Origin of the sequence: Vibrio sp. D431a, assembly GCF_030248655.1 — a bacterium.
Taxonomy (GTDB): Bacteria; Pseudomonadota; Gammaproteobacteria; order Enterobacterales; family Vibrionaceae; genus Vibrio; species Vibrio alginolyticus.
In genome coordinates this window covers 171,367-286,709 of sequence record NZ_JAHGAP010000015.1, presented here as the reverse complement: position 1 = coordinate 286,709, position 115,343 = coordinate 171,367, and the positions used below count along the sequence as shown (strand labels likewise).

Genomic DNA, 115,343 nt, shown 5'->3' with positions numbered 1-115,343 from the left:
GGTAACGCCCGTCAAAAGTAAGCCTATAATCGCTATCGCATATTCAATAATGGCTGATTGTATATTCATACCGTCACCTTTACGTTGAAGTTTATCCTAGCTCAGCACTGCTTTACTTTTATAATTAATCAATACACCCAAGTGAGTTCAAGATGCTAGACTCATAGCGTCGTCACTGATTCAAACTCCAAGAACGACGTAACGAAAAAGCGAGCTATCCTATGCTCGAAATATGGGTTCTTTCCCCCTCGAAGTAGAGTTCAACAACAAAAAAGACGAACTATAAGCATAGCCAAAATTAATGCTTTTCGACCTAAAATATCTCACATCAATCAAAGAAAGCTTCTAAGATTTTCTCTTTTTGAGTAAATATAGACAGTTACAGTAGCGAAATTCTTCTCGGTAAAAATCCCCACTCAATCTCATGATCAGTTTTTTAAAAAAACAACAAAAATTCGTTGTTATCTAGAGTAATTATTTTATTTGTCGCAGAGCAATTCCATCAATATCATTTGCGACATCGGAGTGCTAGAGCATTGAAATTTTTAGCATTTATCACAGGTATAGAACGTAAAAAACCTTTTATTACTTATTTTTCTTTTTTACATATGTTCTAACTCAACGTCTATTCAGACAGGAATATACCGTGGATAAATATCAAGCAGCTTATGCTAAACGTCTAGAGAAACTAAATGGGGATCCATCTCCTAAAACGATAGCCCGCCTTTCGGCTTGGGATGCGTTTTTTAACAAGGAGTACGAGCTCCAAGACTTGGAATACCAGCTATCGGACGCTGCGCACCAGCACTATGAACAGTCGCATGCGAAGAGCGACATTAGCTTCAAAGAATTCAAACGAGCGTTCTATAATGAATCCATCAAAATTTACAATTTAACTGATGGCGCTTCTATCCAGAAAGTATTCACCCCATTACTTTTGCTTACAACGCTCTGGATAGTGTTTGTATGCCTATTTAACAAGTGATCATCAAACTATTCCAACAACGATCAGTATGGGACTACAGGTATGGCTCTATGTAAGGGGGCTAATTCGCTCGGTCTCCTTCACTAAATTAGCGACTCAATTACCCGCAATTCCATAAGCTAAAAGTGACAAGGGCATCCGTTGATGCCCTTTTTATTCAAAGGAACGCAACCAATAGACCTTTGGCCCACTTGGGTATAAAACCATTATGCGTTAAGCTGCACGCTATTATCCGATTGATAAAGAGTGGAGCGAAGTGATGGAAAAAGTAGGCTCTCGAGCATTGATTGTCGAAGGTGGAGCCATGCGAGGCGTATTTTCATGCGGCATACTCGATCATTTTCTTGCTAGCGAGTTCTCTCCATTTGATAGCTTTTGGGGAGTGTCTGCGGGTGCTAGCAACTTGGCTGCCTACTTAGCTAAAATGCCCGGACGTAACTTAAAAATCTACCTCGATTACAGCTTAAGAAAAGAATTTATCTCTCCATCTCAACTTCTACGTGGTGGTGATATGATGAACTTAGACTGGATGTGGAATGTCACCCTCGAAGAACTTGGAATCGATAAATCTGCGCTCAAAGCTGATTCACGACCTTTCTTTTTAGGCGTGACGCGTCAAGACAATGGGCAAGCGGAGTACCACCTTCCTGATGTCGACGACTTGGCAGAAACAATGAAAGCCAGCAGCGCACTGCCTGTACTTTACCGAAATGGCGTATCACTGAACGGAATTCAATACGTTGATGGTGGCGTCTCAGACGCACTTCCTGTTGCAGAAGCAATAAAGCGAGGAGCCAAAAAGATTATGGTTTTACGCAGTCAGCCCGCAAGCTATCAAAAGCCAAGAGGAAAATTCAGCGCCCTAACTAGGAGGATGTTGAAAGAAACGCCCGGATTAATTGAACCTATGTTGACACGTGAAGTTCGCTACAATCAGACCTTAGCGCTGATCAACAACCCACCACCTGGTATCGAAATCATTCAAGTGTGTCCTCCTGAAACATTCAAGTTGAAACGGCTGAGTCGATCGCCAGCACCACTGCGTCATGCTTATGAGTTAGGAATTGAAGCAGGAAAGGAAGCCATCATACGCTGGAGTCAGAAGTAGAAAAAAGCCACGTGGATTAAACGTGGCTAACGCAAATTCGATGGCAGTGGATTATCGTATTTGCTTCTGGTCGAGCCCAATATTCAGGCTCAAAACTGTTTTAATTTGCTCGCTAACTGAGAAAGCGAGTAGGCTGTCAAAACTAGTAAGTTTCAAACAACCCAGAGTTGTAGTCTTGGATGGCTTGTTCTATCTCTTCCATGCTATTCATGACAAAAGGGCCATAATGCACCACGGGTTCATTAATTGGCTCACCTATAAAGATCAGTGCACCACTCTCTTTTTCGGCCTGTAATTCAACCCATTCACCTTTCGATAAAATGGCCATTTCGCCTTGATTGATCTCACGACCTTTTAATTGAATACGACCTTTATAGACATAGAGCATCATGTTGTTGTCTTGATCCGTGTTCAAATTCAAAGCTTGACCACCCATCGCTCTCCAATCGGCTACCGTGGCAGCAACACCTGTCTCTGTTAGCGGCCCCTGAATTCGTTCGTTGTTTATAGTCATATGACCCGCAATCAAACGTACAACCCCCGTATTCGGAGTATCAAACTCAGTGATCGTTTCAGGTTGAAAGTCATGATATTGAGCTGGCTGCATCTTATTTTTCGCAGGCTGGTTAATCCAAATTTGGAAACCATGCAGTTCGCCTTCCTTCATAATAGGCATTTCGCTATGGATGACGCCTCTTCCTGCCGCCATCCACTGTGCACCACCGGAACGAAGCTCGCCAACATTATCCATATGATCACGATGCTGGAAATGACCTTTCAACATATAAGTAAGCGTCTCGATACCGCGGTGCGGATGCGGAGGGAAACCGCCGATATAGTCAGCACGGTCTTCTGATTTGAGTTCATCCATCATCAAAAATGGAGAAAAGCTAGCATGATTGAAACCCGCTACTCGGCGAATTTTCACTCCATCACCATCAGCAGTAGGTTGCGCAGGAATAAGCTGACGAATGTCTCTGAATGTACTCATACTAGTTCTCCTAGTTTATCTTTGTGACCGCTTGCAAATCGCATGTTCAATCTATGGCTATCGATAAGGTTCTATTTTAGGTTGATGAGCTAAAATTATGAGCCATACTATTCGTTCTACTTATTCAACTTTTTCGAACAATACAATTTATCGAGTTAATAATGAGCACATTTAATTTATCTAAAATAAATGTAGCTATTTTCTAAACAAGGTGTATAGTGTGCCTTGGCTCTTAGAAGAGAGCTGTTAATGCAACATTTAGTTTAAGTTTCCTCTCAGTAAAATCTTGAATCCCCAATTCAGACACCTGCGTACAACTTCCTCTTGATTGAACATTCAATAGCTTAGAAAAGATCCACAAAACAAATCATAATTTTAATGTTTAATTCAAAGGTATTTTTATGTCTAAAGTAACTGGTTCAGTAAAATGGTTTAACGAAACTAAAGGCTTCGGTTTTCTATCTCAAGACAACGGCGGCCAAGATGTATTCGTACACTTTAACGCTATCGTTTCTGACGGTTTCAAAACACTGACTGAAGGTCAGAAAGTAAGCTTCAATGTAGAGCAAGGTAAAAAAGGTCCTCAAGCGACTGAAGTAACTCCTCTATAAGACTGCTTTTCTTGGTGTAGCATGCCCATGCTGCACCAAACCTCTCTCCTTCAAAAATATTCTTTCATCAATCACTCAACCTAATTTTAGGCATTGCTTTGTGCTATCTAAAATAAACTGAATAGTACTGCTTAATTTATTATTTATAGGAAAAATCATGTCCTCAAAAAGAACTGGCCGTCAAAGGCATTGGTATCAATTACTTAACAAAGAGAAAATCACTAAAAAACAGGAGAATAAATGTTAGAAATTGAATTTAATTTAGAACAACCTCAAACCTCTTGGAACGCTAAAATACATCAATTAAATGGTGATATTTTACGAAGGCACGTATTACCGAAACTTCTTTCTCATAGCTTCATGATCGATTTTGAATATTGTGAGAAAACGCAATCTGGAACTATTCTCTGTGATTCAGGTTCAAAGTTAGGAAGTTTTACTGTTAACTGATTCAGTTTTCATGCATTAATGGATAATGCAACTAATTTGGAAGGTATCCAATGGCTAGAAAAAGTAAGAAGCAGTCAGAAAAAGACAAAAAAGAGTCTGAACAAAACGCGGCGGCGGTAAAGCAGAAAACTCGACGCCGCATAGAAGACATTATGGAACAAAGAGAATTTGATAAGTTATTCGATCTATAAATGCTCTCTAGTGCTTTCTCTGCCTTTATCGTTGTGCAAGGTACCGCCACCTACCTTTGCTCAAACGAATCTCCACTCTTTTAGACTACTCTTCTAATTACACGTGCCTCTCACACACGCAAAAACAACTGGCTCCTCTATACTCAAGTGGACTTGCAAATAGTCGTTTCGCTCACAGGAAAACCCGTGACTAATGACAGTTAGGTTATTTGCGTATAGCCAAAGCGATATTTTTGCGTATAATCCCTCTCGTTTGCTTCGTATAACCCCAATGATATGGTTTGGGGGTCTCTACCAGTTCCCGCAAAGTGCTGATTACGAAGAGTTGAGATCATCGTGGGTCTTACTCTTTGTGATAGCGTTCGATTTATTTCTATCTATACCTATTCTTAGAGTAACTGCATCCACAATACACATAAGGTGGAATATGAACGCATTTATTCAAGGTCTTCCAAAAGTAGAGCTGCACTTACATATCGAAGGTTCACTTGAGCCGGAACTCTTATTCAAATTAGCAAAACGAAACGGCATCGAGATCCCTTACTCTTCTCCGAGTGAACTACGCAGCGCATATCAGTTCACAGACTTACAATCATTTCTCGACCTCTATTACCAAGGAGCGGGAGTTCTGCGTACGGAGCAAGATTTTTACGATCTCACTTGGGAATACTTACTGCACTGTAAAGAAGACAACGTTATTCATACCGAAATCTTTTTTGACCCTCAAACACACACAGAACGCGGCATAGACTTTGACACTGTTATCAATGGAATCGCTCGCGCGCTAAAAGATGGTCACGAAAAACTTGGCATTACCTCGCAAATTATTGCGTGTTTTCTCCGTCACCTTTCAGAAGAGAGCGCCATAGAGACCCTACAGGCTATTCTGAAACACCGTGATAAGATCATTGGTGTTGGACTAGATTCTTCAGAACAAGGTCATCCGCCAGCTAAATTCAAGCGCGTATTTAAACAAGCAGTAGAAGAAGGCTTACTTACCGTTGCTCACGCAGGTGAAGAAGGCCCCGCACAAAATATTAGCGATGCAATTGAAATGCTTTACGTGAGCCGCGTGGATCACGGTGTTCGCTGTGTTGATGATGAAGCATTAGTTGAATCCTTAATCGAAAGCCAAATGCCACTGACAGTGTGTCCGTTATCGAATCTTAAGCTATGTGTATTCGACGATATGAAAGATCACAATATTGTGGATTTGCTACGAAAAGGTGTCGCCGTAACGATTAACTCAGACGATCCTGTGTACTTTGGTGGCTACATGACGGATAACTTTCTGGCCGTCAACAACGCACATCCAATGAGTAAGAGTGAACTTGCCCAATTTACAATGAACGCGATTGATGCCAGCTTTATCGATAACGAGTTAAAGGCGAAATATCGTCACCTTGTTAGCCAATACGTAAACCAGCACGAAGCGTTGCAATAAAGGCATCAGTGCCACGCCTTAGGTCAAACGCGTAGGTATTAAAACCCTACAAAAACTCTGTGGTTAACCGCATTTATAAACGCTAGACTGAGAAAGCTAAACTAGCACACAAAAAGGAATATAATCATGATTCAACAAGGCCAAGCTCTACCAGTTGCAACTCTAAGTGAGTTGACTGCCGATGGTATGGTTAACCACGACGTTACAGTACTGTTTGCGAACAAGAAAGTCGTACTCTTTGCTGTACCTGGCGCATTCACCCCTACCTGTTCAGAAGCTCATCTACCAGGCTATGTGGTATTAGCTGATGAGCTAAAGGCAAAAGGTGTTGATTTAATTGCGTGCGTTTCTGTAAACGATGCATTTGTGATGCAAGCGTGGGGCGAAGCTCAAAACGCTTCTGAGATTCTGATGTTGGGCGATGGCGACGCTAGCTTTACTAAAGCATTAGGTCTTGAAATGGATACAGGCGGCTTTGGTGGTATTCGCTCACAACGTTACGCGATGATCATTGAAAACGGCACAGTGACTAAGCTTAACGTTGAAGAGCCAAAAGAGTTTGAAGCAAGCAAAGCAGAAACGATTTTAGCGGCGCTTTAAGCTTACTCCTAAATACAAAAACGGAAGCCATCGCTTCCGTTTTTTGTTGGCTAACGCATTCTCACAACACTCGTTTGTTGCTTACGCTGCATTTCCGCAAAAGTCAGCACAAACGGGGATGACTGCTTTACACGGCTTGGTAATGAAGAAAGCGCATTGTAGGCATCCTGTTTCGTTTTAAAATCACCAACAGTTACCGTATACCAACGCGTGCCTCGGCTGTTTTTCCAGTTAACCCAAACCGGATGCTTAGGATCGATATAGCGAATATAATCTTTCACATCTTTTTCTTGCTTTAGCGCGAGTACCTGCATCGTGTAATGGTTTGGGTTTAAATAACCATATGCATCCTGAGAGGTCATGACTCCAACACATTGGCCGCTATCGACCTCCTGCTGGTAAGGCATAGCGCAGCCCATGAGCGATAAAATCAATGTCAAAGATAAAATCTTGTGCACGTGTCACTCCATTCTTGTTCTAGTTTCTTTTCTCTCGCACCCAAAAACACAAAACGCTCTTGGTCAGGTAAAACACACCCTTACAAGAAGGCCTGCGTTTTAACGCAACGAGTATTCCAAAAACGTAAGGCGACCACGTTGGCCGCCTTAGTAAATTGATTTAATAGAACATTAACAAGATAGAGTGATATAGACAGAAGTTCGCTACTGTTTAGAACCAGCTAGCGACCAATTGCTTAAACCAGTCTAAAATTCGCTTGAATAAACTGCCTTCCTCCACGGACTCCAATGCAACGAGCTCGGCTTCATTTACGACCTTACCTTCGACTTTGTAAAGCACTTTACCAACCACTTGTTGCTCAGAAATTGGCGCAACTAAATCACCGTTGTATTCAACTTCCGCTTGCAGATTTTTTACATCTCCTTTTGGCAAAGTGAGATAAACATCGTTAGCTACGCCAACAGTAAGCTCGTCTTTTTCGCCCATCCAAACTCGAGCTTTCGCAAGTTCCGCACCCGCCTCAGTCGGCATTACCGTATCGTAAAAGCGGAAGCCATAACTTAACAGCTGCTTGCTTTCTGATTCACGAACATTCTCGCTCTTCGCTCCCATCACTACAGCAATCAGACGCATATCACCTTGTATTGCAGAAGTCGCTAGACTATAACCCGCACCGCTTGTATATCCAGTTTTCATGCCATCGACATTCATACTACGATCACGAAGCAAGCCATTACGGTTGTATTGAGTGATGCCATTGTAAGTAAACGAGGTTTCGCTATACAGCGGATAGATATCAGGTAAGTCACGAATAATCGCTTGGCCCAACTTGGCAATATCATAAGGTGTCGAATATAAACCGTCACTGTCTAGGCCGTGAGGGTTGGTGAATGCCGTGTTAGACAATTCAAGCTTGGCGGCCCAACTATTCATCAAACTCACAAACCCTGATTCACTTCCCGCAACATACTCAGCAATAGCAACACTGGCATCGTTACCAGATTGAACAATCAGACCACGGTATAAGTCAGACAAAGAAACGGAAGTATTGACTTCAATAAACATTTTTGAAGAATCTGGGAAATTTTTTGCCCAAGCATTTCGGCTGATGACAACCTCATCATTCAACGTAATATTGCCTGTATTAATTTCTTGACCAGCTACATAAGCAGTCATCAACTTCGTTAAACTCGCGGGGTTTAAACGTTTGTGGGCATCACGTTCAACCAGTACTTTCCCCGTATGGAAGTCCATCAAAACATAACCACGAGAACTGAGTTCCGGCGCATTTGGCACAACTGAAGGCGCAGCATAAGCCAACGAGGATACAGCAGCGAACCCTGTAATTAACACTGTGTGTAATATAGTACTTTTTCTCATCATGACATCTTATCTTAGTAGCATTTAAGGCTTACAAACGGTACCCGAATGAATTCAAAGCGCGGGATTACCTAGTTAAAAAACGAGTATATTGAAACGGCGCTCAGTTACAGCCACCTTGTTACGATTGGTTACTTTTACTCAATGTTTGTCGAAAATAATGAGAGGTAGGTAGAGCTTTCGTCTTGAAGAATGAAACAGGAGCGAAAATAATTCCGTAACGCTATGTTTTTTGAGAGGGGAGAAAAAGCGCGCAAGTCAATTCAGGGAGTAAGTTGGTATAGGAAAAGTAGTTGAGCTTTTATCCATATCTAAATAGGAAACAACAAAAACAATCAACAATAAGCCCAGCTAATTATTTACCAAGAAAACATATTGAAAACGCATCATAAAATCGTAATCAATTATCGATAAATTTAAAAACCTAATATTATAATTTATGTAAATTTCATTTATTATTAAACTGGAGAAAAATACAGCTTTCCTTTTTTAAAACTAAGAGACGATTTTTTCGATGTTTTTAGGTTTATCTCATCAGAGAACTTGGTATAACAGTGAGGGATAAGGCATCCGGACTTAGCGCGAAAGGATAACCCACTGTTATTTAAGTTCACACGCTGCTTTTTAATGACTAGAGACTTTAAACTGCGGTTACCTTCGGTTTGTGCGGCTATTCTTTGACGTATCCCAACCCAGTACGACTCAAACGACGACATCATACATATCCTCTTTCATGATATAAGCATTAATAATTAAACATCGCTAAAAGCTAAGCTTGCCAGAAATAAAAGTATTAGAAATTAATTTTATTTCATCAAAACAAATCAACCCGCATATTCCACACAAAATTAGTGGTTATGTCAAATATTAGTTATCATTAATTTTATTTATAATGGATATAAAATCAGTTTATAATTTTTAAATAATTTAATTATTAGAAAGCAGTATAACCAGTCCATATTTAACATGGAAATATGAGCTTTGTTTTGCATCATAATATATAAATACATTAAAGATTCATCTACGAACTAAATGCTCTTCAAGAGGTGATATAAATTAGCATTTCGAGACTAAATGAGAATAAAAATAGCGCACCGTATATGGTGCGCTATAGATTTGATTAAGGTCACTGTATAAGCATAGATAAAACTAAACTCATTTGACGTAGCTAGGCCAAGATTGCTTATGGTTTAAGTTTCAATACTTTATCAATATCTTCTGCGCTGTGGCGCTCAGGTAACTGCTCCCATTCTTCACCCCATGAACGGTTCACAATTCGACCACGTTTTACCGCTTCACGCTCATCAATTACTTTTGCCCAACGCACAACGTTTTTGTAGCTTTCTACGTCTAAGAATTCAGCCGCATCGTAAGCACGACCCAACACAAGGTTGCCGTACCATGGCCATGTTGCGATATCAGCGATGCTGTACTCATCGCCACCTAAGAATTCATTGTTCGCAAGACGCTTGTCTAATACATCTAACTGACGTTTTGCTTCCATTGTAAAGCGGTTGATTGGGTACTCGAACTTCTCTGGTGCGTACGCGTAGAAGTGACCAAAACCACCGCCTAGATATGGCGCAGAACCTTGCAGCCAGAATAACCAGTTCATTACCTCAGCACGCTTAGCGCCTTCTTTTGGTAAGAAATGATCAAACTTCTCTGCTAGATAAAACAAGATGTTGCCAGATTCAAACACGTTCACTGGCTCAGAACCCGAACGGTCAACCAATGCCGGAATTTTAGAGTTTGGGTTAACAGCCACAAAGCCAGAGCCAAACTGGTCGCCATCGCCAATCTTAATCAGGTATGCATCGTATTCTGCTGCCGTTACGCCAGCCGCCAAAAGCTCTTCAAACATGATCGTCACTTTCTGACCGTTTGGGGTACCCATTGAGTAAAGTTGGAATGGGTGCTCACCAACTGGAAGCTCTTGCTCATGACGTGCGCCAGAATCCGGACGGTTGATGCTCGCCCACTGACCGCCGTTTTCATTATCGTTTGTCCAAACTTTTGGTGGAATGTATTCGTTAGCCATTGTTTTCCCTTATTGTGTTTGAATGCATCTTCAAACTGACGGGTCTTACGCGCCAGCAAGCATTATTAACATCACCTCTTCGCCAACTGCGATTAGGCATACTCAAGATATTAGGTCGAATTCGCTAAATAAAAGTCCTGCAATCTCTTTTAGTTAGAACCTTTGGTTATGGGATTTTCTTTCACGCTATAAGTAAAAACGTCGCGATAATGTGAACTAGGTTCGAGATGCCAACGATGAGTAAGCGACACTCGGCGGCGCACCTCTATTTGGGGATTTAGAACAACCGCTAAACTTCAAAGTCACCAAGAATGAAGTTGTTCTGGATACCTTAGTTCAAACAACTTACGTGCGTGATAGGCAGTTAAGTTAGATAGTTAGAAAGAAAAACGCCCTTCACTAAATCAATGAAGGGCGTTTTAATGTATTCGAAACCGTTACTTAGCTGATTCAAACAAACCAGTTATACCTTTCAAAGGGAAAAGCCTTGCTTGCTCCAACCCTCTCAACGTTACCGTATTGAGGTCATCAATAAAGAAACGACTGGTCATCGTGTGTTTGCCGCCATTAATGAAAATCTCGATGACAGAATTGTCGATATACATCTCAATCGTCTGCTTAGCGTCCAATCTTGGTGCTTTTCGAATACCACCAAATTCTTCTGCGTACAAATGAGACATGTGACGACGGTCCAGCATAAACTCGTGCTCTGTCGCACTAAAGACGATGTTGTCACCTTTGAGGTTACTCAGCTCAAGTTCAAAGCCATCGCCCTCAAGGTCTAATTGGATCAAACAACTTGTGCTTTCCAGTGTATGGGATTGTGCAAAGACCACCTCTTCTTTTCTTAAACTCTTCAGCTCAGGGAGCGGAGCTTGAACAAGAAAACCATCTTTCAACGTTAGTTCTCTAGGAAGAGACAACATTCCTGCCCACTGGTGTGTGACCGATGGTGTGTCGATTTCTGGCAACCCTATCCATGCAATAAGAATGCGACGCCCATTCTCATCTAAATAGGTTTGTGGGGCGTAGAAATCAAACCCATAATCTGGCTGCAAAATATCTTGGTGGTTTTCTAAAATCATCGACTCTAGGTTCAACTGATCACCCACGATATACGCAACAGAATAGATGTTTTTGAAATCATAAGGATTATTACTGCTCACGCCCTGTGGAGAAAACAGCATCACCGATTGACCATTAATCTCAAAGAAATCAGGACACTCCCACATGTACCCAAGGTCAGAAAACTTGGTCTTGATAGGACCTTTATGCTGCCACGTTTTCAAATCTTTGCTTTGATAGAGCGCCATTGAACCATGCTCGGTTTTGGTTTGAGCACCCACCACCATCAAATAGTCGTCGCCTTTCTTCCAAACTTTTGGATCACGAAAGTGCTCCGTGTAATGTTCGTTCTCAATGACCACACCATGCTTTTCAATGTTGCCATCTGAATCCATGGTGGCAAAGCACTGTGTTGGAATTCGATTCCAGTTTTGGTCACGCTTATTACCAGTAAAAAACAGCAAAGCCTTGTTGTTTTCCACCAAAGCACCGCCCGAATAGACACCATGTGAATCGTAGTCTTGGTCGGGATGAAAACCCACACCATGATCAGTAAAATGGATGAAGTCTTTAGTAGAAAGGTGGTACCAATACTTCATTCCATGGACTGGTCCCACAGGCGTCCACTGGTAAAAGATGTGGTGCTCACCATTGAAATAACACAACCCATTTGGGTCATTTAACAGCCCAAATCTAGGGGCGATATGAAAACTAGGAAAGCCTTTATCTTGCTGACGTGAAAGTGTCATTTCTTCGATATCACACTGAGGGATTTGCTCAAGTCGGCGATATCTTTGCTCTACAGTCCAACGGTTGTTTAAGCTCATAATTTTTCTCAACTGAAATTGGATCTGAAGATCATTGCCCAATAAATTGCAGCAATTCTGTCTGGGTCGGAAGCGCGGTCATTGCGCCTTTTTGCGTCGTCGCTAATGCACCACAGGCATTTGCCCATTGAATCGCAGAGCTAACAACAGGATGATTTTTCCAATCGTCATGCTGAGACAGACATGCCAGTAGCCCTCCGACAAAAGCATCACCCGCACCTGTGGTATCAATCGGACTAACGACTTGACCAGTGATCAGCTCACTCTGATTTTCAAAGACGCGCCAAACGCCTTTAGCACCTTGTGTCACCAAGACCAAAGCAATATTCAAAGCGGCTATTTGTTGTAAACCTTGCGCCATCGATGTTGAGTCAGTTAAGAACAAAAGCTCCTCTTCAGAGAACTTAACCACATCAGCCATCGCTACAGCCTTCATCACTACAGCTTGGATCTCTGATTGATCTTGCCACACTTCATCGCGCAAGTTAGGGTCAAAGCTAATGAAACCACCAGCGGCTTTTGCTCTTTTGATCGCCTCAAACGTGCTGCTTCTACTTGGCTCATTTGCCAGTGAAATTGAGCAAACGTGTAGCCAGTCACCTTGCTTAAAGTTTGGGATGTCTTCAACAGACATAAACTGATCAGCGCTCGGTTTTACCATAAACGTAAAGCTGCGCTCACCTTGCTCGTCTAAATCCACCACCACTGTTGATGTTCTTTGCTCAGGATCTTTAACGAGAAACTCCGTGCTCACGCCCTCTTGATCGAGCGTTGATTGCATGAAGCGACCAAATGGGTCATCACCCACACGTCCAAAAAACGCACTCTTACCAGATAGACGAGCAATAGCTACGGCGACATTCGCTGGTGCACCACCGGGACATTTGAGTAAAGAAGTCTCAGATTCCGGTATTAGATCGACAACAGCATCACCAGTTACCCACACTTGATTCATCTTGCTTACCTTGAAATTAAAGCCCTGATAGTCCAACGTGTTGAACACCTTCACTACCAAGTAAAAATTGAAAAAGGCTAGCCAAGCCATTAGTGCTTGGCTAGCATCCCAAACATTTAGGAAAAGAAGTGGATTTTGGGGGACTCCACCCCTAAGGAGTTCAGATTAAGCCGCTGCTTTTCTACCGACTTTAGCGCGGTCACGCATACCAAGAACAATGGTGAGAACAAATGCGGTCAAGAACGCGATCACCATACCCGCGATGTAGTACCCAATCTTCTCTGGCGTAATGGAAATGATGCCTGGAAGACCAGCTGCGCCCAATGCCTGAGCTTTCACATTAAACATTGTGATGAACGCACTTGATAACGCCGCAGCGCAAACTGCCGCAATAAATGGGTAACGTAGTTTTAAGTTAACACCAAACATAGCCGGTTCTGTAATACCCAGCAAACCCGTAACACCAGATGGAATCGCAATACCTTTCATCTTCTTATCTTTGCTCATCACGCCCACCGCCAACGCAGCCGCTCCTTGAGAAACGTTAGACATCGCCGCAATAGGAAAGATAAAGGTGCCGCCCGTCGTCGCAATATCCGCAAGAAGTTGAGTTTCAATAGCAATGAAGCTGTGATGCATACCAGTAATAACAAACGGAGCATAAATAAGACCAAATACCGCACCACCAACAAAGCCAGCAGTGTTGTATAGCCAGTTCAGACCATCACCCAATAGGAAACCGATATCACGCGTGAACGGACCGACGACAGTAAACGTCAGCAAACCCGCTATGAAAATCGCCAGTAATGGCGTTAAAAGGTTGTCTAAAACAGAAGGTATGACTTTACGTAAGCCTAGCTCAACCTTCGCAAGAATGAATGCCGATACCAAAACCGGTAACACCGAACCTTGGTAACCCACTTTTTGGATTTCAAAGCCAAGAATATTCCAAACCGGAATGTTGCCAGACACAGATGCGCCGCCGAATCCCCAACCATTCAGCAAGTCAGGGTGAACCATCAACATACCTAGCGCCGCCCCTAAATATGGGTTACCGCCAAACTTCTTACTGGCTGAAAATGCCAGCAGAATAGGCAGGTAAACAAACGGCGCGTTCGCAAACGTGTTGATCATGTTCGCCAAGTCTGTCAGTCCTGGGTTGGCATCAATCAAAGATTTACCATCAATGAACAAGCCTTGAGCAGTCAATAGGTTATAGATACCCATCAACAAACCACCAGCGACGATTGCTGGAATGATTGGAACGAAAATATCAGACAGCCCTTTCACCGCGCGCTGAACAATGTTTTGTTTCTCTGCGCCAGCAGACGCAACGTCGTTGGTGGACATTTCACTCATCCCCGTCAACTTCGCCATTTCTGCATAAACTTGGTTTACGATGCCAGATCCAAAAATGATTTGGTACTGACCCGCAACTTTGAACTGCCCTTTTACTCCTTCAAGGCTATCAATCGCTTGTTCATCTATTTTTTGCTCATCTGCAACGGCAAGGCGTAAGCGTGTCGCACAATGCGCAAGTGCGGTGATGTTGCTTTTACCACCTAATAGAGTTAACAACTCTTTTGCTACTGCCGGATAATTCATTTCATACCCCATTGGATTATTATCTGAGCTTGCGAAATTTTCGGGAACGTTTGCAAAACAGATTTTTGCTCAATAAAACCAAATGATCAAAGATAAAGCAGAGAGAATGTGAGAATGATCGTCAAATTCTCTCCCTAAGAGCAGTATAGGAGGTTAGAATCGCTACTTATCAAAGAGCTTTTCATCTTCTCTTTGCAAACAATCCCAAAAACGAAAAACAGAATGGATAGGAACAATGGCGAGTCTGCATGATGTCGCCCGTCTGGCTGGCGTATCAAAATCAACAGTGTCACGGGTTATAAACGATGAATATGGCGTAAAAGAAGCGACAAAACTGAAGGTCCGCCAAGCAGTAGCGGAGTGTGGCTATGTGCCGAACCAAGTCGCTAAAGATCTAAAATCTCAAAAGACCAATCTGGTTGGTGTCATTGTTCCTCGGGTTTCCTCTCATGCCACATCCCAAGGTGTCGATGGATTAACCGATGTCCTTGAAAAAGCCGGGAAACATGTCTTACTTGCTAGCACTCACCAAGCCCACGAAAAAGAACTGGAATACATTCAGATCTTTAACCAAAAACGGGTTGAAGGGATCATTCTTTACGCCACCCACCTCGATTCCAAACTGGTAAAAGCAATTCAAAACTCAGCCGTTCCAGTTGTGCTCGTCGGTCAAGATGGTTCCATGTTTAATATTCCAAGCATCATTCATGATGACGCACGAGTAGGGTTTGAAGCGGGAAATAGACTGGTTGCAAAAGGTTGCCAAACTATGGGTTTTATTGGTGTGCAAGGTGACGATATCGCGGTAGATAAGCAACGCTCTGAAGGATTTGTTCAAGCGCTACAGCATCATGGTTTTGAGCTCGCCTTCCATGCTCGTGGTGACTTTACCATCGATTCTGGCTATTCATTGGCAAAACAACACTTAACAAAGAACCCTAAGCTAGATGGCTTGTTCTGTGCGACAGACCGTATTGCTATCGGTGCGATGAGAGCGATTCAAGAGCTCGGGTTAACACCGGGTAAAGACGTTTTAGTGCTAGGCGTTGGTGATGATGAGCTCGCATCAGTGTGCACCCCAACCTTATCAACATTTAACTATGCATTTGATAAAGCAGGGGAAAATGGTGCGAAACTGTTACTAGATAGAATTGCCAACAGAAGTTTTGAAATGAGTAAGATGGTACTAACCTTCAAAACTATTGAGCGTCAGTCCTGTTAATGAAAAAGCGCCAACTGAAATCAGTTGGCGCTTTTCTTATTACTCTTTGTAGGTTAGGTCCCTTTAGAACCAAGTTTCCATTTGCAGTGCAAACAGAACTTCACCACCATCACCCATCGTTGCAGCACCCGCATCCTGGCTAATCGAGTAGCCATTCAAGTCTTCGCTCCAATCAACGTAGCTAACTGCAAAACGTAGCTCCGGACGGTCAAAGAAACCTGCAGCGGTAGACATCTTAAGCGTTGGTGCAATTGTCGCTTTGTAAAAACTGCCACTTGCTTTATCAATCGCATTGTCTAGGTCCATGTATTGGTATGAGCCTTCATAAACCATCTCAAAGTTCTGCGTAAACTCTTGCGCTAAGCGGATGTTGAACGATGCCCACGTAAATTCATCATTTTTAGCAAAGCGATCTTGGCTGTGTTCTGCTAGCAACGCAGGTGCTACACGCCAGTTGTCGCCGATGCGTGTTACACCATAGCTAAACAAGCGTACGGCTTTTGCGTCTTCTAACAAATCTCCGTTTGAACCGATGCCTTTAAGTTCCGCACCCAATCCATCACCCATCAAAATACCAGTTTTAGAAAAGCCTTCACTCATGCCAAAGAAGGTATCGCCATGGTAGGCAAACATCGCATGTAAACCTTTGTCCGCTGCGCCTTCTACGCGATCATTGTTATCAGCTGACGTCATGCCGCTCAGCATCAATTGCCAATTACCGAAGCGGTTGTTCATTGTCGCGATATAGTTTTCAACATCCGTTGACGAGCTATCAATCTCACCAAAATCACGACCATAGATCGAGAAGTTTGCTTTCCATGATTCGCTCATTTGGACGTCATACACACCAGCACCAGTGCCAGATAAGAAAACAATATCCGAGTCAAAGAAGTGAATGTCAAAGTTATCACGGTCAAATCGTTTACCAGCCCAAAACGTCGCGTCAGCAAACGCACTTGATTCAGAGAACATGCTCAACTTGTTTAGCTCAGCATATACCTGACGAACGTTTAATTGACTCTCACTCGCTGTCCATTCGTTATTGGTTTCCGTACTATCTGCCAACATGATTCGGAACAATGAGCTGGAACCATCATCTGCAAAGCGTTTGTGAATAAGGTTTGCTTCCACATAATGATCATCCTCAACCCCTAATCGTCCAATTGGCGCGCCAATAGCACCAGCTGCCGTCATGTAAGGACCAGTACCCACTGCACCATTCAGATCATCATTAATGAGCAGCCCGGAACGAGCGTAGCCATGAAACTCAAAGCTTGAGGCTTTCTCATTTGCTTCTGTGGATGCTTTTTCTGTCTGCTCAAGTCTCTGTTCTAATTCATTAATTCGCTTTTCAAGAGCGTCAACATCTGTTGCTGCGAATACAGGTGCAGTAACCAGTCCAAGCGCTACTGCCATCGTCAAAGTGTGTAGTTTCATTTCCATAGTCTCACGTAAATTTATACTTAGGCATATTGCAAACGTTCCCAAGAAAAATCGCAAACTTATGGTGACTTTAAATGTCCATCTAAAGCCTGAATTTCAGAGCGCTCGTACTCAGAGCGTCTCTACTACTTATATCAATGAGGGCGATAATATATAAACTTTTCGGGAACGTTACCGCAAAGAGGTGATTTTGTTACTTCTATCACGTTCAATTGTGTTACTTACAGAAAAATCATTAACCAGCGCACATTTGAATTAATTGTTAGCGCTAGAGGAAGTAGTTTGAAGGTGACAGGCTACAAAGAAGGGGTTTAGTGTTCATTTGAGAGAATAGTGCTCACTCGCTTCCCTATGCTACTTGATGGTAACTCATCTCTATTTGTTGATGAAAAGTAGCAGCTAAGGTTGAACGTAACTAGGAGCGAAGCGGATCTCGATACCTCATTTCAAACAACTTGAAAGGCTGTTAACGCCCTTAACTTTCGTGAAGAGCGCTTTGTTATTCTAATTCAAGCTAACGAAACACTTTTTTGGACAGAAGTACGTTAGAATACATACCCTAAAGTAGTCATAGATTTATTCAACCACTGCCTGAAAATGAGCCAGCCGCTCCCATTAATCAGAATGATAAAATGCCCAATAGAGATACATGAAAAAGCCAACTGTAATCACAGTTGGCTCAGTATTTCCCCTTGAACTTTTAAGCCTTATATTGACTAGAGCGTTAGTTCGGAAAGTGTTTATTTAAGAAGTCCAAAACATGAGTAACGTACTTCTCGGTATCAAAGACAGGTGCACTGTGTCCTACACCTTCTTCAATGAAAAGTTGGTTGGTAACTCCATGCTCATCAAGCTTAGCCTTAAGTATCTCACTTTGAGATAGAGGCACTCGCTTATCCAAGGTGCCGTGTAACTGTATATATGGTGGAGTATTTTCATTCACATAACTCGTCGTTGATGCTTTCTTGGCAAGCTTTGGAATATTGTTTGGAATATCTCCTAAGAAACGAGATACAGACGATTTTTTGCTGGTTTTCTTGCCACCTTTATTACTTAACTCAAGTAAATCGGTAGGGCCAAAAAAGCTTACTACGGCTGAGACCTTGTACTTTGGTGGCTCATAGAAATCTACTTGGTTGTATGCCGAGTTAGTCGCACCAATAAAGCCAGCGAGGTGCCCGCCAGCAGAGCGTCCCATTATCACAACATTGTCCGCTTTAATACCGAGCTTTTCAGCATTGTCGTACAAATAGTTCAGTGCATCATTAATGTCTTGTACTGGTTGAGGAAAGATCGCTTCTCCACTTAAACGATAATCAACTGAAGCTAGCGCATAACCTTCATTCAACACAGACTGAAGTAATAATGGGTTCTTTTCTGGGATGGCGTCTTTGCTCCCACGTTTCCATGCACCACCATGTACCCAGACTAATAACGGGTACTGAGTATTTGATTCAACCGAAGGAGTATAAAGATCGAGTTTAATCTCTCTTTCACCTACAGTTTTGAACAAGATATCCTTCTCTACATTGAACTCCCCAGCCAAACAGACAAAGGGCATAAGTAGCAGAGAGGTCATCGCAGACTTAATTTTCGTATTCATTGTTTTGTTATTCGCTTAAAAAAGTAAGTAGATTAGAAAGTCGCTTCAGCAGCTAACCAGTAGCGTCGGCCATCTTCAATGTAGCCAAACTCTTCCTCTGTGATTTGCTCATCGAACAAGTTATAAACCGCTGCCATTAACTTCACATTCTTAGTTACACGCCAGTTCACACCGAGATCCACGTAAGTAATAGAAGGTGCCAACGTTCTTGTGCTATCACTAGTGATGTTGTTTTTCTCTTTGCCTTGATAGTTCATGCGGGCCCATGAAGCAACATCATCACGCACTGCCCAATCACCATTAAGTGAGAAGATATGTTCAGGTGCTTGTACAAGAGGCAAGCCATCATCATCGTCATTAGTGTTCTTTTCACTACGAGTATACGAGTAGGTTGCACTTAGTGTAATTGACTCTGTAATACCCTTAGATACGGAACTTTCTGCACCATAGCTGTTCGCATCATCAATGTTGACGTAAGTGCGGTCGCAACTTCTGCTATCAGTACACATCGGATCGACAAACTCACTTTCGATCTTGTCTTTGAAGTCGCTGTAAAACAAAGTAATGTTTGCAGAAAGGTCTCGCTCATTAACGTAATACAGTCCCATCTCTGTATTGATGGAGGTTTCTGCTGTTAAGTCTGGATTACCGTAAATAGAACAACGCCCTCTACAGCTCTCTTGAACCCACTCTTCGTCCATTTGTGTCAAACTAGGTGCTCGATAACCCGTAGACACACCACCTTTTAGCGTCCAACTAGGGTCAATAGACCAGACCCCGTAAGCTCTTGGGCTAAATTGCCCGTCAAAGATCTCATTGTCGTCGTAACGTAAACCAAGGGTGAGAGCGAATGTATCCGTGAGATACCACTCGTCCTCAGCAAATACTGCCCATTGCTTGTTTTTAGAGGTCAATGACAGTTTATTATCAGTCAGATCCTTTTGCTCGAAAGATGCGCCCAGTGTTAAGTAGTGAGCATTAAGAGGCAGACCCCATTGCGTATTAATTTGACTATTCTCGACTTCTTTATCTGCACCGATATTTTTTACTGTTTCATTACTGATAAATGAAGAACTTGTACCCCAAGAGTAGTTTCCGTCGTGGCTAAAACCAATAGATTGGCGTTCATATTCTCGTACTGCAACTTGAGACTCTCGCTCCACTGATTTACCTAGAGTGGTCTCTCGCTCTTGGTTATGATTGGTGAACTCCAGAGTAAAAGTGTCATCCGAGGTAGGTGTGAGGTACAAAGAAGCTCGATAGTTGTCGAGTGTCTTACCTGCATAACCACCTTCAATTTCATCTTCTTTTCTTTCCTGATACAGTCCAGTCAAAGAAGTACTCAACAGACCATCAATGACAGGGCCAGCAAGGTAAAGCTGCCCTTGATAGCTATTTCCAGATTTTGAATTTTCTTGAAGCGTCGTTTCTGCACGCAAGCTTCCGTGCCACTCTTGATAATTTTTACGCGTAATAATATTAATCACACCCCCCAAAGCATCAGACCCATAAAGGGTTGACATAGGGCCACGTACAACTTCAATACGTTCAATTGCACTCAACGGGGGAAGCCAGTCTTGTTCAGTAAACGTACTACCATTAGTTTGAGTTTCTCGACCAGACAGCTTCCTGCCATCAACAAGAATGGCCGTATATTGAGCAGGCATACCTCGAATTGAGATATCTTGGCCATCACCACCTCCTGTAACGGTTACCCCAGGTATATCACTTAAAGCATCAGTCAAATCTTTATATGAGCGATTTTCAAGTTGCTCTCGGGTGAGAACACTTATTGTTGCTGGCGCTTCTGTGACATTCTGTTCGTAACCAGAGGCTGTAACCACTACGGTTTCCATTGCTGTTGTATTGATACCAGTCTCAGGTAACTGGTCATTTGCAACAACGACCATAGGTACAGTAATACAAGCAGAAACAACTGATGTAGAAAATAGAGAGTATGTGAAAAGAGGCTTCATATTGAATAGGCTTAAAATGTAATTGCATTTAATAATTATTATCAATTAAACCTGATTATCATAATCACTGACAAGTTAATCACTATCGAGAAAAGAGAATATCACTATCCAATATACGAATAGTTAACCACGAATTACCCGATATAAGCATTTAAGCTAAAGTATCGGTTCCAACATAGAGCTGTTTAAAGATCTCTCGTACCCATTCACACATAGGATCATCGTTAAAGCGTTTGTGCCAATATAGGAAGACTTCTTGAAAGTCCAACTGTAGCTCGGCAGGTACTTCTCGAACGATCAAGCGAGGGTCTTGACAAGCTGCCTCTGCAAAAGGTGTCGGTAGATGAAATATAATCTCAGTCTCCGCAGCGATACTTGGAGCAGAACTAAAGTTATTCAGTTGCACTGGCGCTGATAAACGCTTTTTTTTGTTCGCTAACCCTAGCTCTTGGTATTTATGCTCAAACGACAATCGCTTCTCACCCTGCAAAGAGACTTGTCCAAAGTCAAATTCGGCCAAACGCTCTGGAGTTAGCTCTAAATCGGCCAGTGGATGATAGCGGCTCATAAGCAAACGGAAAGTACGCTTAGCAACAACCATTCGATAGATATTTTGCTCAGAGCTTGGCGGTTGATGAGAGGAAAGTGCGAAATGAACATCTCCAGCCACCAACGCATCAAAATGACGTTTTGGTGCTGAGTCCAAACTGACCTTAAGGTTTGGAGCCTCTTGCCGAATCTTAGCGATAACCTTAGGCATTAAGGTATTAATCTGAGGAAGAAGGCCGTAAACCTTAACGGTGCTTGATACAGTGCTCGGATCAAACGAGTCTCTATGGGCAAGTTTTTCTAAACTGGTAATCACATTATTAATGTCTTGCCTTACTGACTCTGCTTTTGGAGTCAGTTCATAGCCGTATTTCTTGCGTACCAGTAATTCGTCATTAAAGAAAACTCTCATTTTTTGCAGTGCTCGACTTACCGCAGACTGGCTCATATTTAAAGCCATAGCGGTGTTAGATACATGCTTCTCTTCGAGCAAGTGCTTTAAAACAAAGAGCAAATTCAGATCAATTTGAGATAAGTTCACGTCAATACCACCCATCAAGCTTCCAGTAGGTGGTATAGTACATAAATCTCTAGAGTTTGTGGTAAGTGTTTTCGATACTACAAGGCACTATTGAAACACAAGTCTGGTAGCAGGACAGTTTCCGTGCTAACACGAAAAGGGGCAAAAGTGTGTTTCAGTTCTTAAATGGGGAAGTGTTTTCCTCATATTCCTCAACCAATACAGCTAGCCTTTCAAGTTTACAAATTAGTCTTATATTTGCTTTATCGAAAGGCATTGAGGTTACTTACCTTGGCGCGAGATTTTTTAAAGTGCTCAATACCGTGTTGTATGCGACATTCAACACTTGTACTGTTTCCCTAACGCCAGAGCTATTCATTGACATATCAACAATTTTTTCTTTTACATCTGGCTTGCGGGCTTCGTAAACTTAATCAAGTTAAAGCTCTTTCGACACTCGATACATCTGGAGCGAGGAAAGCCAGAATGCCCTTTTCCATGTTCACGAACGGGCTCTGGTTTTATTACAGAAACGACATTGAACTTGGATAGTAACCATGAGTTAAAAAACATCAGAAATCAGGTGGCTATATTAACATCTATCAACCGATTTGAGTTGTGACCAATGAAAGGATAGATAGTTAGGTTTTTATTGCGTAAATTATCGGTAAGATGAGGTCATATAACAGGCAATATGCCAGGTGTGTAGAATTATTCTATTTTAGGGATTTTGCTCTAAGTCTAAATGAATCTTTGCATTTCAATTTCAATAAAGCTTGGTTATTGATCATGTTTCTGAGTATGCGAATTATTATCAGTTATACATATAATTGCTCATTGTCTAGTTTGACTTGTGTAACGTCACTTCAGCACGTACTACGCTGATTGTCTGTGTTTTCGTGTTGACAGTTTGGTACTAGGTAAAAATCAACAAGACTATGATTTCAAGGAACATTTTATGTTAAAGAAACTACTAAGTTGTTGTATCACCTCCGCGCTCTGTTTTCATTCTTCTCTCGCTTTTTCGCAATCCAATGAGATTGTGGACAGTACAGAGTTACAACAAGCTCCGGACATATTACCAGCCACATTAATGCTCGCACCGGACGAGATCGCCATTGCAGATCGCTACATAGTGGTATTTCAACAACCGCAAATGATGGCGAGCAACTCAACGGAATTCGAGCAATTCACGCAACAATCCGTAGACCGCATGTCTGGTTTGTATTCGGTAAAAGTGGAGTCGGTTTTTGACCACTCGATAAGTGGATTTGTCGCTAACTTGAGTCCTGAGCAACTAAAAGATCTGCGTTCTGATCCTCGTGTGGACTACATTGAGCAAGACAGAATCCTATCGCTTGACCCAATAGTCTCGGCAGACGCAAATCAAACCAATGCCATTTGGGGACTAGACCGAATCGACCAACGAAACTTGCCACTCGATAACAACTACAGTGCCAACTTTGATGGGACTGGGGTAACGGCTTATGTCATCGATACTGGTGTGAATAACGCGCATGTTGAGTTCGGTGGTCGCTCAGTTTCAGGGTATGACTTTGTCGATAACGATGCAGATGCAAGTGACTGTAATGGACACGGCACACACGTAGCTGGCACCATTGGCGGCAGCTTGTATGGTGTTGCGAAAAACGTCAACCTTGTCGGCGTGAGAGTATTGAGCTGTACCGGATCGGGTTCTACTTCTGGTGTTATTGCCGGTGTGGACTGGGTGGCTGCGAACGCTTCCGGACCTTCAGTCGCCAACATGAGTTTAGGCGGCGGTCAATCCGTCGCTCTGGATAGTGCGGTGCAAAGTGCGGTTCAGTCAGGTGTCAGCTTTATGCTAGCAGCAGGTAACTCCAACGCCGATGCGTGTAACTATTCTCCAGCACGCGTTGCTTCCGGAGTAACTGTCGGATCGACCACTAGCACGGATGCACGTTCGAGTTTTTCAAACTGGGGCAGTTGTGTGGATGTATTTGCGCCAGGTTCACAAATCAAATCTGCATGGTATGACGGTGGCTACAAAACCATTAGTGGCACTTCGATGGCGACGCCACATGTGGCGGGTGTAGCAGCATTGTATCTTCAAGAAAACAGTTCACTGTCTCCAAGCCAAGTAGAGGCCTTGATCGTTAGCCGCGCAACTAGCGGAAAAGTGACGGACACAAGAGGCAGCGTGAACAAGCTACTTTATAGCTTAACGGATGCAGATTGTGGCCAAGACTGCGGTGGCCCAGACCCAACACCGGACCCAGAAGGCAAATTAACCTCGGGCGTGCCAGTAAGTGGTTTAAGTAGTTCAACTGGTCAAGTAGCGTATTACTATGTTGATGTAGAAGCTGGGCAGCGCTTAACCGTACAAATGTATGGTGGCAGTGGCGATGCGGATTTGTATCTCCGTTTTGGAGCAAAACCAGCACTGAATGCATGGGACTGCCGACCTTTCAAATACGGTAACAATGAAACATGTACGGTCAGTGCGACGCAAAGTGGACGTTATCACGTCATGATTCAAGGTTACTCAAACTATAGCGGTGTCAGCATTCAAGCGAGCTACTAGTTATTTTTCTCGTTATTAGAAGAGAACAAAGCCCGCTTTTCGGTGGGCTTTTCTTTTGGGAATACTGTGCTTTAGGGAATGCAGTGTTTAAGAGGAGACGCTATTCAAACGTATTGGCCTTTTGCTTCAAAAACTCAACTCGAAGCGGCATCGAAGCTTTCTATTAGTAGTTAGTAGTACTCACATAAGTCGGGTTCCTCAAACAAAAACGCCCTTCATATAAGTAAAGGGCGTTTGTTATTTGACGTTTTGATTAGCGAGCTATAACACCAGCCCACCGTCAATCTTGAGCACTTGGCCTGTGATGTAGGCGCTCTTATCTGAGGTTAGGAAAGAGACGCCATTGGCAATATCTTGAACTGAGCCCATGCGCCCTAATGGGGTTTTGCCTTCCATCATTTGAATGACTTTCTCTGGCAGGTTCTTGGTCATGTCGGTGGCGATAAAGCCTGGCGCGACACAGTTGACGCGTATCTGTGCACCCTTTCTTGAAAGTTCTTTCGCCCAGCCTTTGCTCATTGAGATGACGCCGCCTTTACTTGCGCCGTAGTTGCTCTGGCCGATATTACCATCCGTTCCCACTATAGAAGAAATGCTAACAATACTGCCTGTGCCCTGCTCTAGCATGACAGGAGCAACACGTTGGGTGAGTAAGAACACCGCTTTTAGGTTCACGTCGATCACGCTGTCCCAGTCTTGCTCTAACATATCTGGCAACAATGCATCTCGAGTGATGCCCGCGTTGTTAACCAGAGCATCGATTCTTCCGTGCTGCTCTACAACACTTTCTACTACTTCACTTACGGCTTCGGCATCACACAAGTTGACTTGATAACTGCTTAGCTGCGCCGACTGACTCCATTCCACGGGCGATATGTCTAGCCCGATTACGTGGAATCCATCCTCCAGTAATTGTTCACAAATCGCTTGGCCAATACCACGAGCCGCACCAGTGACTACTGCTACTTTTTCCGGTTTCATCTTGGTCTTCCTTAAATGTTGAGATTACAAATTCGCTTGTATCCCTAGCGTTTTTGTTTTTATGCCTAGTCGCGTTACAGCTGCGCTTCTCATACGCAGGGTCTTTTATATCTTATAAAAACTATAGAAACAGTCTGGGAGTCGGATGTGAACTAATCAAGGCAACTTGATGACTATGGCAAGATCAACGTAAGAAAGTGTGTTGGAAGGCGCAAAGTTACACGATTGGAGGGCTTGGATAGAAAAGTATTGGTCTGATTAATCAAATACTACTTCATCAGACCAATATTACTTGTCTCTTAATCTCTTACAAAAGCTGGTTTTGTTATTTTCACCAGAAAAGGCTGAAGCAAGAGATTAAACAACATGCCAGCAATAAACAGGGTGATCACAATACTCGCACCACTCGGTAAGTCATAGCGAGCCGATGCGGCAATACCCGATAAGATCCCAACAATACCAATGCTGATACTGGCGACAAAGAATCGAGTTCCCTTCAATGCTGCCGCACATAAAGCTGGAATCACCAACAAAGCAAATTCTAAATAAATGCCGGTTAACTTGACCGTAATGGGCATCAGAATAGCAAAGATCAGATAAAAACCACTACCGCGCATAAACGCAGGTTTTAACCAAACCAATAGCAACATCGCAGCGGTAATGAGTGCCAAAGGCCAGACGTCTGCCCAAGTCGCCCATAACAGTTGCCCATTAAGAATGCCTTGAATAAAGTCTCCGCCGTGTGGGTCTTTGCTCACCAGCAGGATTGCCAGCGATGCAGACACGACAAACAAGCTGCCAATCATGGGCTCTAAATGCTGCTGGTATCGTTTCTCCATAAGGGCGATCAAACCGCAAAGCATCAAAGACATCACCCAAGGGCCAATCATTTCGCCAAAGAATGTGCCTGAGAACAGCGCGTATTGGCTCAACCAGTAGTGGCTAAGTGCTGCCCCCAATGCCGCGACTTGCGCCACCGCCAAATCTATAAAGATGATCTGACGATTAAGAACTTGTTGCCCCAGAACGATGTTGCCAACTAACGCAATTAAACCACACAAAACCGCAGGTAAAAGCCATGCATAATCAGCCATGGCTCAGATCTTCACAGGAACGGGCGGCACTAACACATCCAGTAAATCATCAATGACCTGATCGTACATCTCATCCAAGTTTTCACCCTCAGAAACGGTCAATGGCAGTTGAATCACAGGTTTGTCAGTATGATCTTGCAACCAGTTCGCTGGACGCTGATCCTGATGAGAGGAGTAAACAATCGCATCAAAACTGTCAGCATCTAACTTGGTAAGTGATTGCAGGTGAGATGTGGTCGGTGAAATGCCCGGTTTAGGTTCGAGATCGGCAATCTGCTTCATTCCGAGCCAATCGTACAAATAACGATACGTCGCGTGATAACCGACAACTTGCTTACCCTTTAAAGCAGCCCCTTTCTCATTCCATTCTTTAAGCTTTTTACGCCAATGAGCACGAAACTTCATACCATTCACTTGGTAACTTTGTGCGTTGTCGGGATCAATCGCTTTTAGGCGATCCGTGACTTTACGAGATAATGGAATCATGTCATTTGCCGCAAATTGAACATGTGGGTTACCGTGAGCGTGTATATCTCCCATGCTACGGTCAACGTGAGCATGAGTATCTAACATGCGCACGAAGTCCGTCGCGTAGATCATGCTCGGCGCACCATTTTGCACCGCCGCATTGCTGCTACGAACTTGCAGCATAGGTAACCACCCCACTTCTAGTTCTGCACCCGAGCACATTGCCATGTCCGCTTGGCGCATCTTCGCAATCAAAGAAGGACGAGCTTGTACGTAATGTGGGTCTTGCTTAGCCGTTGTCGCTGAATAAATACTGGCATCTGGCGCGTGGCTTTCAAGAAAGGCTTTCCATTCTGGCTCACAAACGAAAATGTTTAGAGCCAAAGCAGGCGAAGAGATGATGGCAGCTCCTGCTGCCATCATCACCAAACTGCATTTATTCAATGTCAGCTTAGAACGCATGAGCACCGTGCGCTCCAAATGTCATCACGTATTGCAGAGTGAACACGTTGTCTGTCTCGCTGTCTTGGTTATCAATGCGAGTGTATTGCGCACGGATAGTACCGAAATGAGAAGAATCCCATGCGATCATCGCATCCATTTCTTTATCATTCAGCTCAGTGAAATGCATGTGGTCGCCGTGTGCATGACCATCGTAGCTTTCTGCTTCGCCGTAACGTAGACCTGCTGACCAGCTTGGGTTGAAGCGATAAACACCCGAAACATAGTAAGCGCTTAAGTTGTCTGGTGACTCTGCATCGTTTTTATATTTGCTGTCTACCACACCGTCTAACAGCATGTATTCAGCCGATAGCGTGAAGTTGCTGTATTTGTAATTACCGTCTGGTGCCCATTTCCAAACAAAATCAGCACCGTAAAGGTTCGCACCTGTCACTGCTGCGCCATGATGGTGATCGTGCTCATGCTCTTCTTCATGACCGTGGTCGTGATCTTCGAATTCTTTAACCTTGCCGTTTTCGTTACGCAGGTAACTTAAACCAAACTGCCAACTTGAAGATTCGGAGAAGTCACTACCAAGCTTCAGCGTCGTGGTGTACACGCCAACTTCAGAACCATCTTCAACAGAAGACATTTTGCTACCACTGAGCGCTTCTACACCAAGTTTTACGTAAAGGTCGGTTGGCAACACGATGTTTGCACGTACACCATCATCGTAGTAGTGCGAGCCAAGGAAAGTACGATAAGCAATTGGACGCTCAACAAAGCTATCGGTGTGCATGTGTTGGTTATTCAGGTAACCAAAGTCAGATAGGAATCGGCCAGCGCGCACATTTACACCATATGGCAATGCCAAAGTTTCGATGAATGCCTCTTCAAGCTCTAATTCTGTATCATCACCATGACTTTCAAGAACCGCGGTCAATGCGCCGTAAAACTTGTCGTCGATATTTGATGAGAAGTTTAATTCCGTATGGCCTAGACCAAAGCCTTCTTCGCGCTCAGAATTATGACGTTGGCCATCTTGGTAGTAGCCATCAACAACAACACCAATCTGTGGGTTCGATAGTGTGTCGGCAAAAACAGGGGATGCAAAAATGCTACCGATCACGAGAGACACCAATTTCTTATTCACTACTTTTTCCTTTTTGTTATGTTATAACATTTAATTTTTCGATGTTATAATATAACAATTCTCATTACACAAGCGGAAATTTAAATTAGGCTCCGATTTCATGTTCGTACTCAATCCATGAATTGGGCTATCAACAAATGAATCAATTGATGTTTTTTATACGTATACTAATGAGAATTAGTAATTAAATAAGTAACGGAATTTCAATATGTTGAATATGGATTTTTCAAAAAGAATCGTGATAGATACTGCTCAACAGGAGTGGATCGCCAGCCCTTCCAAAGGTGTGTGGCGCAAACCTTTGGAACGAGAAGCCAAAGAATCAGGGCATACCACCAGCGTCGTTAAGTACGAGCCAAATTCGCAGTTTTCGACTCATCCTCACCCTCAAGGAGAAGAAATATTGGTGCTCGAGGGGGTATTCTCTGACGAATACGGTGACTATCCTGCCGGCACTTACCTTCGTAACCCTCCAGGAAGTCAACACGCACCATTTAGCAAAGAAGGCTGTGTGATTTTAGTTAAACTAAATCAGTTCGAATCTGAGGATCTTGAAACAGTTCGCATTAATACAAACCAAGCGAGCTGGCAGAGTGGTGTCGGTGGGTTGCAAGTCATGCCGCTGCATAATTTTGAGCACGAACATGTCGCATTGGTTAAATGGCCAAAAGGTAAGAAGTTTCAACCACACCGTCACTTTGGTGGTGAAGAAATTTTCGTATTGTCAGGAGAGTTTAGAGACGAGCTAGGTACCTATCCCGCTCTCTCTTGGATTCGAAGCCCACATATGAGTGAGCATTTTCCTTTTGTAGAGCAAGAAACGATCATTTGGGTAAAAACTGGTCACCTGCCGCTCCAAGCTCCTGCTCAGCACTCCTAGTGTTTGCACACTTGGCATCGTCCATTGGAACTAAAATCGGCCCGCAATTTACGAGCCGATGATCATTTCGTCACTAAGAACCCATTATTCGCGAGTGGAGCCAGTCTTTGAGCTCAGCCCGGTTATGTTTTAACACGTTCATTTCGTGATCATCAATCGGGCTTCCTTGAAGTTCTAGTACGCGGATTTCCTTATCTAAAGCATTGTAGTTTTTAACGGTTTCAGCAAATGATGCATCGTTTTCGGTAAGCTGAGTAATGGTATCCAAATGTTCTGGGAATTCATGAGTTAATGAGTGATTTTCACCTAACATAGAGACCTCTTGGCTATTATTTGAGTACAAAATAGTGCCTAATTTTTGAGCACCACATGTATAACCGTAGCATCTAATGAGACGTTAATTCGTCGCACCGTCCACAAAAAGAACAACAAAGTTATTTTCAATTTTTCCTAGAAAGTGTTTTCTTTTTAGTCTCAATAGTCGAATGCAAAAGATGCCACTATGATCGTTCTATATTAACCTTCAACAATGAGAGCGATCATGCGAAAGACAATTCTAGTTACTGGATCTACTGACGGTATTGGTTTAGAAACCGCGAAAATGTTAATTAACCGTGAACAACACGTAATAATCCATGGCCGGAATATAGAGAAAGTTCAACAAGTTGAGCAAAGTTTGAGGGAGATGAAAAGTGGTAAAGTTGAAAGCCTTGTTGCTGATTTATCCTCTCCCAATGCGGTAAAACAGATAGTGATGGAGATAACAGAACGGTTCAATCATTTAGACGTCATCATTAACAATGCTGGTGTGTACGCAACACCAAATCCAAGAACTAAAGAGGGTCTTGATGTACGCTTCGCAGTCAACACCATTGCTCCCTACTTACTCACTAGAGAGCTATTGCCGTTGCTCGGAGATACGGGTCGTGTGGTTAATTTGTCTTCAGCTGCACAAACAACAGTAAACACTAGCGCTTTACTCGGTAACAAACCATTGTCAGATGGCGAAGCATATGCCCAAAGCAAATTGGCATTAACGATGTGGTCACGAGCAATCGGACTAAAGCTTAAGAACACTGGCCCTATGTTGGTATCAGTAAACCCAAAATCATTCCTAGGTAGTAAGATGGTTAAAGATGCTTATGGGGTTGCTGGTGGTGATATCCGCTTAGGAGCAGATATTCTAACTCGCGCTGCGCTATCAGAAGAGTTTGCTCAAGCGCATGGTATGTACTTCGATAATGACATTGAAGCATTCGCGCCCCCACACCCTGATGCATTAGATCAAAGCAAAACACAGCAGATAATTGATAGTATTGAATTAATCCTAAGCAAACTCTATTAATAACAATTAAGAATTATCTTGAGGTTCGTTTTTATTCGGACCTTAAAAACAATGTATTCGATAAGTGAAGCTTGTTATCACTTTTCCGCAAACTCCCAATAAGGTGGCGTGCCATAGTATTCAGCAAAGTAATCAATAAAGGCACGCACCTTAGGCGCAATTAAACGAGAGCTTGGGTACACAGCCCAAATCCCAGCATCCATCGCTAAAGGGTGATCTTCGAGTACTTCCACTAGCTGACCACTTTGTAATTCTTGATAAACACTCCAAACCGAGTTGATAGAAATACCTAACCCGTTTACCGTCGCGTCTCTCATCGCATCACCATTATCGGTTTTAAAACGACCAGAAGTTCTTACATTGAACATTCCATCTTTTGTATTGAATGACCAATTATTCATTCCAACTAAGTTAATACACTCATGATTCGTCAAGTCTTGGGGCTTGTTGGGTCTCCCAAATTGTTCAATATAATCTGGTGATGCAACGATAATACGACGATCTGGCGCAAGCTTTCTTGCGACCAATGAAGAATCTTTCAACTCAGCGACACGAATGGCGACATCAAAACCTCCCTCAACCAGATCCATAATGGAATCAGAAAATCGGCAGTCCACGGTTAACCCTGGGTAACGCGCCATAAAACCTTTTAATGCGGGCACAATATGCAAGCGACCAAAAGTTGCAGAGGCGGTTATACGTAATACTCCCGTTGGCGCGCTCTGCCCTGAGCCAACAGCTCCCCTTGCTGCCTCCACTGTTGCAAGGACCTCCTCCGCGTGAGGTAAAAAAGCCTGCCCTTCTTCAGTTAAGGAAACTTTGCGTGTGGTGCGATGAACTAAACGAACTCCTAAGCTGTCCTCAAGTTTGTTGATGTGCGCACTAGCGACAGCAGGAGAAAGTCCAAGCTCCTGACCAGCCATGCTGATGTTGTGTGTCGAAGCCAAACGGACAAATAGCTTTACATGATCGATGTTCATTTAATTTTCAATTATTTGTAAAAAATCACCATATAGAGCTTAGCATTTTCTTCCTTACGGATAGTAAATAAATACTCCAGTTAGAAAAAACTGATGGGCAGATAGAAGTCCAGCTCAAACGCCTCATCATGGCTAAGGAAATGGTTTTTATGATAGTGAACATAAGCGGGAGTAGAACGCTGCTTAAAGCCTGAATTCGGCAACCACTTTTCTAACACCATACTCAATTGAGGAAGAAGCTCTCCATATACCCCTGTTAAGCGAAAAACAGCATGCAAACCACCCGGAATCGTCATTTGATTCACGACACCGCGTACTTTAAGCGGCTTATCAATCGCCATACAAGCCACATAGCGACACTTATCGAGCTCAACCCAAGCGGGGTTGGAGTGATGCAAACCGTATTGAACCGAAAAGTCCCGATTCTCAGAGCTTGCCCACGCCTTCAAAATCAGCCACGCATTGCGAATGGAACGGCTATAACCCTCATGCCGCACATAAGCCGCAAAGCGTTGTGGAACCTCCATAATTTTAGGTTCTGGCAACTCGCGTTTAGCAACCCGATGATAACCCGCAGCCACTTCCGGATCTTTTAGATACGGCTTTTCTGCGACTTGTAAATCATGTTTTCGCCACGCGCCAGGAGACATAGCGAACGTTGCTCTAAACGCTCGGCTAAAAGAAGATACCGAGCTAAAGCCGCACTTGTTAGCAATGTCTAACACCGATGAGCTGGTATCAAACATCAGTTGATTGGCGGCGTATTCCATTCTTGTGCGACGGATATATTGATGGACAGACTCCCCTACCACATCTTTAAAAATACGATGGAAGTGCTGTTCAGAATAGGCTGCTACATCTGCTAGCTCTTTAGCCGATAAATCTCTGCTAATGTCCTGGTGAATGTAAAACAGCACGTCATTGATTCTGGAAACTTGTTGATGGCTCACGGAGTAAACTTTCGCTTAAATAGCATAAATGGACATATTTAACAGCATAAATGGACACACCAAGCTTGGCAATTTACCTATACTATTTGTGACATAAAAAAAGACAATTACGAGAAGCACAGCACATGGAAATCGCACATTCATTACAACAAACTAAGTCATCCTACATCCGAGAGATCCTCGCAGCAGCAAGCGATAAGAACGTCATTTCTCTTGCAGGTGGCTTACCGGACGAAAAAACCTTCCCGATCGACTTAATGAAACCGACGCTAGAAAACCTCGCGAATATGCCAGAGGTGTTTCAATATGGCGCAACAGCAGGCTACGCACCGCTACTTAATTTTTTGACCGATTATTACCAGCTGCCAGAATCTCATTTGGCGATGATCACAACGGGCTCTCAGCAAGGGCTAGATTTGATTGCGCGTGCGTACGTGAATCCGGGCGATAAAGTGGTAATGGAAGCACCGAGCTACCTTGGTGCTATGCAAGTATTCGGTCTAGTGCAAGCCAACATCGTGACTGTTTCACAAACCGAGTGTGGTCCAAACCTTGAAGAACTTGAACAATGCTTTGCTACACAGCAACCGAAAATGTTCTATGCCGTGCCCGATTTTCACAACCCAACGGGCGTGTGCTGGGCGCTAGAGACTCGCCAAAAAGTTGCCGAGCTTTGTATACAATACGACGTGGCATTCATTGAAGACGCACCATACCGCGAGCTGCGTTTTTCTGGTGAAGCGCTTCCACTGGTTTCGGACTTCTGCCCACAGCACTCCATCGTATTGCGCTCTTTCTCCAAAATAGCTTCACCAGGCTTGCGTATTGGTGTAGTTACGGGCAAAAGCAGCTACCTTGAGCCACTTATCAAAATTAAACAAGGTGCCGATCTGCACTCTAGTATTCCTATGCAAGCTTTGCTGCATGGTCTGCTGCAACATGACAACTTCGAAACGCACATTTCAACCATCTGTGCGCTTTACAAATCACGTTACGATGTCATGTTTGCTGAGCTGCAAAAACAGCTGCCAGAAAGTTGCGTACTCAAACCCGTCGATGGTGGCATGTTCGTTTGGGTCGAGATTCCAGAATGCGACACCTTCGAACTGGCGAAAAACCTTCTCGCAAACTGGGTTGCCGTAGTGCCGAGCCCGGTCTTTTATCCAGAAGGTTCAAAGGTAAAAGCCGCTCTGCGTCTTAACTTTACCAATGCTACACCAGAAGAACTGACGACAGCTGTCTCTCGACTCGCGGATGTCCTCAACACGTTGTAATTGAACGCGAGTGTAAGAACCTGCCTTTGAGATTCAAAAAAAGTCTCAAAGGCAGCATCAAAAAAGTTCCCCAAAAAAATTTATATTTTTCCTTCAAATCAACTCTCTACAGTAAGTGCCTGTTTTCTCTTGAACCTCTCACTCATATAAAAATGAGAACTCAATCACGTATTTGATGGTTAGAAAAGTTACGTCTATCTTTCAGTCAAAGACATCAACTTCGCAGCGTTAATGCTCTCAATTTCAGACACTTTATCAATCGTGGCTTAGCGGTTGATAAACGACTAAAAAAGCATCTGTGGGCAGACCCACTACGAAGGGTTGACCAGAACCATTCTGAATGTCGCGAGCCAATCTTTTGATTGGCAATTACGTCAGTGAATCGCACCAAATGACAGAGGGGTTATCAGGATGAATACTCGAACCACGACAGGACTCGTCACCATCGGCTGGTCCGTTACACTTTCACTTTTTACCGCATTCGCCGTGTATGCCAATACGTCGCCAAACTGTAGTGACGTATTAGCGGGCAACACAACCGCCGCATCGCAAAAAATGATGGTTTTATTGGGCGAAGACATCACCAAATCCAACCGTATAACTACGGTGATTCCAGCCGAAAACAATCCATTTGTGACCGAAGAACTGGTTTCGGTTTCTAACGACGTATCGCCAAACGGTCGTCTTTCACAAAAGAGTTTGGACGAGATTCGGAAAGTCCGCTCAAATCTAGAGAAAGCAGCACAGGAAGTAAGCCGATTACAGGGCACTTTTGAAGTGGCTTTCATCAGTTTGATTGATGGTTACTGCCAATTTTCTAATCATAAACGTACTCAACATGCCAAAATCGACTTTGACCATTTGGAAGGCCTCACTTTGTATTCAATCCCCGCTTTAATAGCAATGGTCGATCAGTCGTACTCCATGGCAAAGAATCGAATCGCTAATGAGCAGAAACAGTTAAGCGACATTGAAAAAGAGAAACAGCGGCAGAAACAACAAGCAACCGCGGCAGCAGCCGCTCGTTACCAAGACGGTAACGTACTCGTAAGAGTCGAGAACTTTGATGGCGCTAATGTGACATTTTCCGTTACTAACATTGGATCACAAGGATCATTACAACCAAATTTCAACACGTTTAATGCCTATCGCACAGAAAGTGGAGAATTAATCTACAAGTCAGAATCTTTACTACACCTGGCGGATACTGCAGGTAACACACTTGAAACAATGGGTATCGCTGAGCTCTCATCACAAGGTGGAAGTGACATATCGATCTCTCCTGGAGAAACCCGAAAATTCGTTACTAGCATTGCTTCAGAAGTCGCGCCACATACGCAGTTGAGCTTAGAGTTTCCAGCCAAAGTGCTTAATACCGAGCGAGACTTTACATTGTCGTTCTCTGATACATCAGCGGTGGCGACAGCAAACGTCAATTAACGCAAAGTCTCCAGTATTTGTAGAGCGCATCAAAGACAGGCGAGCAGCGCCTGTCTTTCAATTATGATCAAGCCAATAGCTACTGTTTGCACTTGTAAGCATTTGCAAACATCGTCACTGACGTAGAAAAGCTCAACGGTTGATATAAGTACAAGGTATCTGCGCCTAAATCTGCCGCCTTGAGGCGCATTTGGTTTAACGTACCCCAAACCATGTCTTTATCGGCGTGAAGCCAATAGTCGTAAAAGTGTCCTTCTGAGCCGATCACGGTACCCATTAGTTCACAGTTTTCAATCGCATTCACATTGTCCCAAAGCACCTGTACTTGCTCAGATTCTTGAGTTGGGAACGTCACACATCCCGTTAATGATGCCGCTAACGCGAGAGTCATCACTCGCTTTTTCATACTTATATCGCCAAAAATTTTCATAGATGGCAGATTTTATGAATGGCTGATGTGATGACTAGCAAAAACTTTTTATCGCGTGTTCAAGCAAACTTAATGGACAACGGAAAAGACTCAAAAGGTGATCATGCAACTAGCGAGCAAAAACCTAATCACTCAAACCTAGCAATAAAGCTGTATCTGAGATACAACAGTAATGATTAAATAGCCGCGAGGGATAGAGTTTGGTTGCTAAAAATAAGCTAATTCGCTACACAGCTACGGAAGTCGCTGATGCATTTGACAAAGAAGATGAGCTCATTAAACAAGTTCAGTCCAACCAACTCTCGCAAGTGCTATTGCTTTGGCAAGTAAAAAGTCCAACGCTCGTGCTTCCCGCGGGTAAGAAATGGCCAGTGTCTAATGAGTTAGAACATGCGTTAAATACGTCTGGCTGGAAGCTCTTTTCTCGTAAAACCGGTGGTGCCCCAGTCCCTCAGGTGCCAGGTATTATCAATCTATCCCACATTTACCACTGGCCAGAAGGCGAGCCTTACAACATCAAAAAAGCGTATCTCGATTTATGTGCGATATTAACGGTTTTCTTTGAACACCTAGGCGTGAAAGTGGATGTTCATACTACACCGTATTCCTACTGCGATGGCGAGTACAACCTCAACATTGGCGGGCAAAAAATCGTGGGAACCGCGCAGCGCGTTTTACTGAAAAAAGGCGGTGGGCAAGTGGTGTTATCACAAGCATGCATTCTGATTGATGTCGACGTCGAGAAGATTGTCGAACCAGTACGAATGTGTAATCAGTTTTGTGGTCACAGCGATGATATTCGTGGTGATGTCCACACACCGCTCTTCCATCATATATCCGACCGCCCGTCGGTAGATTCGCTCTTTCAGCAATTGACGAGTGCGTTTTTAACGCATGCAAAAGCGGAGTAATGAAAGGAGCAAGCCTCCCCCACACTCCGAACAGCATTTGATAAACTAAAACTGCATGCCGTGATAGCGATGTAAGAATGGGCATCGCCAACGTAAAACCATTCAATCGATCGATCAAACCAGTTATCAGTTTTGCCTGCCAAAAAGAAATGAGATCCAGTTCAAATATTTATCCATGACGGAATTAGTTGAAGCCTGCGCGTAAAAGCCTCAGAATGTCGCACTTTTCGCACCGATTTGTTTTCGGCGCGTTGTTATCTAACTCTACAATTGAGAATCATACATATGGGTTTTACCTCGTTAGGTCTATCTGCTCCAATCCTTAAAGCTATTCAAGAAAAAGGCTACGACACCCCTTCGCCAATTCAGGCAAAAGCAATTCCTGCTATTTTGGAAGGGAAAGACGTAATGGCAGCAGCGCAGACTGGTACAGGTAAAACCGCAGGCTTTACGCTACCGATTCTTGAGCGTTTATCGAACGGCCCTCGCGTTCGTGCTAACCAAGTTCGTGCACTTATCCTGACGCCAACGCGTGAACTTGCGGCTCAGGTGCAAGAAAACGTGTTTATGTACGGCAGTCACCTTCCACTAAGCAGTACGGTGGTTTTTGGTGGTGTGAAGATCAACCCGCAAATGCAGCGTCTTCGCAAAGGTGCGGATGTGTTGGTCGCGACACCAGGGCGCCTGATGGATTTGTACAACCAAAATGCGGTGAAGTTCGACCAACTGGAAGTGCTAGTGCTCGATGAAGCAGACCGTATGTTGGATATGGGCTTTATCCGTGACATTCGTAAGATCCTAGCTCTGCTACCAAAACAGCGTCAGAACCTACTTTTCTCGGCGACTTTCTCGGATGAAATCCGTGACCTTGCGAAAGGCTTGGTGAACAACCCGGTTGAGATTTCAGTGAACCCGGCAAACTCGACGGCGAGAACGGTTGAGCAAAGCATCTACCCAGCAGACGTGAAAAAGAAAGCACCGATGTTGGTTAAATTGATCAAAGACGGCGATTGGAAGCAAGTGCTGGTGTTTACGAAAACGAAACACGGCGCAAACCGTCTGGCGAAGTTCCTGATCGAACAAAACCTACCGGCTGCTGCCATCCACGGCAACAAGAGCCAAGGCGCGCGTACCAAAGCACTGGCGGATTTTAAATCGGGTGAAATTCGTGTGTTGGTCGCGACGGACATTGCTGCGCGCGGTATCGATATTCCTCAATTGCCGCAAGTGGTGAACTTTGAGCTACCTAAAGTGGCAGAAGACTACGTTCACCGTATTGGTCGTACTGGCCGCGCGGGCGAAGTAGGTAAAGCGATTTCACTCGTGTGTGCGCTAGAAGCATCTGAGTTGTTTGCGATTGAACGTTTGATTCAAGAAGTACTACCACGTAAAGAGCTGGAAGGTTTTGCGCCAACCAATGTGGTGCCAGAATCTAAACTGGATACTCGCCCAATCAAACCGAAAAAACCTAAGAAGCCGAAAAAACCAAAAGCGCCAAATTCTGCAAGTGAAAACGCCCCAGCAACCGATAAGAAAGCAGGCAATGGTGCAAACAAACCTAAGCGTCGCTTCAACGCTGGTAACAACGGCAACAAAAACAGCACCAACCAAGGCGGTGCAGGCAAGCCTAAAGGTAACCGTGAAGGCCAAGGTCGTGCACACAGCAAACCAGATGACCGTAAACCTAACGGCAACAAGCCAAATGGCAATAAACCGTCAGGTCAGCGCCGTAAACCTCGTCCGCAGGCTGCAAACTAACCTGTAAACGGCCACCGATAGCAAATACAACAAAGCCGCTGATAATCTCAGCGGCTTTTTTTCTTAAAACACAGTTTTTTTAGAATACAGCTTTGTTAAAACAGTCTACATTAAAGGTGTGATTCGAATATCTGCGATTTGCGCTTCGTTCTTTTCACCCTCAATACCACCAGCGTAGATGTAGGTTTCATTCGATTTGAGGTAACTCATATTGAAGTGGTCCTTCAGCGCGATCTGATAGGTTTTTCCCTGCTCCAACGCTACTTCAATTGGCGTTGAGTAACGCATACCTTGGTTTTCACCAATATGGCCCATCTGCAAGTAACCTTGGCCAACCACCTTACCTGCATCATCCAATACCTCTAACAATTTCACGGTGTTCGTGATGCCAGTATTAAGTTGCCCTAGGTTATTGTTGTACCAAGCATCGAACTGGTAAGTGCTCGTTACAGGCGCTGTAAACGACTCTGTACCTTTTACGATGCCACTGTCTTTACTCACCGTAACCACTGAGACATTGTCTTTGAGTGGCTGATATTCGCCATCGAGTTTGATGCGGATCTCTTCACCGACACAAACAGGTTGGCTTGGGTTAGAACGGAAGCCTTTATCGTTAATGCTTTCAGCCAAATAACAAGCAAAACCTGTTGGCGTATCGGAATAAGATTGAGCAATCACGTTCTTTTGAATCAGCTCGCCATTGCGATACAAGTTCACGTTGTACTTGCTCGTCACGTCAATCGAAACAGAATTATCAACGCTTTTTACCACCAATGTCGGCTCTTGCGGAGAATAAACGCGGCTATCTTCACTCACATACGGTTTCACACCAGAAACTAAAGTAATGCTGCTATCTACGTTCACTAGCGCGCCCAGTGTCACGTGGAAATGCCCCTCTTCGTCCATTGTGACATTTTCAACTGGGTAGTAGCCCGTTTCATCTTTGCTTACTTCAGGCAAATCAATGGTTACCGAGTAGTTCTTTCCTTTGAAGGCAAAGTTTTCCAACTTGATTTGTTCAGACTGAGCCAACAAGTTATTGCGCACCCAACTTGTGATAAATGGCTTCACTTCCAACTTACCCGTTTCGGTATGGATGCCGAATAAGGTCTCTACCACCATGTTCAAGTAGCCACCCACAGACCAAAGCTGACGCTGAGAGTTAATCACTGGGCCATCCAAGCTCGGATCTTCGCCATGATCACTATGGATGATGAATGACTTACCAGAAAGCCACTCTAAGTTTTCCATGTTGGATAAATTGGTCGCTGTACCACGAACCAACGATTGAATGGCATTGTTCGCCGCAGCCACGTTTTGTGTTTGATGCGCGGCGCGCAAGCTGTACGCGGTAACAAATGGCCAAATTGCGCGGTTATGGTACACAGGCACATCCGGTTGTTGAGGGAAGTAAACCGGCACGCCAAACTCACTGTGGGGGTAATTGGCCATGATTTGCTTCGCCTGCGCATCACTTGCCACACCACTGATGATCGCCAACGCTTCGCCCAACATGTCATATTTGTCGACCGCGATGTCTTTGCCATTGTCAAACAAATAGCTTACGTACATACCGCGTTCGGCATTCCAAAACTGCTCGTTGATAGCGGTTTTTAACTGCTCAGCCCAATTGGTGTATTTGACCGCGTTGGTTGAATCGTACTTCTCTGCCAACTTAGCCGCGAGCTGAATCGCGCGGTAGTGAACCACGTTTGTCGATAACGCTTTGCTGCTACCAATTGTATTGACATCGTTTGGCGTCCACGTTGAATACGTTTGCTCACGCCAATCGAGGAATGATTGTTCACCAGTGTATAAACCGGATTTCGCATCAAAAGCCGCCAGGCGATCGGCTTCAAGTGTATTGCTGATCGCTTTGTAAGCGCGCTCAGAAAATTGGTTGTACTCTTCCCCATCTAATGCCGAAAGTAAGCGTTCAGCACCAAGCGCCCAAGTCGTGCGATCGGTACTGATTGGCCAACTGCCGCCAGTGCCCGTGTCTTGCACAATCTGCTCGCCATCGTATTGCTGATCGGTCGTGTCGCGGAAAGCAGACAATTTGAAATTCAAACCATTTTGCACCCGAGTTGGATTCATCAATGCAAGCGAAAGGTCTGCTGCGTACGCCAAATCACGCGTCCATACGTAATGCCACTTCGCGCCCGTCTCAAAAACTTCCGCTTTGATTGGGTTGTTGTAGTTGTAATTGCCGTCTTTGATTTCAGAAACGGCAAGCTGGTCTAGCTCTTTCATCGTCAATGCAAACAACGCGTCAAACGCGACATCACCCGACACCACTCGCGGCCCTGTTTGCTCATTAATCACTAAGCCTTGGTCGAGCGCATCACGCAATTCTGTCGTCGTTGAAATACCAAATTCACGCAGCTCCGCTTTAGGATCTTTCACCGAGAAAATCACGGTATCACTCGAGTCATCGTAATTGGCGAACAGTTTCACTTCTTTGCTCTGATGCCCTTCATGCACCATTGCAGGGTCGAGAATCGCATCAGAGTAGTATTTTTCCGCTTCTTCTTGTGTTGCTTTCGTCACAGTCATTGTCGCGCGACTTTCATCGGCAAAGCTCACAGAAAACTTGTAATACCCTTTGTCTTCAAACGTGATCTCAGAGTTGCAATCATCGTTCATACACGCTTCATTCGTGTCTGGTTTTGGCAGGTACTCCTGAGCTTTATCGAACGCCGCGGGCTCCTCAAAGTAGGTGTATTGGATCTGCCAACCCGGATCAGCAATCTTGAACTGATTACTACCTCGAGCGACGCGCAGTACGGTTTCGTACTCGTTATTACCCAAATAGTTTAGCTTGGCATGCTCTGCCGTGCCCCAATCCCCATTTAAACCACGTAAATATAAGTCGGCTGAAATAATTGGTTTGTCGACCGGCACTGGCGCATCAGAAGAATCTGACCCACATCCAGCAAGACCAATACAAGACGCGACAGCAAGCGCAATAAAACTCGGTTTCATGTTCATCCCTTAGATTGTTGTTTTGGCGACAGTCTAAAGAACACCTTTTTGAGGGGAAAATAGGAAGTCAGGAGCGAGCTATAGATAACATCTATACGTCAAACCCCAACAGTGATGTAGATCTATGAAATGCGCATAATTTCAATCAAATGAGATTACAGATTTGTGATTTATAAATGAAATTGTGCAAAATACCCCTCGTTCTTAGAGGGGAAAGAAAATGGACAAATCTCTGCAGCAATTTTTACTGGTTGCACGCTGCCAAAGCATCAGCGCTGCGGCAAGAATGGCAGGGTTAAGCCAGCCAACGGTAACAAGCAATTTAAAGAAGCTGGAAGAGAATCTCGGCGTGACGCTGTTTGAACGTCACCCTAATGGCATGGTATTGACCGAATACGGACGCATCCTCTATCGCCATAGCAACGCGATGCAGCATGAATACAACCAAATGATGCAAAGCATTGATGAACGGAAACAATACCAAGTCGGAAAAATTAAAATGGGTACTGGCGATGCGTGGTGGCCGCTGTTCGTCAAAAAAGCACTCAATGAACATCTGAGCAAGCAGCCATCGGCATCTACGCACGTCGAATTTGGCAACCACTTAGGCTTGATGGATTCATTAATCAGCGAACAGATTGAATTCTTCATCGGCCACGAGATTGTCGGCTTGTCGTCTAAATGTGATGTTACGTTTATTCCGCTATTTCAAACGGTTGATTCCTATTTTGTTTCCCCAAACCACCCACTTCTAGGGAAAACCGTCACCGAAGATATGCTGCACGAATACCCCGCTCTTTCGGTCACTTATGACGCTAAGAAATTCGCTCACGTCATCGATAACCCAATCCCGAAGCAAAATGAACGCGAAAGGCAGCAACTGGATGACAGACCGACTTACGAAGTGGATTCTCTGCTCGCCAGTATTGATGTACTGAAAGAAAGCGTCGCGGTGATGTCTTATACCGGCCACCTCAAACCGTATTTGGAATCCTTTGGCTTACGATGCTTAACCATGGAAAACGAACCAAACCCTGGCACCGTCGGGATTTATCGCCACCGCCGAGAAACCTCTGAATCGCATCTAGATCTGATTGCTGGCATCACTCAGCGCGCTAAATTGCTCAACTAGAAAGTCCAAAAACAGGCGAACTCTTTTCGGTTGATATTGGCGGCTTTGATAAATGACATGTAGATCCGCTTCAGCGCCTTGCGAAAAGGCGCTGAAGTTTTTCATATACCCATCCAAAACCGTTACTAAACGTTGTTGTTTTAGGTCTTGCTGAATATCTAAAATCGATTTCAACGCAATCCCCGCCCCCTCCAACGCCCATTGTCGAATCACTTCACCATCATCAGAAAAGCGCTTTGGCGTGACCGTGATCGTTTGGTGAGACTCTTCATCTTTAAAGTGCCACGTCTTTAATTCTTCATTGCTGCGCACCATGGCTAAGCAGCGATGGTCCGCGAGATCTTGTGGACAGTTTGGGACACCTTGCTTCGCCAAATAATCAGGTGACGCGCACAGCACGCGTTGACTCGACGCCAGCCTGCGCGAAATGAGATTACTGTCCGCTAACTCACCGTAACGAATCACTAAATCGAGCCCCGATTCAGCCAAGTTCGATAAATTGTCATTAAGATAAAGATAAGGCGTCACATCCGGATATTGCTCAGAAAAAGCCGACACCATCGGCGAAATAATTTGTTTGCCAATATCTCGTGGAGCTGAAATTTTCAACGTTCCGCGCACTTCCGAAATACCCGTTTGCAGCAAGTTTTCCGTCTCTTTCACGCTATCAATGATGTTCAGACAAGCTTGATGGTACATTGCCCCTGCGTCCGTGAGTGATACGTGGCGTGTGCTTCGGTTGAGCAGCTTTACGCCATAGCGTTCTTCTATCGCTTGCAGCCTTGCCGTTACCGTCGCCGGAGACAAACCTAACTCCCTTCCCGCCGCTGCCAGACCTTGATGTTTAACGATGCTGACAAACAACGTCATATCCGAAAACTTATCCACCTTCGCGCCCTTATTATTTGGAAAAACTGAATAATCAATTCAGATATAACCCAATTATCAAATTAAGTCGAATCCATATACTGACCCTATCGACATTGTTTAGACCCAGAACGTTATGTGACAGGGCAAAGTTAAACGCCGTAACGCTGTTCAACGCACAACAACACGCCCTACCCAGCCAAGAGAATAGGAAACAAAAAATGAAACTGTACATTTATGAACATTGCCCCTTTAGCGCCCGCGTCCGTTTTGTCGCTGGCATGCTGAATATTCAGCTCGACGTCATCAACATTGCTTATGACGACGAGAGCACCACCACAAACATCATCGGCGCAAAACAAGTTCCTCTTTTGATCAAAGACGATGGTGAAGCGATGGCGGAAAGCTTAGACATCATCAACTACTTCCTTGAATTGGCATCTTCCAATGAAAGCAGCCAACCCTCAGCGCCGGTTTTAGACTGGCAAAAACAAGCGTTTTTACCGCTACAAAAAGTCGGGTATCCGCGTTGGTCAAACATGACGTTACCGGAATTTGCAACAGAAACCGCTAAACAAGCATGGCGTGCAAAAAAAGAAACCGAAGCGTTAAATTTTGAAGCCTTGATTAACGATACACCTGCGATTGCGAAAGAAGTCGCCGCTTTGATAGAACAAACCAAACCCTTGCTCAACCTAAGTTCAGAAAAGCAAACGTCACTGGTTGACCAAGCCATTATGTTCTCTATTCTACGCGGTTTTTTCAGTGCTCCCGAAGTGCAATGGGATCCAGCCGTACTTCATTGGATGGCAACCGCTCGTAAAGCGACCAACGTGCCAGTACTTATCTAAGGAGCGCAACATGCAACAAAGATCAAATAAGCTGTTTGAACCAGCTCAACTGAAAGCGTTGTCACTACAAAACCGTATTGTCATGGCACCAATGACTCGCGCACGCACCACTCAGCCGGGCAACATCCCGAATGAGATGATGGCAACGTATTATCAACAACGCGCTTCTGCCGGGCTGATCATTTCCGAAGCCACACAAATTTCGGACGATTCTCAAGGCTATTCGTTCACCCCTGGCGTTTACACCGATGCGCAAGTGGCGGGCTGGCAGGGTGTGACCCAAGCGGTCAAGTCACAAGGCGCAGCGATGTTTTGTCAGCTATGGCATGTGGGCAGAGTGTCTCACCCAACATTCCAAAATGGTGAACAGCCTATCGCGCCATCTGCGCTCGCTCCGGTAGAGACGCAAGTTTGGATTGCAGATGAACAAGGCAACGGCAATATGGTCGATTGTGTTGAGCCACGCGCCATGACACAAGCGGATATCAACCGAGTTGTCGGTGATTTCGCGAACGCAGCCAAACGCGCTATTGAATCGGGTTTTGATGGTGTAGAAATCCACGGCGGGAATGGGTATCTGATCGATCAGTTCTTAAGAACCAACTCAAACCATCGAATAGACAACTACGGCGGTTCACGAGAAAATCGTATCCGTTTTCTTATCGAAGTAGTGGATGCAGTTATCGCCGCTATTGGTGCGCATCGAGTTGGAGTGAGACTGGCACCATTCATTACGTTTAAAGATATGGACTGCCCAGATATCGTTCCAACAATCTTGGAAGCATCAAAACAGCTACAGGAGCGCGACATTGCCTACTTGCACTTGTCCGAGGCCGATTGGGCCGATGCACCAACGATTCCTGAGACGTTTCGAATCGAACTTAGAAAGCGCTTTCGCAACGCTATTATTGTTGCCGGTCGCTACGATCCTCAACGAGCAAACGAAGTATTAGAGAAAGGCTACGCGGATCTTGTAGCATTCGGACGGCCATTCGTAGCAAACCCAGACTTAGTCTCTCGCTTGCAACATCACCATCCGTTGGCAGAACTCGATGGCTCAACGTTGTTTGGCGGAAACGAACGAGGCTACACCGATTACCCTGCTCTGCAACAGGAATGCGCAGAACAGGCCTAACAAAAAAGCCCCAACCTAGCTGCTACGGTTGGGGCTGTCACCAAACTAAAATTGGTTTTAGCTAGCTTAATCTGGCTAAGAGTTAAATCACTTCTAACGCGCCGCTGCGCCAAGGTTCGATAACCACTTTGATGTGGTCATTGGGAGTCATTAACTGTCTAAACGCATCTTCCACACCATCGATCCCTACTTTGGCAGTGAGCATTTTCTGCCAAGGCAACTTATGTTCGGCAATCGCTTGTAGGCATTGCTCAAACTCGTGCGGTTGGTAGTAGTAAGAGAATCTCAAGTCGAGCTCTTTTACCGTCGCGTACGCGTAGTTAATGATTGCGGGTGTCGTATGGATACCCGAGATGACGATTCGCGCTCGGGCAGGAGCGCGGCGCAGAAAATCGTCAATCAAGGTATGCTTGCCAACACACTCATAAATGACCAAGCGTGAATTCATCGCGTACTGTGCCCCGACGGCGATCTCGTCTTCCTTGGTCGGGTTGATCAATCGATTTGCGCCAAACTCGCTGGCAAGTTGCAGCTTTTCTTCCTGAAGATCGACCGCAAGAATATTGCTGACGCCACGTTGTTTCAGTGCAGCAATCACCGCCAGCCCTATAGGGCCGCAACCGACAACCAGCGCTGTTTCTTCCGTTTCGATTTCACTGCGGTTGACCGCGTGCAAACCGACCGCTAGTGGTTCGGTTAATGCCGCCGCCTCAGACGGCATTCCGTCTGGCACAGGTAGCAATAACGCTTCATCAAGCAGGAAATACTCAGAGTAAGCGCCATAAGTACCCGGAGTAACACCAACGCCCGCGCCATTTTGGCTGAGCAACATCGGCACTGAGGTGACTCGGCTACCAACGGACAACGTTTGCTGCGTATCGGCACCGTATTCGATAATTTCCGCGCAGAACTCATGCCCCAACATCACTTGAGCGTGCTCACCGGCTTCATCAGGCATCAACCCGAGCTGGTGGAATACATCAAATACCTCATCCGCGTGTCGAGTAATGTGAAGGTCGGAGCCACAAATGCCACAAGCTAGACTACGAACCAACACTTGTCCCGCTGCAGGTTTGGGGATTTCGACTTGCTTCAGGCGGACACTACCATCCTGCATTATGATACTGTTCATCTGTTGCATGGGGTTACTCCGCTAGCTCATCGCTTAGGCCAGCAATCGCACCCGGTTTGATGTAGCGCGCAGTGAAGCCTTGTGCTTTCGCTGTTGCAATAACAACTTGCTCAATCCAACCCGCATCCATGATATTGATGAAGTTACCTTCTTCGTCAAAGTTAATGTTTGCACCAGTGATCACCATAAAACCGTCGGCACCGCCTGAGCTTTCAGGGCAGTGGAAGGTATGAATCGAACCGCCCGGCTCATATAAGTAGCTGCCAGCGGTTTGGACTTGAGCTGGGTATTCAATGTAGTGCCAAGCGCCACTCAGCGTATAGAAATGCACCACACCAGTGTGGAAGTGCTTAGGCAGAGTGATACCCGGTTTGAATTTGGCACGAATCACCCAAGTACCGTTTTCTGGGTCAAGAAACAACGGGTAAACATCCACACCCGGTAGCGCGTCTTTGATGAGCGACTCCTCATTGGTATTAAGAGTTAATAAGAAATCTTGGTGCTGAATAACTTCTGGTAATGACATAACTTACATCCTCGCTATTGCTGTAATGTGGCGTACTCGCCTATCCCATAAGTGGGTACTTAAAATTCTCGAAACCGTCAGATGCGCTGATGGTACAACCGTTGATACAGTTGGCTTTCTCGCTGACCAGAAACGCCACCACATCAGCAATCTCTTCTGGTTGTGTGAAGTTTTGACGCATCTGTTCTTTGCGGATGTGGTCCCACAGGCCAATCTCTTCGTATTGCCTTAACATCGGAGTATCAACGCGTCCCGGAGCGACAGCGCAAACACGAATACCCAATGGTGCGAGTTCTAATGCGGCGCATTTGGTCATCATATCGACTGCGGCTTTACTGACGTTGTAGGTAAAGGTCATCTCAGACGCCATTCGTGCGTAAACAGAAGAAGTATTGAGGATCACGCCCGGCGTGCCTTGCGCTTGGAATTGTCTTCCAGAGGCAAGAATGCCGTAGTAAACGCCATTTTGGTTGACCTTAGAGATCGGCTCAAAATCGGCAATTGGGTCGTGGTCAAGCAGAGGTTTCGGTGCACCGATGCCCGCGTTGTTGACCATGATGTCAAGCGAGCCAAACTGTTCAACCGCGCACTTCACCATAGCTTCAACTTGTTGGTAATCGGTGACGTCCGCGACAAAGGTTCCCAACTGCTTTGGGTCAAAACTTGTGTACATTTGCAATGATTGTTCTGAAATATCGACAGCAAGCACTTTGGCTCCTTGCTCTCTCAGCTTTGCAATGATGGCTTGGCCAATTCCACCAGCTGCCCCAGTCACAATGGCAGTTTTATTGATAAGTTCCATACTGCTTCTCATCCATGCGTTGTTGTTATCGAAATGTAACTTAGATCAACTCACTGGCACTCACTTGACCTTTTACGAAGTAAATTTGATATATTGCGATTTACAACCTGTTAACATTTTAAAATCGAGACATGTATATCGTACGAAGTGGCGCTGATGATAAATTTGATAGCTTGGTTTCAGAATTAGGTCAGAATCCGCAAGAGATAATGGCCGCTGTTGGCCTGTCTGCGGCGCAGTTTCGCAATCCCGATACGTATCTCGCCTACCCTAGGCTGGCTGAATTGCTGGAGGAAGCGGCTGCTCGTTGTCAGCAACCGCTGTTTGGCGTGTTGCTCTCCGAGCGTCAAAACCTACAGAGCTTGGGAGACTTGCCAATGCTGGTTTCCCGGGCGCAAACGGTCGGTGAAGCCTTGGCGCGGGTGAATGATTTTCTCTATCTGCATTCGTCAGGGGTCACTCTCAACATGACGCCACAAGATGATTGGGTACGGTTGTCGCTCAATATTGATGTGCACAGCGAACGAGGTATAGCACAGCTGATGCAGCTCAGTGTGTCGCACTTAGCCATGTTTGTTGCGAGCTTACTTGATATTGAAGCAAGTCACTTCTGTTTACACCTCACCCAACACGCGAGCTTCGAGACAGAACAGAGCGAATTTGCCCAGCAGAACAAACTGCGTTTCGGTGATAAGTTTGACGGTATCCTACTTAAAGCGACTCTGCTTAACGCTAAGAACCACCAAGATGAAGACGCACTAGAGCGCCATTTTCAACAGCACTTCAAAGAGCTGCAAACCCGTTACCCCAACAATCTCAGTGACCAAGCAGCAAACATGATTGGCCGTCTGCTCTCAACCGGAGAATGCAGCGTTGAGCGCGTTGCAAGAGCATTAGACCTGCATCCGAGAATGCTGCAAAACAAGCTGAAACAACAGGGCACAAATTATCGGCAGCTTTTACAACAAGTGCGTCAGGATTTCGCCGAACAGCGATTGCATGAGAATATCCAGAGTATTACCGATATCGCGTTGCAACTGGGCTATGCAGAAACTGCGGTCTTCAGCCGCCACTTTCGCCGTTGGACGGGGAAATCGCCGAGACAATGGCGACAAGAAAAAACTCAGTTACAAACGTTTAAGCCCATCAGATAAAAGCATAAATAACCTATCGCTCAGACCAAAAAGTGTGAGGTGGGAGGGTTGGTATCGAGAATTTCAGCAATCACAGATAACCCGTGTTTGATGTAGCCTCGGTTTGTTTCTGCTCCCAAGCTGATTCGCACGTAAGGCATTGGCTGATTTGTATCGAGAACAAACGGTTTATATCCCGTGATCTGCACCCCTGAACGCTTAGCCGAAGCAACCAGGTCATCGCTATTCCACTGCTCGGGTAGTCTCAACCAAATGTGCTGTCCATTCGGGTGCGAGCTATAAACATGCCCTTCTAAAGCGGCTTTTGCTATTCGCTGTCGCTTAGCAAACTCATTGACTTGAAAGCGAATAAGTCGATTTAACGTACCGTTTTCGATCCACAAATGAGCGACTTCAAATGGTAATGGAGTCGCAGACCAACTCGTTGCCGCTAAACGACCAATCGCGTGCTGCAAAAAATGACGTGGGACCGTCAGATAGCCAGTGCGCATGCCTGGCGCTACAACTTTGGTTAAACTGGTGACATAGAAAGCTTGTTCGGGTAACAATGTGGCAAGGGGTGGGACACGGTTAGGTTCTAGTGCTCCATACACGTCATCTTCAATGACATAGATGTCGTATTGCTGCGCAATATTCGCTATCGCCTCTCGGCGTGCAACATCCATATGCGCACTAGTCGGGTTAGCCATGCTCGGTGTGCAACACAATACCTTGATTGGTTTGTGTTTACATGCCCATTCAAATGCATCCGGCGTTATACCAAACTCATCCATTTCAAGTGGTTGCAACTTAAATCCAAGCATTCTCGAGCGAGAGATCAAGCCATGATCAACCAAGTGACCACAAGCAACTACATCACCGTGTTCAACAACTGTGCTTAAAGCCAACGTTAAACCATGGCATGCACCATTTGTGAGTAATATTTGATCGGCACCCACATCCAGCCCTTGGCTACTTAGAAATCGTGCTCCTGACTCAATATGATGAGGCTGACCTGTTACCGGCTTTGCTTTACTGATCAAACCACGATTGTTTGTTTGCCCAGCAATCTCCATTAACGCCTGATTAAAAAGCGTAATGTGGCGATCGGTCACCACTGGATGTGCAATCGACATATCAATTTCATCCGGCGTTTCTTTCATCTCTTGTGTCAGCATGAACTCCGTGTCCGTACTTTCATCCACAAAACCTGATTTGACAAAAGTACCATTCCCAACCCAAGACTCGATCGCCCCTTTTTTCTCTGCATAACCATATGCATGGCTCACCGTTTGTACGCTGACGCCAATTTGCTCTGCAAACTCACGATGTGTGGGTAATCGAGTCCCCGGTTTTAGATAACCACTGCGGACACATTCGACAAGATAGTTACCAATGGAGATGTATTTAGCGGTGCCTGGCCGAATGATCGGGTTCAAAGAAATTGTCATGACACAATATTTTAATTGATTCATTTTTAACGCTCATTGTAACTTCCATTTAACAAATGGCGAACTTTAACTCACAAAACGAGGTGAAATGCACAAAAATAAACCACAATTGTAATGATTGACATGAAATGTATGGGTTAAACAAACATGTTAAACAGCATCGTTTAATCCAAATACAACCCCAGAGGTAAATTGCAATCATTTTTAACGCAGATCTGGCTAGCTGGTAGAAGGTAGAAATACCTCAGCGTCTCCGAAGGCCCATAAGGCGTCGGATTTCTAACAAGGAGAAAATATGAGAGGCGTTGCTTTGCATTTTACACTGGATGAGTTCCAGGATCGGTTAACGAAAGTTCGGCAATCGATGGAAGAAAGAGAATTGGATGTCCTTATCATTCATGACCCTTCTAACATGGCGTGGCTGACAGGCTATGATGGGTGGTCTTTTTACGTGCCACAATGTGTCGTTGTTGGTCCATCTGATGAGCCAGTTTGGTTTGGACGCTGCCAAGATGCCAACGGAGCATACAGGACTGCGTATATGTCGGCAGAAAACATTACCTACTATCCAGACCATTATGTAATGAACCCGCCGTTACACCCGATGGATTTCCTAGTCGAAGCCGTACTGGCTCCGCGCCTTTGGGATCGTGGTCGCATCGGCGTAGAAAAAGATAACTATTACTTTAGCGCCACCGCTTACGAATCACTCACTACGCACCTACCGAATGCTCAACTTCTCGATGCAACTGGACTAGTCAACTGGTGCCGCGCCGTTAAATCCGATCAAGAACTGGCGTACATGTACCGTGCCGCTCGCATTGTTGAAAATATGCACCGCGTCGCGTTCGACATGATTGAACCTGGATTACCGAAACACCACCTTGTTGCCGAGATTAACCGCCAAGCCGTGCTCGGGCATGAAGACCACTTTGGCGATTACACCGCGATTGTGCCGCTTTTGCCATCAGGTTCTGATGCTTCCGCACCTCACCTGACTTGGGATGACAGACCCTTCAAGAAAGGCGAAGGGACGTTTTTTGAAATCGCAGGGGCGCACCGCCGTTACCATTGCCCACTCTCACGCACTATTTTTCTTGGCGAGCCTGACGACAAGTTTAAACGAGCCGACGAAGCCCTGACTCTAGGACTTGAAGCGGGCTTGAAAGTGGCAAAGCCCGGAAATACCTGCGCCGACATCGCCAATGCACTAAACCAGGTTCTCGATAAAGCGGGATTCTCACGCGAAGGTGCCCGTTGTGGCTACCCAATAGGTTTGAGCTACCCACCAGATTGGGGGGAACGAACCATGAGTTTGCGAGACACCGATAAAACCATCTTGAGAGAAGGCATGACATTCCATTTTATGCCGGGGCTGTGGTTCAAAGATTGGGGGTTAGAAACAACGGAAAGTATCGTCATTACCCATGATGGAGCAAAAACATTGTGTGATTTTCCACGCCACTTATTTGTTAAACACTAATTTTTCAAACCTTAAGCTCTGTTGAGCCAGGTCTGAGAACTAAAAGGACTTGATATGCAAAAAAGCTCGATCACAGCCACCATAGACTTTGACCGAGAAGGTGTACAGCACGGCTTTTTAACGCTGCCCTATTCACATGACGACTCCGCTTGGGGCAGTATTATGATACCTATCACCGTGATCAAAAATGGTCACGGACCAACCGCACTGCTTACTGGCGGTAATCACGGAGACGAATACGAAGGCATCACCAGCCTGCTAAAATTGACGAACTCGCTTCAGGCAGATCAAATCCAAGGTCGTGTCATTATTGTACCCATGATGAACTTACCTGCGGTACAAAATGCCTCACGTACGTCGTTTATCGATAAAGGGAATTTAAATCGCAGCTTTCCTGGCAACCCCATAGGCACAGTGACCGAGAAAATTGCGGATTATTTTACTCGTTACCTAGTTCCTAAGTGCGATTTTGCGTTAGACATTCACTCAGGTGGTAAAACGTTAGATATCGTGCCGTTCGCCGCTGCCCATCGTCTCGACAATCTCGATCAAGAAGAAGCCTGCATATTAGGTGCAAAACTGTTTGGCGCACCTTACACCATGATCTTGCTCGAAATGGACGCCACCAGCCTGTATGACACTGCCGTGGAGTCTCAGGGAAAAATCTTTGTTACCACCGAACTAAGAGGAGGCGGAACCAGCACTCCAGAAACCATCGCTTATTCCGACCGTGGCATTCGCAACTTCTTGCGCTTCTCAGGCAACTTGCCCGGTGACTACGAACAACCAACCCAACCAACTAAGTTATTAGGTATGCCTGATGCAAGTTGTTATGTGCAAAGCCAACACCACGGCATCACAGAATACTTATTTGATCTTGGCGATACCGTCAAAAAGGGCGATGTATTAGTGAGAATCTTCTCGACCGAGCGCACAGGTACCGCCCCCGTTGAGTACAAGTCACAGCGCAATGGTATTTTCGCGGCACGTCGTTTTCCTGCTATGGTGAATATCGGTGACACTATCGCAGTTATAGCCGAAGACTGCGGCGAGATAGGCTGATTGAAAAGCCAACTAAGAAATCAAAACAAATGGCATACCAGAAGCAAACTGGAAAGCACCTTATAACAGCGACCAGTCATCAGCCTTTATGAAATGATTAGTATTCAACAGGGAGACTCATAATGCGCCTCGATCGCTACGACGTAAAAATTCTACAAATACTTCATGATAATGGTCGTATCACCAAGTCTCACCTTGCCGAGGCCATCAACCTATCCGTGAGCCCTTGCTGGGAGCGCGTCAAAAAACTGGAAGAAGCAGGCATCATTGAAGGTTACGGAGCAAAAGTAAATACCGATATTTTGTTCAAACGAACGTCGGTTATGGTTGAAGTTACGCTCAAAGAACACAACGCCCAAGCGTTCAAACGCTTCGAGCAACTGGTTCAACATTCACCAGAAGTCACTGATTGCTATGCCACGGGCGGTGGTATCGATTACATCCTTAAAATTCAGTCAGAAGATATCGACCAATATCAGCGGCTTATCGACAACTGGTTAGACTCAGATGTGGGCATTGAGCGCTACTTTACTTACATTGTGACAAAAACAATCAAACGTGATGCGGGCACATTCGAAGTAAACCAAAACGCTTTGTTATAAAAGGGAAAATGCGTATCAGGCGTGAACAGAAAAAACACCATATTTAACGGCACTAAAAAGAAAGTTCTGACGTTTTAAACCTCGGTATCAGAAATTATTTCGGTCACTTCTCCATTACAGTTTCATTATGGACAACGATGCTGGGAGAAGGACTCATGACAGCACTGCACAGCTTACACGCTGAAGAATTAAAAGCCTCGCACGACATGATGGCGATAATGAAAGACGTACGTTTGGTGAGAGGTTTAGCGTACGTGAATGGCAAATGGGTAAGTGGTGATCAATTTCATCCGGTGGATAATCCAGCAGATGGCACGGTCATCGGTTACATCACTAAGCTATCTCAGCAACAACTCTATCAAGCGATTGATGAAGCCGACCAAGCCTTTCGTCAATGGCGAAAAATGCAAGCAGAAGAGCGCGCTGAAATTCTCATGCGTTGGCACGACCTGATTCTAGAATCAAAGCAAGACCTTGCTCATTTGATGGTGATGGAGCAAGGAAAAACACTAGGTGATGCTGTAGGTGAGATTGACTACGGCGCATCCTTTGTTCGTTGGTTTGCCGAAGAAGCACGCCGCTGTTATGGCGAAACCATCCCAAGTCATATTCCGAATGCGCAGCTATCAACGGTACGCGAGCCAATTGGTGTCGCAGCACTGATTACGCCATGGAACTTTCCTAATGCCATGATCACACGCAAAGCCGCAGCCGCACTAGCAATAGGCTGTCCGGTGCTCATTAAGCCAGCCAGTGAAACGCCTTTTTCTGCGTTAGCGTTGGCAGAGTTAGCAGATCGAGCTGGCTTTCCACCTGGTGTGTTTAACGTGATCACTGGCGATGCGGTGATGGTGTCACAAACCTTGTGTCACTCCGATAAAGTCAAAGCGCTCTCGTTCACAGGCTCAACTCGAGTAGGCAAACTATTGCTACGCGACGCGGCACAAACCGTGAAGAAGTGCAGTATGGAACTCGGTGGTAACGCCCCTTTCATCGTGCTGCCAGATATGGATGTCGAGCAAGCAGCCAAAGCCGCCGTGGATGCGAAGTTTCAAACCGCAGGACAAGACTGCTTGGCCGCAAACCGTATTTTCGTCCCTAACGATAAGTACGAAGCGTTTTTGGAAGCATTTGCCAAAGAAATGAGCCACATCGTTTTGGGCAATGGCTTAGACGAAAAAACCACCATGGGACCACTTATTAATCGCACTGCGGTGGATAAAGCGCATGATTTGGTGCGTGACGCGCTCGACAAAGGCGCGCGATTGGTAGCGGGATACCACCAGCCCGTACCAGGCGAAAACTTCTTCGCGCCGACATTGCTAGCCGATGTAACCCCTGAAATGGCGGTGTATCGCGAAGAGAATTTTTGTCCTGTGGCAGGCGTATTGCCTTACCAAGACTTAGATACCGTGATTGAAATGAGCAACGACACTGAATACGGCTTAGCTGCCTATGTTTATGGTCACGATATCCACCAAATTTGGCACTGCATGCGCGGTTTGGAGTTTGGCATGGTGAGCGTGAACTCCGTCAAAATGACAGGGCACCCTATCCCATTCGGCGGCGTGAAACAGTCTGGTCTTGGACGAGAAGGAAGCCGTCACGGATTTGAAGAATACAGCGAAATCAAATACTGCTGCTTAGGCGCTTTACCAACCGTCAGTGGCAGTTGAGACACGAAATATGGATATCCAATTATTCGAGGAGAAGGATCATGAGTAACAAAACCCAACAACTTTTAGAGATCGATCGTCAGAGAGTATTTCATGCCTCAACCCACCTAAAGCAGTATGCGGCCGGGGAGCTTCCGGGAAGAATTATCTCGAGCGGAAGCGGAATACGCATCACCGATTCAGAAGGCATCGAGCTGATAGACGGCTTTGCCGGGTTGTATTGTGTAAACATTGGCTATGGCAGGACCGAAATGGCCGATGCGATTTATGAGCAAGCCAAAGAACTGGCGTACTACCACACGTACGTCGGTCATACGAACGAAGCGCTCGTGACACTGTCAGATCGCATCATCAAAATGGCGCCTGAAGGCATGAGCAAAGTTTACTACGGCATGTCAGGCAGCGACGCGAACGAAACTCAACTTAAGTTGGTATGGTATTACAACAATGCTCGTGGTCTACCAGAGAAGAAAAAAATCATTTCGCGTGACCGCGGCTACCATGGTTCAAGTATCGCGTCCGGTTCAATGACAGGTTTGCCGCTGTTCCACGCCCATTTTGATTTACCACTTGAGCGTATCAAACACACCATCGCGCCATATTATTATCGCCGTGAAGACGAGAGTATGTCTGAGCTCGAATTCTCTCAATATTGCGCAGATCAACTCGAAGCGATGATCTTGGAAGAAGGCCCAGAAACGGTAGCAGCAATGATTGCAGAACCAGTGCTCGGTACTGGCGGTATTGTGCCACCACCAGCAGGGTACTGGCAGGCGATTCGCAAAGTGCTCGACAAATACGATGTGCTCTTGATTGCGGATGAAGTGGTGTGTGGCTTTGGTCGCCTCGGCTCCGATTTTGGCTCACTCCATTACGACATGAAACCGGATCTCATCACGGTAGCGAAAGGGTTAACCTCAGCGTATCAACCGCTGTCTGGCGTGATCGTCGGTGAACGAGTTTGGAGTGTGCTAGAAAACGGCACGGACCAATGGGGCGCTATCGGACACGGTTATACCTACTCTGGTCACCCAATGGGAGCGGCAGCCGCGAACTGCAACCTCGATATCATTGAACGTGAAGGCTTAGTGCAAAACGCGGCCGAAGTCGGCGCTTACTTGCAGCAACGTATGGCAGAGACGTTTAACGATCATCCATTAGTCGGTGATACTCGTGGCGTTGGCTTGTTGCATGCGTTGGAGTTTTCTTCAGACAAGCTCCGCCGTGCACACTTTGATCCAAACTTGAAAGTAGGCCCGCAAATCGCGGCTGCCTGTTTAGAGCAAGGCTTAATCGCTCGCGCCATGCCACATGGTGACATCCTCGGATTTGCTCCACCGCTTATCGCGAACCGTAACGATATAGACACCATTGTCGACAAAGCGCATCAAGCGGTAAACAAAGTGATGGATAACCTTGTCACATCTAAACAGTGGCAGCCATAACCCACCTAGATTTCAGTAACGCTCGCGGGCTTTGGAGAAGGCCCGCTTTGCACTTTCCATTAAAGAGATAACAAGCCAACCAAACATTTTAGACCCATAGAAAGCACTATTATTTACTACAAGTGGCAATAGTGGGTAAAATGCCCAAAATTGCGCACTAACTGGATAAAACATGGCAAAACTTACCCTTCAAGAACAAATGCTGAAAGCTGGCTTAGTTAATGAAAAGAAACTAAAGAAAGCGAAGAAAGGCTCTAAAAAATCACGCGTTCAAGCACGCGAAGTAAAAGCGGCGGTTGAAGAGAATAAACGCCAACAGTTAGAGCGTGATAAACAATTGAGCGAGCAGCAAAATGCTGAGCGACTAAACAAAGAGATCAAAGCGCAGATCAATCAATTGATTGAGATGAACAAGATCGACTTAAAAGATGGCGACATCAAATACAACTTCACTCACGGTACGCTAGTGAAATCACTTTATGTAGATTCACTTATCCGCGAGCAGTTGATCAAAGGTATTTTGGCAATCGCAATTGTTGGTGAAAGCTATGTTGTCATTCCACGTGGAGTAGCGAATAAAATTGCTCAACGTGATGAGTCCGTCATCATCGAACAAAAAGAACCTGAATCGGACATTCCAGCAGAAGACGATCCATACGCAGATTTCGTCGTGCCTGACGATTTGATGTGGTAACAATAAATTAATCGATGCATCAACGAAAAGAGCCGCTAATGTAACATCAGCGGCTTTTTTACAGAAAAATAATCTACAGAGATGATGTTTTGTTATTGCTTACTTAGTAGCAAATTCGCCCCTGATGCAGCTAAAAACAACGAACATCCGCGATTGAAACGTTTCGCCATTTTGGGGTTTGAAAACCAGTGTCTCAAGTACAAACCAAAGATGGCATAGATTGAAATGGCGACCATTTCTAATATCAAAAACGTGGAGCCAAGGGCAAAAAACTGCTCTTGAACGTTGGCATTGGCATCAACAAATTGCGGCAAGAATGCAGTAAAAATAAGAATCGCTTTCGGGTTGCCAGCAGCAAGAGTAAATTCTTGCTTCGCAAGTCCTGCGTAATTGCGCGAATTGTCCAAGTCAGAGATCGGGCTGGACTCTGAACGCCAAAGGTTAAACGCAATCCACAGTAGATACAGCGCTCCTACCAACTTTATTGCCAAAAATAGCATTTCTGACGTATACAAAATCACAGCCAGACCTGATGCAGACAACGCAATCATCGCTGAAAAAGCAGCAATTCTGCCTAAACTGGCCGTAAACGCGGCCCTAAAGCCGTAACAACGCGCATTATTCATTGCCAATAAATTGTTTGGGCCTGGAGCCATATTTAGAGCGAAGCAAGCAGGAATAAAAAGGAGAAGCTGCCAAATATCCATAATAAAATGGTCTTAGTGAGTGATTTTGATCGGTACCCTAACATCTGTTAATAAAGTGAGTAAACCACAAACCGATCTTAAAGCAACTCAGCATCAAATCGTGCCGTGCGAGCTTGAACTAACGTGCAGTTCGTTTCAGCCATCAGCTCAGCTAAGGTGATGTTTGGGTTTTGTCTCACCAAACGTATCAACTTCACGTCCAAAGGTTCCAATTTGTCTTGGTGAGCAAGTAGAGCTTGTTCGATCTTGTTGATCGCAAATCGCATCGTCTCTGCTTCTTCGTTTTTGAGATGCTCTAAAAACGCTTTTACATCCAAAGCCTCGCCCGAGATTTGCCAGTGACGAGATCGTCTAATTCGCTTAAGATCGCACTGTTTTTCTGCTGCGAGTGTTTTCGCTCGCTTGGCATGGTCGCCCCCAATACGGTGAATCAAGGATGGGAGCGAAATCGTAATCTTCGTTTCTTTCATGGCTTTTTCTTTCATCGCCTTAGCCCTCAACCACCGACACATTCTCGCCAACCCAAGCCAACAACTGTTTTGCCGCTTTGGACAACACCTGATTTTGACGCACGATGTAGCCGAAATCAGTGTTTGGAAAACTTGGCAAAGGCGTAACTTCACGAGAAAGCTTTAATCTCGGATCGAGCGAGAAATCCGGCACAATAGCAGTCCCAAATCCCGCTTCCGCCCAGTCGATTTGTGCTTCCACACTGCCCACTTCCATCACGCGATGCTTAGGCAGATTTAGCTCAGGTAAAGACGCATCAATCAGCTCTCGGGTTCGAGTATCGTGCCCTAGTAGAATCAGCGTCTGGCTCTCTTTTCGATTGTCTTGCCACTCAAAAATGTTATCGCCAAACGCACACCAGTGAATTTGCGTGAGAGGCGTAAAATGCAGCGGTTGACTCTCTTTTTGTGCGATAACAAAGCCGATATCGGCACGCGCACTTTTCACCAAATCCACCGCTTGAGAAGATGTGGTGTTGAACAATGCCAAGTCGATCCCCGGATATTCACTTTTGAATTGCTGAAATGGTTTGATAAGCAGTAAACGTGAAACAATATCGCTCGCCGCAATAGAAAGCGTCCCCTGCGTAAGATCGTTGATGGCATTGAGATCTGACTGACAAATTTGCAGCTCATTGAGCATCCGCTGCGCAGTAGCTAACAAACGCTTCCCCGCTTGCGTCAACTGCACGGGATTTCGCTCAATCAATTTCGTGCGCGTGGCTTGCTCCAACTGCTTGATATGCAAACTTACGTTCGGCTGCGTCATGTGCAGTTCCGTCGCTGTTTTACCAAAGTGTTTTACCTCTGCAAGAGTTACGAAGGTTCGCAGCCAGTTCAAATCTAACATTGCCAATTCCGATATGAGATTCTTATCAAGTTGATGAGTATAATTAATTTCTCTTATTATGGCGAACACCTTAAGATTTTTGCATCTGTTTTTGGAGATTAAATTATGTCGTCTATCGTTGTTGTGGGTGCAAACTGGGGTGATGAAGGCAAAGGCCGCATCGTTGACTTTTTGGCAGAGCAAGCTTCTGCGAGCATTCGTTTCCAAGGTGGTAACAACGCGGGTCACACCGTGGTTAACGATCTAGGTACGTTCAAGCTGCACCAGCTACCAAGTGGCGTATTCAACCCAGACTGTTTGGCAGTGTTAGGTCCGGGTATGGTTATCAGCCCTGCGTTGCTGTCTCAGGAGATTGCGGAAGTTGAAGAAGCAGGCGTAAAAGTGAATATGTGCATCTCTGATCGCGCAACACTGTGTCTACCTCTACACGCACTAGAAGATACGCTAGAAGAACAGCGTTTAGGCGACAAAGCATACGGTTCAACTCGTCAAGGTATTGCACCTGCGTACGGTGACCGCGTAATGAAGAAAGGCATCCTAGTTGGTTGGTTGAAGCAACCAGAAGTATTAGTTGAACGCCTTCAATTCATGATGGATTGGAAACTGCCGCAACTGCGTGCACTTTACCCGACGTTCGAGTTTGAACAAACCGCTGAAGAACTGGCGAACTGGCTGCTAGAAGTCTCTGCACCTTGGCGCGATTCAATTTGCAACGTAACGCTTCCTCTAAAAGAACTACAAGCGAAAGACAAAACTCTATTGTTCGAAGCGCAGCTTGGCGCGGGTCGTGACCTTGTTTACGGTGAGTACCCTTGGACAACATCTTCTAACGTTGTATCAATGTACGCGGGTATCGGTAGTGGCCTTCCGGCACTTCGTCCTGAACGCGTTATTGCTGTTGCAAAAGCCTTCAGCTCATCAGTGGGTACTGGTACGTTGATCACTGCAATGGAAGAGCAAGACGCTTTCCGCGAACTTGCTGGCGAGTTCGGTGCAACTACGGGTCGTCCACGCGACATGGGCTACTTCGACGCAGTCGCTACGAAGAATGGCGTTGAACTGCAAGCCGCAACTGAAATTGCACTAACGAAAGTAGACTGTTTGACTGGCCTTAACGATCTGAAAATCTGTGTTGGCTACGAAGGCGACCACAGCGAAAACCCAATCTGGCCTCAAACTGCCTCTCTTGCGCCAATCTACGAGAAGATGGAAAGCTGGAGCGAGGACATCACAGGTTGTCGTAAGTTTGAAGAGCTTCCAGTAGCAGCACAGAAATACGTTCTACGCATTGAGGAACTCATGGGCGTACCAGTAAAAATGGTGTCTGTGGGTCCTGGCCGTGAACAAATGATTATGCGATAAGATGTGAATTAACACATCATTGGCAAGCGGCTTTTATCTGTTCCGGGGTAAAGCCGCTTTTTTTTACACTGTAAACTTTGGAAAATTGCACGGCTAAATTCATGTTTAATAACCTCATCACGAGACTCCTACCTCCTTTATTTATAAATCAATAAATTATAAGACTTAACACGTTGTGCACGTTACTAGCACATCTCACTTGTTAAAGAAGCACGTCAATTAGGTTAACTGGTTGATTTGATATTCTTTAAGTGATTAGTTGATCACGATCTTCATCTGCAATTTGTTGAACTAGTACTCAAAAAATCTAACCCGCTGTTTTTAGGATAGATGAGTTCCCCAACATCCAACCTAACAGCAGGTGATTCCCATGACGAAAAATCTTTTCCGCCTCAGTACGATAACTCTCGGTTTATGCATCAGTTCGTTCTCTTTTGCGCAATCCGATCTTCCGAACATTAAAATCCTTGCCACTGGTGGCACCATAGCAGGCGCAGGTCAATCTGCAACAGAATCAAACTACACAGCAGGTAAAGTCGGCGTTGAATCATTGATTTCTGCGGTGCCGAGTATGACCAAGATTGCCGATATTTCTGGAGAGCAAGTGGTCAGTATCGGTTCACAAGATATGAATGATGAAGTGTGGCTAAAATTATCGAAAAGAGTTAATGAGCTACTCGATCAAGATGATGTTGACGGCATCGTCATTACTCATGGTACGGATACGTTAGAGGAAACCGCTTACTTCCTTGATCTGACCGTCAAGAGCAAAAAGCCTGTCGTGATCGTCGGTGCAATGCGCCCTTCCACCGCAATGAGTGCTGATGGACCAGTCAACTTATACAATGCAGTCGTAACAGCCACCGATGAAGATTCAGAAGGACGTGGCGTGCTAGTCGCAATGAATGACACGATTTTCGATGCGCGAGATGTGACAAAAACCAATACAACCTCCGTCAGCACTTTCCAGTCACCCAACTTTGGTGCTATCGGCTACATTCATAATAGCGATGCCAAATATCAACGAAGCCCAGAACGTAAACATACGACAGAAACCCCATTCGATGTATCAAAGCTTACTAAGTTGCCTAAGGTCGGTATTGTTTATAACTATGCAAATGCCTCCAGTTTGCCGGTGAAAGCCTTTGTGGATGCGAAGTTTGACGGCATCGTAAGTGCTGGTGTCGGTAATGGTAACTTGTACCACACTGTGTTTGATGAGCTAGAGAAAGCGAGTAAAGATGGCGTTGTTGTTGTAAGAAGCTCCCGAACGCCTAGCGGCTCAACCACTTTGGATGCTGAAATTGATGACGAAAAATACGGCTTTGTCGCAGCAGGTACATTGAACCCACAAAAAGCACGTATCTTACTGATGCTGTCACTGACTCAGACCCAAAACTATCAAGACATCCAAAAGATGTTCCAATACTATTAATTCTGTCTAAGGTTCATTCGATAGAGGAGGTATACATCTTACCTCCTCTTACACATAGCGACATGAGCGTCTCTTGTTAGCCAAACAAGCGACGCTTCATTCCTGCTTTTTCCAGAATACGCGTAGTAATTTCCTCAACAGACAGAGAGGACGTATTGATATATGGGATCGCCTCTCTTCTAAACAGCGCCTCAACAGTGTCTAGCTCGAGCTTGCACTGCTCTGTGCTAGCGTAATCACTTCCAGACAAACGATTTTCACGGATTTCAGTCAAGCGCTCGGGATCGATAGTCAGCCCAAACAACTTATGACGATGGATCTCAAATTCAGGCAACAAACGCATCATCTTCACATCTTCCGCAATGAACGGATAGTTCACAACACGTAAACCAAATTGCATCGCCATATACAAGCTAGTCGGCGTTTTTCCACTACGCGACACGCCAAGTAAGATGATATCAGCTTGCTCCAACCCTTTTAGTGTGATGCCATCATCATGCGCCAATGTGTATTCAATAGCCGCAATACGGTCAAAATAGGTGTCGGAATCTTTCCCCACGCTGCGAGAACGCTGCAACTTAGGCTTTGGTGCCATCTGAATGTCGTCTTGCACTTTCTGCACAATACTCTCCAACACATCGTAACTGTATGCTGGCGCTTCAAGCAGCATTTCACGTACTTCTGGAACGACAATTGAGAAAAAGACCAGAGGTTTGACGCCATTGCGCTGGTAGGAAGTTTCAATTTCTTTGACTACGTCAGTAGCTTTGTCCTGGCTTTCAACAAACGGAAAGGTTTTTTCGTTAGGAATGAACGGAAATTGACCGAGAACAACATGCCCTAATGTCTCACATGTTATCGCCGTACCGTCAGAAACATAGAACACATCACGACTTTGGTTATTTATTTGCATTTCTGTTTAATTTTTCAAAATCTTTTGAGTAGGATGGTACACATAATATTAATAAACCAGTTTGGCTTTCAGTTAGGTTCACCACAGCTTTAAAAATTCGTTTGAATTTTTTTCAGCCAGAACGTAATCGTTTGCCTTTGATATCAATCTGAATGAAGCAATGTATGGTCAACGTGTAATAACAGCCAACATGCGATTGTTTAGATCGATTTAAGTCCCCCTACTAAGCTGCAATGTTTCTGGAGAAAGACATGCAAAAGAACACCCTCTGGTTCAATGGCCTATCCATGGATGATGTCGACAAAGTCGGCGGTAAGAATGCTTCACTTGGCGAAATGGTTTCTAACCTAGCAAACGCAGGCGTTTCTGTACCAAATGGTTTTGCGACAACCTCATACGCGTTTAACCAATTCCTTGACCACGAAGGTTTGGATGAGCGTATTCACCAATTACTCGATGAACTAGACGTTGAAGATGTAGAAGCTCTGCGTAAGACAGGTGCAAACATTCGTCAATGGGTATTAGAGGCCCCTTTCCCTGCGGACCTTGAACAAGAAATTCGTGAAAATTACCAAGAACTGATCGAAGGCAATCCTGAGCTTTCAGTCGCAGTTCGTTCATCTGCTACGGCAGAAGACCTACCTGATGCTTCTTTTGCTGGTCAGCAAGAAACGTTTTTGAACGTGAAAGGCATCGACGCAGTACTAGAAGCAACTAAGCACGTTTACGCTTCTCTATTTAACGACCGTGCGATTTCTTACCGCGTTCACCAAGGGTTCGACCACCGTGGCATCTCGCTATCTGCGGGTATCCAACGTATGGTGCGTTCAGATAAAGCCTCGTCGGGTGTTATGTTTACACTAGACACTGAATCGGGTTTCGACCAAGTTGTCTTCATCACCTCTTCATGGGGTCTAGGCGAGATGGTCGTTCAAGGTGCAGTAAACCCTGACGAGTTCTACGTTCACAAGCCAATGCTTGAAGCAGGCGAACACCCAATCGTTAAGAAAACATTTGGTTCTAAGTTGATCAAAATGATCTACTCAGATAACCAAGAAATCGGCAAACAAGTTGATATCGTTGATACTTCTGATGAAGAGCGCAACACGTTCTCATTGAACGACGACGAGATCAAAGAGCTCGCAAAACAAGCAATGATCATCGAAAAGCACTATCAGCGTCCAATGGACATTGAATGGGCAAAAGATGGCATTGATGGCAAGCTGTACATTGTTCAAGCGCGTCCTGAAACCGTATGTTCACAAACGGAACAAAACGTGATTGAGCGCTACGAGCTACAAAACAAAGCGGATGTTTTGGTTGAAGGTCGTGCAATCGGTCAGCGCATCGGTAAAGGCGTGGTTCGCTTGGTTGACTCTCTGGACCAAATGTCTTTAGTCCAAGAAGGTGACGTGCTAGTTACAGACATGACTGACCCAGATTGGGAACCAGTGATGAAAAAAGCATCTGCAATCGTAACCAACCGTGGTGGCCGTACGTGTCACGCTGCCATCATCGCTCGTGAGCTTGGTATTCCTGCAATCGTTGGCTGTGGCGATGCGACAAGCAAGTTAACCGATGGTGCAACCGTGACCGTATCTTGTTCAGAAGGTGAAACGGGCTACGTTTACCAAGGTGAACTTGAGTTTGATGTAAAACGCTCTTCTGTTGATGAACTGCCACTGCTACCAACAAAAGTGATGATGAACGTGGGTAACCCTGATCGCGCATTTGACTTCGCACAAATTCCAAATGAAGGTGTTGGTCTTGCGCGTCTTGAATTCATCATCAATAAGATGATTGGTATCCACCCGAAAGCATTACTTAACTTTGATGCACAAAGCGATGAGCTAAAAGCAGAAATCACTCAGCGTATTCGTGGTTACAAAGATCCTATCGATTTCTACGTAAGCAAACTGACAGAAGGTATCGCAACCATTGCTGCGGCATTTTGGCCGAAACGCGTTATTGTTCGTATGTCTGACTTTAAGTCTAACGAATACAGCAACTTGGTTGGCGGTAAAGCATACGAACCGCATGAAGAAAACCCAATGCTTGGCTTCCGTGGCGCGTCTCGTTACATTTCTCCAGTGTTTGAAGACTGCTTCGAGCTAGAAACTCAAGCAATCAAACGCGTTCGTAACGAAATGGGTCTGAAAAACGTTGAAATCATGATCCCATTTGTGCGTACACCAAGCGAAGCAGCATCAGTGATTGATTTGCTAGCGAAGTTTGATCTGCGCCGTGGCGATCAGGGTCTTAAAGTCATCATGATGTGCGAACTGCCATCCAACGCGGTCCTTGCCGATGAGTTCTTGAAGTACTTTGATGGCTTCTCGATTGGCTCAAACGACATGACTCAGCTAACGCTTGGTCTTGACCGTGACTCTGGCGATGTCGCACATCTATTTGATGAGCGCAACCCAGCGGTTAAGGTGATGCTTCAAATGGCGATTGATGCGGCAACAAAAGCAGGCAAATACGTTGGTATTTGTGGTCAAGGCCCATCAGACCACGACGACTTAGCGGAATGGCTAATGGATCAAGGTATTAGCTCTGTATCACTAAACCCAGATACGGTTATCGATACTTGGTTAAAACTCGGTAAAGTTAGCAGCAAGTAACACACGATAAACTCTAGCCCTCACACTCCCCTTGTGAGGGCTTTGTTATTCACACGTCATTTCACAATCAGTTCGTGATTCCTCTCTCAAGTTCGTCATTTAGTCAATTTCATTATCAAAGTCTGATGACCTAAAATGAATGGTATATCGATAACTCCAGAGAGAATTTGATGAAAAAGCCTATCGCACTCCTTACTACATTGATGCTCCTGGCATCCCCTGCTTATGCCGATTGGGATGAAATTTCCAATAAAATGTCTGAGCTTGGCGACGCAGTTTCTGATACTGCACAAGATGCTTGGGACGACACCAAAGCGTTTTCAAAACAAGCGTGGCAAGATTTCACGAACTGGTCCGAGGAAGCGATCAATACCGCAGGCGAATGGACGGAAGCCAGCATCGAGAAAAGCAAAGAATGGATAGATGCTGCCGACAAAAAAATTGATGAGCTGATGGAAGGCGATACGCCAGAAGAAGCTCGCCAAGCCGTGGACTTAATGGCAGATAGCGCTTTGCTCAAGTTATTTAATGAAAAGCCGGAGGCAAAAGCTATTTACGACAACGCGTACGGCTACGCGGTCTTTGATTCTCGTAAATTATCTTTGCTGTTTCACACCAACTCAGGGTCAGGAGTCGCAGTGAATAAGGAAACAGAAGAACGCACTTATATGAATATGTTTGGTTTGGGCGTTGCACTTGGGGCTGGCGGCAAATTTTACCAACAAGTGGTTCTGTTTGAGAGCAAAGAAGACTTTGATACGTTCGTCAACGAAGGATGGGAGGCCACAAGTGAAGCCTCTGCTGTTGCGGGCGAAGATTCAGAGCAACTTTCAAAACAATTTAACAGCGGCGTCGCCGTCTATCAGTTGAACGCTAAAGGTTTGCTCATCGATGCTAACGTGTCTGGTTCTAAATATTGGGTTAACGAAGAGCTCACTAACTCGCAGTAATGCATAGCAACTAATCGCTTAAATAAAACCGTTGTTATGCACCCTTATCAATAAGTTAACGGGGATATGATTCCTCAAAACTGAGCACTTACGCAACTTTCTCTATGGAAGTCACCAGAAGATGGCGACTTCCCTTTCTCGTTGGATTGCTTTTGGTTATGCTTGCGCAAAACCACCTGCAATTCGGTATCCCATGCCTGACAATAACTTTAATAATCTGCTAGCAGAAGCAATTTCTGCTCTTAACACGCCTAACTTTACTCCTAAACTTATGCGTGTCATTCGCACTCTTTTTCATTTTGATTGCGCAGTTATTTTAGGTTACCGAGAAGGTAAACATCCTATTTATCTCTACGACTCAATTGAGAACGAGCGAGAGTTACTTTTTCAACGCTACCTTACTGACTCATTTCAAAATGACCCTTTTTTTCTCAAACTAAACGAGACAAAGCAACAAGGCGTATTTACGCTCAAAGACGTGGCGCGTAAAGGCGTTGACTTCACCTCATACTGCGAGCAGTTCTATCATCAAACAGGGTGGAAAGACGAGCTTAGCATGCTAGTCGAAGTTGAATCTGGCCGTTGGGTCATGCTGTACTTCGGATATATGACTGATGGAAAATACTTTTCTCAGCAACAAATCAATAAGCTAAAGCCCTATTTCCCGATAATTCAGTCGCTTTGTCAGCAGCATTGGAAACAAACGGAATTTACCTTTTCTGAGCCTGTTTTTGCACAGAGTGCTTATTCTGGCAGTATGCGATTAGCCATTGAGCAAGCTTTAGCAACGTTTGGCGTAGAATCACTCACCCGTCGCGAACAAGAGGTGGCTTCGCTTCTCGCTCAAGGGTTTGACACCAAAGAAATTGCCGCGCGGTTACACTTAGTTCAAGGCACGGTCAAAAATCATCGAAAGCGAATTTACTCGCAATTAAATGTGTCTTCATTGAGTGAGTTATTCCAGCTTTTCCTCAATCACCTCATTCTCCATTCAAGATAAAAAACTGTCCCTTAAGGGATATATCGAGAAAAGGTGTCGCGTTTTAGTCTGAATACAACAACCACTAAAACAGACAAAAAGAATGACGACACCATTACTGCAAGATTTACAAGATCGTGGCTTGATTGCACAAGCCAGCGATTTGGAAGAAATTCAGACACTTCTCTCACAGCCACAAACCGTTTACTGCGGCTTCGATCCTACAGCTGGCAGCTTGCATATCGGCCACCTCGTGCCTTTGATTATGCTTAAGCGCTTTCAAGATGCCGGACACCAAGCTGTTGCCTTGATTGGCGGTGCAACGGGCATGATTGGCGACCCAAGCTTTAAAGCGACTGAGCGCAGTCTGAACTCAGAGGAAATCGTCTCAGGCTGGGTTAACGATCTTTCTAATCAAATTCAGCAGTTGATGAATCACCAACTGGCCAAGCCGATGATCATGGTAAACAACGCTGACTGGATGAAGTCGATCAATGTGATCGACTTCTTCCGCGATGTGGGTAAGCACTTCTCAATCAATACTATGGTCAACCGAGAATCGGTAAAACAACGCCTGCAACGACCTGACCAAGGTATCTCCTTCACCGAATTTAGCTACGCCCTACTGCAATCGTACGATTTTGCCGAGCTAAACCGTCGATACGGTTGCCGTTTGCAAATCGGTGGCAATGACCAATGGGGAAACATCGTCAGCGGGATCGATTTAACTCGCCGTCAAAATGGTGAGCAAGTATTTGGCTTAACTCTGCCGCTGATCACCAAATCCGATGGCACCAAATTTGGCAAAACCGAAGGCGGTGCAGTATGGCTAGATCCTAGCAAAACCTCTCCTTACGCGTTCTACCAGTTCTGGCTTGGCGCAGAAGACGCCGACGTTTACCACTTCTTGCGTTACTACACATTCTTGAGCTGCGAAGAAATTGCCAGCATTGAAGCGCAAGACCAAGCAAGCCAAGGTAAGCCACAAGCACAACGTATTCTCGCTGAAGAAATGACGCGATTTGTTCATGGCGAAGAAGGCCTAGCCAGTGCCGAGCGTATCACTCAAGCTTTATTCAGCGGTAATGTGCAACAACTGAGTTTGGGTGAATTAAAACAGTTGGAGTTGGATGGTTTACCAAGCATTGAGAGCACACAACAAGATTTGGTTGAGCTGTTGATTGAGTCGGGCTTAGCAAGTTCGAAGCGTGTTGCACGCGAACACATCAGCAACAACGCCATCAGTGTAAACGGTGAAAAAGTGGCGGCTGATAACCCGAGTTTAAGCTTCCCACTGTTTGATCAATATTGGTTACTGCAACGCGGTAAAAAGCACTTCTGCCTCGTAAAGCGTGCCGCGTAGCAACACTCGCAGTACAAAACCTATAAAAAAATTCCCCTCACCACTTTCGTGATGAGGGGAATCCAAATTTGAACGATTTTAAGCCTAACAATAGGCAAAGACGTTGCTTATTGCGTTCTTAAACGTTGCCAGTACTTTTCGTAAATCGCTAACGTTTCTGCGCCAACATCATTAATAAACTCGCCTTTTTTCAAGTCTTCTGATGAAGGGAAAATAGTACGGTTGTTTTTCAACTCTTCTGGCAATTTGTCACGCCCAGCGTTCGTTGCCGACGCATAACCCAAACTGGTCACGATTTCCGCTTGGTTCTCTGATTGGTACATGAAGTTAATAAATTTATGCGCCAATGCTTTGTTTTTACTGCCAGACGGAATAGTGAAGTTGTCCATCCACAATACCGCGCCCTCTTCCGGCATCACGAACTTCAGCTCAGGCATTTCAACCTGTCCTTGGAATGCGTTGCCGTTCCATTGCATGCCGACCGATGTTTCACCGGACACGTAAGGGACTTGCGGCGCATCTGAGTTGTACAGTAATACGTTGTTTTTCAGCGCGACTAGAGAATCGAAAGCCTGCTCGATTTCTGCTTCGTCTTTTGTGTTCACGCTATGGCCATTTTTCTTCAGCGCCATACCGAACACATCGCGAACGTCATCAATCAGCATGACTTGTTGTTCGTATTGAGACTCCCATAAGTCTGCCCATTTGGTCACTGGTTGCTCAACCATGGATTCGTTGTAGCTGATCCCGGTAATGCCCCAAATATAAGGCAGCGAGTAATCATTTTTAGGATCGTGCGCTTGGCCAAGTAAACCGTCCATTGTGTCTTGCATGTTTGGCACTTGAGCGTGATCTATTTTCGAAAGCAGCCCTTCTCGCCCCATTTTTTCAATGAAGTACGCAGAAGCAAAAACCACATCGTAGCCAGAACCTTTTAGCAATTTTAGCTTGGTGTACATTGATTCATTATTCTCAAAGGTCGAATAATTAATCGTAACGCCTTCTTGTTTTTCAAACGCTTTTAACGATGATTCCGGCAAATAGCCACCCCATGCATAAACGTTCAACGTTTTGCTATCTGCATGAGCAAACATGCTGAGCACAAGAGTACTCAGCCCCAATCCTTTGATGATTAATTTCATGGTATGCAATCCAACCAGTCCAGCGACGCGCTGGGATTCGGGTGCATAATTAGGTAATTGTTACCCAATTGAAAGAAAATTTAATTAATCTTTAACAGCAAAAATATTTATCGAATTTATAAAATTAACGCATGTTTTTAATAGCGACTGTGCATACCAAAATGATGAGACATTCCATCTTCCATTCGGCCACCTTTCCAGCCACCAGAACCGAGTAAATTAAGCACATCTTGAGCGGTATAATCGACACCAGCGAAGAAGTCATGCGCCACGTCTGAGCGTATTGCTTGCAACTCTGGTTGGTTTTCCAAATCAAGATCTTGCGGATCCGCATATAATGCCAACGCAATTTTTTGTTGGCACGCGCTTAACTCGCTGGTGCTCGTCTTTACCTGACCAACCGAAAAGTAGTCACGACTGCCGTATCCCACCACCAATCTGGTACTCATTAGTTTAATCACTTTCTTAATGCGGCGACGTTGTATAAATCTCAACATGTTTTGTTATTCCTGTATTAAGTTGGCTATGTCGTATTCTTTTGTTCGAATTAAAACACTCTGTTTTATCCGCGAAATTTCTCTAGCGCTTTTCGCGATGATCGGTTGTATAATACGATTCTGAAATATTTTGTTACGTTACCTCGGTAACCCCTGAGACTGCAACATGAACAACAGCAGATGGGTCGGCTTTATAGGCGGCACGATTGTCTTACTTAGTACCTTTATCCTCTTCGGATCTTCCGTCCACGCTGCTTGGTACCGAATCCCTGCGGAAGCCATTCATGGTATCGCCTTCACTTTGGCTTTTGGTTTAGGGTTAAACAGCCTGCTGGCGTACGCGACGGCAGTGATTACTCTTGCTGCACTATTCTACATTGGCTTTGTCGTTAGCTATCGGGTCCATCAGAAACTTAAATAGTCTTCTGTCTCAACCTGAGCTTAATAACGGATACTTGGTAACTAAAAAGGGAGCAAACGCTCCCTTTTTAGTTACCAGCATATAGATGTTCTATGCCCGCTTTAATCATTAAGGTGGCATACCCTCAACGACTGCTGCATACCTGAAACATCATCACCTAAATACTCAACCGTCATTGGAACGTTGACCAACAGAGTAAAACTGGAGTCACTGAATCTTCCATCAGCATCACTCTCCAAATGAACAAAAAACGCAGGCTTATCCGCAATCAATGTAATTCGCCTCCCTTCAATAGAGACATCTATATTGGCTTTCGCTATCGGCAAGGTTTTTAGCTCGTGAGTACTAAACCATGTGTTGCTTATTCTGTCTTCACCGATTTGCGCTTCAACATAGAAGAAGCCTGACGTAAGTTCATCCTTCTCGATCAATTCATCCAACTGCCACAAAATCGTATTGCTGTCTGCTATGACTGTTTGTTCTAAGCTCCAACATTGCTTTTCTTCCCCTTGCCAATCTACCCACTTAAGCAGTGCGTTGACGCTTGCGGGCTCTTTTGCATCATTGAGCAAATGTAGGCTCAACTCGCCTGTATGCTCGGAAAATACCAAATACTGTGGCGCAAAAAAGCGTTTTGCATGGTAGTGCAACTGCTTCCATCTACCACTGTATTCCAAACTAGACCAAGAACTGACAGGCCAATTGTCGTTGAGTTGCCAGTACAGCATGCCGCGACAAACTGGAGAAATGGCACGCCAATGATCGCATGCAGTTTTGATCGCGATTGCCTGCTGAACTTGACTTAAATACAGCATACTCTCAAATCCAGAGGGAAAACGAAAATAGCGCGTGAACATCTCTGTGATAATACTATTACCTCGAGGGTTCTTCTGATGTTGTTCGAAAGTTGGGGATGTAATATTCCAGTCTTGCTCAGGGACAAACCGCTTAACTTCAGCAAAAGATGGCCAAGATTGAAAACCAAACTCAGAGCAAAAACGAGGATTCACGTCAAGGTAGGCACTGAATGATTTTCCTGAATGCCAAACGTCCCAAAAGTGCATATCGCCTTTACTATCATCATGCCACGCATCACCGAAATCCAGTTCACCATTACATGGGGAACTTGGCCAGAAACGGCGAGTGCTATCTTGCTCGGTAATCTCCTTCTCAATCATGCGGTTGAGGCGATCGTAGTTAACCGTGTATTTGACTTTGCTGCGCTTAGATTCGTCATACCAACCAATAGCTCCAATCACTTCATTGTCACCACACCAAAGTGCGATTGATGGGTGCTTCTTAAGCCTCGGGATTTGGAATCTAAGTTCTTCTTCTACGTCTTTTAAAAACTCGTCGTTTGATGGGTACAACGAGCAGGCGAACATCATGTCTTGCCACACCAACAAGCCAAGTTCATCACAAAGGTTATAAAAGGTTTCACTCTCGTACTGACCACCGCCCCATACGCGAATCATGTTCATGTTGGCGTCAACCGCACTTTGCAAAAGGTTGCGATAACGTGTTTCGCACTCTCGCCCCGGCATTGCGTCAATAGGGATCCAGTTGGCACCTTTAGCATTAATCGGTACGCCATTGACGATAAATTCCATTGCAGAGCCGTGCTCATCAGCTTGGTTATTTAGGGTTAACTGACGCAAACCAATGTTGTGCGTTAACTTTTGCTCTCTGCAAGAAATGGTAATGGGATAGAGATACGCTTCGCCATAACCCGATGGCCACCAGCGTTGAGGCTCCAAAATGTGGAACTGGCAATGATAGTGACCACTTCCTTTTGTTTGAATACATTGACGCTCACCATTAAATTCAACCATCATTTCATGGCGTTGACTGTCCGTTTCCACTTCAACTACTACATCAAGAAACACACTCCCATCGGCTTGCCATTGCTGCTCTGTCGAGAAGCCTTTGAGCCAAAGCTCATTCACAATGTCGATTTGAATGGGGTCGTAAATACCCGATACCATCAAGCAAATGCCCCAGTCCCATCCGGAATGGCATTGTGTTTTGCGGATCAAGTTCATGTGTGGAATTTGGTTGTTGCCCATTGCCGATGGAATAGGAAATGGCAGTTTTTTTGCTCTTGCGATACCTTCTAAATCCGCCCGAGCAAACTCAATCCGAATCGTGTTAGTACCTTGCTTTAAATGCGGTTTAATATCCACACGTTGCTGGGTAAACATGTTGCTGCACGTTAGTGCTAGCTCACCATTAACATAGAAGGTTGCCAATGTATCGACACGAGTTAGCGTCATCCAAATTTGCTTGGCAGACAACGTAAACGCGTCGACTTCAAACTCACGTGAGATATGCCACTCACACTCTTCAATCCATCGAACTTTGTTTTCATTATCGGCAAAATAAGGATCTGGAATCTGCTCTGTTTGTAAAAGCGCCGACACATTATCGCCCGGAATAAACATTGGAATTTCAAGATTGGGACGCTGTGGCGAGGTAAGCATCCACTGCCCGTTAAGTTCGAAGTGAGCCATCGAGTTAAACCTTAGCTTGGGAAAAACATGTTTTCTCAATGTAATCCTGACAATCCCATGCAAAAACAAGGGAAATGTTAATTACATACGAAATGCGGTGCATTTCACGTAAAAACTCTTTCTTTTGATCTCTACCCAAAAATCAGCAACTTGGCTAACCTGTTAAAAATTAATCGAAATCTAAGGTTATATTTGCAACTTCGACATGTTAACATCATCAGCTTTTTGAACATCCTCACACTTTTCGTTGAAACGATGTGAGGGGAAATGCACGGCTTCATAGCCCTAAAAAGCGAAGTAATTATGTCAAATATGACGAATGCCGCCTCCCACACAGCGCCTATTCAGGATGCTGACTATTCTGCTATTCATCCCCCATCTTTACTCAAGCGCCTCGAACTCACCAATCCTGTCTTTTGGTTAAGTGGTAGCTTCCTCACTCTATTCGTTTTACTTGCTCTAACGAATACCGACTCTCTAACCGCAATGGTTAACACCGGCTTCGGCTTTGCTACTAAATATTTCGGAGCTTACTGGCAAGTACTGCTTCTTCTGAATTTCCTAATTGGTTTGGCTCTTGCGTTTGGTCGCACTGGTTATGTGCGCCTAGGTGGTCTAGCGAAACCTGATATTGATAACTTTAAGTGGTTGTCAATCGTACTCTGTACTCTACTTGCAGGTGGTGGTGTGTTCTGGGCCGCAGCTGAGCCTATCGCGCACTTTGTGACTGCTCCGCCTCTATACGGGGAAGCCTCACCGAAAACTGCCGCAATCAATGCCCTATCTCAGTCTTTTATGCACTGGGGCTTCTTAGCTTGGGCGATCCTTGGTGGTCTATCTTCCATTGTCTTAATGCACTTGCATTACGATAAAGGCCTGCCTCTTAAGCCGCGTACTCTGCTTTACCCTGTTTTTGGTGATAAAGCCATTAAAGGCTGGATTGGTGATGTTGCTGACGCATGTAGCATCATTGCAGTAGCAGCAGGAACCATCGGTCCTATCGGCTTCTTAGGTTTACAAATTAGCTACGCGCTAAACTCATTGTTTGGCCTGCCAGATACGTTCGTAACGCAAAGCATGGTTATCATGGCGGCGATCCTGATGTATACCCTTTCCGCACTGAGCGGTTTGAGCAAGGGTATTCAAATCGTCAGTCGTTACAACATCATTTTGTCTGTACTATTAATTGGTTACATCCTGTTCTTCGGGCCGACAAGCTTTATCGTTGATGGCTACGTGCAAGGCGTTGGTCGTATGGTGGATAACTTCTTCCCTATGGCACTTTACCGTGGTGATACAGGCTGGCTAAGTTGGTGGACAGTATTCTTCTGGGGTTGGTTTATCGGTTATGGCCCAATGATGGCGATCTTTATTGCTCGTATCTCTCGTGGTCGTACAATTCGCCAATTAATCATGTCTATTAGCATCGCGGCACCGCTGATTACTTGCTTCTGGTTTAGTATCGTTGGTGGCAGTGGCCTTGCGTTTGAACTTGATAACCCTGGTTTGATTTCATCTGCGTTTGAAGGCTTTAACTTGCCTGCAGCACTGCTAGCGATTACTGGTGAATTACCTTACCCAATGATCATTTCGGTTCTGTTCCTGATCTTAACGACAACATTTATCGTGACGACGGGTGACTCGATGACTTACACAATCAGTGTAGTGATGACGGGCTCAACAGAACCAAACGCAGTGATTCGCTCGTTCTGGGGTCTGATTATGGGTATTGTCGCTATTGCGCTTATCTCAATGGGCTCTGGTGGTATTTCTGCATTGCAGTCTTTCATTGTAATTACTGCCGTACCTGTGTCTTTCATTTTGCTGCCAAGCATTTGGAAAGCACCCGGCATTGCAAGCAGAATGGCAAAAGAGCAAGGCCTCGTTTAAACCGCCTCTCTAACCAATATGCGAAAAAGAGCCCTTCATTGGGCTCTTTTTAATTCTGCGCTTTATCCTACGCTATCAATGCGAATCATCACGGCGTCTGGACGCCAATACTCGAATTCGCAGTCCATTAAATGCCCATCTTGTTTGTAGTTTACCCGCCGAATTTTCAGAACGGGTTGTCCTTCAGCTAGGTTCAACGCCTTAGCGACATGAGCAGGAGCTGACGTTGGAATCACATCAAAACGAGAGCGCTTTGTCTCGTAACCATACTTCTCACGATAAATGCCCGTCAGGGACATGGTGAGGTTCTCAGACAATATACCCTCAAACAGTGCCGCTTTGAGCACGTTCTCAACAAACAATACCGCTCGCCCATCAATAAAACGTAACCGTTCAATTACATAAATTGGGGTAATTCGCTCCACCTCTAACGATTTGGCATACTCACCTGCGGCCATTTCACTTCGCACGTTGAGTAACTTAGTTTCTGCAATACGATGCTGCTCTCGAATCATCTGATGGAAGTGAGAACGAGACAACGGGTTGTAACAGATACGCTCAGGAGATACATACCAACCCCGGCGCTCTTCTCGATAAATAAGACCTTCCGTTTCCAAAGACACCAACGCATCTTTGATAGTGATTCGAGTTGTAGAAAACAGCTCACTGAGCTCTCTCTCTGACGGCAGTTTTTGTCCTTCCGACATGATGCCGGAAAGAATCTGCTGTTTTAAGCTGCTTCTAATTTTTCCTAATTGGGTACCAAATTGTCCGGTGCCTGTCGCTCTCATTCTGATCTAGTCCAACGATAATTTGACGAATAACATAAGGCGTTTACGTAACAAAAATATGACATTAATCAACAGAACACATACTGAACGTATGAAATATAAGTGCCACATAAAATCAGCAAAACTGTCAAATTACTTGCGCTAAATCGTCACATTCCATCCATAGCATACAAAGCGAACTTACTGACCTAGTCCAGAAGGATGGAGACAATGAAAACTTTGCTAAGTCGTTCAATTACCGCACCAGCGGCAATCATTGCGGTAACGCTCGCTACGCCAACAGTAGCGAAAGAAGCCGATATTGAATCTTTGGTAGCAGCAGCACAAAAAGAAGGGGCGGTTTACAGTGTGGGTATGCCTGACAGTTGGGCAAACTGGAAAGACACTTGGGCTGATTTAAAGTCAAATTACAACCTTAAGCACCAAGACACGGATATGAGCTCGGCTCAAGAAATCGCAAAATTCGAAGCTGAGAAGAAAAACGCGACCGCAGACATTGGTGACGTAGGCTTTGCCTTCGCACGTGTAGCGGTTAAAAAAGGCGTCACTCAGCCATATAAACCAACAACTTGGAATGACATCCCAGATTGGGCAAAAGACGAAGATGGTCATTGGGCACTTGCTTACACTGGCACTATTTCTTTTATCTCCAACAATAACCTCGTAAAAGACGCGCCAAAAACGTGGGATGACCTATTAAAAGGCGACTACAAAGTGACCGTAGGTGACGTAGGCGTAGCAGCACAGGCAAACAACGCGGTTCTCGCCGCAGCGTTCGCCAACGGTGGGGACGAATCCAACCTCAAGCCTGCGCTCAAATTCTTTTCTGAACTCGCTAAGCAAGGTCGTCTTTCATTTACCGATCCGAACATCGCCAACCTAGAAAAAGGCGAAGTGGAAGTGGCGATCATGTGGGACTTCAATGCATTGAACTACCGCGACAAAATTGACCGCGACCGCTTTACAGTGAGCATTCCTCAAGATGGCTCTGTGATTTCTGGTTATACAACCATAATCAATAAATACGCGAAGAACCCTAATGCAGCAAAGCTTGCTCGTGAATACATCTTCAGCGATCAAGGGCAAATCAACTTAGCAGAAGGTTATGCGCGTCCAATCCGCACCAACATCACACTGCCTCAAGCAGTGCAAGACAAGCTAATTGCTAATGACCAATACAGCAATGTTCACCCAGTGACTGACTTCTCAGCTTGGGAAAAGTCCGCACGTAAGCTGCCACGTCAATGGCAAGAAAGTGTCTTAATCCACCAGCAATAAGAGTAAGTCGTTATGAGCAATAAGGTCATCCTTGTTGTTCTAGATGGACTGAACTATCAGGTAGCCCGTGATTGCATGGGCTACCTCAATGGTCTTCTAGAACAAAGTCGTTCCCAACAAGAAACTCGCGCAACGCTTTATCCTGTGCAGTGTGAGCTACCCTCTATGTCTCGCCCACTTTATGAGTGCATTTTAACGGGCGTTCGCCCTGTAGAAAGCGGCATCGTAAACAACAATATCGTTCGTCTATCCAAACACGATTCCATTTTCAGTTTGGCAAAAGCCCAAGGAAAAGTGACCGCTGCGGCTGCCTACCACTGGGTAAGTGAGCTTTATAATCGCGCGCCATTTGAACCTGTTCGCGATCGTTTCACGCATGATGAAACCCTGAATATCCAGCACGGCTGCTTTTACCATTGGGATCATTATCCTGATGAAGCCTTGTTCCTGGACGCAGAGTATTTACGCCGCAACTATCAACCTGATTTCTTATTGATCCATCCGATGAATATCGACGATACAGGACATAAGTTTGGCCTAGACTCTCGCCAATACCGCAATTGTGCGCGAGGTGCAGACATTATTCTTTCCAACTACATCGATCAATGGCTTGCTGATGGGTATCAAATCATTGTGACCAGCGATCATGGCATGAACAACGATCTTTCTCACGGTGGGATTTTACCTGAAGAACGAGAAGTTCCCCTGTTTGTCATTGGTGATAAGTTTACCCATCAAGATTGTCATATTAAGCAAACTGATATTTGTGGCACCGTTTGTCAATTGCTAAACCTTGACCACACGAAGCCATACACTCAGGAATTGTTAGCACTATGAGCAGTTCAGTCCTCTCCCCAAGCTCTAGCGAATCACGTTCAAATTTGGCAAGTACTTGGTTAAAGCGCTTTAAGCCAGCCATTTGGTTGGCACCTTTCGCACTGTTTTTCTATCTATTTCAACTCGCACCGATGATTTGGGTGCTGTTAAACAGCTTTATCTACGATGGCGAGTTTGCCTTCGATAACTACATTGAAGTGCTCGACTCCGCCTTTATGATGCAGGCGTTTGGCAACAGTTTGTGGTTAGCTGTGTGGTCGAGCATTTTTGGCTTAGCCATTGCGACTCTGTTGGTCTCTTCTCTACGCAGAGTCGATTCTAAAGTCCGCGACGGTGTGATTGCGTTTACGAACATGAGCAGCAACTTTGCAGGCGTACCTCTGTCATTCGCTTTTATCATTATTTTGGGCACCAATGGGGCGATTACCCTTTTGCTCAAGCAGTATGGCTTACTCGGTGATTTCGACCTTTATGGTAAATGGGGTCTGCTGGCCATTTACATCTACTTCCAAATCCCGCTGGCGGTGTTGTTGCTCTACCCTGCGTTCGATGCGTTGAGTGATGATTGGCAAGCAGCTGCTGCGCTACTGGGAGCCAAAACATCACAGTATTGGGCGAAAATCGCGCTGCCAGTGCTCTCACCAGCCTTATTCGGTACCTTTATTATCTTAATAGCCAACGCAATCGGCGCATATGCGAGTGTTTATGCGTTGACCTCCGGTAACTATAACGTCATCACAATTCGAATTGCGAGTCTGGTATCGGGAGACCTGTTCCTTGAACCTAATCTCGCCGCTGCAATTTCGGTGGTTCTAATGGTGTTACTTGCCTTTATCACATTGATTAACCAATGGCTCATTTCGAAAAGCTATGCAGGTAGGAAGTAGTCATGCACAACGTTAATACTCGATTCCATAAAACAGTGGTTTATTCCATTGTTGGGATCATGCTCATCCCGATTTTAGCGACCTTTGTCTATTCGCTTTCATCACGCTGGGGTGCCACGGTGCTTCCAGATGGTTTCACTTTTGATTGGTACGTTAAATTGCTGACCGACCCACGCTTTTTGCAAGCGTTTGGGCGTTCGCTGTTTATTTGTATTGCTTCGCTAACCCTCAGTGTGCTTCTGGTTCTGCCAGCGATATTCGTGGTGTTTTACTACTTTCCGAAGCTCGATAAGCTCATGAACGTATTGATTTTGCTACCATTCGCTGTACCACCAGTGGTGTCCTCCGTCGGCTTGCTTCAACTTTATGCTGACAGTGAAATCTCCCTTATCGGTACTCCTTGGATTCTAGTAGGTACTTACTTCACCATCGCGTTACCGTTCATGTATCGTGCGATTTCTAATAGCTTCGAAGCAATTAACCTTAACGATTTAATGGACGCTGCACACTTGCTAGGGGCAAGCACAACCAAAGCGTTTTTGATGGTCATTTTACCTAACCTCAAAAAAGGACTGATGGCATCGCTTTTCCTTTCATTTTCATTTCTATTGGGAGAGTTTGTGTTCGCCAATATTTTAGTCGGCACACGTTATGAAACCCTGCAAATCTACTTGTATAACATGCGTCAGACGAGCGGCCACTTTACGTCTGCCTTAGTGATGACCTACTTCCTATTTATTTTTTTACTGACTTGGTTGGCAAGTCGTTTCAGCCGAGGAGTCAAACAATGAGCTACGTAACAGCGAAAAATCTGACTAAACGTTTTGGTGATAACACCGTATTTGAGGACATTCACTTTAACATCGAGCAAGGTGAATTCATTACGCTTTTGGGCCCTAGCGGTTGTGGTAAATCGACACTACTTCGCAGCCTTGCTGGGCTTAACCCTGTCGATGGAGGCGAGATTTGGGTAAACGGAGAAGATATCACGCATCAAGTCCCGCAAGAGCGTGGTATTGGGATGGTCTTTCAATCGTATGCGCTGTTTCCCAATATGACCGTCGAAGGCAACATTGCATTTGGCTTAAAAATGAAAAAGCTTGCGAATGATGATATTCGACGTGAAGTGGCTAAAGTCATCAAACTGGTGGATCTGGCAGGTAAAGAAAAACACTATCCGCATCAACTTTCTGGCGGTCAGCGCCAGCGTGTCGCACTCGCTCGAGCATTGGTGGTGAAACCTCGCATATTATTGCTTGATGAGCCACTTTCTGCGCTTGATGCCAAAATCCGCAAACACCTTCGTCAGCAAATCCGAGACATTCAGAAAGAGATGAATCTCACCACTATCTTCGTAACTCATGACCAAGAAGAGGCGATGATTATGTCTGATCGTATCTTCCTAATGAGTAAAGGGGAAATTGTTCAAGCAGGAACACCTGAAGAAATTTATACTCATCCTGCTAACGAGTTTGTGGCCGGTTTCATGGGGCACTACAACCTTGTAGAGGCCAATAAAGCCAAGCAACTCTTCAACATTGATACCGAATGGAAAGTAGCGATTCGCCCAGAGTCTATATATGTAAAAGAGCAAGGTCGTCAATATGATAGCCACATCTCAGCGCCACAAGTAGGTACGATCACCAACCACCAGCTTCTAGGTAATGTTATTCGCTATCAAGTGAACGTTGAAGAGTGTGAGCTCACTGTTGACTTGCTTAACCGCTCTTCAGAACGCTTACTAGCGAATGGCAGCCAACTAGAGCTACTCTTTAACCTAAACGAAATTCAACCAGTGAGAGCCTAAACATGTCCAAACCTTTGTATGTTTTTGATATGGATGAAACCCTAATAAACGCTGACTGCGCAATGATTTGGAACGAGTTTATGGTTGAGAAAGGCATCGCGACTGATCCTTTATTTATTCAGGAAGATCAGCGTCTAATGGCCTTGTACTCTGAAGGCAAAATGGACATGGAAGACTATCTAGCGTTCTCCATGAAGCCACTAGAAAACATGCCGATTGAAGAAGTAAATGCCTTGGTTGAAGAATGTGTTGAAAGCCATATTTTGCCTAAACAGTTCCCTCAAGCCAAAACCCTGATTGAGCAACTGTCTCGTGATGGTATAGATATGGTTATCATCTCTGCCAGCGTCACTTTTTTGGTGGAAGCCGTTGGTCGCCGTCTTAATATTCCAACCGCACTCGGAATTGATTTAATCGAGAAAAACAACCGTTATACTGCTGAAATCGACGGTGTCCCGAGTTATCGTGAAGGCAAAGTCACGCGATTAAAACAGTGGCTAGAAAATCAGCCTGAGCCTTATTCCGAAATCCATTTCTATACCGATTCAATCAACGATTTACCGCTTTGTGAATACGCGAACTACGCTTATCTGGTAAATCCATGCCCACAACTAAAAGAACACGCCAACAGACCGAATTGGAGTGTGTTAAGTTGGGGGTGATATAGCCTCACAAGACCGTTCTTCCTAAGTAAATACTTTTCTATTTGTTCAAAGAGCAGTTCTTTCTGCTCTTTTTTACTTCTCTTCATCACAAATTAATCACTTGATTAAATACTGATTAATTTTTCACATGTCGCATGAGAAATCAGCGTCTTATAATTAATCAAATGTTTAATATTTTGAGAGAAGATTGTGACGGAAGCGCATCGAAGGGCGGGAAGACCCACAGATAATATCGACGCAAGGGAAAAACTGATTTTCCACGCGCGCGAACTCTTCACCATTATGGCTTATGACAAGGTCTCTACTCGCCTAGTCGCGCAGAAAGCAGGCGTGAACGTGGCGATGATTCGTTACTACTTTGGCAACAAAGAAGGCTTGTTCGAGACCATGTTGCGCGAAACACTGTCACCGATGCAAAAGCAGATGCAGACGTTGGTATCCAACAGTAACGAGCAAAACTTTCTCGATCTAATGCGCACCTACTACCGCGAAATGATCAAGGTACCACAGTTCCCACGCTTAGTTGCCCAAGTTATGAATATGCCCCCATCGGAAACCCAACGCAAACTGCTCGAAAAAGTCTTCGCAGATATCAGTAAGCCAATGCAAGGCGTGATCTTTGATAAGTTGATCGACAGTGGCGTTTTACGAAAAGACGCCGACCCTCAACTTTGTCGCGTCTCTTACATCAGCTTGATGGTATTTCCTTTTATGGCACCACCAGCACTGCTCGCCATTCATGGCATTGAACTTTCTGAAGCCTTCTTGAACCGATTATTCGAACACAACATACAACTGATGAAACATGGATTTTTAGACTCGGGCGACCAATATGAAGATAAATAAAAAGCTGCTGTTCTTTCCTGCTCTTGCGGTGGGGGTCGTCATTCTGTTTTTGGCGATTAGCCTCAAACCAGATTTGCCCGTAAAACCCGCTGGAGATCGTGCACGGTTGGTCGAGACGATTCCACTTGAGCTCAAAGCCATTGCTCCAGTAGCCATAGGGTTTGGCAAGATCGCCCCAAAAGTGGAATGGAAAGCGATAGCCGAAGTGACGGGTAAAGTGGTCTACCGCCATCCGCAACTGGAAAAAGGACAAGTGTTGCAAGCAGGGACAGAAATCTTGCGCATCGACCCGCTCGATTACGAGTTGAAACTGGTTCAAGCTCAAGCCGATCTCAAATCTGCCCAAACCTCTCTGGCTAAGCTGAACCAAGAAGAAGCGAATCTCAAAAGCACACTCAAGATAGAAGCCAACCGTCTGGTTATCGCCAACAAAGAGTTAGACCGTAAACAAAACCTACGTAAGAAAGGCTTAACCTCGCAATCGGATGTAGATCAGCAAGAGCAAAGCGCGCTCTCTCAACGTAAGTTAGTACTGGATATTGAAAATCAAATTGGTTTGATGCCGGATGAGAAACGAGTCGCGGAAGCCCTAGTTAAAGTTAATGCATCAAAAGTGGATGAGGCCGAACGCTCGCTTGATAAAACCATCATCACGCTTCCTTACGATTTGCGTATTGCTGACGTAGAAATTGAGAAAAAGCAAGTGGTTAACCTCCAACAAACCATGGTGACAGGACATGGTATTGATGTCATGGAAGTGGAAGCTCAACTATCCATTCATGACATGCAAACTTTGGCGGCGAGCATCGGTGAGTTTGTCCGCGATGAATCTGGTATTCCACAACCTGATATGAATGCGATTCATGCCAACATTGAACTCAGCAGCGGTAACCTCTCTGCAAGCTGGCCTGCGAAAGTTGCACGCATCAGTGAAACGGTTGATCCAAGCCAAGCGACTGCCGGTGTGATTCTGGAAATTGAACAAGACTACCGTGCATTAAACCCAACGTCTGCGCCTCCATTGGTGAACGGCATGTTTGTGCGTGCCTTGATTGAGGGACAAGAGAACCCGAGTTGGGTCATCCCAGAGCGTGCGCTTCATGGCAATAAGATTTACCTGATGGGCGATGACAATCGTCTGCAAGTCGTCACGGTTGAAGTGTTATATCGTCGCAATAACCAAGTGGTGATCGATGGTGAACTAGAGCAAGGTCAGAAGCTGATCATCAACGATTTGCTGCCTGCGATTAACGGCATGCTATTGAAAGAGTCACCTGAACAGTCAGAAACGGCTATTGAGGAGTCTGATTCATGATCCGATTCTTCGCCAAGCATCCAACAGCAGCCAACTTGCTGATGCTAACGCTGCTGATATTGGGGATTTCTTCACTTTCCACGATTAAGCGTGAAACTTTTCCTGAGTTTGATCCGCCCTACATCCTAGCTGGTGTGGTTTACCCCGGCGCTTCCCCTCAAGAGGTAGAAGAGAGCATCTGTATCCGAATGGAAGATGCTGTCGATGGCCTTGCCAACATTAAAGAAACTCAGTGTGAAGCGATTGAGGGTTCTGCGCGTCTTATCTTAAAACTGAATGAAGAAGCCGACATTGGGCGCATGTTGGTTGATGTTCAAACCCAGATCAACTCGATAAACGACTTCCCACAAGAGATTGAATCTCCTGTGGTCCAAGAGCTCGATTGGAACGAGCCAGTTGTGGATGTCGCGATCACCGCAGATACCACATGGCCAGAGCTAAAAGCGTATGCCGAACAGCTTAAACGCACGTTAAAAATCGATTACGATGTCTCTTTGGTTGAAGTTGCTGGCTTCTCTGACCACCAATACCGAGTAGAGTTAGACACTCAAGCTATCCGACAACTTGGTTTGAGTGTTGGTGATATTGCGGACCAGATTGGTCGTCAAAACGTCAAGTTGCCAAGTGGTAATGTCGAAACGCCAGATAAGAACTTTCTGATCCGCTTTGACGAACGACGCGTGACGCCGGAAGAGCTTGAGACTATCGTCGTGGGCTCTGGTACAAATGGCTCAATCATCCGTCTAAGAGATATTGCGACGATTACCGACCGGTTTGAATTGGACGAACAGAAAGTCCTCTTCGATGGTCACCCTTCTGCCCTACTAAAAGTCAGCAAAAACAAAGAAGATGACGCACTGCGTATCAAGGAACGGGTTGCTCAATTTGTCGAAGAACAACAAGCTATCGCGCCAGACGGTGTGATGCTACAAATGACCAATGACCTTTCATCCGTGCTTTGGGATCGCCTGACCATGATGGTCAAAAACGGTTGGCAAGGTATCATTCTGGTCTTCGCCACCATGTGGTTGTTCTTTAGTTTTCGCTATTCCTTTTGGGTCGCAGCTGGTTTACCCGTTGCCTTCTTAGGTGGGTTATTTTTGATGGCGCAACTTGGCCTGTCCATCAACATCATGTCTTTGGTCGGGTTACTCATGGCCATCGGTATCATGATGGATGATGCCATCGTTATTGCCGAATCGATTGCCGCTCACCTCGACCGAGGAGAAGAGATCGATGATGCCGTTATCAAAGGAGTGAAAAAGGTACTGCCAGGGGTAATTTCTTCCTTCCTAACTACGGTGTGTATTTTTGGTAGCTTGTTATTCCTGCAAGGTGAAATGGGTGCGGTACTTAAAGCAGTTCCTCAAGTTCTGATCCTCGTTTTGAGTTTGAGTTTGGTGGAAGCCTTCTTGATCCTACCTAACCACCTTTCTCATTCGCTACATAAACAAAAGCAAGAGCGAAAAACACCGAAGTTCAAACAAAAGCTGCTCGCTTCTTTTGAAAACTTCCGCAACACCACCTTGGTCAACGCAGTAGATAAAGTGGTCGAGTATCGCTATGCCTTTATGGGTGGCGTGGTTGCCTTGCTTCTTATCTCCGCGGCCACGTTAGTAGGTGGTTTACTCAAGTTCCAACCCTTCCCTGAATTGGATGGCGACATTGCAGAAGCGCGTATTATTCTTCCTCCGGGTTCTTCTCTGTCTCAAACGGAAGCTGTCGTCGATAAGATCGTCGCTTCCGCTCAAAAGCTAGATAAAGAATGGACAGAGAAAGTGGAAGACGGCAATCCATTGGTTCTACACATTACCAGTCAATTCAACGCTAACGCCGACGCGAATGAATCTGGCCCTCACATTGCCACGGTACGTCTGGATTTGCTGGGCGCCGAGAGTCGTAACACACTCATCGATGAATTTATCGACGCATGGCGTGAAGACATTGGTGAACTTGCCGATCCTATCTCGCTGGTATTTAAACAACCGACCATGGGGCCGGGTGGACGAGCGATTGAAATTCGAGCGAAGCATGATGAACTGGATGCGCTCAAAGCCGCCTCTATCGACATTCAACAATACTTAAATGAGTTTGACGGTGTCCATGGCGTGTTGGATGACATGCGTATGGGTAAAGAAGAAGTCTTGGTAAAACTGCGTCCGGGCGCAGAAGCTTACGGGATTAACGGCCAACTCATCGCCAATCAATTGCGTGCAGCTTTCTTTGGCCAAACCGCAGACGAGATCCAAGTTGGGGTAGAAAACATTTCAATCGAAGTTCGCCTCGATAAAGCACAAGCCGGTGACTTACAGCAATTGGCAAACTTTCCGATTATCTTGTCCGATGGCAGTCAAATCCCCCTCGCAACCATTGCGACTTTGGATTTCCAACGTAATTACGTAAGAATCCAGCGCATTGATGGCTTGAGGACTGTGAGCGTATTCGGCGATATCAACAATACGAAAGCCAACTCAACCGCCATTATTCGTCAGTTCCAACAGGATGAGGCGCCAAAGCTTATGCAAAAGTATCCTGGTCTTCGCTTTGATTTTGAAGGCGAAGCCAAAGATACCGCTGAAACTGGCGCATCAATGGGTAAAGGCTTCTTGCTTGGTTTATTTGGCGTGTTTGCGATTCTGAGTTACCAATTCCGCAGTTATTTGGAACCATTCGTCGTCATGCTTGCGATTCCACTCGCCTTTATTGGCGTGGTATGGGGACACATCCTACTCGGTCACTCATTAAGTATGCCGAGTATGATGGGCTTTGTCTCACTAGCGGGGATTGTGGTGAATGACTCGATTCTGTTAGTTCAGTACATACGCCATCATGTCGATGAAGGGGATAATGTGCACGACTCAGTAGTCAAAGCCAGTCGGGAACGCTTTAGAGCAGTATTCCTGACATCAATGACCACTGCAGCAGGTTTGCTTCCGTTACTGACTGAAACCAGTTTGCAAGCACAGGTTATCCAACCACTGGTTATCTCTATCGTGTTTGGTATTTTCGCATCCACTCTGCTGGTGTTGTTTATGATCCCTGCTGCGTATGCCATTTTAGCTGACTTCGGCCTAGTCCATAAGCACGAAGAAATCTAAAACGACTGATAAGTAAACTTATCAAAATGCACAAGAGCGGCTTAGGTCGCTTTTTGTTCAATACCAATGCGTTAAAAAACACACAATCACTTAACAAACAGAGGGTTATTGTGTCTCATTAAGTGTGAATATGAACAGTTAAGGATTAAGTATGTTGAGTTTTATATAACCAAATCAAATAACCAACACAAGATTTATAATATGTCTTATTGTCAAAAACGGAATTTCACAGAGTAAAAATACACGCAGGCAACACATTCACAATTTAAACTCACGATAATGAAAACATTGATTGAAGAATTAACATTTTAACAATCATTACAACAATGTTAACTTTAGCCTCGTTGGTCGTGCTGGTGGTAAGCCTCTCACCAAGCCTATTGTCAGTTTTATATGGACGTTCGACCACCTCCAAAATGAATAGACACCCAATTTGGTGCCCTTTTTTCGCCCGTGAAAGCATTTTTCGCGGGCTTTTTTCTTTAAGTTAAGTATGAACGCTCTGGATCAACTTTTTTTTGTCAACCTTTCGGATTTGGAGGTAGTATGTGAATCAATAAGCGGAGACAGTGCTAGCAACTCTAAAACATTTTTTTCAAAGATTTCATCCGCGTGTCTTACCCAATCTAAAAACTTTTTTTGAGCAAACATAGGCTCGATTTCATATAAAAATTCAATACTAAAGTAAAACTCATTTTTGATAGGCAAATTGTACACTCTTCGATAGTCTTTTTTATACTCCAAATTTCCTTCTACATATTTTGAAAATGTATTTTCACCAATCTTGATATCTTGGCATTTGATTGGAGGGTAACCACGAAGAAACTCTCCTACAAGGAACTCTTCTTTCGCTCTCTTTTTTTCTTCGTTTATCGGGTCCATTCCCCAACGATGATTTGCGTACGCAATGGCATCATTCATCAACTCTGTATGATCACCTTTTCGAGAGCCGTCAGGTGACTCTACAGCATGATAAAAATCCACGTACTCTTTCTCTATAAATGAAGATAGTTCATTAACACTAGTAATATATTTATCTGAAGATTTAATCCTTAACCGAATATATAAACCACCTTGTTTATTGATTGGTAATAGTGGATTTATTATTTTATTTTGAAAAGAGAAATAAATCGTGGCCAATTTTATAAACTTTTCATGCCGCTCTACTTTTGAATCAATATTGAACCGTTGTAATTCAATAAAATCTTGGTATACATGTCCTTCATATATGTTGTTCGGACACTCAAATGACAGCACTAAGTCATCTATCTGGAATACATTATGTAACAAGTTTGCAAAATCTGGCTTTCCTCGAAAGCCATCTTTATACATTTTAATAAGGCCCATATATCTAACCCTTGTTCTTTAAATATTCATCAATATCTTTTAAACGTTTACTAGCCATATTATTACCAGACATCATCAGTTGTCGTCGATAAGATTCCACACCGAAATAGGGTAATGTATGTGGGCTCTCTGTGACCTCTCCATTCATCACTAATCCCAAGAATTTACAACAACGAACGAGACTACTTGCAGATAATGGAGTTTGTCTCGCAGCAATATTTGGGACAATATCAAAGGGATTCGTTCGGGTTTTTGTGTAATTAACTTTCAAACCAAGCTGCTGTGCATTTTTCCCTATCTTCGTTGTATTTGTTCCCCCTGCATGCACAACGATTTGTTGATTCAATAGTCTTAAGCTCGGATTATTTTTTCTAACATACTCAAGAGCAGAGTTAAAAATAATGGCACCTTGGCTATGCACTGTCCATTTTACTTCCTTACCCTGCTCTGCACATTGTTTCATTACTGCTGCTAGGTGTTGAGCATTGTGCGAAGTAAAACGAGTTTTGTCATAAACACATTCAATAAGGTCCAGCTTCGCATTATCAGAAGGGTTGTGAAACAACGTATACTCTGTTGGCTTATCTTCTTTGTACGCCACCTGCGTATGTACCCCCATCAGTGTCGCCGCTTTCTCATAATCATTCAACATTCCATTTATCGTTGCATGAAGCGTATTGACTTGATGAGTTACTTGAGCTTTAGTGTGGTCCCACTCAGCCAACAATAACTTTGCTTCATCATTGTTCTGCACTCCATTATACTCACCATTTTTACCTGTTTCTTTCTTCACATGATACATTTGGGTTCTTTGATGTGAATGCTTAAAAATAGACTTACCATGCAACTGTCGATCAAAAGCAATATCATGAATTACAACTTTCCCGTCTCTAAGGATACAAGTTAATAAGTAATGATAATTTTTGAAGGGATACCTAGTTCGAAATATTCGAAGCAATGGATTGCGTTTGTGTCTAACTACAGAGGGTGTGCTTGGATTAGATGAAAGAAAATACATTTCTTTGACAACTTGCTTCTGATCATATTCATTCAGAGACGCAAGCATGACGAGGGATTGTCTTGATAAGTATAGTTTTTTATTGCTAAAGAGTGCAGCTGAAAGTCTCACTCTTCCATGTAAGAATTGTTCAACCTCATTAACCGACTTATTATTTAGCCCAATGTAATCAAAAGCCTCTTTCCTTTCAATAAATTCCCAAGTCATTACTAATCCCTCTTCAAATAAAAGTGAACCACATACTAAGGTATTATGAAGGTCAAAAAGGAGATCGGATCTTTTCTAAATTTTAAATATCTAACATCACCTCCACTTTACTGAAATCTACACTTTTAAAAGTTACATCCGCTCCATCCAGCAATAGCTCATCAAACACGCCAACTATTGATAATAAGCTTGAGGATCTGATCTCCACCCATGAAATGAGAAACAAAAAAGCCAGCCTTAAAAGGCTGGCAAGTTGAGCAACAAGGTCAGTGCTTACTGCTAACTAACACCGAACTCGTATTGGATTCATTTTCGTCTGTTAGTCTCTTTTAGCGGCGTTTATGACTTGCTTGCTTTCTCTTTGTGGCACGTTACCTTTACTAACTGTTCTTGCTCATCTTTAATGTTTTTCACGATACGCTCATCACGTGCGTGAATGGCATCCATGTTCATTTGCTGAATATCTGCTATAGCTTCATGTTTCATCTCAGAAAAGTCCTGACGTAAATCTGAGCTCCACTCCTCTTTGTCTAAAGTGTTAGCAGCAGCGATTGGTGATGACATTACAGCAATAAGACTTAGAGTAGATAGAAATACGCTTTTCATAATAAGCTCCTTGAGGATTAGCAGTTAATTTTAATTACAATTTATATATTGCACATACGATGCCAACTTTTATTTTGTTATTTTTCAACAACTTAAATAAAGCCTCATGTTCAACGTTATCTTCGTCTGGTAAATTTCGCTAACCAAGTGTCAAATTAACCATGCGAATTTAAAACATTAGAAACATACATATTAGAAATACTTTGTCAGGCAGTTTTCTCATCAGATAATTACGTAACTGCCCACTAAAAAATCACTTTGAATCAAAATGCGGAAACAAAAAAGCAGCCCGAAGGCTGCTCCTAATCGTTAACATCAAGCTTGTTAACTCGATACGCTTGCTTCAACGCTCGACGTCACTGGCGACTTTCTGAAACGATTAATCAAACGATGGATAAACCTCTTAATCGATCTGAAAATATTTTTAATATCTTCAAGCATTAAATACAAACAAGGCACCAACACTAAAGTCAGAACCGTTGCGTACAACACCGCAAAGCCCAAAGCGACAGCCATCGGTATGACAAAACGCGCCTGCAAACTCGTTTCAAACATTATCGGCAATACACCCGCAAACGTCGTTATTGAGGTGAGCGTGATAGCTCGAAAACGAGCACAACCCGCCTCAACAACCGCTTGTTTGATGTTCATACCCTTTTCTCTCACTTGGTTTACGTAATCTGTCATAACCAGAGAGTCGTTGATAACCACGCCAGCAGCGGCGATCAAACCAAATGTCGACATCATACTGATGTCTAAACCTAGCCAGAAATGGCCCCAAATCGCCCCCGTCAGACTAAACGGAATGACGGACATTACAATCAAAGGTTGGGTATAACTTTTTAACGGTACAGCTAACAAGATGTAGACGATGATCATGCCTGCAATAAAGAACAAAATCTGTTCATTACGCTGCGCAGCCTGCTCTTCAATATCACCGCCCAATTCTGTTTTCACAGTTGGGAAGGCTTGCTTCATGTCCGGTAAGATATTGTCGTCAATGACCTTCACGATTTCTTGAGGTTCAACCAATTCTTCGTCTATGGAACCATAAACATAAACGGTTTGATACCCGCCTTCACGTCGAATGCTACTCACGCCCGGCTGCTCGTTGATCTTCACCACATCACCTAGCATGACCTTCTTACCTGCTGGTGTTGTAATCACAGCGTAACGCAATGATGAGAATGCTTCACGCGTCAATTGCGGGTAACGCACCATAACTTTAATTTCTTCACCATCACGAATAATGCGCTGTGCTTCGCCACCATAAAAGCTGCCACCAACTTGCTCTGCGATCATGGTGAGATCCAGACCGAGATCGTACGCTACAGGCGCAAGAGACAGGAGTACTTCTTTGCTTCCAGAATCAATAGAAGATGAAATATCATATAACCCTTCTTCCTGCTGTAAACGCTCTATCAAGTAACGCCCAGCCTCGTTGAGCTCATTGATGTTAGAACCAAACAACAAGTAACCAAACTCATCTCTGTCACCACCACCCGCACTCTGCTCGCGGATTTTGATGCTCTTCATACCTGGAATAACAGGCATAGCTTCACGCCAACGTCGAGCCAGTTCAAATGTATTGAACGGGCGTAACTCTTCATCAACCAGAGGTACTAATACACGACCTTCGGTGCGGCTTCTGTTGTACGACAGCACATCACGAATCATTCCTTGACCATGTTCTGCAATGGTCTCAGATTCGATCTTTTGCATGACACGTTCAATAGTCTTGAGTGCACTGATTGTCTGCTCACTTGAAACGGTATCATTCATTTCAATAGTGATCGCAGGATAGTCAGTCGGCACTTTAGGGTTAGGGATCACCCGAACATAATTCGCGTTGATCAAAGCCGCGCTGATCAGCAGTAAACCACAGAACACTGCAAACACTGTCCAGCGCCAATGGGTGCATGTTGTTACAAAGTTACGATACGGACCGTTTACAAAGCCGAAGAAACGTTGGTTGAAACGATCTCGCCATCCACCAGGTTTGACTGGTTTAAAATGGGTATGCGCAAGGTGTGCAGGAAGGATCAGCTTCGATTCAATCAAACTGAAGATCAAACAAAGAATCACGACCCCCGCGATACCATAAAAGAAGGCACTATCAATACCGCTAGACAACAAGAAAGGGGCAAACACAGCAATTGTGGTTAACACACCGAAAGTGGCTGGTGTGGCAACACGTTTTACACCACGAACCACGTTTTCGACGCCACCGCCCTTTTCTTCGATTTCACTGTACGCACTTTCTCCCATCACGATGGCGTCATCAACTACAATACCGAGCACCATAATGAAGGCAAAAAGAGACACGATGTTTACCGTGATCCCTAATGCAGGCATCATCATTACGGCACCGAGAAAACAGACAGGTAGCCCAATCATTACCCACATAGCCAAGCGGAAACGTAGGAAAATGGTCAGCATAATCGCGACTAATGCAGCGCCTTGCAGCAAGTTTTTCAACATCATGTCGAGACGCCCATTTAAATAATAAGTAGTATCAACTAAAACTTTGAGCTTAACATCCTGCGGTAATGTCTTGTTTTTTGCTTCAATATAATTACGAACGGACTGTGCAACAGGGATAATGTTCTGATCACGAGTTGCTTCAACAGACATGTAGATCGCATTTTGCCCTGAGTATTCAAAATAGCGCTCTTCTTCCGTAAAACCATCTTTGATCGTGGCGATATCTTGCAGTAAAACCTTCGCACCATTTGCGCCAAGCTTTACAGGAATATTTCTAAACTCATCACCACGGTAGTATTGGTTTTCAATCCTTACTGCAATCATCCCTGAATTTGTTTTTACTTCGCCCGCAGAAAAGTTGGCCGAGTAACGGCTGATCGCGCTGCTGATATCGCTCAACGTCAGGTCGTATTTACGAAGAACAAGTGGATCCACTTCAATCGCTATTTCTTCTTCTGGCGCACTCAGATACACCAGCATGACGTTTTCTAACTGAAGTAATTCATCTTCGATTTGCTTAGCAATCGGTTTAAGCTCCTCGAGCGGTCGGTCCCCAACTAACCCCATTTCGATTACATCTTGGCGCCATTCAACTTGGTAGACATTGATTGGTTCCATACCCGCTGGTAAGTTAGACAAAGTATCAATACGTTGGTTTACATCATCTAAGACACGCTTGATATCGGCATTAACGTCTACCTCGATAGAAACATACGCGCTACCTCTAGAGGCCGTTGAGACTGCTTTTTTAATCCCGGTGACGTCTTTAATCGATTCCTCGACCTTAACGAGAATACTCTCTTCTATCTCTTGAGGAGAAGCGCCAGGATAAGTCGCACGAACATCAATGTAGTTCACCTCAATATTCGGAAACATCTGCCTTTGAATAAAGAGAAAACTCACCACACCCATGATAATGATGAACACCATCAAAAGGTTGGCAGCGACGGGGTTATTCGCAAAATAGGCAATTAAGCCCTTTTGTTTAGTATCTTCCATGACAAACTCCTACTTACTGTACGACGGTTTCGGAGTCGTCACTCTTTTTTGCGATTTGTACCGCCATGCCTTTTTGAGGGTACTCGGGCAAGGTCAGTACCAACTTATCACTTTGCTCTAAGCCTTCGCCCACCAGCAAAAACTCACCTTCTGCTCTCAAAACCGTGACAGTTCTGGGTTGAAGTTGATTATCGCCATTCACCACCCACACGGTACGGTTTTTAACTAATTCCTGTGGCAAGCGGTAGATGTGCTTAAGTTCCTTACCAGTGAAGCTCACTTCAACGTAGGAGCCGAATTTAATTGGAGGCTGCTGGTTATCGACACCGTATGGGTCCGCGATTTGAATGACCATGTTAATCATTCGGGTAGCACTATCAATCATGCCTAAATCACGAACTACTCGACCTTCTCTAGTGGTAGAAAACACACCTTGCTGCGTCACTGTCGCAGTGAGTTCACCAATGGATTCGGGTAAAAATGCACTATCAAAACCGGCAATGGGTACGTGCACCTCTGCCACTTCGATGTTGTTTAACGTGGCAACTCGAGAACCAGATGTAACAAATTGACCAACACCAATATCACGCTCAACAACCAGCGCATCGTAAGGTGCAACGACTTTGCAATTTTCTAACTCTCTTTTTGCTCGTTTGAGTGCCGCTTGAGCCGACTTTACTTGCGCTTGTGCGCTCAAAACGTGAGGCTTGCGTAAATACAGATCCGTCACTTGCTTATCGCTCAGTCTCTTTGCCTGACGTTTTGCCACTTCGGCTTTCGCTTGTTCCTCAATCAAGTTTGCGCGTGCACTAGCTAAATCGGCTTCAGCTTGTAAAACCGACGCTTCATAGTTGTCGCTTTCAATTGTGAAAAGAACCTCTCCTCGTTTCACGATGCCACCCGTTACAAAATTCGGGTGCCAACTTATCACTTCACCACTGACTTGCGCGGAAAGGTGTGTTTTTTCAAAAGGGACTAATTCACCGTGACTGGTAATCACCACTTTGTGATCAGTAGGAAAAAGAGAAGAAGCCTGAACAGTAGGTTCTGTAATTGCATCTTTGGTTGACTCTTTTTCCGGCGCAGTTGCGGCAATTGCAGCATATCCTGCATAAGAGCCTCCAACGACGACGAAGGGTAAAAGCCAACGTAATATGGGTTTTGCTAACATCGAAAATCCTTTTTTATTGTTGTTTTCAACACCACACTTTTATTCAGTCCATTGCTCCCGGTAAGCATGGTGATGAGAGAATTGAATTTGAATAAACATCAAAGCGGCGCTTGCCTAGTCTTTTAAGCAGCGAACTAGATAGTTATTGCCAATTCAAAGTTAATAAAATTAACAAAAAATTAACCAACTGCGCAAGTTGCTCTGACTTAACTTTTATTCTAAATAGCAAATGACATGCCAAGCATTTATTTATTAAAAATCATATGGTTATATAAAAATCATTATTTTATCCAGTGCGCTATTGGTCATAATCACCAGATATTAGTGATTATGACCAATACGGCCATAATGATAATTAAAATAAATGATTATCTGCGCTTTAAAAGTTGAACTTAGTTCAGGCTCTATGGCAATTCATCGATTAATCGCTCGTTATCAAACGGTTCTGGGTGCATGTGGCGTCAGCTTAAGTCTATAATTTGGAGTAGGTAACACTCTGTAAGACAAGGAAATGTGCTTTGTTACAAACGCTCGCCAAGTTGCTCTTCCCCTCGCTGCTCACTATTTTATCGGCATGCTCATCCGTATCGTTGAATGACGCCAGTGAAAAGTCCACCAGCTTTCAGCTCGGTTATCAAAAGGATTCTGTTCTTGCGCAGTACTTTGAAGCTTACGGGAGAGACCCCAAGTCCATAACTGGCTTTGCACCGTTAAATCAGGGACACGATGCCCTTCTTGCTCGAACCTCTTTGATCGAGTCCTCCCAGAAAAGCCTTGATCTTCAATACTATATTTACCGCGGTGACGAAACGAGTCAGCTAATAACGTGGCGCTTGTATGAAGCGGCAAAGCGTGGTGTTCGAGTAAGGCTGTTGCTTGACGATATGCAAAAGCGAAACGACGATGTGATGGCTGCCCTCAATGCACATCCTAATATAGAAATCCGCTTATTTAACCCGCATCAGTATCGCGACTCCCGTTGGTTCGCTCTTGCTAGCGATTTTGAACGTCTTAATCGTCGTATGCACAATAAGTCTCTGATTGCAGACAGTGTTTCCGCCATTATCGGAGGTAGAAATATCGGCAATGAATACTTCTCTTTTGAATCGCAAGTTGAGTTTGGTGATTTTGATCTTCTGCTCTATGGTGAGGCGGTACAACAAACTGCCGATCAGTTCGACCTCTACTGGAATAGCGCCTATTCGATACCAATGGAATGGATTACACCGAATTCACAGCAAATTACCGACCAAGCGATTCAAAAGCAGGTCAATAAACTCCGGTTAGAGGAAAAGTTTTCAACCGGCCGCTATGACTTCACTCAACTGGATATGTACCAAGATCTAAAACAAGGCAAACTCAAGCTCTACTGGGGAGAAGCGAAAGTATGGTTTGATCTGCCCGATAAAGTCGCGACCCGAGAGAGCCAACTTATTGATAATTTAACGGAACTGGTTAAAAGTGTTGAGGATTCATTTGTGCTCATTTCTCCTTATTTCGTTCCAACTGAAGTAGGTACTCAAGCATTAAGTAACGCGGCCAAGCGAGGCGTTGATATCACGATTGTGACCAATAGCCTCGCGTCTAACGATGTGTTTGCCGTGCATGGTTGGTACGCAAAATATCGAAAAGATCTACTCGAAGCTGGAATAAAGCTTTGGGAAGTAAAAGCGAGCGCGAAACTCAAAAGTAAGTGGAGCCTCACGGGGAGTAGCAGAGCAAGTTTACACGCTAAAGCAATGACGATTGATAACAAAACACTTTTCGTTGGTTCGATGAACTGGGACCCACGTTCGGCCGCTTTGAATACCGAAATGGCCGTTGTTATCGAACAGCCAGAATATGTGCAAATGTTTCTAGAACAACTGCCGAGTCAACTGTCGAGTAACGCCTATGCCTTAACTCTGCGCGACGGGGACATTGTCTGGACCGACGTAAAAACAGGCGAAGAATACGACTCCGAACCAGAAGCAGGAGTATGGCGAAAAATGGGCGCTTGGTTCTCCGGAATATTACCGATTGAAGATCAGCTATAACAGCTGCCAATACTGCAAACCTCCCCAGTCAAGCAAAACAAAATGGACGCTAGTTTTGGGCAGGGGACACAACCAACATAAGGAAGTTCAATGCCAGCGCAATGGAATGAATACTATCAGAAAATTTTAAGCCAACCTCACCGCCCAAACGTGGAAAATGCCGTAAACCAACTTAAGATAGAAGGCAAAGTCGCTCTTGATATTGGCTGCGGAATAGGTCGAGACAGCCACTTTCTACTCGAACAGGGATTTAAGGTTCACGCATGTGATAGCAATGAAGATGCAGTAAAAACTTGTTTAACACGCTTTGAAGGTAATAAACGATTTTCGGTTTCGCAGTGCTGTTTTACTGAATTTAATTACCCTAAGTGCAGCTTGGTTATCGCAAATGCCAGTTTGTTCTTTTGCCCTGACACAGGCTTCAAACAAGTCTGGACAAAAATAGACAGCGCATTACAACCGGGCGGTATCTTCTGCGGCGATTTCTTGGGAGTGAAAGACTCCTGGGTTACCTCCGAAATGCACCCAAACATTACCGCATTAACAAAAAAGGAAGTGGAAAGCTTATTCGAAGGTTACGACCTCATTTCATTGCATGAAAGAGATGAAGACGGGACCACTGTAGTCGGAAGCCAAAAACATTGGCACATGTTTAGTGTGACCGCTCGAAAGCGCTAAAAATGGTCTCTCAGTAAAGAAAGCAGCACTTCAAATCAGTGCTGCTATCAGAGATTAATTGACGGGATACACCACTTCAAAACGCTCTAAAACCAGCGTACGTTTCTCATGCCAATCGATGTTCAACTCATCGCATTCAGCTTTAAAAAATGCAGTATGAGCATCACGCCACCAGTTTAAGGTTCTATCACCTTCGCCTTCTGCGAAGGCAAACTCTGCGGTTACATCCTCATATTTGCATGTACTTACGTCAGTAATTCGTATCACGCAAACCGGGTCCCCATCCCAATTCGTCACTACTTGTAAATGACCGACTTGGGGCATGATTTCACCATGCTCTCGATACCAAAGCTCCAAACTGCACGATGCAGTTTTCTGTCCAATACGAACCAAATCTGCGCATACATTCGCGTTGTATTCATCGGCACAATAATAGTCAGCACTGACTGATGGTACAGCTTCCCTTTGTTCTGGTGATAATAATTCTAGGAATTGTTCTAAGTAATCCTTAGCTCGCGCGTCCATGCTCACTCCATTAATCATAAATTCGCAAGGAGGATAAAAGATATCACAACAAATAACCATCAGGAACAAACTGAAAAACAACAAGAATATGACTTCTACGAAGACGACTGTTATTTCTTTTGTAATAACTTTGCTAAACGTTTGTGCTATTTGCTATTGTTGCATGGTCTATCTGTACTCTTCTCGTGAAAGGACGTTATATGCGCTTATTTATTGGTATTTTTTTCTCGCTGATACTTGCCTTGCCAACAATGGCATCGGAGGAAAAGTATTCAGAATCGGATCTGTTAGATAGACCATTAATGGAACGCTATATTTTAGATGAACTAAAAGCGCTGCGTCAGGACTATCAAAGCCTAGAAAAGCGAATGATCACAGAGATCACCGATCGCGAGCTAACGGTCGCAGATAAATCGTTGAACTATGCCAACGTGACCGTTACATACTTCTTCTACATCATTGCTGGTGTCGCATCGCTGATTGCCTTTGTCGGATGGCAATCTCTGCGCGAGTTTAAACACAACACCAAAGAGATGGCTGATAAACGATTGGAGAAGATCGCCCAAGAATACGAGAAAAAGTTTGTCGCCCTTGAGCGAGATTTAAAACGCAAAACTCGCATTATCAGCGAAAACAACAAAGAGATTGAGAAAATCAACGAGATCCATAACTTATGGCTACGTGCACAAAGCTCTCAAACTCCAGAACAACGTATTGAGATCTATGATGAAATCTTATTAATTCGTCCAGGTGATTTAGAAGCGTTGACTTACAAAGCCGACGCAGCGATGGAAATCAACGAATACCATTGGGCACTTAGCATTTGTAACCGCGTACTTGAAGTCGATTACACCAACGGCCCTGCACTGTATCAACGCGCGTGTGCATACTCTCGCCTTGGTATCGAAGAGCAAGCTATTGAAGACTTGGAACGCGCAATTGAATACAGCCCATCCATTCGTGATTTACTTGCCGAAGAACGAGACCTCGAATTGCTGCACGGTAATGAGCGTTTTGAAAAGCTCTTACATCTAGCAAGCGAATAATGGAATAAACAGCATGAGCAGCCACTTTAATCTAGAAGACGCTAGCCAAGTATTGGTTGGCGCTTTTGCCCTAGCAGTCCCGATCTCATTTTCGGAGGAAGCGTGGCGATTGGGTGAGAGCCTACCAATGGCAAACTTGCTCATGCTGTTAAGTCTTTCTGTCATTTTCCTCAGTTTTTTCGCGTATCAAAGCGTGTTTCAAAGCCACATCAAGAATCGCGTATCCATCTTTATTTTTCGTGTGGTTATCGCGTACCTCATTGCGGCCGTTGTGGTAGCGTTAGTTCTTTTCTGTCTTGATAAACTGCCACTCATGAATGAGCCTTTGGTTGCGATAAAACGCGTTATCGTCATCACAATGCCTGCTTCGATGGGCGCGATCGTAGTCGACAGTTTCGACAAAGAATAGAGATAATCGCTACTCTTCTTCTAACGTTAAGTTCGACCCCGAGTGGTCTTTCCCTAATACATCTTCTGGGTTTCGAAGTGCGCAGGTTTCTAACGACAAGCACCCGCAGCCAATGCATCCGCCTAAATCGTTTTGCAACGCTTTAAGTTTTTGAATCTTTTGTTCTAACTGTTCATGCCAATGGCTTGCCATTTCTTCCCATTGCGCTTTGTTAGGGGCTTGGTGTTTCGGCAGTTCATCTAACGCATGTTTAATTTCTTCTAACGACAACCCAACTTGCTGCGCTGCTTTGATCACCGCAACACGGCGCAACACACTGCGATGGTAGCGACGCTGATTACCTTGATTTCTCCAGCTCGAAATCAGTCCTTTTTGCTCGTAAAAATGTAGGGCAGATACTTTCACTCCAGAACGTTTTGCCACTTCTCCTACGCTGATTTCCATCCTTGACTCCCTGCGTATCAATTTTGTTAAAAAAATGCTTTACCTCAAGTTTACTTGAGGTTTTAAAGTTGCACCATCTTAATTAACGCTAAACCCCGGCGATCTCAAGATAATGTATTCAGCGCGAACGACTTGGTTGTTAACCACAAGACAGTTGGACATCAACCTTTTGAAATCCATCGGGAGTTAGAGGCAAACATAATGAAAAATAAAACTCAGCCGTACTTAGCTGGCCGCTTCTTCGACAGTATCTCCTCTGGCTTATTCATGATGGCGCTGCCATGGGTCATGCTTTCCGAACCTAACATGGGCACTTTCGTAGCTTTAGTTTCTCTGAGCTGCACCGCGATTTCTTTTCTAGCAACGCCTTTCTTTTCCACTTTAATTGACCGACATTCACGCAAAGTACTACTCGTGCTCAATCAATGGATTCAATCGGGTATGGCTTTGGTGGTGTTCATTGCTTATTGGTTAGGGTTTGAGTCACACTGGTTGCTGGCTTTTGCGCAATTGGTGTATTGGGTTTCGAGTAATTTTGCATGGACGACCAACAACGCCTTCACCCAAGAAAATTATCAGCACCATGAGTATGCGAAAATTTCGGGTCAGCAAGAAATTGTAATGCAATCCACAACCCTCGGAGCTGGCGCGTTGGGTATTGTTTTGCTTGAAATGTGGGGTATGAAAGAGTTTGCTTTGTTTGCGGCCAGCGCCTCTGCGTTAGCAGCGATGTTCTATATTCTGACGCCTTATACCCAACAATTAAGGGCGTCAAAATCCGTTGCTTTCATCGCGCAACTCAAAGAGAGCAAACAAATATTCCGTCTCGAACCCCGATTTTATGGCTTTATTCTGCTCTCTTGCCTCTCTTATCCTGCATTGACGTATTTGAGCAAACTGGTGCCGATTTGGTTTTCTGAACAAGGCATCTCTGGCGATTGGTTTGCAGGGTTCAACATCAGTTTTGGCCTCGGTTCGTTGCTAACCGGCTTTATTGTCACCAAAGTGCTAAGCCGTGCCTCCCATAGCCACATTATGTTCGCTTCGATGGTTATGGTATCTTTTGCGCTTATCGGGATGAGTTTTGCGATGAGCCCGCTGACCATCTTATTGTTTACGGCGCTGTTTGGCGTATTTAACGCGCTAAATCGCATTGCGAGAGTCAACTGGATGCATCACACCGTAGCGGTTCATCAACGAGGTCGCGTCGATGGCGGCATCAGCATGTTTGCCACCACCATTCAATCTCTCAGTTACGTCCTGATTGCAATGTTGAGTCATTACGAACTAACACAATACGGTTTTGCAATCGCAGCTGCTGTCATGGTGTTAGCAGTGATTTTGATGGGATTACTCAGTCGAGACGTCGAGCCGTTTAACGACCTGCCCCTTCATGCAGCAGCAAAGTGAAGCATAGAAGTTGAGAAGTTGAGAAGTTGAGAAGTTGAGAAGTTGAGAAATTGAAAAAGCGAGATAAGAAGGCAACCAACATCGTCTTCCTATTTTTTACGCCAGCACTTTTGCCTCTATCGCTTATCAGCAAGGTTGGGTATTCTGAAGTGACCAACATGAGCAGGGGGAAATCGCAGTGAACTTAAGGCAATTAGAAGTCTTTTACGCCATTATGCAAGCAGGAACGGTGTCAGGCGCGGCTCGCTTACTGCACGTTTCCCAACCTAATGTCACTCGAGTTCTCGCCCATACAGAACAACAACTGAGCTTCGCTTTATTTGAGCGTGTAAAGGGCCGTCTCGTTCCCACTCAAGAAGCCAAAGCCTTATTGCCAGAGGCTGAAAAAGTCTATCAACAACTCGGACAATTTCGCTCTCTGACCAACAAAGTCAAACAGGGAACTCAACATTTACGAGTTGGTGCTCCGCCTGTTTTGGCCGCACACTTGTTAGCGCCGACTGTCGCGTTGTTATCGAAAGAGCACAGCATCTCCTTTGAGCTCTTAACGGCCAATCGCGATGAGCTGTGCTCAGGTTTACTGAAACATGAACTGGATGTCGCCATTGCGTTCGGTGAAGAAACACCACCAGCGATCATGGGGCACGTGTTATTGAAAGAAAACTTAGCACTGATCGCTCCTAAAAGCGCAGCGATACCCGCAGAAAAAACCGTCATTTTAGAAGAACTCATCAGTCACGATTTACCCATTATCGGTTTAGATAGCCGAGACCCTCTGGGCTTGCTGTTACATCAAACCTTGTCAGCGCGTGACGAGCATTATCAACATGCCATTACCGTCCGCAGCTACTCCGCGGCGGCTGAACTGGTGAAAAACGAAGCAGGATTCGCGATTGTAGACCCTTGGACTGCAAAACAATATCGCCAAGATAATGCCGTTTCCGTGCATGCTTTGGAGCCAAATATGTCCTTCTCTGTCTCTATTTTATTCGCAGAGCACACACCTCAATCCATTGCGACAAAGCAATTTATCACCGCCCTAAAACAACAGATGGTTTAAAGGTATAACCTGAAGTTATACCTGCCTAACAAATAAGCATTCGGTTTCCTAAATCAGTCTGGCTACATTAATGAGCAATAACGATGACGAAGGGAACCATCATGCAAATTGCTCAACCTTACCTACTTTTTCTTGGCGATGTAACCGATCCACTCGCAGCAAAAACCGCGCGTGGCATATATCAATGGCGACCTGAGATTTGTCTTGGCCAAATCCGCCTGACGCCAGAAACCGTATCGCTTAGTTTAACCGACATGACACTACAACAAGCGCAGCAGCAAGGAGCAAAAACGCTGGTGCTTGGCACTGCAAATCCAGGAGGCGTCATTCCCGAAGCTTGGCAAGCAACCTTACTTGAAGCGGCAGAGATGGGATTTGAAATTGCATCGGGCATGCACCAACGTTTGGCGGAACTTTCTCCTCTTGCCGATCTAGAACAACGCGGATTAACCAAACTGTATGATGTTCGCCATTATGATGCCCCGCTCAAGGTCGGCAATGGCAAAGCTCGCGCAGGCAAGCGAGTACTTACTGTAGGGACAGATTGCTCCGTTGGAAAAATGTACTCTGCCCTTGCCATTGAGCATGCATTGAAGCGTAAAAACTGTCGTGCAGAGTTCAAAGCAACGGGTCAAACCGGAATTCTCATCGCAGGCAGTGGCATTTCGATTGATGCTGTAGTTGCCGATTTTATCTCCGGCGCAGTAGAAGCGATCAGCCCTGAGTTCACCGATCACGATTGGGACATCATCGAAGGGCAAGGTTCATTGTTTAACCCTTCATTTGCTGGCGTAAGTTTGGGCTTACTTCACGGCGCACAAGCTGACGCTCTGATACTGTGCCATGAGATTGGTCGCCCGCACATCCGCAACTTACCACATGCGAACTTACCAACCATTGAACAAACGATAGAAGCGAATCTGGCCGCTGCTCGCCTAACAAATCCAAACGCTCAATTAGTGGGTATTTGCTTGAACACTTCGGCGATCAGCGAAGAAGATGCAGCCCAGTTATGCCAGGATTGGAGCGACAAATACCAGGTGCCCGTCACCGACCCTGTGCGTTTTGGCGTTGATGCGGTTGCAGATAGGCTCCTTACGATTTAAGAAACATTTACGGTTTAGAAAATAACTGCGGTTTAGGGAAAACTAGTGAGATGAAAATTCATGTAGAACCTGTCACGCTTGCCATGGCGACACCATTTCGCATCTCTCGCGGCAGTCGGACAGAGTGCCACGTAGTCCGCGTGACAATTGAACATCGAGGCATGACAGCCCAAGGAGAATGCACACCATACCCACGTTATGGTGAATCGGTTGAATCGGTAATTAAGGCGATTTCTCACGCCTCGCATGAACTGCAAAGTTTGTATGCCAAAGGCGAAGCTGATGTCATGGTTCTCAAAAGCCTGCTTCAATCGTTATTGCCCGCGGGGGCGGCAAGAAATGCATTGGATTGCGCCCTTTGGCATCTTCACGCGCTTTTGAGCCAAAAGCAGCAGGTTCACGACCTCTTTACGTTACCCGAGGCGATTGTGACGGCGATGACGGTTTCTATCGACAAGCCGCAAGCGATGGCAAGACAGGCACAAACTTACCTTAGCCAAGGCGCAAAACTGCTTAAGGTAAAACTGGATGGTGAAAACGTGATTGAGCGCGTTGCAGCAGTACGCGATGCCGCGCCGCACGCACAAATTGTCTTAGATGCGAATGAAGCGTGGCAAAACCTCGACCTCGCGACGGTATTTGCTCAACTCGAACCGCTAGACATCACCATGATCGAACAACCGTTGCCACAAGACTGCGATGACGTACTCGCCAGCATTCCGCACCCCATTCCACTTTGCGCCGATGAAAGTTGTCACACCAGAGAGCAATTGCATCAGTTGGTTGGCAAATATGAAATGGTGAATATTAAGCTAGATAAAACTGGCGGGCTCACTGAAGCACTATTATTAGCCGACGACGCCCAAAAACTCGGTTTTAGCCTCATGTCCGGTTGTATGTTGGGGACGTCGCTTGCGATGCGTGCTGCCTTACCCATTGCTGCTCAGGCAAGCGTTGTCGATCTTGATGGCCCGGTGCTGCTCGGACAAGATGTAACGCCAAGCTTGGTTTATCGCGACGGCGAAATCGTTCTTTCCAAATAGCCTAAACAATCCAGAGGTTTTGCTCCAAAAGTCAGAACCTCTGAGTTTATGATCTCGATTAAAAAACAATCAGCCCCATCATGAAATAAGTCACATAAATTATACGGTTATTACGGCATGCTAAGATTACAGTGGTCCAAGAAGGTGGTCTTATGCATCGAGTCATCCGAAAAATGACATGGAAGACGAATAGGCGGTAATCCCGCCCTACTCCAATGCAGTGCGTGGGTTTCTATAGCAACCCACTTCCTAGCAATTCGTAGGTTTTTCACGCCATCTTGCAAGGAGGCTCTATGCCTATCAACAAAATACGCAATATCGCTTTTGTCGGCCAAACCGGGACCGGTAAAACCACGCTAATAGAAAAACTGCTCTTCACCTGCGATGCCACGCACCATTTAGGCAGCGTAGAAAAAGGCGATACCGTTACCGACTTCGACCCTCAATCCATCCAATATCAACACAGTATTGAAGCAACGCCAGTCGCACTGCGCTGGAATAAACACCGGCTCAATATCATCGACACTCCGGGACAAAACGAGTTACTTGGCCGTACTATCAGCGTTTTTCCTGCCGTTGAAACATCTGCCCTTGTCATCGACCCTCAAACCCCACTTAACCAAACTTCCGATCGCTTATTCACCTTTGCTAAAGAGCAGCAAAAATGTCAGATGATCATCATCAATAAGCTCGATAACCACGGTAATCAGTTAGAAAGATTGATGGAGAACATCGTTGAGCATTTTGGGGACCACTGCTTGCCGATCAACTTACCTTCGGCTGACGGGGAATCTGTAGTTGACTGCTATTTCGAACCAGAATTGGGACGAGAAACCTTACTTGCAACGGTAGATGAAGCTCATGAGACCTTAATTGACCAAGTCATCGAAGTCGATGAAGAACTGATGGAACTGTATCTGGAACAAGGCTCCGAACTCACCGCAGAGCAACTGCATGATCCGTTTGAAGAAGCACTGAGAACTGGACATGTGATTCCGGTCTGTTTTGTCTCAGCACAAACCGGCGCGGGCGTCGAGTTGCTGCTGCGCACCTTGGCGGAGATCATGCCCATGCCAAACGAGGGTAACCCTCCTCTACTGGAAAAGAACGGCAAAAAAATCAAAGTAAATTGCGAAACCTTAGAGCACACCGTCGCACACGTGTACAAAGTCAGCGTCGACCCATATATGGGAAAACTTGCCTACTTACGTGTGTATCAGGGTGAAATCAATGCGGGCAGCCAGCTTTATATTGGCGAAAGCAACAAGGCATTTAAAGTTGGGCACTTATATCAACTGCAGGGCAAAGATAGAACCGAGATCCCTCGCGCGCTTGCAGGCGACTTCTGCGTTTTAGCCAAAGTGGATGATCTCGAATTCGATTCAATCGTTCATGACTCTCACGAAGAAGATGGAGTTCAACTCAAAACGTTGGACCTTCCTGACTCCATGTATTCTTTGTGCTTGAAGCCTCTTAAGCGTGGAGATGAGCAAAAATTAGGAGATGTGCTGAATAAAATTGCCAGTGAAGATCCTTCGCTGCGCATCGAACATCGCGCTCGCACCAACGAAACCATCATCAGCGGCCAAGGGGAGTTTCACCTCAAAGTCGCATTAGAAAAGATGGCGAACGTGTACAAACTGGACGTCGAAACCTGCCAACCAAGCGTCGAATACTTTGAAACCATCACCAAACCTGCCGAAGGGCATTATCGACACAAAAAACAAAGTGGCGGTGCAGGCCAGTTTGGTGAAGTGCAATTGAAGGTTCGTCCACTCGAACGTGGTGCCGGATTTAAGTTCATCAACAAAGTGGTGGGTGGCGCCATCCCAACCGCGCTCATTCCTGCTGTTGAAAAAGGTATTTTGCAAGCGTTAGAGGAAGGCGCGATTTCTGGCAACCCAATTAAGGATGTGGAAGTCACCGTTTATGACGGTAAATATCACTCCGTCGATTCGAAAGAAATTGCGTTTGTCATCGCAGGTAAGAAAGCCTTTTTAGATGCTATTAACAACGCCGATCCTATTGTGCTAGAACCCATTGTCCAGATGGAACTGCACATCCCAACCGCGAATGTTGGCGATGTTTCTGGTGATTTATCTGGCAACCGAGGCTTAATCGAAGGCTCCGAGCCAATCGACAGCAGCTTCACCTTACTCAGAGCCAAGTCACCTGTAAACGAGCTGCAAGATTACGCTCGTCGATTACGCTCTATCACTGGTGGTGAAGGCAGCTTTAGTATGACCTTAAGCCATTACGAGCCTGCGCCACCAGCAGTGCAAAAACAGGTCTGCCAAGGCAGTACACAACAAGGTTAATTCCCTAAGATTCAAATCAATCACATAAACAAAAAAGCGCCCTCATTTTGAAGGCGCTTTTAGGTAAAAGAAAAATTATTTATCGAGAGACAAACCTATCTGACTGATTTTGCTTTCAAACTCTTCGATGCTGTTCGCTTTGTAAGTCGGAGCACCGTTAAAGTAGCGCGGTTTCTCTGGCAGCATCGCATTTTTCAGCTCTTGTTCTTGATCGATATTGTCATGGTAAACCGTTACACGATTTGGAATATCCTGCTTCATTACAGCCATTTTGGTTCTCCTTTATTAAGACGAATAGTAAGCGTAGAACGAATTTATCGGAGTACAGGCGAGACTGTGTAAAATTTAGACACTCACAGCAAAATCATATTTAAACAGTTGCATTTAATATTTTTGAGGCACTTTGTCGTGGCTATTGGCAAACGTGAGTGCAGCGATTAAGGTGAGCTCTCTCTACATGAAGACAGGAAGTCCGGTGTCGCAACAAGAATTCAACCAAATGGGCAGTGCCAAAGTTTTTCTCATCGAAAAAGATGGCGTCCAAGTAATAGAAAAACGTAACCCTACTCAAATAGAAGTGGCGTTTTATCAACGCTATGCCGAACAGTTTAACGCGCTTGGAATACACGTACCGCGCTTGATTCAATTCGACGACCAGAAAAACGTTCTGCACATTGAATACGTTCCCCACGCAGTCGAGCAAGCATTCTTACTTGAAGATGATCGAGTCATTGAACAACTCGTCAAACTGCACCAACTTCCACCAACATCAGATGGTGTTTATCACCGCCACCAGTGGACACCACAAGCGACTCAACAAGCACTCGCTACACTTGAACTGGGCTCAGAGACAGAGCAGTTCTTCCACAACCTCCAACAACGATCGGCGCATCTTTTCGATGGACAGAACTTGATCTCCGGAGACTCGAATGCTGGAAACTGGGGACAGCGCGAAAATGGCGAGCTAGTGCTGTTCGACTGGGAACGCTTTTCTACAGGGCATGTCGCGATAGATTTAGCGCCGCTCATCGAGGGCATGGGCACATTTGATGATTACTTGAACGTAGCAGGCAAGTATATAGAGTGCGCAGAGAAAGGTGAAACAACAGAATTGGCGCGCGATATCGGACTAGCAAAAGCGTGGATCGTTGTCGAGGTAGTCAACATACTGGTCTCCAGAGAGAATCCGCAGACCAGCAAATATTTGGACTGGTTTCGGCAAACCTTGCCGCAATGGGCCAAAAGCCTTAGCGCTCAGGTGATGAGTTAGGCTCTGAGATTTGATATAAACGCCTTTCAGGTTCTGCGCATGAGGTTTCGCAGTTGCATACTTTATCAACACCGACGTTGTTTAAACCGCCGCAACTTCCTTGAATACGCTTGTTATGAAAAATGACGCCAAGTGACATCAACAAAATGATTGCGAGAAAACCAAGAAAGGTAAATAACCAAACCATATTAACCTGCCTTATTAGCCATCGACTCTAGCTTAAGTATAGCAGGGCTAGATGTTGCTTTGAGTAGCGCTTTAGGTCTTGCCAACAAGGAGGTTTTTGATTTTTGGCCACCACAACCACAGGAGCCGCAGCCGCCTTTTTGTTTGTGAACACTTTTCTTATGATTGTTTGATGGGCGTCCTTGAGAGGGCTCAATCAAAGGCTCTCTTGGAACCGCAAGCACATCTTCCAATGAACTACGAGTAGACAGCCTAAATACTGGCGTGCCACTGCTAAGTAGCTTTGCCAATACACGTTCACCAATATTTCGCACAAGAACAGCATCCACATTGTACCCTTGTAGAGACTGAATCAACTGAGACTTCGCATTACAACCCGCTTGTGGCATAGAAGCAATGTTCGCTAAGTTTTTTAGCATACCGTCAGTATCAGAATAAATAGCGATGTATGGTGCTTTTACAAAGTGGTTTGCCACCCGCTCACCATCATTAGGAATAGCATAAATCATAAGTTTGACTCCTCATTCGGAAAAACTAATGCATGACCTTCAACTAAACTTTTTGCGACTTTCAATCTTGCACTTTTTACTGTGTTACCAAAAGTTTGTCTAGAAACGCCCATCTGCTCCGCAGCTTGCTGCTGGCTAAGCCCCTCTAAGTCGGCTAAACGTAGCGCTTCTAACTCTTCTGGTAATATGGCGACTTGCTCCAACTGATTAAATGGAATGCCATTGGGCTTAAAGCAGTGGTGAGCCGCACGTCCGCATATTCGTCTTTCTATCTTTGGTCTTGCCATCATTGTCCCTCAAAAACACAGAGTCAAATTACGCCTTAAACTGGCATATGCCAATAACATTTTTAGCATATGCCAATAAACTAAGTTTGCAAAAATCAACACGACAAATACGTAATACATCAGCATTAATTAGACATCTAATAATTTAGAAATTTCGATGACAAACGAGCAAAAAGATCAATTCTAATTAACCGGATAATAAAAACGTTAATTTGCGCAGATTTTTCATACAAATACACGCTAATGTGTTCATTTTATTGAAGAAGAAAAACTATAATCCAAGCAAATCATTAGTTTGAACACTAATGATTGTTTTATTTAAAGGATGTATACCTAAGGAACGAAAAAGAGAAGTTTGACGATATTCGCCTGAGCTTAAAGAGTAATACGTTCGATAAAGAACCTGTCGAACGACCATTACTTGGCCTAGGTGCCCTACTCTTCTTGCCAAATTAAGTTTCTTGAAAGCGCTTAGGTATATCAGAAAAAGGAAGTACATATGTCTGACTCAAATTGGCTCAGCGAATTCCCGGAAATGGATGCCTCTGATCTCAGGGCGATTCGCAAAACACTCGACGGCGCCTACAGAGATTTCTCTCGCGAGTATGGTGAACTCATTGAGTCTCTGTTTGATCCGCTCCTTGCGTTTCTTGTCTGGTTTGAAAAACTTCTGATTTCTACACCTTGGTTCATTATTTTAGGTGTCTGCACCACTCTCGTTTATGCCGCCAGCCGCTCTTGGAAACTGGCCGCTGCATGTTTTGGTTCGCTGATTCTGATTGGCTATTTCGGAATGTGGGAAGACACTATGCGCACGCTCAGTATCATCACTGTGTGTACCATGCTTGCCATTGCACTCGGTATCCCTATCGGTATCGCTATGGCGCGCTCTAATCGCATTCAGTCGGTGGTAACACCATTACTCGACGTCATGCAGACCATGCCGGCATTTGTGTATCTCATTCCAGTTGTGATGTTATTGGGCATCGGGAAAATTCCTGGCCTTATCGCAGTAGTGATCTACGCGATTCCACCGGTTATTCGTTTAACCAATTTGGGCATTCGTCTAGTTGATAAAGAAGTATTGGAAGCCGCAACCGCATTTGGTGCCAGCACTCGGCAACGGCTTTTTGGGGTTCAGCTTCCGCTTGCAATGCCAACCATCATGGCGGGAATTAACCAAACGATCATGATGGCACTGTCAATGGTGGTCATCGCATCAATGATTGGGGTAAAAGGTTTAGGTCAGCCTGTTCTAAAGTCTATTACCAATCAATATTTCACTCTTGGTCTTCTCAATGGTTTAGCAATTGTCGCCCTAGCAATCCTTTTTGATCGTGCTTCACAAGCGTATGCGAAACGCACTCAAGCTCATTTAGGAGACTCAAAACATGACTAGTCCACTTATCGAAATCAGCGGTCTGTATAAAATCTTCGGCCCCAAGCCCAATAGCGTGATTGAGCGCGTTAAGTTGGGACATAGTAAAGAGCAGGTTTTAACGGAAACGGGCCACACGGTCGGACTAAAAGACATCAACCTGCAAATTCAAAAGGGTGAAATTTTTGTCATTATGGGATTATCCGGTTCTGGAAAATCCACCATGATTCGCCACTTCAACCGATTAATCGATCCAACCATGGGGCAGATTTTGGTAGAAGGGGTGGATGTCATGCAACTTTCGAACAAAGAGCTTGAACAGTTTCGCCGTCACAAGATGTCTATGGTGTTCCAGCGCTTTGGTTTGCTGCCTCATCGCACTGTTATCGACAACATCGCATATGGTTTGGAAGTTCAGGGAATGAATAAAGAGGCGCGCTTAGAAAAAGCAAATGAATGGTTAGAAACCGTTGGACTGACGGGTTATAAGCACCAGTATCCTGCTCAACTATCGGGTGGACAGCAACAGCGTGTGGGCCTTGCACGGGCACTGGCTACCGACGCCGAAATACTGTTGATGGACGAGGCTTTTTCAGCATTGGACCCTCTGATTCGGAGCGAAATGCAAGATCAGCTGGTAGAGCTGCAACAGAAGCTGCACAAAACCATTATTTTCATTACTCATGATTTAGATGAAGCGCTTCGACTTGGCGATCGCATCGCGATTCTTAAAGACGGTGAACTTGTCCAACAAGGTTCACCAGACGAAATTTTACTGCATCCTGCCGATGAGTACGTTGAAGCCTTTGTAAAAGACGTCAATAGAGCGCGAGCACTGACAGTCGAAACGCTGATGCAGCCACCTTCGTACTGTGTTCGCGCTGAAACCATTGAAGATGCGCTGAGTGAAATGAAACGTGTTAAACGTGATTATGCCTACCATGAGACCAATGCAGGCTATCAAGGCGTGATAACACAGCAAGGATTGCTAAACGCAGCGAAGTTAACTCACCGATCAGATTGGCGTGATGATATCTATGAAGAGGTGCCTATCATCTCTCCACATTTAGCCATTGAGCAAGTGCTGACTGAAGTCATGTCGTGTGAACATTCACTGCCCGTCATCGATGAGCACGGCCATTTGAAAGGCGAATTAAATCGTCAGGTTATTGCGGAGCTGTTTTCTGATCAACGAAGCACAAAACGAGGCACTTCACACTCAAGCTTCAATAACGTTTCTTAGATGATGTTGATAATACAGCTCACAACAATGTGAGCTGTTATCAATTAACTCGCTCACAATCCCCTTTTAGATATTTGTCTGTGGGCTCAAGCTTGATACCCAAAGCAACATTTACATTGTTCTGATTTTCCTGACAATTTCATGCTCATATCCGGTTTTATTGACATAGTTAGATCATTCTATTGCTTTTTGATGACGCAAATCCTCGATAAATGTCTACTATTACTCTCATACAAAATCTTGATTTAAAGAGGGATAAAATGAAAAAGACAATGTTGGCACTAACAGGCGCGGTAATCATTCTTGCAGGCTGTCAAGATGAGAAACCTGCCGAAACAAGCGCAGTTGAAGTACCTCAGGCAACGGAAACTGAAGTCACCACCAGTGCAGACGTTACGACTGAGACAATTGACACGTTACCAGTAGAAGAAGAACAGGTAATTACTGAAGAGACATTTGTAGACTCTGAACACAACGCACAAAGTGCTCTGGACTGGAACGGCACCTACAAAGGAACACTACCTTGCGCGGATTGTGCTGGTATCGATATGACCATCACACTAAATCAAGATGGCACTTACGTACTTGAAGAAAGCTACCAAGACAAAGAAGACGGTCAATCAAAATCTGAAGGTCAATTCACTTGGGACGCAAATGGCAGCATCGTAACGTTGACAAATGAAGATGCACCAAACCAATACTTTGTTGGTGAAAACGTACTTATGAAGCTAGACATGAATGGCGAAAAAGTAACGGGTGACCTAGCACCACTATACAACTTAACGAAACAGTAAGAAGCTAGTATCAATACCTGATAAATACCCAAAATCCGAGCCACCCCAGCTCGGATTTTTTCGCTGTTTTAACGAAAGCTATTCCAGCAACCTTTCTATTCTGAAGCAACATTCTGCTTCTTACCCTGATTGTTCATTACATTTCCATACGCTTTGCCGATAGATGCTTACAACGTCATTTTGTACAGTGTTCAAAACAAAACAGAACAACTCGGAAAAATGATGAAAAAAACATTAATTGCACTACTTACTCTGACAGCTGCTGGCTCAGCTTTCGCTGGCGATACTTACATTCGTAACGGTAACATCTACAACAACGAAGGCGGTTGGAACGTAGAAGCTGGTGTGGCTCAAGGCAGCGATCTTTTCAAAGATCAAAAGCATAATACAGCACCAATTCTCAACGGTGGTTACCATGGTGACGACTTTAATGCCGACCTAAGTGGCATTAACTACCGCTTCTTCGGTAACACCAATGAGTTAATCAACATGAGTGCCTACCTTGTAGGTAGCGGTGTAATGCGCGACGGTGATACAGCGAAAAGCCTGAAAGGCACAGATAAACGCCGTTTCGCCGTCGATCTAGGTTTAAACGCAGACTTTACACTGGATCAAAACAACGTCATTTCTACATACCTTCAGCACGATATCAGCGGTGCTTACAAAGGTTACTTAGCGGGCGCGACTTACTTCCACATAATGAAATTCGGTAGTGTTGATTTTGTTCCTTTTGCTAACCTAACTTATCAAAGTGAAGACTACGTAGATTACTACTTTGGTGTAAAACAACGCGAAGCAAACGCAAACCGCAAAGCATACAAAGGTGATTCAACGGTAAGCTATGGTGTGGGCTACAAACTTGTTATGCCAATCAACGACAACTGGCAAGTAAGCCAAATGACACAATACACGCGCCTAGGCAGCGGTATCAGCGACTCTTCTATCGTTGATAGTGCAAACCAATGGGTTGTTGGCGCAAGTGTGTCGTACAACTTCTAATCCGACACGCCCTTATAAAGCCATCATTTCGATGGCTTTATGCGTTGGACATTTGCATCATCTTGCACACAGACGTTAGTGTGAATGAGCAATCCATAACCTATGTAAGTCGCTATAGCCTGTATTCTTCACCTGCACACCTCGCACTTGCTGTGTTTTTGTCACTTCTTCGTAGCCAACAAACAAAGGCAAATATAGGTACTGATCGCGCAGCGCTTTCTCTAGGTTTAATAAAGACTGCAGCGAGTGATCATCAGCCATCGCCCTGCGAACCTTTTCTCTGTGGCTTAACATCTGGCTTTGATCAAAACTAAAACGCAGTCCAGTTGCTATCGACAGCCATTCGAAGATGCCATATTCAAATGGTGCTTCCATGACTTCCTCAATGAAGAGCAAATCTGCTTGGTGAGACACTACCTCAGGAAAACTAATGTCATCAATAACGACGATCTCCAACTCCAATCCCGTCGCACGAATCACACTGTGCAACCATTCGGAATGACGAATTAAACTCGGTATCGTCCAGACAGGTTCAGCTAATACCACTTTACCTTTCAGTTTAGGTATCACACCACCATCTGTTATTGATAAATCTTGCTCATGAGTCTCTAACTGAATGCTGTCAACGGCACTTGGCGCATCATAAATTCGCTTTTGCACATGGATGTAATCAGCGAGTTGATACCAAGTCTCTTTTGTGAGTTGGGATTCCGCGCGTTCGCGGTAGATCAGATATGAAAATGCGCTAATTTTTTCCACTTCAACGTGATCGGAGCTTTGGTTAAAGCTCAACATATTTAAGGTTTTAACATCACCATGAGACAGCGTTATTTGATCTAACAATGCGCGTGCTGAAAAATACTCTTTGTGCGCTTCAAGAGTCATACTCTCCTGGTTCCAGCCGCTGATTTTAAATGGCCCAGTCCCTATGTGGTAGGAATAACTAGAACCGAAAGAGACGACATCTCGACACAGAATAGACGCATGAGGAGTTGCTAGCATGTATGGAAACAACTTGTTCGGATACTTCAATATGATTTTTAAGCAGTTAGATGTTTCTGCAACCACGCTATCAATGCATTGCCAGAGCTCGTGAACTGGTCCTTTTATCTCCCTGAGTCTTTCTATACTCCAAACCACATCCTGTATATTAAGGGGCTCGCCATCATGGCGATATATGCCTGGCCGCAACCATAACGTCATTACCTTGCCTTCCATTTTCCATTCGTGTGCTAACGATGGCTCGATACCACCATTGGAATTTTGGGTCAGCAATACGTCATAAACGCTTTTCGCGACGTGTAATTCAGTGTGACGGTAAGTATTCGCAGGGTCGATTTTGGATACCCAAGGGTAAGAAGAAATCAAAATAGCGTTATTTGATTCGTTCAATCGATTCACTTTTTCAGAAGCGATAGTCAGTGC

101 protein-coding genes, 2 pseudogenes and 1 riboswitch (1 of these 104 running past the window's edge) are annotated in these 115,343 nt (G+C 44.8%); of the genes and pseudogenes, 57 read left to right on the top strand and 46 right to left on the bottom strand.

Going from position 1 to position 115,343, the window contains the following annotated elements:
- Positions 1-646: 646 nt before the first annotated feature.
- Both KJB35_RS14310 and KJB35_RS14305 read left to right on the top strand, forming a co-directional pair.
- Positions 647-985, top strand: a complete 339-nt coding sequence (locus KJB35_RS14310) for a hypothetical protein (protein ID WP_017635147.1) — start codon at positions 647-649, stop codon at positions 983-985.
- A 259-nt stretch (positions 986-1,244) separates the two neighbouring features.
- On the top strand, positions 1,245-2,093 hold the full coding sequence (locus KJB35_RS14305) for a patatin family protein (protein ID WP_042522690.1): 849 nt from the start codon (positions 1,245-1,247) through the stop codon (positions 2,091-2,093).
- A 142-nt stretch (positions 2,094-2,235) separates the two neighbouring features.
- On the opposite strand, the gene KJB35_RS14300 is transcribed toward KJB35_RS14305, so the two are convergent.
- Positions 2,236-3,084, bottom strand: coding sequence for a pirin family protein (locus tag KJB35_RS14300; RefSeq protein WP_042522691.1), 849 nt, complete (start codon positions 3,082-3,084; stop codon positions 2,236-2,238).
- A 401-nt stretch (positions 3,085-3,485) separates the two neighbouring features.
- Between KJB35_RS14300 and KJB35_RS14295 the strand changes: the two genes are divergently transcribed.
- The 5 genes from KJB35_RS14295 to KJB35_RS14275 all read left to right on the top strand — a co-directional run bounded on the left by KJB35_RS14295 (position 3,486) and on the right by KJB35_RS14275 (position 6,380).
- Positions 3,486-3,695 (top strand): cold-shock protein, encoded by a 210-nt coding sequence (locus KJB35_RS14295; RefSeq protein WP_005373691.1) that lies wholly within the window; start codon positions 3,486-3,488, stop codon positions 3,693-3,695.
- 240 nt (positions 3,696-3,935) lie between these two features.
- Complete coding sequence (locus KJB35_RS14290; RefSeq protein ID WP_005373692.1) at positions 3,936-4,145, top strand: hypothetical protein; 210 nt, start codon at positions 3,936-3,938, stop codon at positions 4,143-4,145.
- 50 nt (positions 4,146-4,195) lie between these two features.
- Positions 4,196-4,336: a PA3496 family putative envelope integrity protein gene (locus tag KJB35_RS14285; protein ID WP_017633782.1), complete on the top strand. Its 141-nt coding sequence runs from the start codon at positions 4,196-4,198 to the stop codon at positions 4,334-4,336.
- A gap of 238 nt (positions 4,337-4,574) precedes the next feature.
- A riboswitch (purine riboswitch) is annotated at positions 4,575-4,674 on the top strand.
- A gap of 89 nt (positions 4,675-4,763) precedes the next feature.
- Positions 4,764-5,780 (top strand): adenosine deaminase, encoded by a 1,017-nt coding sequence (locus tag KJB35_RS14280; protein WP_017819853.1) that lies wholly within the window; start codon positions 4,764-4,766, stop codon positions 5,778-5,780.
- A gap of 126 nt (positions 5,781-5,906) precedes the next feature.
- On the top strand, positions 5,907-6,380 hold the full coding sequence (locus KJB35_RS14275) for a peroxiredoxin (RefSeq protein ID WP_285357071.1): 474 nt from the start codon (positions 5,907-5,909) through the stop codon (positions 6,378-6,380).
- 50 nt (positions 6,381-6,430) lie between these two features.
- Here the strand turns inward: KJB35_RS14275 and KJB35_RS14270 are convergent, their stop codons facing one another.
- From KJB35_RS14270 to yghU, 3 genes are all read right to left on the bottom strand, one after another.
- The gene (locus KJB35_RS14270) at positions 6,431-6,838 is read right to left on the bottom strand and encodes an SPOR domain-containing protein (RefSeq protein ID WP_005373701.1); all 408 of its coding nucleotides are present in this window, start codon (positions 6,836-6,838) and stop codon (positions 6,431-6,433) included.
- 211 nt (positions 6,839-7,049) lie between these two features.
- Entirely contained in the window at positions 7,050-8,219 is a 1,170-nt protein-coding gene (locus KJB35_RS14265; RefSeq protein ID WP_031778835.1) for a D-alanyl-D-alanine carboxypeptidase family protein, read from the bottom strand.
- Positions 8,220-9,402: 1,183 nt separating this feature from the next.
- Positions 9,403-10,260, bottom strand: a complete 858-nt coding sequence (yghU, locus tag KJB35_RS14260) for a glutathione-dependent disulfide-bond oxidoreductase (protein WP_005373705.1) — start codon at positions 10,258-10,260, stop codon at positions 9,403-9,405.
- A 253-nt stretch (positions 10,261-10,513) separates the two neighbouring features.
- Between yghU and KJB35_RS28375 the strand changes: the two are divergent.
- Positions 10,514-10,633: pseudogene (locus KJB35_RS28375) on the top strand (dihydrofolate reductase); the annotation flags it as partial.
- 64 nt (positions 10,634-10,697) lie between these two features.
- Here the strand turns inward: KJB35_RS28375 and KJB35_RS14255 are convergent.
- The 3 genes from KJB35_RS14255 to KJB35_RS14245 form a co-directional block, all read right to left on the bottom strand.
- Complete coding sequence (locus KJB35_RS14255) at positions 10,698-12,152, bottom strand: sucrose-6-phosphate hydrolase (protein ID WP_213907764.1); 1,455 nt, start codon at positions 12,150-12,152, stop codon at positions 10,698-10,700.
- A gap of 31 nt (positions 12,153-12,183) precedes the next feature.
- Positions 12,184-13,107, bottom strand: a complete 924-nt coding sequence (locus KJB35_RS14250; protein WP_151515747.1) for an aminoimidazole riboside kinase — start codon at positions 13,105-13,107, stop codon at positions 12,184-12,186.
- A 165-nt stretch (positions 13,108-13,272) separates the two neighbouring features.
- Positions 13,273-14,712, bottom strand: coding sequence for a sucrose-specific PTS transporter subunit IIBC (locus tag KJB35_RS14245; protein WP_025767958.1), 1,440 nt, complete (start codon positions 14,710-14,712; stop codon positions 13,273-13,275).
- 235 nt (positions 14,713-14,947) lie between these two features.
- Between KJB35_RS14245 and KJB35_RS14240 the strand changes: the two genes are divergently transcribed.
- On the top strand, positions 14,948-15,934 hold the full coding sequence (locus KJB35_RS14240; RefSeq protein ID WP_017633789.1) for a LacI family DNA-binding transcriptional regulator: 987 nt from the start codon (positions 14,948-14,950) through the stop codon (positions 15,932-15,934).
- A 63-nt stretch (positions 15,935-15,997) separates the two neighbouring features.
- On the opposite strand, the gene KJB35_RS14235 is transcribed toward KJB35_RS14240, so the two are convergent.
- The 5 genes and pseudogenes from KJB35_RS14235 to KJB35_RS14215 all read right to left on the bottom strand — a co-directional run.
- Positions 15,998-17,371, bottom strand: coding sequence for a carbohydrate porin (locus KJB35_RS14235; RefSeq protein WP_017633790.1), 1,374 nt, complete (start codon positions 17,369-17,371; stop codon positions 15,998-16,000).
- Positions 17,372-18,101: 730 nt separating this feature from the next.
- Positions 18,102-18,980, bottom strand: coding sequence for an alpha/beta hydrolase (locus KJB35_RS14230; protein ID WP_017819845.1), 879 nt, complete (start codon positions 18,978-18,980; stop codon positions 18,102-18,104).
- Positions 18,981-19,012: 32 nt separating this feature from the next.
- The gene (locus KJB35_RS14225) at positions 19,013-20,956 is read right to left on the bottom strand and encodes a TonB-dependent receptor domain-containing protein (RefSeq protein WP_285357065.1); all 1,944 of its coding nucleotides are present in this window, start codon (positions 20,954-20,956) and stop codon (positions 19,013-19,015) included.
- A gap of 151 nt (positions 20,957-21,107) precedes the next feature.
- Entirely contained in the window at positions 21,108-22,061 is a 954-nt protein-coding gene (locus KJB35_RS14220; RefSeq protein WP_017819843.1) for a LysR family transcriptional regulator, read from the bottom strand.
- Positions 22,062-22,314: 253 nt separating this feature from the next.
- Positions 22,315-22,584: pseudogene (locus tag KJB35_RS14215) on the bottom strand (IS1-like element transposase); the annotation flags it as partial.
- A 399-nt stretch (positions 22,585-22,983) separates the two neighbouring features.
- Between KJB35_RS14215 and KJB35_RS14210 the strand changes: the two are divergent.
- A complete protein-coding gene (locus tag KJB35_RS14210) occupies positions 22,984-24,588 on the top strand; it encodes a S8 family peptidase (RefSeq protein ID WP_213907762.1) in 1,605 nt (534 codons plus the stop codon).
- Positions 24,589-24,849: 261 nt separating this feature from the next.
- Here the strand turns inward: KJB35_RS14210 and fabG are convergent, their stop codons facing one another.
- The 4 genes from fabG to KJB35_RS14190 all read right to left on the bottom strand — a co-directional run bounded on the left by fabG (position 24,850) and on the right by KJB35_RS14190 (position 28,725).
- On the bottom strand, positions 24,850-25,569 hold the full coding sequence (gene fabG, locus KJB35_RS14205; RefSeq protein WP_017633598.1) for a 3-oxoacyl-ACP reductase FabG: 720 nt from the start codon (positions 25,567-25,569) through the stop codon (positions 24,850-24,852).
- Positions 25,570-25,868: 299 nt separating this feature from the next.
- The gene (locus KJB35_RS14200; RefSeq protein WP_149192137.1) at positions 25,869-26,663 is read right to left on the bottom strand and encodes a metal ABC transporter permease; all 795 of its coding nucleotides are present in this window, start codon (positions 26,661-26,663) and stop codon (positions 25,869-25,871) included.
- Positions 26,664-26,666: 3 nt separating this feature from the next.
- Positions 26,667-27,593, bottom strand: coding sequence for a metal ABC transporter solute-binding protein, Zn/Mn family (locus KJB35_RS14195; protein ID WP_171342629.1), 927 nt, complete (start codon positions 27,591-27,593; stop codon positions 26,667-26,669).
- A complete protein-coding gene (locus KJB35_RS14190) occupies positions 27,583-28,725 on the bottom strand; it encodes a hypothetical protein (RefSeq protein ID WP_171345897.1) in 1,143 nt (380 codons plus the stop codon). The genes KJB35_RS14195 and KJB35_RS14190 overlap by 11 nt, the downstream gene beginning before the upstream one ends.
- 208 nt (positions 28,726-28,933) lie before the next feature.
- Between KJB35_RS14190 and KJB35_RS14185 the strand changes: the two genes are divergently transcribed.
- The gene (locus KJB35_RS14185) at positions 28,934-29,605 is read left to right on the top strand and encodes a cupin domain-containing protein (RefSeq protein WP_025767962.1); all 672 of its coding nucleotides are present in this window, start codon (positions 28,934-28,936) and stop codon (positions 29,603-29,605) included.
- A gap of 73 nt (positions 29,606-29,678) precedes the next feature.
- Here the strand turns inward: KJB35_RS14185 and KJB35_RS14180 are convergent, their stop codons facing one another.
- On the bottom strand, positions 29,679-29,918 hold the full coding sequence (locus KJB35_RS14180) for a YdcH family protein (protein WP_005373737.1): 240 nt from the start codon (positions 29,916-29,918) through the stop codon (positions 29,679-29,681).
- A 228-nt stretch (positions 29,919-30,146) separates the two neighbouring features.
- Between KJB35_RS14180 and KJB35_RS14175 the strand changes: the two genes are divergently transcribed.
- Positions 30,147-30,950 carry an SDR family NAD(P)-dependent oxidoreductase gene (locus KJB35_RS14175; protein ID WP_191115795.1) on the top strand — a complete coding sequence of 268 codons (804 nt, stop codon included), beginning with the start codon at positions 30,147-30,149 and terminating at the stop codon, positions 30,948-30,950.
- Positions 30,951-31,027: 77 nt separating this feature from the next.
- On the opposite strand, the gene KJB35_RS14170 is transcribed toward KJB35_RS14175, so the two are convergent.
- Both KJB35_RS14170 and KJB35_RS14165 read right to left on the bottom strand, forming a co-directional pair.
- Positions 31,028-31,930, bottom strand: coding sequence for a LysR family transcriptional regulator (locus KJB35_RS14170; protein ID WP_005373741.1), 903 nt, complete (start codon positions 31,928-31,930; stop codon positions 31,028-31,030).
- An 80-nt stretch (positions 31,931-32,010) separates the two neighbouring features.
- Positions 32,011-32,880 carry a GyrI-like domain-containing protein gene (locus tag KJB35_RS14165; protein WP_033906341.1) on the bottom strand — a complete coding sequence of 290 codons (870 nt, stop codon included), beginning with the start codon at positions 32,878-32,880 and terminating at the stop codon, positions 32,011-32,013.
- A 125-nt stretch (positions 32,881-33,005) separates the two neighbouring features.
- On the opposite strand from KJB35_RS14165, the gene KJB35_RS14160 reads away from it, so the two are divergent.
- Positions 33,006-34,154, top strand: coding sequence for a PLP-dependent aminotransferase family protein (locus tag KJB35_RS14160; protein WP_158159473.1), 1,149 nt, complete (start codon positions 33,006-33,008; stop codon positions 34,152-34,154).
- Positions 34,155-34,565: 411 nt separating this feature from the next.
- Positions 34,566-35,594 carry a hypothetical protein gene (locus tag KJB35_RS14155; protein ID WP_285357052.1) on the top strand — a complete coding sequence of 343 codons (1,029 nt, stop codon included), beginning with the start codon at positions 34,566-34,568 and terminating at the stop codon, positions 35,592-35,594.
- Positions 35,595-35,673: 79 nt separating this feature from the next.
- Here KJB35_RS14155 and KJB35_RS14150 read toward each other — a convergent pair whose 3' ends face one another.
- Positions 35,674-36,000: a DUF4156 domain-containing protein gene (locus KJB35_RS14150; RefSeq protein ID WP_031778841.1), complete on the bottom strand. Its 327-nt coding sequence runs from the start codon at positions 35,998-36,000 to the stop codon at positions 35,674-35,676.
- A 224-nt stretch (positions 36,001-36,224) separates the two neighbouring features.
- On the opposite strand from KJB35_RS14150, the gene KJB35_RS14145 reads away from it, so the two are divergent.
- Entirely contained in the window at positions 36,225-36,935 is a 711-nt protein-coding gene (locus KJB35_RS14145; RefSeq protein WP_213986717.1) for a lipoate--protein ligase, read from the top strand.
- A 285-nt stretch (positions 36,936-37,220) separates the two neighbouring features.
- Positions 37,221-38,693, top strand: a complete 1,473-nt coding sequence (locus KJB35_RS14140) for a DEAD/DEAH box helicase (RefSeq protein WP_285357049.1) — start codon at positions 37,221-37,223, stop codon at positions 38,691-38,693.
- Positions 38,694-38,798: 105 nt separating this feature from the next.
- Here the strand turns inward: KJB35_RS14140 and KJB35_RS14135 are convergent, their stop codons facing one another.
- Positions 38,799-41,678: an amylo-alpha-1,6-glucosidase gene (locus KJB35_RS14135; RefSeq protein ID WP_053304583.1), complete on the bottom strand. Its 2,880-nt coding sequence runs from the start codon at positions 41,676-41,678 to the stop codon at positions 38,799-38,801.
- Between the two features lie 220 nt (positions 41,679-41,898).
- Between KJB35_RS14135 and KJB35_RS14130 the strand changes: the two genes are divergently transcribed.
- Positions 41,899-42,810 carry a LysR family transcriptional regulator gene (locus KJB35_RS14130; RefSeq protein ID WP_053304584.1) on the top strand — a complete coding sequence of 304 codons (912 nt, stop codon included), beginning with the start codon at positions 41,899-41,901 and terminating at the stop codon, positions 42,808-42,810.
- Here KJB35_RS14130 and KJB35_RS14125 read toward each other — a convergent pair.
- Positions 42,763-43,698: a LysR family transcriptional regulator gene (locus KJB35_RS14125; RefSeq protein WP_064354542.1), complete on the bottom strand. Its 936-nt coding sequence runs from the start codon at positions 43,696-43,698 to the stop codon at positions 42,763-42,765. The two genes, KJB35_RS14130 and KJB35_RS14125, sit on opposite strands and share 48 nt — an antisense overlap.
- A 200-nt stretch (positions 43,699-43,898) precedes the next feature.
- Between KJB35_RS14125 and grxB the strand changes: the two genes are divergently transcribed.
- Entirely contained in the window at positions 43,899-44,528 is a 630-nt protein-coding gene (gene grxB, locus KJB35_RS14120) for a glutaredoxin 2 (protein WP_029825713.1), read from the top strand.
- 10 nt (positions 44,529-44,538) lie between these two features.
- Complete coding sequence (locus KJB35_RS14115) at positions 44,539-45,663, top strand: alkene reductase (RefSeq protein WP_064354541.1); 1,125 nt, start codon at positions 44,539-44,541, stop codon at positions 45,661-45,663.
- Between the two features lie 82 nt (positions 45,664-45,745).
- Here the strand turns inward: KJB35_RS14115 and KJB35_RS14110 are convergent, their stop codons facing one another.
- Genes KJB35_RS14110 through KJB35_RS14100 form a run of 3 tightly spaced genes read right to left on the bottom strand, consistent with a single transcriptional unit; the run spans position 45,746 to position 48,123 of the window.
- Positions 45,746-46,804: a zinc-binding dehydrogenase gene (locus tag KJB35_RS14110; RefSeq protein ID WP_053307200.1), complete on the bottom strand. Its 1,059-nt coding sequence runs from the start codon at positions 46,802-46,804 to the stop codon at positions 45,746-45,748.
- 4 nt (positions 46,805-46,808) lie between these two features.
- On the bottom strand, positions 46,809-47,321 hold the full coding sequence (locus tag KJB35_RS14105; protein WP_064354540.1) for a 2,4'-dihydroxyacetophenone dioxygenase family protein: 513 nt from the start codon (positions 47,319-47,321) through the stop codon (positions 46,809-46,811).
- A 40-nt stretch (positions 47,322-47,361) separates the two neighbouring features.
- A complete protein-coding gene (locus KJB35_RS14100; protein WP_064354539.1) occupies positions 47,362-48,123 on the bottom strand; it encodes an SDR family NAD(P)-dependent oxidoreductase in 762 nt (253 codons plus the stop codon).
- 131 nt (positions 48,124-48,254) lie between these two features.
- On the opposite strand from KJB35_RS14100, the gene KJB35_RS14095 reads away from it, so the two are divergent.
- Positions 48,255-49,277, top strand: a complete 1,023-nt coding sequence (locus KJB35_RS14095) for an AraC family transcriptional regulator (protein ID WP_285357040.1) — start codon at positions 48,255-48,257, stop codon at positions 49,275-49,277.
- A 20-nt stretch (positions 49,278-49,297) separates the two neighbouring features.
- Here KJB35_RS14095 and KJB35_RS14090 read toward each other — a convergent pair whose 3' ends face one another.
- Entirely contained in the window at positions 49,298-50,731 is a 1,434-nt protein-coding gene (locus KJB35_RS14090) for a PLP-dependent aminotransferase family protein (RefSeq protein ID WP_081248204.1), read from the bottom strand.
- 271 nt (positions 50,732-51,002) lie between these two features.
- On the opposite strand from KJB35_RS14090, the gene doeA reads away from it, so the two are divergent.
- The 6 genes from doeA (at position 51,003) to KJB35_RS14060 (ending at position 57,669) form a co-directional block, all read left to right on the top strand.
- A complete protein-coding gene (gene doeA, locus KJB35_RS14085) occupies positions 51,003-52,190 on the top strand; it encodes an ectoine hydrolase DoeA (protein ID WP_005373780.1) in 1,188 nt (395 codons plus the stop codon).
- Positions 52,191-52,244: 54 nt separating this feature from the next.
- On the top strand, positions 52,245-53,252 hold the full coding sequence (doeB, locus tag KJB35_RS14080; RefSeq protein WP_130546417.1) for a N(2)-acetyl-L-2,4-diaminobutanoate deacetylase DoeB: 1,008 nt from the start codon (positions 52,245-52,247) through the stop codon (positions 53,250-53,252).
- 122 nt (positions 53,253-53,374) lie between these two features.
- On the top strand, positions 53,375-53,854 hold the full coding sequence (locus KJB35_RS14075) for an Lrp/AsnC family transcriptional regulator (RefSeq protein WP_005387046.1): 480 nt from the start codon (positions 53,375-53,377) through the stop codon (positions 53,852-53,854).
- 155 nt (positions 53,855-54,009) lie between these two features.
- Positions 54,010-55,530, top strand: coding sequence for an NAD-dependent succinate-semialdehyde dehydrogenase (locus tag KJB35_RS14070; RefSeq protein WP_213907754.1), 1,521 nt, complete (start codon positions 54,010-54,012; stop codon positions 55,528-55,530).
- Positions 55,531-55,571: 41 nt separating this feature from the next.
- Positions 55,572-56,975 carry an aspartate aminotransferase family protein gene (locus KJB35_RS14065; RefSeq protein WP_053304591.1) on the top strand — a complete coding sequence of 468 codons (1,404 nt, stop codon included), beginning with the start codon at positions 55,572-55,574 and terminating at the stop codon, positions 56,973-56,975.
- Positions 56,976-57,147: 172 nt separating this feature from the next.
- A complete protein-coding gene (locus KJB35_RS14060; protein ID WP_017633576.1) occupies positions 57,148-57,669 on the top strand; it encodes a DUF2058 domain-containing protein in 522 nt (173 codons plus the stop codon).
- Positions 57,670-57,761: 92 nt separating this feature from the next.
- On the opposite strand, the gene KJB35_RS14055 is transcribed toward KJB35_RS14060, so the two are convergent.
- From KJB35_RS14055 to KJB35_RS14045, 3 genes are all read right to left on the bottom strand, one after another.
- The gene (locus KJB35_RS14055; protein WP_017633575.1) at positions 57,762-58,376 is read right to left on the bottom strand and encodes a LysE family translocator; all 615 of its coding nucleotides are present in this window, start codon (positions 58,374-58,376) and stop codon (positions 57,762-57,764) included.
- Positions 58,377-58,453: 77 nt separating this feature from the next.
- Positions 58,454-58,846 (bottom strand): ribosome recycling factor family protein, encoded by a 393-nt coding sequence (locus KJB35_RS14050; protein WP_017819813.1) that lies wholly within the window; start codon positions 58,844-58,846, stop codon positions 58,454-58,456.
- 19 nt (positions 58,847-58,865) lie between these two features.
- The gene (locus KJB35_RS14045; protein WP_005373812.1) at positions 58,866-59,735 is read right to left on the bottom strand and encodes a LysR family transcriptional regulator; all 870 of its coding nucleotides are present in this window, start codon (positions 59,733-59,735) and stop codon (positions 58,866-58,868) included.
- 105 nt (positions 59,736-59,840) lie between these two features.
- Between KJB35_RS14045 and KJB35_RS14040 the strand changes: the two genes are divergently transcribed.
- Positions 59,841-61,097 carry an adenylosuccinate synthase gene (locus KJB35_RS14040; RefSeq protein WP_005373814.1) on the top strand — a complete coding sequence of 419 codons (1,257 nt, stop codon included), beginning with the start codon at positions 59,841-59,843 and terminating at the stop codon, positions 61,095-61,097.
- Positions 61,098-61,467: 370 nt separating this feature from the next.
- Positions 61,468-62,532, top strand: coding sequence for an L-asparaginase 2 (gene ansB, locus KJB35_RS14035; RefSeq protein WP_213870063.1), 1,065 nt, complete (start codon positions 61,468-61,470; stop codon positions 62,530-62,532).
- Positions 62,533-62,608: 76 nt separating this feature from the next.
- Here ansB and KJB35_RS14030 read toward each other — a convergent pair whose 3' ends face one another.
- Positions 62,609-63,445 carry a pyruvate, water dikinase regulatory protein gene (locus tag KJB35_RS14030; RefSeq protein WP_005373820.1) on the bottom strand — a complete coding sequence of 279 codons (837 nt, stop codon included), beginning with the start codon at positions 63,443-63,445 and terminating at the stop codon, positions 62,609-62,611.
- A gap of 251 nt (positions 63,446-63,696) precedes the next feature.
- Here KJB35_RS14030 and ppsA point away from each other — a divergent pair, with 251 nt between their 5' ends.
- The 4 genes from ppsA (at position 63,697) to tyrS (ending at position 69,361) form a co-directional block, all read left to right on the top strand.
- The gene (ppsA, locus tag KJB35_RS14025) at positions 63,697-66,069 is read left to right on the top strand and encodes a phosphoenolpyruvate synthase (RefSeq protein ID WP_005373822.1); all 2,373 of its coding nucleotides are present in this window, start codon (positions 63,697-63,699) and stop codon (positions 66,067-66,069) included.
- Positions 66,070-66,239: 170 nt separating this feature from the next.
- Positions 66,240-67,019 carry a hypothetical protein gene (locus KJB35_RS14020; protein WP_005373824.1) on the top strand — a complete coding sequence of 260 codons (780 nt, stop codon included), beginning with the start codon at positions 66,240-66,242 and terminating at the stop codon, positions 67,017-67,019.
- Positions 67,020-67,212: 193 nt separating this feature from the next.
- The gene (locus KJB35_RS14015; RefSeq protein WP_021707696.1) at positions 67,213-68,019 is read left to right on the top strand and encodes a response regulator transcription factor; all 807 of its coding nucleotides are present in this window, start codon (positions 67,213-67,215) and stop codon (positions 68,017-68,019) included.
- A gap of 82 nt (positions 68,020-68,101) precedes the next feature.
- On the top strand, positions 68,102-69,361 hold the full coding sequence (tyrS, locus tag KJB35_RS14010; protein WP_064376191.1) for a tyrosine--tRNA ligase: 1,260 nt from the start codon (positions 68,102-68,104) through the stop codon (positions 69,359-69,361).
- Between the two features lie 107 nt (positions 69,362-69,468).
- On the opposite strand, the gene KJB35_RS14005 is transcribed toward tyrS, so the two are convergent.
- On the bottom strand, positions 69,469-70,503 hold the full coding sequence (locus tag KJB35_RS14005) for a PotD/PotF family extracellular solute-binding protein (RefSeq protein ID WP_149192150.1): 1,035 nt from the start codon (positions 70,501-70,503) through the stop codon (positions 69,469-69,471).
- 137 nt (positions 70,504-70,640) lie between these two features.
- A complete protein-coding gene (locus tag KJB35_RS14000; protein WP_054865478.1) occupies positions 70,641-71,000 on the bottom strand; it encodes a DUF6559 family protein in 360 nt (119 codons plus the stop codon).
- A gap of 166 nt (positions 71,001-71,166) precedes the next feature.
- Here KJB35_RS14000 and KJB35_RS13995 point away from each other — a divergent pair, with 166 nt between their 5' ends.
- A complete protein-coding gene (locus tag KJB35_RS13995; protein WP_005387084.1) occupies positions 71,167-71,421 on the top strand; it encodes a hypothetical protein in 255 nt (84 codons plus the stop codon).
- Positions 71,422-71,522: 101 nt separating this feature from the next.
- On the opposite strand, the gene KJB35_RS13990 is transcribed toward KJB35_RS13995, so the two are convergent.
- Positions 71,523-73,931: a glycoside hydrolase family 2 protein gene (locus KJB35_RS13990; protein ID WP_213889043.1), complete on the bottom strand. Its 2,409-nt coding sequence runs from the start codon at positions 73,929-73,931 to the stop codon at positions 71,523-71,525.
- Between the two features lie 303 nt (positions 73,932-74,234).
- On the opposite strand from KJB35_RS13990, the gene KJB35_RS13985 reads away from it, so the two are divergent.
- A complete protein-coding gene (locus KJB35_RS13985; RefSeq protein ID WP_005373846.1) occupies positions 74,235-75,821 on the top strand; it encodes a BCCT family transporter in 1,587 nt (528 codons plus the stop codon).
- Positions 75,822-75,883: 62 nt separating this feature from the next.
- Here the strand turns inward: KJB35_RS13985 and KJB35_RS13980 are convergent, their stop codons facing one another.
- Positions 75,884-76,612, bottom strand: coding sequence for a UTRA domain-containing protein (locus KJB35_RS13980; RefSeq protein WP_005387087.1), 729 nt, complete (start codon positions 76,610-76,612; stop codon positions 75,884-75,886).
- Between the two features lie 210 nt (positions 76,613-76,822).
- On the opposite strand from KJB35_RS13980, the gene KJB35_RS13975 reads away from it, so the two are divergent.
- From KJB35_RS13975 to KJB35_RS13935, 9 genes are all read left to right on the top strand, one after another.
- Positions 76,823-77,890: an ABC transporter substrate-binding protein gene (locus tag KJB35_RS13975; RefSeq protein WP_005373851.1), complete on the top strand. Its 1,068-nt coding sequence runs from the start codon at positions 76,823-76,825 to the stop codon at positions 77,888-77,890.
- Between the two features lie 12 nt (positions 77,891-77,902).
- The gene (locus KJB35_RS13970; RefSeq protein ID WP_005373854.1) at positions 77,903-78,727 is read left to right on the top strand and encodes an alkaline phosphatase family protein; all 825 of its coding nucleotides are present in this window, start codon (positions 77,903-77,905) and stop codon (positions 78,725-78,727) included.
- Positions 78,724-79,614, top strand: a complete 891-nt coding sequence (locus tag KJB35_RS13965; protein ID WP_158159465.1) for an ABC transporter permease subunit — start codon at positions 78,724-78,726, stop codon at positions 79,612-79,614. Before KJB35_RS13970 ends, KJB35_RS13965 begins: the two co-directional genes overlap by 4 nt.
- A 2-nt stretch (positions 79,615-79,616) precedes the next feature.
- Positions 79,617-80,405, top strand: a complete 789-nt coding sequence (locus KJB35_RS13960) for an ABC transporter permease (RefSeq protein WP_065969830.1) — start codon at positions 79,617-79,619, stop codon at positions 80,403-80,405.
- Entirely contained in the window at positions 80,402-81,421 is a 1,020-nt protein-coding gene (locus tag KJB35_RS13955; RefSeq protein ID WP_005373862.1) for an ABC transporter ATP-binding protein, read from the top strand. Before KJB35_RS13960 ends, KJB35_RS13955 begins: the two co-directional genes overlap by 4 nt.
- Before the next feature lie 2 nt (positions 81,422-81,423).
- Positions 81,424-82,083: an HAD family phosphatase gene (locus KJB35_RS13950; RefSeq protein WP_182039506.1), complete on the top strand. Its 660-nt coding sequence runs from the start codon at positions 81,424-81,426 to the stop codon at positions 82,081-82,083.
- Between the two features lie 192 nt (positions 82,084-82,275).
- On the top strand, positions 82,276-82,932 hold the full coding sequence (locus KJB35_RS13945; protein WP_021707693.1) for a TetR/AcrR family transcriptional regulator: 657 nt from the start codon (positions 82,276-82,278) through the stop codon (positions 82,930-82,932).
- Positions 82,919-84,247 carry an efflux RND transporter periplasmic adaptor subunit gene (locus tag KJB35_RS13940; RefSeq protein ID WP_025767987.1) on the top strand — a complete coding sequence of 443 codons (1,329 nt, stop codon included), beginning with the start codon at positions 82,919-82,921 and terminating at the stop codon, positions 84,245-84,247. Before KJB35_RS13945 ends, KJB35_RS13940 begins: the two co-directional genes overlap by 14 nt.
- Entirely contained in the window at positions 84,244-87,345 is a 3,102-nt protein-coding gene (locus KJB35_RS13935) for an efflux RND transporter permease subunit (RefSeq protein WP_206958717.1), read from the top strand. The genes KJB35_RS13940 and KJB35_RS13935 overlap by 4 nt, the downstream gene beginning before the upstream one ends.
- Positions 87,346-87,852: 507 nt before the next feature.
- Here the strand turns inward: KJB35_RS13935 and KJB35_RS13930 are convergent.
- From KJB35_RS13930 to KJB35_RS13910, 5 genes are all read right to left on the bottom strand, one after another.
- Entirely contained in the window at positions 87,853-88,692 is an 840-nt protein-coding gene (locus tag KJB35_RS13930) for a hypothetical protein (RefSeq protein WP_025767990.1), read from the bottom strand.
- 4 nt (positions 88,693-88,696) lie between these two features.
- Positions 88,697-89,917 carry a hypothetical protein gene (locus KJB35_RS13925; RefSeq protein WP_285358730.1) on the bottom strand — a complete coding sequence of 407 codons (1,221 nt, stop codon included), beginning with the start codon at positions 89,915-89,917 and terminating at the stop codon, positions 88,697-88,699.
- Positions 89,918-90,256: 339 nt separating this feature from the next.
- On the bottom strand, positions 90,257-90,523 hold the full coding sequence (locus KJB35_RS13920) for a hypothetical protein (RefSeq protein WP_005373876.1): 267 nt from the start codon (positions 90,521-90,523) through the stop codon (positions 90,257-90,259).
- Between the two features lie 324 nt (positions 90,524-90,847).
- Positions 90,848-94,006, bottom strand: a complete 3,159-nt coding sequence (locus tag KJB35_RS13915; protein WP_025767992.1) for an efflux RND transporter permease subunit — start codon at positions 94,004-94,006, stop codon at positions 90,848-90,850.
- Between the two features lie 13 nt (positions 94,007-94,019).
- The gene (locus tag KJB35_RS13910) at positions 94,020-95,177 is read right to left on the bottom strand and encodes an efflux RND transporter periplasmic adaptor subunit (protein ID WP_025767993.1); all 1,158 of its coding nucleotides are present in this window, start codon (positions 95,175-95,177) and stop codon (positions 94,020-94,022) included.
- A 518-nt stretch (positions 95,178-95,695) separates the two neighbouring features.
- On the opposite strand from KJB35_RS13910, the gene KJB35_RS13905 reads away from it, so the two are divergent.
- On the top strand, positions 95,696-97,213 hold the full coding sequence (locus tag KJB35_RS13905) for a phospholipase D family protein (RefSeq protein WP_285358729.1): 1,518 nt from the start codon (positions 95,696-95,698) through the stop codon (positions 97,211-97,213).
- A gap of 90 nt (positions 97,214-97,303) precedes the next feature.
- Entirely contained in the window at positions 97,304-97,891 is a 588-nt protein-coding gene (locus tag KJB35_RS13900) for a bifunctional 2-polyprenyl-6-hydroxyphenol methylase/3-demethylubiquinol 3-O-methyltransferase UbiG (protein ID WP_258650076.1), read from the top strand.
- A 54-nt stretch (positions 97,892-97,945) separates the two neighbouring features.
- Here the strand turns inward: KJB35_RS13900 and KJB35_RS13895 are convergent, their stop codons facing one another.
- Positions 97,946-98,416: an ASCH domain-containing protein gene (locus KJB35_RS13895; RefSeq protein WP_017635141.1), complete on the bottom strand. Its 471-nt coding sequence runs from the start codon at positions 98,414-98,416 to the stop codon at positions 97,946-97,948.
- A gap of 200 nt (positions 98,417-98,616) precedes the next feature.
- Between KJB35_RS13895 and KJB35_RS13890 the strand changes: the two genes are divergently transcribed.
- Positions 98,617-99,462, top strand: coding sequence for a tetratricopeptide repeat protein (locus KJB35_RS13890; protein WP_005373890.1), 846 nt, complete (start codon positions 98,617-98,619; stop codon positions 99,460-99,462).
- A 13-nt stretch (positions 99,463-99,475) separates the two neighbouring features.
- A complete protein-coding gene (locus KJB35_RS13885; protein WP_005373896.1) occupies positions 99,476-99,871 on the top strand; it encodes a DUF2391 family protein in 396 nt (131 codons plus the stop codon).
- A gap of 9 nt (positions 99,872-99,880) precedes the next feature.
- On the opposite strand, the gene soxR is transcribed toward KJB35_RS13885, so the two are convergent.
- A complete protein-coding gene (gene soxR / locus KJB35_RS13880; RefSeq protein ID WP_005373898.1) occupies positions 99,881-100,315 on the bottom strand; it encodes a redox-sensitive transcriptional activator SoxR in 435 nt (144 codons plus the stop codon).
- Between the two features lie 201 nt (positions 100,316-100,516).
- On the opposite strand from soxR, the gene KJB35_RS13875 reads away from it, so the two are divergent.
- The 5 genes from KJB35_RS13875 to fusA all read left to right on the top strand — a co-directional run bounded on the left by KJB35_RS13875 (position 100,517) and on the right by fusA (position 107,252).
- On the top strand, positions 100,517-101,725 hold the full coding sequence (locus KJB35_RS13875) for an MFS transporter (protein ID WP_017635140.1): 1,209 nt from the start codon (positions 100,517-100,519) through the stop codon (positions 101,723-101,725).
- A 178-nt stretch (positions 101,726-101,903) separates the two neighbouring features.
- Positions 101,904-102,785, top strand: coding sequence for a LysR family transcriptional regulator (locus KJB35_RS13870; protein ID WP_005387199.1), 882 nt, complete (start codon positions 101,904-101,906; stop codon positions 102,783-102,785).
- A 101-nt stretch (positions 102,786-102,886) separates the two neighbouring features.
- Positions 102,887-103,891 (top strand): N-acetyltransferase DgcN, encoded by a 1,005-nt coding sequence (gene dgcN, locus KJB35_RS13865; protein ID WP_025998657.1) that lies wholly within the window; start codon positions 102,887-102,889, stop codon positions 103,889-103,891.
- A gap of 50 nt (positions 103,892-103,941) precedes the next feature.
- Positions 103,942-104,934, top strand: coding sequence for an N-acetyl-D-Glu racemase DgcA (gene dgcA, locus KJB35_RS13860; protein WP_054576162.1), 993 nt, complete (start codon positions 103,942-103,944; stop codon positions 104,932-104,934).
- Between the two features lie 293 nt (positions 104,935-105,227).
- A complete protein-coding gene (gene fusA / locus KJB35_RS13855) occupies positions 105,228-107,252 on the top strand; it encodes an elongation factor G (protein WP_005387204.1) in 2,025 nt (674 codons plus the stop codon).
- A 75-nt stretch (positions 107,253-107,327) separates the two neighbouring features.
- Here fusA and KJB35_RS13850 read toward each other — a convergent pair whose 3' ends face one another.
- A complete protein-coding gene (locus KJB35_RS13850; protein WP_005373920.1) occupies positions 107,328-107,522 on the bottom strand; it encodes a hypothetical protein in 195 nt (64 codons plus the stop codon).
- Positions 107,523-107,709: 187 nt separating this feature from the next.
- Between KJB35_RS13850 and KJB35_RS13845 the strand changes: the two genes are divergently transcribed.
- Entirely contained in the window at positions 107,710-108,522 is an 813-nt protein-coding gene (locus tag KJB35_RS13845) for an aminoglycoside phosphotransferase family protein (RefSeq protein ID WP_049872752.1), read from the top strand.
- Here the strand turns inward: KJB35_RS13845 and nqrM are convergent.
- Genes nqrM through KJB35_RS13830 form a run of 3 tightly spaced genes read right to left on the bottom strand, consistent with a single transcriptional unit; the run spans position 108,500 to position 109,504 of the window.
- Positions 108,500-108,709 carry a (Na+)-NQR maturation NqrM gene (gene nqrM / locus KJB35_RS13840; protein ID WP_017635136.1) on the bottom strand — a complete coding sequence of 70 codons (210 nt, stop codon included), beginning with the start codon at positions 108,707-108,709 and terminating at the stop codon, positions 108,500-108,502. The two genes, KJB35_RS13845 and nqrM, sit on opposite strands and share 23 nt — an antisense overlap.
- 1 nt (position 108,710) lies before the next feature.
- The gene (locus KJB35_RS13835) at positions 108,711-109,217 is read right to left on the bottom strand and encodes a NifB/NifX family molybdenum-iron cluster-binding protein (protein WP_005373923.1); all 507 of its coding nucleotides are present in this window, start codon (positions 109,215-109,217) and stop codon (positions 108,711-108,713) included.
- A complete protein-coding gene (locus tag KJB35_RS13830) occupies positions 109,214-109,504 on the bottom strand; it encodes a DUF134 domain-containing protein (protein ID WP_005373924.1) in 291 nt (96 codons plus the stop codon). Before KJB35_RS13830 ends, KJB35_RS13835 begins: the two co-directional genes overlap by 4 nt.
- Positions 109,505-110,003: 499 nt before the next feature.
- Between KJB35_RS13830 and KJB35_RS13825 the strand changes: the two genes are divergently transcribed.
- From KJB35_RS13825 to ompV, 4 genes are all read left to right on the top strand, one after another.
- Positions 110,004-110,903, top strand: coding sequence for a proline/glycine betaine ABC transporter permease (locus tag KJB35_RS13825; RefSeq protein ID WP_005373926.1), 900 nt, complete (start codon positions 110,004-110,006; stop codon positions 110,901-110,903).
- Positions 110,896-112,125 (top strand): glycine betaine/L-proline ABC transporter ATP-binding protein, encoded by a 1,230-nt coding sequence (locus KJB35_RS13820; RefSeq protein WP_213907747.1) that lies wholly within the window; start codon positions 110,896-110,898, stop codon positions 112,123-112,125. Before KJB35_RS13825 ends, KJB35_RS13820 begins: the two co-directional genes overlap by 8 nt.
- Positions 112,126-112,385: 260 nt before the next feature.
- A complete protein-coding gene (locus KJB35_RS13815) occupies positions 112,386-112,919 on the top strand; it encodes a copper resistance protein NlpE (RefSeq protein ID WP_005373930.1) in 534 nt (177 codons plus the stop codon).
- A gap of 222 nt (positions 112,920-113,141) precedes the next feature.
- Complete coding sequence (gene ompV / locus KJB35_RS13810; RefSeq protein ID WP_017635134.1) at positions 113,142-113,918, top strand: outer membrane protein OmpV; 777 nt, start codon at positions 113,142-113,144, stop codon at positions 113,916-113,918.
- Between the two features lie 75 nt (positions 113,919-113,993).
- On the opposite strand, the gene KJB35_RS13805 is transcribed toward ompV, so the two are convergent.
- On the bottom strand, positions 113,994-115,343 hold the 3' portion of the coding sequence (locus KJB35_RS13805; protein WP_238843201.1) for an ABC transporter substrate-binding protein. Its footprint extends 318 nt past the window's final position; the window shows 1,350 of its 1,668 coding nt (coding positions 319-1,668); the start codon falls outside the window, past its right edge — the gene reads right to left on this strand; the stop codon is at positions 113,994-113,996.

Bases quoted from the DNA above. Each gene is read 5' to 3' on its own strand.
- KJB35_RS14305 (WP_042522690.1), top strand. From the start codon at position 1,245: ATGGAAAAAGTAGGCTCTCGAGCATTGATTGTCGAAGGTGGAGCCATG.
- KJB35_RS14300 (WP_042522691.1), bottom strand. From the start codon at position 3,084: ATGAGTACATTCAGAGACATTCGTCAGCTTATTCCTGCGCAACCTACT.
- KJB35_RS14295 (WP_005373691.1), top strand. From the start codon at position 3,486: ATGTCTAAAGTAACTGGTTCAGTAAAATGGTTTAACGAAACTAAAGGC.
- KJB35_RS14290 (WP_005373692.1), top strand. From the start codon at position 3,936: ATGTTAGAAATTGAATTTAATTTAGAACAACCTCAAACCTCTTGGAAC.
- KJB35_RS14285 (WP_017633782.1), top strand. From the start codon at position 4,196: ATGGCTAGAAAAAGTAAGAAGCAGTCAGAAAAAGACAAAAAAGAGTCT.
- KJB35_RS14280 (WP_017819853.1), top strand. From the start codon at position 4,764: ATGAACGCATTTATTCAAGGTCTTCCAAAAGTAGAGCTGCACTTACAT.
- KJB35_RS14275 (WP_285357071.1), top strand. From the start codon at position 5,907: ATGATTCAACAAGGCCAAGCTCTACCAGTTGCAACTCTAAGTGAGTTG.
- KJB35_RS14265 (WP_031778835.1), bottom strand. From the start codon at position 8,219: ATGAGAAAAAGTACTATATTACACACAGTGTTAATTACAGGGTTCGCT.
- yghU (WP_005373705.1), bottom strand. From the start codon at position 10,260: ATGGCTAACGAATACATTCCACCAAAAGTTTGGACAAACGATAATGAA.
- KJB35_RS14255 (WP_213907764.1), bottom strand. From the start codon at position 12,152: ATGAGCTTAAACAACCGTTGGACTGTAGAGCAAAGATATCGCCGACTT.
- KJB35_RS14250 (WP_151515747.1), bottom strand. From the start codon at position 13,107: ATGAATCAAGTGTGGGTAACTGGTGATGCTGTTGTCGATCTAATACCG.
- KJB35_RS14245 (WP_025767958.1), bottom strand. From the start codon at position 14,712: ATGAATTATCCGGCAGTAGCAAAAGAGTTGTTAACTCTATTAGGTGGT.
- KJB35_RS14240 (WP_017633789.1), top strand. From the start codon at position 14,948: ATGGCGAGTCTGCATGATGTCGCCCGTCTGGCTGGCGTATCAAAATCA.
- KJB35_RS14235 (WP_017633790.1), bottom strand. From the start codon at position 17,371: ATGAAACTACACACTTTGACGATGGCAGTAGCGCTTGGACTGGTTACT.
- KJB35_RS14230 (WP_017819845.1), bottom strand. From the start codon at position 18,980: ATGAATACGAAAATTAAGTCTGCGATGACCTCTCTGCTACTTATGCCC.
- KJB35_RS14225 (WP_285357065.1), bottom strand. From the start codon at position 20,956: ATGAAGCCTCTTTTCACATACTCTCTATTTTCTACATCAGTTGTTTCT.
- KJB35_RS14220 (WP_017819843.1), bottom strand. From the start codon at position 22,061: ATGGGTGGTATTGACGTGAACTTATCTCAAATTGATCTGAATTTGCTC.
- KJB35_RS14210 (WP_213907762.1), top strand. From the start codon at position 22,984: ATGTTAAAGAAACTACTAAGTTGTTGTATCACCTCCGCGCTCTGTTTT.
- fabG (WP_017633598.1), bottom strand. From the start codon at position 25,569: ATGAAACCGGAAAAAGTAGCAGTAGTCACTGGTGCGGCTCGTGGTATT.
- KJB35_RS14200 (WP_149192137.1), bottom strand. From the start codon at position 26,663: ATGGCTGATTATGCATGGCTTTTACCTGCGGTTTTGTGTGGTTTAATT.
- KJB35_RS14195 (WP_171342629.1), bottom strand. From the start codon at position 27,593: ATGCGTTCTAAGCTGACATTGAATAAATGCAGTTTGGTGATGATGGCA.
- KJB35_RS14185 (WP_025767962.1), top strand. From the start codon at position 28,934: ATGTTGAATATGGATTTTTCAAAAAGAATCGTGATAGATACTGCTCAA.
- KJB35_RS14180 (WP_005373737.1), bottom strand. From the start codon at position 29,918: ATGTTAGGTGAAAATCACTCATTAACTCATGAATTCCCAGAACATTTG.
- KJB35_RS14175 (WP_191115795.1), top strand. From the start codon at position 30,147: ATGCGAAAGACAATTCTAGTTACTGGATCTACTGACGGTATTGGTTTA.
- KJB35_RS14170 (WP_005373741.1), bottom strand. From the start codon at position 31,930: ATGAACATCGATCATGTAAAGCTATTTGTCCGTTTGGCTTCGACACAC.
- KJB35_RS14160 (WP_158159473.1), top strand. From the start codon at position 33,006: ATGGAAATCGCACATTCATTACAACAAACTAAGTCATCCTACATCCGA.
- KJB35_RS14155 (WP_285357052.1), top strand. From the start codon at position 34,566: ATGAATACTCGAACCACGACAGGACTCGTCACCATCGGCTGGTCCGTT.
- KJB35_RS14150 (WP_031778841.1), bottom strand. From the start codon at position 36,000: ATGAAAAAGCGAGTGATGACTCTCGCGTTAGCGGCATCATTAACGGGA.
- KJB35_RS14140 (WP_285357049.1), top strand. From the start codon at position 37,221: ATGGGTTTTACCTCGTTAGGTCTATCTGCTCCAATCCTTAAAGCTATT.
- KJB35_RS14135 (WP_053304583.1), bottom strand. From the start codon at position 41,678: ATGAAACCGAGTTTTATTGCGCTTGCTGTCGCGTCTTGTATTGGTCTT.
- KJB35_RS14130 (WP_053304584.1), top strand. From the start codon at position 41,899: ATGGACAAATCTCTGCAGCAATTTTTACTGGTTGCACGCTGCCAAAGC.
- grxB (WP_029825713.1), top strand. From the start codon at position 43,899: ATGAAACTGTACATTTATGAACATTGCCCCTTTAGCGCCCGCGTCCGT.
- KJB35_RS14115 (WP_064354541.1), top strand. From the start codon at position 44,539: ATGCAACAAAGATCAAATAAGCTGTTTGAACCAGCTCAACTGAAAGCG.
- KJB35_RS14110 (WP_053307200.1), bottom strand. From the start codon at position 46,804: ATGCAACAGATGAACAGTATCATAATGCAGGATGGTAGTGTCCGCCTG.
- KJB35_RS14105 (WP_064354540.1), bottom strand. From the start codon at position 47,321: ATGTCATTACCAGAAGTTATTCAGCACCAAGATTTCTTATTAACTCTT.
- KJB35_RS14100 (WP_064354539.1), bottom strand. From the start codon at position 48,123: ATGGAACTTATCAATAAAACTGCCATTGTGACTGGGGCAGCTGGTGGA.
- KJB35_RS14095 (WP_285357040.1), top strand. From the start codon at position 48,255: ATGTATATCGTACGAAGTGGCGCTGATGATAAATTTGATAGCTTGGTT.
- KJB35_RS14090 (WP_081248204.1), bottom strand. From the start codon at position 50,731: ATGAATCAATTAAAATATTGTGTCATGACAATTTCTTTGAACCCGATC.
- doeA (WP_005373780.1), top strand. From the start codon at position 51,003: ATGAGAGGCGTTGCTTTGCATTTTACACTGGATGAGTTCCAGGATCGG.
- doeB (WP_130546417.1), top strand. From the start codon at position 52,245: ATGCAAAAAAGCTCGATCACAGCCACCATAGACTTTGACCGAGAAGGT.
- KJB35_RS14075 (WP_005387046.1), top strand. From the start codon at position 53,375: ATGCGCCTCGATCGCTACGACGTAAAAATTCTACAAATACTTCATGAT.
- KJB35_RS14070 (WP_213907754.1), top strand. From the start codon at position 54,010: ATGACAGCACTGCACAGCTTACACGCTGAAGAATTAAAAGCCTCGCAC.
- KJB35_RS14065 (WP_053304591.1), top strand. From the start codon at position 55,572: ATGAGTAACAAAACCCAACAACTTTTAGAGATCGATCGTCAGAGAGTA.
- KJB35_RS14060 (WP_017633576.1), top strand. From the start codon at position 57,148: ATGGCAAAACTTACCCTTCAAGAACAAATGCTGAAAGCTGGCTTAGTT.
- KJB35_RS14055 (WP_017633575.1), bottom strand. From the start codon at position 58,376: ATGGATATTTGGCAGCTTCTCCTTTTTATTCCTGCTTGCTTCGCTCTA.
- KJB35_RS14050 (WP_017819813.1), bottom strand. From the start codon at position 58,846: ATGAAAGAAACGAAGATTACGATTTCGCTCCCATCCTTGATTCACCGT.
- KJB35_RS14045 (WP_005373812.1), bottom strand. From the start codon at position 59,735: ATGTTAGATTTGAACTGGCTGCGAACCTTCGTAACTCTTGCAGAGGTA.
- KJB35_RS14040 (WP_005373814.1), top strand. From the start codon at position 59,841: ATGTCGTCTATCGTTGTTGTGGGTGCAAACTGGGGTGATGAAGGCAAA.
- ansB (WP_213870063.1), top strand. From the start codon at position 61,468: ATGACGAAAAATCTTTTCCGCCTCAGTACGATAACTCTCGGTTTATGC.
- KJB35_RS14030 (WP_005373820.1), bottom strand. From the start codon at position 63,445: ATGCAAATAAATAACCAAAGTCGTGATGTGTTCTATGTTTCTGACGGT.
- ppsA (WP_005373822.1), top strand. From the start codon at position 63,697: ATGCAAAAGAACACCCTCTGGTTCAATGGCCTATCCATGGATGATGTC.
- KJB35_RS14020 (WP_005373824.1), top strand. From the start codon at position 66,240: ATGAAAAAGCCTATCGCACTCCTTACTACATTGATGCTCCTGGCATCC.
- KJB35_RS14015 (WP_021707696.1), top strand. From the start codon at position 67,213: ATGCCTGACAATAACTTTAATAATCTGCTAGCAGAAGCAATTTCTGCT.
- tyrS (WP_064376191.1), top strand. From the start codon at position 68,102: ATGACGACACCATTACTGCAAGATTTACAAGATCGTGGCTTGATTGCA.
- KJB35_RS14005 (WP_149192150.1), bottom strand. From the start codon at position 70,503: ATGAAATTAATCATCAAAGGATTGGGGCTGAGTACTCTTGTGCTCAGC.
- KJB35_RS14000 (WP_054865478.1), bottom strand. From the start codon at position 71,000: ATGTTGAGATTTATACAACGTCGCCGCATTAAGAAAGTGATTAAACTA.
- KJB35_RS13995 (WP_005387084.1), top strand. From the start codon at position 71,167: ATGAACAACAGCAGATGGGTCGGCTTTATAGGCGGCACGATTGTCTTA.
- KJB35_RS13990 (WP_213889043.1), bottom strand. From the start codon at position 73,931: ATGGCTCACTTCGAACTTAACGGGCAGTGGATGCTTACCTCGCCACAG.
- KJB35_RS13985 (WP_005373846.1), top strand. From the start codon at position 74,235: ATGTCAAATATGACGAATGCCGCCTCCCACACAGCGCCTATTCAGGAT.
- KJB35_RS13980 (WP_005387087.1), bottom strand. From the start codon at position 76,612: ATGAGAGCGACAGGCACCGGACAATTTGGTACCCAATTAGGAAAAATT.
- KJB35_RS13975 (WP_005373851.1), top strand. From the start codon at position 76,823: ATGAAAACTTTGCTAAGTCGTTCAATTACCGCACCAGCGGCAATCATT.
- KJB35_RS13970 (WP_005373854.1), top strand. From the start codon at position 77,903: ATGAGCAATAAGGTCATCCTTGTTGTTCTAGATGGACTGAACTATCAG.
- KJB35_RS13965 (WP_158159465.1), top strand. From the start codon at position 78,724: ATGAGCAGTTCAGTCCTCTCCCCAAGCTCTAGCGAATCACGTTCAAAT.
- KJB35_RS13960 (WP_065969830.1), top strand. From the start codon at position 79,617: ATGCACAACGTTAATACTCGATTCCATAAAACAGTGGTTTATTCCATT.
- KJB35_RS13955 (WP_005373862.1), top strand. From the start codon at position 80,402: ATGAGCTACGTAACAGCGAAAAATCTGACTAAACGTTTTGGTGATAAC.
- KJB35_RS13950 (WP_182039506.1), top strand. From the start codon at position 81,424: ATGTCCAAACCTTTGTATGTTTTTGATATGGATGAAACCCTAATAAAC.
- KJB35_RS13940 (WP_025767987.1), top strand. From the start codon at position 82,919: ATGAAGATAAATAAAAAGCTGCTGTTCTTTCCTGCTCTTGCGGTGGGG.
- KJB35_RS13935 (WP_206958717.1), top strand. From the start codon at position 84,244: ATGATCCGATTCTTCGCCAAGCATCCAACAGCAGCCAACTTGCTGATG.
- KJB35_RS13930 (WP_025767990.1), bottom strand. From the start codon at position 88,692: ATGGGCCTTATTAAAATGTATAAAGATGGCTTTCGAGGAAAGCCAGAT.
- KJB35_RS13925 (WP_285358730.1), bottom strand. From the start codon at position 89,917: ATGACTTGGGAATTTATTGAAAGGAAAGAGGCTTTTGATTACATTGGG.
- KJB35_RS13920 (WP_005373876.1), bottom strand. From the start codon at position 90,523: ATGAAAAGCGTATTTCTATCTACTCTAAGTCTTATTGCTGTAATGTCA.
- KJB35_RS13915 (WP_025767992.1), bottom strand. From the start codon at position 94,006: ATGGAAGATACTAAACAAAAGGGCTTAATTGCCTATTTTGCGAATAAC.
- KJB35_RS13910 (WP_025767993.1), bottom strand. From the start codon at position 95,177: ATGTTAGCAAAACCCATATTACGTTGGCTTTTACCCTTCGTCGTCGTT.
- KJB35_RS13900 (WP_258650076.1), top strand. From the start codon at position 97,304: ATGCCAGCGCAATGGAATGAATACTATCAGAAAATTTTAAGCCAACCT.
- KJB35_RS13895 (WP_017635141.1), bottom strand. From the start codon at position 98,416: ATGGACGCGCGAGCTAAGGATTACTTAGAACAATTCCTAGAATTATTA.
- KJB35_RS13890 (WP_005373890.1), top strand. From the start codon at position 98,617: ATGCGCTTATTTATTGGTATTTTTTTCTCGCTGATACTTGCCTTGCCA.
- KJB35_RS13885 (WP_005373896.1), top strand. From the start codon at position 99,476: ATGAGCAGCCACTTTAATCTAGAAGACGCTAGCCAAGTATTGGTTGGC.
- soxR (WP_005373898.1), bottom strand. From the start codon at position 100,315: ATGGAAATCAGCGTAGGAGAAGTGGCAAAACGTTCTGGAGTGAAAGTA.
- KJB35_RS13875 (WP_017635140.1), top strand. From the start codon at position 100,517: ATGAAAAATAAAACTCAGCCGTACTTAGCTGGCCGCTTCTTCGACAGT.
- dgcN (WP_025998657.1), top strand. From the start codon at position 102,887: ATGCAAATTGCTCAACCTTACCTACTTTTTCTTGGCGATGTAACCGAT.
- dgcA (WP_054576162.1), top strand. From the start codon at position 103,942: ATGAAAATTCATGTAGAACCTGTCACGCTTGCCATGGCGACACCATTT.
- fusA (WP_005387204.1), top strand. From the start codon at position 105,228: ATGCCTATCAACAAAATACGCAATATCGCTTTTGTCGGCCAAACCGGG.
- KJB35_RS13850 (WP_005373920.1), bottom strand. From the start codon at position 107,522: ATGGCTGTAATGAAGCAGGATATTCCAAATCGTGTAACGGTTTACCAT.
- KJB35_RS13845 (WP_049872752.1), top strand. From the start codon at position 107,710: ATGAAGACAGGAAGTCCGGTGTCGCAACAAGAATTCAACCAAATGGGC.
- nqrM (WP_017635136.1), bottom strand. From the start codon at position 108,709: ATGGTTTGGTTATTTACCTTTCTTGGTTTTCTCGCAATCATTTTGTTG.
- KJB35_RS13835 (WP_005373923.1), bottom strand. From the start codon at position 109,217: ATGATTTATGCTATTCCTAATGATGGTGAGCGGGTGGCAAACCACTTT.
- KJB35_RS13830 (WP_005373924.1), bottom strand. From the start codon at position 109,504: ATGGCAAGACCAAAGATAGAAAGACGAATATGCGGACGTGCGGCTCAC.
- KJB35_RS13825 (WP_005373926.1), top strand. From the start codon at position 110,004: ATGTCTGACTCAAATTGGCTCAGCGAATTCCCGGAAATGGATGCCTCT.
- KJB35_RS13820 (WP_213907747.1), top strand. From the start codon at position 110,896: ATGACTAGTCCACTTATCGAAATCAGCGGTCTGTATAAAATCTTCGGC.
- KJB35_RS13815 (WP_005373930.1), top strand. From the start codon at position 112,386: ATGAAAAAGACAATGTTGGCACTAACAGGCGCGGTAATCATTCTTGCA.
- ompV (WP_017635134.1), top strand. From the start codon at position 113,142: ATGAAAAAAACATTAATTGCACTACTTACTCTGACAGCTGCTGGCTCA.